Origin of the sequence: Streptomyces nymphaeiformis (assembly GCF_014203895.1) — a bacterium.
GTDB lineage: Bacteria > Actinomycetota > Actinomycetes > Streptomycetales > Streptomycetaceae > Streptomyces > Streptomyces nymphaeiformis.
Genome location: NZ_JACHJY010000001.1, coordinates 171,956 through 285,544, shown reverse-complemented (window position 1 = coordinate 285,544; position 113,589 = coordinate 171,956). Strand labels below are relative to the sequence as shown.

95 protein-coding genes and 4 tRNA genes (2 of these 99 only partly in view) are annotated in these 113,589 nt (G+C 72.6%); 43 read left to right on the top strand and 56 right to left on the bottom strand.

From position 1 onward, the window contains the following. The 4 genes in view from GGE06_RS01235 to GGE06_RS01220 are tightly spaced (at most 31 nt apart) and all read right to left on the bottom strand, a layout consistent with a single transcriptional unit that may run on beyond the window. On the bottom strand, positions 1-1,173 hold the 5' portion of the coding sequence (locus GGE06_RS01235) for a tachylectin-related carbohydrate-binding protein (RefSeq protein ID WP_116160888.1). 123 nt of this gene lie to the left of the window's left edge; 1,173 of the gene's 1,296 nt are visible here — the first part of the coding sequence; the start codon lies at positions 1,171-1,173; its stop codon lies off the left edge, out of view. A 31-nt stretch (positions 1,174-1,204) separates the two neighbouring features. Beyond that, on the bottom strand, positions 1,205-2,518 hold the full coding sequence (locus GGE06_RS01230; protein ID WP_184929832.1) for a tachylectin-related carbohydrate-binding protein: 1,314 nt from the start codon (positions 2,516-2,518) through the stop codon (positions 1,205-1,207). A gap of 29 nt (positions 2,519-2,547) precedes the next feature. Continuing rightward, entirely contained in the window at positions 2,548-3,846 is a 1,299-nt protein-coding gene (locus GGE06_RS01225) for a tachylectin-related carbohydrate-binding protein (RefSeq protein ID WP_184929831.1), read from the bottom strand. 30 nt (positions 3,847-3,876) lie between these two features. Continuing rightward, positions 3,877-6,123 carry an MMPL family transporter gene (locus GGE06_RS01220; RefSeq protein ID WP_184929830.1) on the bottom strand — a complete coding sequence of 749 codons (2,247 nt, stop codon included), beginning with the start codon at positions 6,121-6,123 and terminating at the stop codon, positions 3,877-3,879. A gap of 164 nt (positions 6,124-6,287) precedes the next feature. Between GGE06_RS01220 and GGE06_RS01215 the strand changes: the two genes are divergently transcribed. Next, on the top strand, positions 6,288-6,983 hold the full coding sequence (locus GGE06_RS01215; protein ID WP_184929829.1) for a TetR/AcrR family transcriptional regulator: 696 nt from the start codon (positions 6,288-6,290) through the stop codon (positions 6,981-6,983). Here the strand turns inward: GGE06_RS01215 and GGE06_RS01210 are convergent. Continuing rightward, the gene (locus GGE06_RS01210) at positions 6,961-8,193 is read right to left on the bottom strand and encodes a cation:proton antiporter (protein WP_184929828.1); all 1,233 of its coding nucleotides are present in this window, start codon (positions 8,191-8,193) and stop codon (positions 6,961-6,963) included. The two genes, GGE06_RS01215 and GGE06_RS01210, sit on opposite strands and share 23 nt — an antisense overlap. 129 nt (positions 8,194-8,322) lie before the next feature. On the opposite strand from GGE06_RS01210, the gene GGE06_RS01205 reads away from it, so the two are divergent. Together GGE06_RS01205 and GGE06_RS01200 are read left to right on the top strand one after the other, a co-directional pair. Further along, positions 8,323-8,547 carry a heavy-metal-associated domain-containing protein gene (locus GGE06_RS01205; RefSeq protein WP_184929827.1) on the top strand — a complete coding sequence of 75 codons (225 nt, stop codon included), beginning with the start codon at positions 8,323-8,325 and terminating at the stop codon, positions 8,545-8,547. Positions 8,548-8,618: 71 nt separating this feature from the next. Then, on the top strand, positions 8,619-10,826 hold the full coding sequence (locus tag GGE06_RS01200; protein ID WP_116160881.1) for a heavy metal translocating P-type ATPase: 2,208 nt from the start codon (positions 8,619-8,621) through the stop codon (positions 10,824-10,826). A gap of 368 nt (positions 10,827-11,194) precedes the next feature. Here GGE06_RS01200 and GGE06_RS01195 read toward each other — a convergent pair whose 3' ends face one another. Next, a complete protein-coding gene (locus GGE06_RS01195) occupies positions 11,195-12,484 on the bottom strand; it encodes a citrate synthase (protein WP_030685223.1) in 1,290 nt (429 codons plus the stop codon). 179 nt (positions 12,485-12,663) lie between these two features. Beyond that, positions 12,664-14,889: an SF1B family DNA helicase RecD2 gene (recD2, locus tag GGE06_RS01190; RefSeq protein WP_116160880.1), complete on the bottom strand. Its 2,226-nt coding sequence runs from the start codon at positions 14,887-14,889 to the stop codon at positions 12,664-12,666. 287 nt (positions 14,890-15,176) lie between these two features. On the opposite strand from recD2, the gene GGE06_RS01185 reads away from it, so the two are divergent. After that, positions 15,177-15,650 carry a hypothetical protein gene (locus tag GGE06_RS01185; protein WP_116165526.1) on the top strand — a complete coding sequence of 158 codons (474 nt, stop codon included), beginning with the start codon at positions 15,177-15,179 and terminating at the stop codon, positions 15,648-15,650. Between the two features lie 103 nt (positions 15,651-15,753). Here the strand turns inward: GGE06_RS01185 and GGE06_RS01180 are convergent, their stop codons facing one another. The 3 genes from GGE06_RS01180 to GGE06_RS01170 are packed head-to-tail and all read right to left on the bottom strand — an operon-like array spanning position 15,754 to position 18,856. Then, on the bottom strand, positions 15,754-16,527 hold the full coding sequence (locus GGE06_RS01180) for a sugar phosphate isomerase/epimerase family protein (protein WP_184930158.1): 774 nt from the start codon (positions 16,525-16,527) through the stop codon (positions 15,754-15,756). 26 nt (positions 16,528-16,553) lie between these two features. Next, a complete protein-coding gene (locus GGE06_RS01175; RefSeq protein WP_184929826.1) occupies positions 16,554-17,708 on the bottom strand; it encodes a dihydrodipicolinate synthase family protein in 1,155 nt (384 codons plus the stop codon). Next, positions 17,705-18,856: a Gfo/Idh/MocA family protein gene (locus GGE06_RS01170; RefSeq protein WP_184929825.1), complete on the bottom strand. Its 1,152-nt coding sequence runs from the start codon at positions 18,854-18,856 to the stop codon at positions 17,705-17,707. Before GGE06_RS01170 ends, GGE06_RS01175 begins: the two co-directional genes overlap by 4 nt. A 114-nt stretch (positions 18,857-18,970) precedes the next feature. Between GGE06_RS01170 and GGE06_RS01165 the strand changes: the two genes are divergently transcribed. Continuing rightward, the gene (locus tag GGE06_RS01165) at positions 18,971-20,017 is read left to right on the top strand and encodes a LacI family DNA-binding transcriptional regulator (protein ID WP_116160877.1); all 1,047 of its coding nucleotides are present in this window, start codon (positions 18,971-18,973) and stop codon (positions 20,015-20,017) included. 225 nt (positions 20,018-20,242) lie between these two features. Here the strand turns inward: GGE06_RS01165 and GGE06_RS01160 are convergent, their stop codons facing one another. The 3 genes from GGE06_RS01160 to GGE06_RS01150 are packed head-to-tail and all read right to left on the bottom strand — an operon-like array spanning position 20,243 to position 22,457. After that, the gene (locus GGE06_RS01160) at positions 20,243-20,830 is read right to left on the bottom strand and encodes an AAA family ATPase (RefSeq protein ID WP_116160876.1); all 588 of its coding nucleotides are present in this window, start codon (positions 20,828-20,830) and stop codon (positions 20,243-20,245) included. Positions 20,831-20,859: 29 nt separating this feature from the next. Next, positions 20,860-21,540 (bottom strand): LppU/SCO3897 family protein, encoded by a 681-nt coding sequence (locus tag GGE06_RS01155; protein WP_116160875.1) that lies wholly within the window; start codon positions 21,538-21,540, stop codon positions 20,860-20,862. Then, entirely contained in the window at positions 21,537-22,457 is a 921-nt protein-coding gene (locus GGE06_RS01150) for an EamA family transporter (protein WP_246532282.1), read from the bottom strand. The genes GGE06_RS01155 and GGE06_RS01150 overlap by 4 nt, the downstream gene beginning before the upstream one ends. A gap of 101 nt (positions 22,458-22,558) precedes the next feature. Between GGE06_RS01150 and GGE06_RS01145 the strand changes: the two genes are divergently transcribed. Together GGE06_RS01145 and GGE06_RS01140 are read left to right on the top strand one after the other, a co-directional pair. Beyond that, the gene (locus tag GGE06_RS01145) at positions 22,559-23,470 is read left to right on the top strand and encodes a LysR family transcriptional regulator (protein ID WP_184930157.1); all 912 of its coding nucleotides are present in this window, start codon (positions 22,559-22,561) and stop codon (positions 23,468-23,470) included. Positions 23,471-23,580: 110 nt separating this feature from the next. Further along, complete coding sequence (locus GGE06_RS01140; protein WP_116160874.1) at positions 23,581-25,410, top strand: glycoside hydrolase family 3 protein; 1,830 nt, start codon at positions 23,581-23,583, stop codon at positions 25,408-25,410. Positions 25,411-25,743: 333 nt separating this feature from the next. Here GGE06_RS01140 and GGE06_RS01135 read toward each other — a convergent pair whose 3' ends face one another. From GGE06_RS01135 to GGE06_RS01125, 3 genes are all read right to left on the bottom strand, one after another. Further along, complete coding sequence (locus GGE06_RS01135) at positions 25,744-27,195, bottom strand: serine protease (RefSeq protein WP_116160873.1); 1,452 nt, start codon at positions 27,193-27,195, stop codon at positions 25,744-25,746. 99 nt (positions 27,196-27,294) lie between these two features. Next, positions 27,295-27,699 carry a hypothetical protein gene (locus GGE06_RS01130; RefSeq protein WP_116160872.1) on the bottom strand — a complete coding sequence of 135 codons (405 nt, stop codon included), beginning with the start codon at positions 27,697-27,699 and terminating at the stop codon, positions 27,295-27,297. A 90-nt stretch (positions 27,700-27,789) separates the two neighbouring features. After that, positions 27,790-31,506, bottom strand: coding sequence for an ABC transporter ATP-binding protein (locus GGE06_RS01125; protein WP_116160871.1), 3,717 nt, complete (start codon positions 31,504-31,506; stop codon positions 27,790-27,792). Positions 31,507-31,656: 150 nt separating this feature from the next. On the opposite strand from GGE06_RS01125, the gene GGE06_RS01120 reads away from it, so the two are divergent. Next, complete coding sequence (locus GGE06_RS01120) at positions 31,657-32,028, top strand: hypothetical protein (RefSeq protein ID WP_116160870.1); 372 nt, start codon at positions 31,657-31,659, stop codon at positions 32,026-32,028. A gap of 51 nt (positions 32,029-32,079) precedes the next feature. On the opposite strand, the gene GGE06_RS01115 is transcribed toward GGE06_RS01120, so the two are convergent. From GGE06_RS01115 to GGE06_RS01105, 3 genes are all read right to left on the bottom strand, one after another. Beyond that, positions 32,080-33,762: a thiamine pyrophosphate-binding protein gene (locus GGE06_RS01115; protein WP_116160869.1), complete on the bottom strand. Its 1,683-nt coding sequence runs from the start codon at positions 33,760-33,762 to the stop codon at positions 32,080-32,082. 169 nt (positions 33,763-33,931) lie between these two features. Then, positions 33,932-34,909: an agmatinase gene (speB, locus tag GGE06_RS01110; RefSeq protein ID WP_116160868.1), complete on the bottom strand. Its 978-nt coding sequence runs from the start codon at positions 34,907-34,909 to the stop codon at positions 33,932-33,934. Positions 34,910-34,981: 72 nt separating this feature from the next. Next, the gene (locus GGE06_RS01105) at positions 34,982-36,460 is read right to left on the bottom strand and encodes a sodium:solute symporter family protein (RefSeq protein ID WP_116160867.1); all 1,479 of its coding nucleotides are present in this window, start codon (positions 36,458-36,460) and stop codon (positions 34,982-34,984) included. A gap of 179 nt (positions 36,461-36,639) precedes the next feature. Between GGE06_RS01105 and GGE06_RS01100 the strand changes: the two genes are divergently transcribed. Further along, positions 36,640-38,139, top strand: coding sequence for a PucR family transcriptional regulator ligand-binding domain-containing protein (locus tag GGE06_RS01100; protein WP_376773504.1), 1,500 nt, complete (start codon positions 36,640-36,642; stop codon positions 38,137-38,139). Between the two features lie 16 nt (positions 38,140-38,155). On the opposite strand, the gene GGE06_RS01095 is transcribed toward GGE06_RS01100, so the two are convergent. Then, entirely contained in the window at positions 38,156-38,761 is a 606-nt protein-coding gene (locus tag GGE06_RS01095) for a hypothetical protein (RefSeq protein WP_116160865.1), read from the bottom strand. A 163-nt stretch (positions 38,762-38,924) separates the two neighbouring features. Between GGE06_RS01095 and GGE06_RS01090 the strand changes: the two genes are divergently transcribed. Beyond that, a complete protein-coding gene (locus GGE06_RS01090) occupies positions 38,925-40,040 on the top strand; it encodes a helix-turn-helix domain-containing protein (protein WP_184929823.1) in 1,116 nt (371 codons plus the stop codon). A 76-nt stretch (positions 40,041-40,116) separates the two neighbouring features. Continuing rightward, the gene (locus GGE06_RS01085; protein ID WP_116160863.1) at positions 40,117-41,274 is read left to right on the top strand and encodes an acyl-CoA dehydrogenase family protein; all 1,158 of its coding nucleotides are present in this window, start codon (positions 40,117-40,119) and stop codon (positions 41,272-41,274) included. Here the strand turns inward: GGE06_RS01085 and GGE06_RS01080 are convergent. Further along, the gene (locus GGE06_RS01080; protein WP_116165523.1) at positions 41,249-42,514 is read right to left on the bottom strand and encodes an RNA-guided endonuclease InsQ/TnpB family protein; all 1,266 of its coding nucleotides are present in this window, start codon (positions 42,512-42,514) and stop codon (positions 41,249-41,251) included. The genes GGE06_RS01085 and GGE06_RS01080 overlap by 26 nt on opposite strands. Positions 42,515-42,627: 113 nt before the next feature. Here GGE06_RS01080 and GGE06_RS01075 point away from each other — a divergent pair, with 113 nt between their 5' ends. Then, the gene (locus GGE06_RS01075) at positions 42,628-43,491 is read left to right on the top strand and encodes an acyl-CoA thioesterase (RefSeq protein ID WP_116160862.1); all 864 of its coding nucleotides are present in this window, start codon (positions 42,628-42,630) and stop codon (positions 43,489-43,491) included. 19 nt (positions 43,492-43,510) lie between these two features. Then, positions 43,511-44,449 (top strand): cation diffusion facilitator family transporter, encoded by a 939-nt coding sequence (locus tag GGE06_RS01070; RefSeq protein WP_116165522.1) that lies wholly within the window; start codon positions 43,511-43,513, stop codon positions 44,447-44,449. A 6-nt stretch (positions 44,450-44,455) separates the two neighbouring features. Here GGE06_RS01070 and GGE06_RS01065 read toward each other — a convergent pair whose 3' ends face one another. Together GGE06_RS01065 and GGE06_RS01060 are read right to left on the bottom strand one after the other, a co-directional pair. Next, entirely contained in the window at positions 44,456-45,229 is a 774-nt protein-coding gene (locus GGE06_RS01065) for a phosphatase (protein ID WP_116160861.1), read from the bottom strand. A gap of 55 nt (positions 45,230-45,284) precedes the next feature. Continuing rightward, the gene (locus GGE06_RS01060; RefSeq protein ID WP_116160860.1) at positions 45,285-45,872 is read right to left on the bottom strand and encodes an SACE_7040 family transcriptional regulator; all 588 of its coding nucleotides are present in this window, start codon (positions 45,870-45,872) and stop codon (positions 45,285-45,287) included. Between the two features lie 87 nt (positions 45,873-45,959). On the opposite strand from GGE06_RS01060, the gene GGE06_RS01055 reads away from it, so the two are divergent. From GGE06_RS01055 to GGE06_RS01040, 4 genes are read left to right on the top strand one after another with little or no spacing between them, the layout of a single operon-like run. Next, positions 45,960-47,567, top strand: coding sequence for a carboxyl transferase domain-containing protein (locus GGE06_RS01055; protein WP_184929822.1), 1,608 nt, complete (start codon positions 45,960-45,962; stop codon positions 47,565-47,567). Positions 47,568-47,581: 14 nt separating this feature from the next. After that, complete coding sequence (locus tag GGE06_RS01050; protein WP_116160858.1) at positions 47,582-49,510, top strand: acetyl/propionyl/methylcrotonyl-CoA carboxylase subunit alpha; 1,929 nt, start codon at positions 47,582-47,584, stop codon at positions 49,508-49,510. Next, positions 49,507-50,439, top strand: coding sequence for a hydroxymethylglutaryl-CoA lyase (locus GGE06_RS01045; RefSeq protein WP_116160857.1), 933 nt, complete (start codon positions 49,507-49,509; stop codon positions 50,437-50,439). Before GGE06_RS01050 ends, GGE06_RS01045 begins: the two co-directional genes overlap by 4 nt. Positions 50,440-50,447: 8 nt before the next feature. Continuing rightward, a complete protein-coding gene (locus GGE06_RS01040) occupies positions 50,448-51,608 on the top strand; it encodes an acyl-CoA dehydrogenase family protein (RefSeq protein WP_116160856.1) in 1,161 nt (386 codons plus the stop codon). Positions 51,609-51,675: 67 nt separating this feature from the next. Here the strand turns inward: GGE06_RS01040 and GGE06_RS01035 are convergent, their stop codons facing one another. From GGE06_RS01035 to GGE06_RS01025, 3 genes are read right to left on the bottom strand one after another with little or no spacing between them, the layout of a single operon-like run. After that, positions 51,676-52,329 carry a hypothetical protein gene (locus tag GGE06_RS01035; protein ID WP_116160855.1) on the bottom strand — a complete coding sequence of 218 codons (654 nt, stop codon included), beginning with the start codon at positions 52,327-52,329 and terminating at the stop codon, positions 51,676-51,678. Positions 52,330-52,356: 27 nt separating this feature from the next. Next, entirely contained in the window at positions 52,357-52,671 is a 315-nt protein-coding gene (locus tag GGE06_RS01030) for a hypothetical protein (protein WP_116160854.1), read from the bottom strand. Positions 52,672-52,701: 30 nt separating this feature from the next. Then, positions 52,702-54,900, bottom strand: coding sequence for a glycoside hydrolase domain-containing protein (locus GGE06_RS01025; protein WP_184929821.1), 2,199 nt, complete (start codon positions 54,898-54,900; stop codon positions 52,702-52,704). A gap of 145 nt (positions 54,901-55,045) precedes the next feature. On the opposite strand from GGE06_RS01025, the gene GGE06_RS01020 reads away from it, so the two are divergent. The 5 genes from GGE06_RS01020 to GGE06_RS01000 all read left to right on the top strand — a co-directional run bounded on the left by GGE06_RS01020 (position 55,046) and on the right by GGE06_RS01000 (position 61,059). Beyond that, positions 55,046-55,906 (top strand): siderophore-interacting protein, encoded by an 861-nt coding sequence (locus tag GGE06_RS01020; protein ID WP_184929820.1) that lies wholly within the window; start codon positions 55,046-55,048, stop codon positions 55,904-55,906. Between the two features lie 123 nt (positions 55,907-56,029). Beyond that, on the top strand, positions 56,030-57,514 hold the full coding sequence (locus GGE06_RS01015; protein WP_116160851.1) for a pyridoxal phosphate-dependent decarboxylase family protein: 1,485 nt from the start codon (positions 56,030-56,032) through the stop codon (positions 57,512-57,514). After that, positions 57,495-58,766, top strand: a complete 1,272-nt coding sequence (locus GGE06_RS01010; protein WP_116160850.1) for a lysine N(6)-hydroxylase/L-ornithine N(5)-oxygenase family protein — start codon at positions 57,495-57,497, stop codon at positions 58,764-58,766. The genes GGE06_RS01015 and GGE06_RS01010 overlap by 20 nt, the downstream gene beginning before the upstream one ends. Further along, positions 58,763-59,293, top strand: coding sequence for a GNAT family N-acetyltransferase (locus GGE06_RS01005; protein WP_116160849.1), 531 nt, complete (start codon positions 58,763-58,765; stop codon positions 59,291-59,293). Before GGE06_RS01010 ends, GGE06_RS01005 begins: the two co-directional genes overlap by 4 nt. Next, positions 59,290-61,059: an IucA/IucC family protein gene (locus tag GGE06_RS01000; RefSeq protein WP_116160848.1), complete on the top strand. Its 1,770-nt coding sequence runs from the start codon at positions 59,290-59,292 to the stop codon at positions 61,057-61,059. The genes GGE06_RS01005 and GGE06_RS01000 overlap by 4 nt, the downstream gene beginning before the upstream one ends. 63 nt (positions 61,060-61,122) lie before the next feature. On the opposite strand, the gene GGE06_RS00995 is transcribed toward GGE06_RS01000, so the two are convergent. Continuing rightward, the gene (locus tag GGE06_RS00995; RefSeq protein WP_184929819.1) at positions 61,123-61,434 is read right to left on the bottom strand and encodes an antibiotic biosynthesis monooxygenase family protein; all 312 of its coding nucleotides are present in this window, start codon (positions 61,432-61,434) and stop codon (positions 61,123-61,125) included. 214 nt (positions 61,435-61,648) lie between these two features. Between GGE06_RS00995 and GGE06_RS00990 the strand changes: the two genes are divergently transcribed. Continuing rightward, the gene (locus GGE06_RS00990) at positions 61,649-62,191 is read left to right on the top strand and encodes a hypothetical protein (RefSeq protein ID WP_116160846.1); all 543 of its coding nucleotides are present in this window, start codon (positions 61,649-61,651) and stop codon (positions 62,189-62,191) included. Positions 62,192-62,259: 68 nt separating this feature from the next. Here the strand turns inward: GGE06_RS00990 and GGE06_RS00985 are convergent, their stop codons facing one another. After that, positions 62,260-63,891, bottom strand: coding sequence for a beta-N-acetylhexosaminidase (locus tag GGE06_RS00985; RefSeq protein ID WP_312882989.1), 1,632 nt, complete (start codon positions 63,889-63,891; stop codon positions 62,260-62,262). 206 nt (positions 63,892-64,097) lie between these two features. Here GGE06_RS00985 and GGE06_RS00980 point away from each other — a divergent pair, with 206 nt between their 5' ends. Both GGE06_RS00980 and glmS read left to right on the top strand, forming a co-directional pair. Then, the gene (locus GGE06_RS00980; protein ID WP_030210307.1) at positions 64,098-64,373 is read left to right on the top strand and encodes a hypothetical protein; all 276 of its coding nucleotides are present in this window, start codon (positions 64,098-64,100) and stop codon (positions 64,371-64,373) included. A gap of 68 nt (positions 64,374-64,441) precedes the next feature. Beyond that, the gene (glmS, locus tag GGE06_RS00975) at positions 64,442-66,259 is read left to right on the top strand and encodes a glutamine--fructose-6-phosphate transaminase (isomerizing) (RefSeq protein ID WP_116160843.1); all 1,818 of its coding nucleotides are present in this window, start codon (positions 64,442-64,444) and stop codon (positions 66,257-66,259) included. A gap of 159 nt (positions 66,260-66,418) precedes the next feature. On the opposite strand, the gene GGE06_RS00970 is transcribed toward glmS, so the two are convergent. Beyond that, positions 66,419-66,979, bottom strand: a complete 561-nt coding sequence (locus GGE06_RS00970) for a GPR1/FUN34/YaaH family transporter (RefSeq protein ID WP_116160842.1) — start codon at positions 66,977-66,979, stop codon at positions 66,419-66,421. A 189-nt stretch (positions 66,980-67,168) separates the two neighbouring features. After that, positions 67,169-67,690, bottom strand: coding sequence for a universal stress protein (locus GGE06_RS00965; protein WP_015033782.1), 522 nt, complete (start codon positions 67,688-67,690; stop codon positions 67,169-67,171). A gap of 387 nt (positions 67,691-68,077) precedes the next feature. On the opposite strand from GGE06_RS00965, the gene GGE06_RS41975 reads away from it, so the two are divergent. The 4 genes from GGE06_RS41975 to GGE06_RS00945 all read left to right on the top strand — a co-directional run bounded on the left by GGE06_RS41975 (position 68,078) and on the right by GGE06_RS00945 (position 71,096). Further along, on the top strand, positions 68,078-68,506 hold the full coding sequence (locus tag GGE06_RS41975; protein ID WP_221517875.1) for a hypothetical protein: 429 nt from the start codon (positions 68,078-68,080) through the stop codon (positions 68,504-68,506). A 422-nt stretch (positions 68,507-68,928) separates the two neighbouring features. Next, positions 68,929-70,089 (top strand): helix-turn-helix domain-containing protein, encoded by a 1,161-nt coding sequence (locus tag GGE06_RS00955; protein WP_116160841.1) that lies wholly within the window; start codon positions 68,929-68,931, stop codon positions 70,087-70,089. A gap of 203 nt (positions 70,090-70,292) precedes the next feature. After that, positions 70,293-70,895 carry an oligoribonuclease gene (gene orn / locus GGE06_RS00950; RefSeq protein WP_116160840.1) on the top strand — a complete coding sequence of 201 codons (603 nt, stop codon included), beginning with the start codon at positions 70,293-70,295 and terminating at the stop codon, positions 70,893-70,895. Positions 70,896-71,023: 128 nt separating this feature from the next. Next, positions 71,024-71,096, top strand: a tRNA-His gene (locus GGE06_RS00945). Between the two features lie 175 nt (positions 71,097-71,271). Here GGE06_RS00945 and GGE06_RS00940 read toward each other — a convergent pair. The 3 genes from GGE06_RS00940 to GGE06_RS00930 form a co-directional block, all read right to left on the bottom strand. Next, complete coding sequence (locus GGE06_RS00940; protein WP_184929818.1) at positions 71,272-72,774, bottom strand: glycoside hydrolase family 18 protein; 1,503 nt, start codon at positions 72,772-72,774, stop codon at positions 71,272-71,274. A gap of 178 nt (positions 72,775-72,952) precedes the next feature. Further along, positions 72,953-74,326, bottom strand: a complete 1,374-nt coding sequence (locus tag GGE06_RS00935) for a sensor histidine kinase (protein ID WP_116160838.1) — start codon at positions 74,324-74,326, stop codon at positions 72,953-72,955. Beyond that, on the bottom strand, positions 74,323-75,036 hold the full coding sequence (locus GGE06_RS00930; RefSeq protein ID WP_181924627.1) for a response regulator transcription factor: 714 nt from the start codon (positions 75,034-75,036) through the stop codon (positions 74,323-74,325). Before GGE06_RS00930 ends, GGE06_RS00935 begins: the two co-directional genes overlap by 4 nt. Positions 75,037-75,123: 87 nt before the next feature. On the opposite strand from GGE06_RS00930, the gene GGE06_RS00925 reads away from it, so the two are divergent. Further along, entirely contained in the window at positions 75,124-75,702 is a 579-nt protein-coding gene (locus tag GGE06_RS00925) for a hypothetical protein (RefSeq protein ID WP_184929817.1), read from the top strand. A gap of 7 nt (positions 75,703-75,709) precedes the next feature. On the opposite strand, the gene GGE06_RS00920 is transcribed toward GGE06_RS00925, so the two are convergent. Both GGE06_RS00920 and GGE06_RS00915 read right to left on the bottom strand, forming a co-directional pair. Then, complete coding sequence (locus tag GGE06_RS00920; RefSeq protein ID WP_116160835.1) at positions 75,710-76,576, bottom strand: spermidine synthase; 867 nt, start codon at positions 76,574-76,576, stop codon at positions 75,710-75,712. 33 nt (positions 76,577-76,609) lie between these two features. Next, the gene (locus GGE06_RS00915; protein WP_116160834.1) at positions 76,610-77,092 is read right to left on the bottom strand and encodes a hypothetical protein; all 483 of its coding nucleotides are present in this window, start codon (positions 77,090-77,092) and stop codon (positions 76,610-76,612) included. 224 nt (positions 77,093-77,316) lie between these two features. Between GGE06_RS00915 and GGE06_RS00910 the strand changes: the two genes are divergently transcribed. Next, complete coding sequence (locus tag GGE06_RS00910; RefSeq protein WP_116160833.1) at positions 77,317-78,603, top strand: NsdA family TPR-like regulatory protein; 1,287 nt, start codon at positions 77,317-77,319, stop codon at positions 78,601-78,603. A gap of 9 nt (positions 78,604-78,612) precedes the next feature. On the opposite strand, the gene GGE06_RS00905 is transcribed toward GGE06_RS00910, so the two are convergent. Then, the gene (locus tag GGE06_RS00905; RefSeq protein WP_116160832.1) at positions 78,613-79,209 is read right to left on the bottom strand and encodes a histidine phosphatase family protein; all 597 of its coding nucleotides are present in this window, start codon (positions 79,207-79,209) and stop codon (positions 78,613-78,615) included. Positions 79,210-79,364: 155 nt separating this feature from the next. Here GGE06_RS00905 and GGE06_RS00900 point away from each other — a divergent pair, with 155 nt between their 5' ends. From GGE06_RS00900 to GGE06_RS00870, 7 genes are all read left to right on the top strand, one after another. After that, positions 79,365-80,243 carry a phosphatase PAP2 family protein gene (locus GGE06_RS00900; RefSeq protein ID WP_184929816.1) on the top strand — a complete coding sequence of 293 codons (879 nt, stop codon included), beginning with the start codon at positions 79,365-79,367 and terminating at the stop codon, positions 80,241-80,243. Further along, the gene (locus tag GGE06_RS00895; protein ID WP_184929815.1) at positions 80,137-81,327 is read left to right on the top strand and encodes a hypothetical protein; all 1,191 of its coding nucleotides are present in this window, start codon (positions 80,137-80,139) and stop codon (positions 81,325-81,327) included. Before GGE06_RS00900 ends, GGE06_RS00895 begins: the two co-directional genes overlap by 107 nt. A 37-nt stretch (positions 81,328-81,364) precedes the next feature. Further along, positions 81,365-82,954 (top strand): hypothetical protein, encoded by a 1,590-nt coding sequence (locus tag GGE06_RS00890; protein WP_116160829.1) that lies wholly within the window; start codon positions 81,365-81,367, stop codon positions 82,952-82,954. Between the two features lie 34 nt (positions 82,955-82,988). Further along, positions 82,989-84,320, top strand: a complete 1,332-nt coding sequence (locus GGE06_RS00885; RefSeq protein WP_116160828.1) for an AAA domain-containing protein — start codon at positions 82,989-82,991, stop codon at positions 84,318-84,320. 130 nt (positions 84,321-84,450) lie between these two features. Next, positions 84,451-84,807, top strand: a complete 357-nt coding sequence (locus tag GGE06_RS00880) for a DUF8844 domain-containing protein (protein ID WP_116160827.1) — start codon at positions 84,451-84,453, stop codon at positions 84,805-84,807. Positions 84,808-85,120: 313 nt separating this feature from the next. Then, a complete protein-coding gene (locus tag GGE06_RS00875; RefSeq protein ID WP_116160826.1) occupies positions 85,121-85,750 on the top strand; it encodes a hypothetical protein in 630 nt (209 codons plus the stop codon). Next, positions 85,741-85,814 (top strand) — tRNA-Lys (locus GGE06_RS00870). The genes GGE06_RS00875 and GGE06_RS00870 overlap by 10 nt, the downstream gene beginning before the upstream one ends. 55 nt (positions 85,815-85,869) lie before the next feature. On the opposite strand, the gene GGE06_RS00865 is transcribed toward GGE06_RS00870, so the two are convergent. After that, complete coding sequence (locus GGE06_RS00865) at positions 85,870-87,120, bottom strand: M6 family metalloprotease domain-containing protein (RefSeq protein WP_184930156.1); 1,251 nt, start codon at positions 87,118-87,120, stop codon at positions 85,870-85,872. Positions 87,121-87,472: 352 nt separating this feature from the next. Between GGE06_RS00865 and GGE06_RS00860 the strand changes: the two genes are divergently transcribed. Further along, entirely contained in the window at positions 87,473-89,341 is a 1,869-nt protein-coding gene (locus tag GGE06_RS00860) for a putative bifunctional diguanylate cyclase/phosphodiesterase (RefSeq protein ID WP_116160825.1), read from the top strand. A 75-nt stretch (positions 89,342-89,416) separates the two neighbouring features. Here the strand turns inward: GGE06_RS00860 and GGE06_RS00855 are convergent, their stop codons facing one another. Together GGE06_RS00855 and GGE06_RS00850 are read right to left on the bottom strand one after the other, a co-directional pair. After that, positions 89,417-91,132: a glycosyl hydrolase family 18 protein gene (locus GGE06_RS00855; RefSeq protein WP_184929814.1), complete on the bottom strand. Its 1,716-nt coding sequence runs from the start codon at positions 91,130-91,132 to the stop codon at positions 89,417-89,419. A gap of 260 nt (positions 91,133-91,392) precedes the next feature. After that, the gene (locus GGE06_RS00850; RefSeq protein WP_116160823.1) at positions 91,393-92,505 is read right to left on the bottom strand and encodes an LLM class flavin-dependent oxidoreductase; all 1,113 of its coding nucleotides are present in this window, start codon (positions 92,503-92,505) and stop codon (positions 91,393-91,395) included. Between the two features lie 304 nt (positions 92,506-92,809). Here GGE06_RS00850 and GGE06_RS00845 point away from each other — a divergent pair, with 304 nt between their 5' ends. Together GGE06_RS00845 and GGE06_RS00840 are read left to right on the top strand one after the other, a co-directional pair. Then, positions 92,810-93,568, top strand: a complete 759-nt coding sequence (locus GGE06_RS00845) for an IclR family transcriptional regulator (protein ID WP_116160822.1) — start codon at positions 92,810-92,812, stop codon at positions 93,566-93,568. A gap of 87 nt (positions 93,569-93,655) precedes the next feature. After that, positions 93,656-93,729 (top strand) — tRNA-Lys (locus GGE06_RS00840). A gap of 55 nt (positions 93,730-93,784) precedes the next feature. Here GGE06_RS00840 and GGE06_RS00835 read toward each other — a convergent pair. The 3 genes from GGE06_RS00835 to GGE06_RS00825 all read right to left on the bottom strand — a co-directional run bounded on the left by GGE06_RS00835 (position 93,785) and on the right by GGE06_RS00825 (position 96,375). Further along, positions 93,785-94,447: a response regulator gene (locus tag GGE06_RS00835; RefSeq protein WP_116160821.1), complete on the bottom strand. Its 663-nt coding sequence runs from the start codon at positions 94,445-94,447 to the stop codon at positions 93,785-93,787. Continuing rightward, positions 94,378-95,685, bottom strand: coding sequence for a sensor histidine kinase (locus GGE06_RS00830; RefSeq protein ID WP_184929813.1), 1,308 nt, complete (start codon positions 95,683-95,685; stop codon positions 94,378-94,380). Before GGE06_RS00830 ends, GGE06_RS00835 begins: the two co-directional genes overlap by 70 nt. A gap of 264 nt (positions 95,686-95,949) precedes the next feature. Continuing rightward, positions 95,950-96,375, bottom strand: a complete 426-nt coding sequence (locus GGE06_RS00825; protein WP_116160819.1) for an SsgA family sporulation/cell division regulator — start codon at positions 96,373-96,375, stop codon at positions 95,950-95,952. Positions 96,376-96,649: 274 nt separating this feature from the next. Between GGE06_RS00825 and GGE06_RS00820 the strand changes: the two genes are divergently transcribed. Next, the gene (locus GGE06_RS00820; RefSeq protein WP_116160818.1) at positions 96,650-97,894 is read left to right on the top strand and encodes a PucR family transcriptional regulator; all 1,245 of its coding nucleotides are present in this window, start codon (positions 96,650-96,652) and stop codon (positions 97,892-97,894) included. Between the two features lie 3 nt (positions 97,895-97,897). Here GGE06_RS00820 and GGE06_RS00815 read toward each other — a convergent pair whose 3' ends face one another. The 4 genes from GGE06_RS00815 to GGE06_RS00800 all read right to left on the bottom strand — a co-directional run bounded on the left by GGE06_RS00815 (position 97,898) and on the right by GGE06_RS00800 (position 104,396). Then, on the bottom strand, positions 97,898-99,565 hold the full coding sequence (locus GGE06_RS00815) for an AMP-binding protein (protein ID WP_184929812.1): 1,668 nt from the start codon (positions 99,563-99,565) through the stop codon (positions 97,898-97,900). Positions 99,566-99,618: 53 nt separating this feature from the next. Continuing rightward, on the bottom strand, positions 99,619-100,212 hold the full coding sequence (locus tag GGE06_RS00810; RefSeq protein WP_184929811.1) for a lytic polysaccharide monooxygenase auxiliary activity family 9 protein: 594 nt from the start codon (positions 100,210-100,212) through the stop codon (positions 99,619-99,621). A gap of 127 nt (positions 100,213-100,339) precedes the next feature. Beyond that, positions 100,340-101,950 carry an SPFH domain-containing protein gene (locus GGE06_RS00805; protein ID WP_446696909.1) on the bottom strand — a complete coding sequence of 537 codons (1,611 nt, stop codon included), beginning with the start codon at positions 101,948-101,950 and terminating at the stop codon, positions 100,340-100,342. A gap of 1,024 nt (positions 101,951-102,974) precedes the next feature. Then, complete coding sequence (locus GGE06_RS00800) at positions 102,975-104,396, bottom strand: peptidoglycan-binding protein (protein WP_116160815.1); 1,422 nt, start codon at positions 104,394-104,396, stop codon at positions 102,975-102,977. A 184-nt stretch (positions 104,397-104,580) separates the two neighbouring features. Between GGE06_RS00800 and GGE06_RS00795 the strand changes: the two genes are divergently transcribed. Then, a tRNA-Lys gene (locus GGE06_RS00795) sits at positions 104,581-104,654 on the top strand. A gap of 88 nt (positions 104,655-104,742) precedes the next feature. Here GGE06_RS00795 and GGE06_RS00790 read toward each other — a convergent pair. From GGE06_RS00790 to GGE06_RS00745, 10 genes are all read right to left on the bottom strand, one after another. After that, the gene (locus GGE06_RS00790) at positions 104,743-105,411 is read right to left on the bottom strand and encodes a class F sortase (protein ID WP_116160814.1); all 669 of its coding nucleotides are present in this window, start codon (positions 105,409-105,411) and stop codon (positions 104,743-104,745) included. Positions 105,412-105,413: 2 nt separating this feature from the next. Continuing rightward, positions 105,414-106,010 (bottom strand): hypothetical protein, encoded by a 597-nt coding sequence (locus GGE06_RS00785; protein WP_116160813.1) that lies wholly within the window; start codon positions 106,008-106,010, stop codon positions 105,414-105,416. A 73-nt stretch (positions 106,011-106,083) separates the two neighbouring features. Continuing rightward, positions 106,084-106,863 (bottom strand): HAD-IIA family hydrolase, encoded by a 780-nt coding sequence (locus GGE06_RS00780; protein WP_116160812.1) that lies wholly within the window; start codon positions 106,861-106,863, stop codon positions 106,084-106,086. An 86-nt stretch (positions 106,864-106,949) separates the two neighbouring features. Then, on the bottom strand, positions 106,950-108,500 hold the full coding sequence (locus GGE06_RS00775; RefSeq protein WP_184929810.1) for an alkaline phosphatase family protein: 1,551 nt from the start codon (positions 108,498-108,500) through the stop codon (positions 106,950-106,952). A 144-nt stretch (positions 108,501-108,644) separates the two neighbouring features. After that, the gene (locus GGE06_RS00770) at positions 108,645-109,703 is read right to left on the bottom strand and encodes a 2-aminoethylphosphonate ABC transporter substrate-binding protein (RefSeq protein ID WP_116160811.1); all 1,059 of its coding nucleotides are present in this window, start codon (positions 109,701-109,703) and stop codon (positions 108,645-108,647) included. Between the two features lie 23 nt (positions 109,704-109,726). Then, the gene (locus GGE06_RS00765; RefSeq protein WP_184929809.1) at positions 109,727-110,524 is read right to left on the bottom strand and encodes an ABC transporter permease; all 798 of its coding nucleotides are present in this window, start codon (positions 110,522-110,524) and stop codon (positions 109,727-109,729) included. Then, on the bottom strand, positions 110,511-111,311 hold the full coding sequence (locus GGE06_RS00760; RefSeq protein ID WP_184929808.1) for a 2-aminoethylphosphonate ABC transporter permease subunit: 801 nt from the start codon (positions 111,309-111,311) through the stop codon (positions 110,511-110,513). Before GGE06_RS00760 ends, GGE06_RS00765 begins: the two co-directional genes overlap by 14 nt. Before the next feature lie 91 nt (positions 111,312-111,402). Further along, the gene (locus GGE06_RS00755; RefSeq protein WP_116160808.1) at positions 111,403-112,455 is read right to left on the bottom strand and encodes an ABC transporter ATP-binding protein; all 1,053 of its coding nucleotides are present in this window, start codon (positions 112,453-112,455) and stop codon (positions 111,403-111,405) included. Then, complete coding sequence (locus GGE06_RS00750; RefSeq protein ID WP_116165518.1) at positions 112,452-113,144, bottom strand: phosphonatase-like hydrolase; 693 nt, start codon at positions 113,142-113,144, stop codon at positions 112,452-112,454. Before GGE06_RS00750 ends, GGE06_RS00755 begins: the two co-directional genes overlap by 4 nt. A 5-nt stretch (positions 113,145-113,149) precedes the next feature. Next, positions 113,150-113,589, bottom strand: the 3' portion of a protein-coding gene (locus GGE06_RS00745; protein ID WP_116160807.1) for a TIGR03364 family FAD-dependent oxidoreductase. It continues 682 nt past the right edge of the window; only the last 440 of its 1,122 coding nucleotides appear in the window; the start codon falls outside the window, past its right edge; the stop codon is at positions 113,150-113,152.

Here is a 113,589-nt window from a genome sequence, read left to right as displayed (position 1 = left end):
GAGGGACGGCCCGTCGCTCGCGGAGGGACCGATCCGGCCCGTCCCGGCCAGGGCGGTGTAGACGTTCCAGCCGCCGCCGACGGCGCGGCGGGGCTTGAAGGGCACGGCCGGATCCCAGTCGTCGGCCTTCTCGTAGCGCCACTGCCGGCCGTCCGGGGTGTGGGCGATCAGGCCGTCCCCGAAGGCGACGATGCTCCTGTACGCGTTCCACCCGCCGCCGACCCGCACCCGGCGTCCGAACGGCTGCGCGGCCAGGCCGGTCCCCGGGTAGCGCCAGAGGACGCCGTCCCGGTCGCGGGCGAACAGGTCGCCGCCGGGCAGCCCGACGAGGCTCGTGTACGCGTTCCAGCCGCCGCCGACCCGCCGGCGCGGCTCGAAGGGCGCGCCCTCCCGCCGGCTGCCCCGGTAGTACCAGAGGACGCCGTCCCGGTCGCGGGCCACGAGGTCGCCCGCGCCGGCGGCGGTCGTGCGGTCGAGCTTGGTGAGGGCGGTGTACGCGTTCCAGCCGCCGCCGACCCGCTTGCGCGGCTTGAGCGGGGTGTCGCGGTACCCGGTGGCGTCGTACTGCCAGAGGACGCCGTCCCGGTCGCGGGCGTGCAGCGAGCCCCGGAGCCAGGCCTCCGGGGTCCCCTGCTCGAAGGAGAAGGCCAGTTCGCCCTCGGCGACGACCGTGCCGGCCGTGTCGCGCAGGTCGACTGCGGTGGAGAGGTGACCGAGCTGGGCGAGGTCCGAGCCGGCGTCCACGGTGATGTCGTACGTGACGGTGGAGGCGCCGGCCGGCACGTGGGCCGCCGGCAGGTCGAACAGCAGCCAGACGCCGTCGACCGTCTCCGGGTCGGGCGAGTCCCAGGCGCAGGGCGCGAAGGCCCCGCCGTCGACCGCGCAGGTCGAGGTGATCCGCGGGCCTGGCCGGTCCCCCGGGATTCCGGAGAGGGCCTGGAAGGCGAGGCGCTGTCCCGGGATCGTCCCGGAGAAGCCGGGCGGCAGGGTGGCGGTGAGCCGGGTGGTGACGGGCCCCTCCTCGCCGGCCGGCACGCCGAGCGCGCCGCCCTCCTGGACGAGGGTGCCGGGCTCGGGCGCGGCGGCGGCCGTGGTGGCCCCGCCGGCCAGGGCGGTGGAGGTGAGGGCGAGGGCGAGGCCCGCCGTGACGAGGACTCTGCGCAGCTGTCTCATGGCGTTTCCCCGGGCTTCCGTCGAACTTCCGTCAGAGGAGGGTGTCGTAGATGTTCCAGCCCCGACCGACCGCCGTCCGGGGCACCCTGGGCACTCCGAAGTAGTTGCCCTCGTACGCCCAGAGCACGCCGTCCCGGTCGCGGGCCAGCAGGTCGTGGGAGGTCTCGAAGCCCAGGTCGCCGGTGCCGGCGAGGGCCGTGTAGACGTTCCAGCCGCCGCCGACGCGGACGCGCGGCCGCAGCGGGACGGTGGGATCGAAGGAGCCGCTCGGGTGGTAGGCCCAGAGCGCGCCGCCCGTGTCCCTGGCCAGGACGGTCCCGTCGAGGGCGGTGAGGGAGGTGTACGCGTTCCACCCGCCGCCGACGCGGGCGCGCGGGGCGAAGGGCGCGGAGAGGGGAGCGCCGTACAGGCTCCGGTAGTGCCACAGGACGCCGTCCCGGTCGCGGGCGAGGAGCCCGGTGGAGGTGCCGGCGAGGGAGGTGTACGCGTTCCAGCCACCGCCGATCCGCACGCGCGGCCAGAAGGGGGCGGAGAGGTCGCCGGAGCCCCGGTAGTACCAGAGGACGCCGTCGGTGTCGCGGGCCACGAGGTCGCCCTTGCCGTCGGCGGTCGGCGTGCCGAGCCGGGTGAGCGCGGTGTAGCCGCCCCAGCCGCCGCCGACCCGCTGCCGGGGCTTGAAGGGCGTCGCCGCCTTGCCCGTGCCCTCGTACTGCCAGAGCACTCCGCTCCGGTCCCGGGCGTGCAGGACCGTGCGGTGCCTGGCCTCGGGGGTGCCGAGGTCGAACTCGAACCCGGCCCCGCCCGTGGCGATCCGGCGGCCCGCCGTGTCGAAGACGTCGAAGGAGCCGAAGAGGAGCGGGTTGCTCGCCGCCCCCGAGTCGGCGTCGACGCGGACGGCGTAGGTGAGGAAGGGAGCGGCCTGGGTCTCCGGGAGGACGAAGCCTTCACCCCCGTACGGGCAGTCGACGAACGCGCCGCCGTTCACGGAGCAGGACCATCGCGTGTGGTACAGCTCGGAGGGGATGTGTTCGTCGGAGCCCTCGGGCGGCCAGTCGAGGTTGGACAGGAGCAGCCGGGCCTTCACGGTGCCGGTCGCGTCACCGGGCAGCGCGGCCCCGAAGTAGGTGGTGACGGACCCCTCTTCGCCGGAGGGGACGTGGAGCGTGCCGCCCCGCTGCACGACGGTGCCGGGGGCCTGCGCGGACACGGCCGCCGGTGATGGTGGCGCGGGGGCGAGCGCCGCGAGGGGCGCGGCGAGTGCCGTCGCCCCTCCGGCGGCCGGGGGGATCAGTGCGGCGAGCAGGGCGCTCGCCGCGACCAGGAGCGTTCGAGTGGTGTGTCTCATGGATCCCCCCGGAATTCTCGTCAGATCACTCAGATGACGATGTTGTAGATGCCCCAGCCCCAGCCGACCCTGGTGCGGGTCGTCGGGACGTGGCCGAAGCCGGACGCCTTGCCCTTGTAGGCGTAGAGCTCGCCGCCGGTGGTGCGGGCGAGGAGGTCCAGGCCGTTCCAGCGGCCGAGGTCCTCGGTGCCGACGAGCGTGTTGTAGACGTTCCAGCCGCCGCCGACCTTGGCGCGGGCGTCGAACGGGGTGCTCGGCGACCACGCGACGGTGCGGGCGTTGTACTTCCACAGGACGCCGGCCGCGTCACGGGCGACCAGGCCGTCCGCGTACCCGGTGATCCGCGTGTAGGCGTTCCAGCCGCCGCCGATGCGCACGCGCGGCCAGAACGTGGTCGCGTCGCCCCGAGGGAGGTTCCACAGGACGCCGTCCTTGTCGCGGGCGACCAGGCCGTACCCGCTGGCGGCGATGGCGGTGTAGGTGTTCCAGCCGTCGTCGACGCGCACGCGGGGCTTGAAGGGGGCGTCCGGGTCGCCCGAGCCCTTGTAGAACCAGAGGACGCCGTCCTTGTCCCGGGCCACCAGGTCGCCCTGCCCGTCCGCGGTGGTGCGGGCGCCGAACGGGACGATGGCCGTGTAGACGCCCCAGCCGCCGCCGACGCGCTTGCGCGCCGTCAGCTTGCCGTCGGTCGCGCCGGTCGCCTCGTACCGCCACAGGACGCCGTCCTTGTCACGGGCGTGGACCGCCCCGCGGAGGGCCGCCTCGGGGGTGCCGAGGACGACGTCGACGTCGGCCTTGCCCTGCGAGACCACGTTCCCCTGGGCGTCCTTCAGCGTCACCGACAGGTAGAACGAGCCGAACCAGGCGCTGGAGGACGCGAGGTCGAGCGTCACGGCGTAGTCGAGGGTGGAGCGGGCCTCGACGGCGGGGAGGACGACGTCGATCGGCTCCTGGTCGTCATCGCGGGCCGGGTACCAGGAGACGGGAACCGGGTCGGACCCGTTCACCGACGCGGTCGTGCGGAGCCCGGCCGCGATCCGGTACGGCTCGCCGGCGGCGGGCCACGTCGAGACCGGCTTGCCGAACCCGAGCGTCGCCGTCACCGGACCGGTCACCCCGGCCGGCACGTTGGCGCGGAAGCGGATCGTCCCCGGGCCCTCCTCGCCGGCCCACACCTTCGCCGGTCCCCCGTCCTGGACCACCGCGCCCGGTTCCACGGCGGCCTCCGCCCGGTTCACCGCCGGCGCGGCCGCGGCCGCGGCTCCCCCGAGCGCCACCGGTGCGATGCCGGCGACGAGGGCCGTCGCCAGAACCAGTCCTGCACGCATACGTGCCACGAACTCCCCCAGGAATGGCTGTCATTGACGTGAGGAAGCGGCTTCCCGCCACTCCTCGGACACCTCTATGACATTCGGGGTGTCCGAAGGGTTGTACGTGTCCTTCTCGTCGTTCTCGCTGATTCCGAAGCGGTCGTGGAAGCGGCGCAGCGGCCCCGGCGCCCACCAGGTGAGGCGGCCGGTCAGCTTCATCACGGAGGGGACGAGGAGGCTGCGGACGACCATCGCGTCCATGAGGACGGCGAGGGCGACGCCGAGTCCGAGCATCTTGGTGTTGGTGACGCGGGAGGTGCCGATGGCGACCATGACGACGGCGAGGATCACGGCGGCGGCGGTGATCAGGCCGCCGGTGTGGCGCAGTCCGAAGCGGACGGAGTGCTCGTGGTCGCCGGTGGCGTCGTACTCCTCCTTGATGCGGGAGAGCAGGAACACCCCGTAGTCCATGGAGAGTCCGAAGGCCACGCAGAACATGAGGACGGGCAGGGTGGTCTCGATGTCGCCGGTGGAGGTGAAGCCGAGGAGTCCGGCGAGGTGTCCTTCCTGGAAGACCCAGACGACGGCGCCGAACATGGCCGTGAGGCTGAGGGCGTTGAGGAGGACGGCCTGGACGGGGACGACGACGCTGCCGGTGAGCAGGAAGACGAGGAGCAGGGTGACGAGGACGATGATCCCGGCGGCCCAGGGCAGCCGGTCGGCGATGGCGTGCTTGGAGTCGACGAGGACGGCGGCGGGTCCGGTGACGGAGGTCGCGAACGGCGCCTCGGCCGTGCGCAGTTCGCCGACGACCCGCTGGGCGCCGGCGCCGACGGTCTCGCCCTCGGGCACGACGGTGAAGTAGGCGGTGCCTCCGCCGGTGGTGACGGGCCCCTCGGCGCGGACGACGCCGTCGAGGGCGGCGATCCGGTCGCGGTAGCCCGCGTACTGCGCGGGGGTGGCCGTGCCCTCGGCGAGGACGGTGATGCCGCCGCCGGGGTTGCCGGGGAAGCCGTCCCGCAGCTGGTCCTGGACGACGCGGGAGGAGGCGGTGACGGGGAGCTGGCGGTCGTCGGCGGTGCCGAACTTCACGCTCAGGAACGGCAGTCCGAGGAGGACGAGCCCGGCGGTGGTGACGACGGCGAAGACGGGTGCCCGCCGCATCACGAGGCCGGCGGCCCGCGCCCAGCCCGCGCCCTCTTCACGGGGTGCCTTGCCGCGCCGGAGGAGGCGCCGCAGGTCGAGGGCGTTGACCCGGTCGCCGAGCAGCACGAGGGCGGCCGGGAGCAGGGTGAGCGCGGCGGTGGCGGCGAGCAGGACGACGGCTATCCCGGCGTACGCGAAGGAGCGCAGGAAGTACTGCGGGAAGACCAGCATCGCGGCGAGCGAGACGGCGACGGTCAGGGCGGAGAAGAGCACGGTCCGGCCGGCCGTGCGCAGGGTGGTGCGGACGGCGGTGTGCGTGTCGGCGCCGGCGGCGAGCTCCTCGCGGTAGCGGCGCACGACGAACAGGGCGTAGTCGATGGCGAGTCCGAGCCCGAGGGCGGTCGTCAGGTTCTGCGCGAAGACGGAGACGTCGGTGAACTCGGTGAGGCCGCGCAGGACGGCGTTGGTGCCGAGGATGGCGACGATGCCGACGCCGAGCGGCAGGAGGGCGGCGACGGCGCTGCCGAAGACCATGACGAGCAGGACGAGGGTGACGGGCAGGGCGATGAGCTCGGCCCGCAGCAGGTCCTCCTGGATGACGGTCTGCATCTCGTGCCGGACGGCGAGTCCGCCGCCGAGGGAGACCTCGACGGGGCCGTGGGTCCCCCGGTACGCGGGGGCGATCCGGTCGAGGACGGCGGCGGCGTCCTTCTCGTCGCCGGGGATCCGGGCGGCGATCACGGCCTGGTGGCCGTCCTCGGAGCGGAGGGCGGGCGAGCCGGTGGACCAGTAGGAGCCGACGCCCTCGACGCCCGGTTCGGCGCCGAGCCGTTCGGCGAGCTTCCGCGCCTCGGCGGCGACGGCGGGGCTGTCGACGCCGGTGGTGCCCGCGTCGACGAGGAGGAGCACGTTCGGCTGGGAGCCCGGGAACTGCTTCTCCAGGGCCTTGGTGGCGTACGTGGACTCGGCGGCCGGGTCCTCCCAGCCGCCGCTGCCCATGCGGTCGGCGACGCCGCCGCCGGCGAGGACGGCGAGTGCGGTGAGCACGAGCGCGACCAGGAGGGTGAGGCGCGGGCGGGCGGTGACGAACCGCGTCCATCCCCCGCCGCTCGATCCCCCGCCAGGAGTCGTTTTCTTGACTTCGGACATGACGCGGTGTCCCCTTCACCGTGGCCCCCGTACGCGCTTCCCGGCAGGTCGCGGGGGCCGCCCATTGCCATAGACTGGCAAACACGAGTGATCGCTCGCGTTTCTCAAGAATGCGAGCGACCTCTCGTGTTTGTCAAACGTTCCGAGGAGGACCGGAGACCGCCATGTCCGGAGACGTGTCCGAAGAACCGAAGCCGCGCCGCCGCCAGGCCCGCGGCGAACGCCGCATCGCGCAGCTCCTCCAGGCCGCCGCGAGAGTCTTCTGCGCGTACGGGTACACGGCGACCAGCACCAACGCGATCGCCCGGGAGGCGAGCGTCTCGCCCGGCACGCTCTACCAGTACTTCCCGAACAAGGAGGCCATCGCCATAGAGCTCGGCGAGCGCCTCCTCCACGAGATGCGGGAGGCCCACGGCCAGGCGTTCACCCCGGAGAACCTCGCCCTGCCGCTGCCCGAGCTCCTCGACGTCGTCGTCGACCCGATGATCGCCTTCAACTGCGAACACCCGGTCTTCCTCGCCCTGATGCACGGCTCCGAGGTGCCCGGCCGGATCGCCGAGGAGCACGACGCCCTGCACGCGAGCCTGCTCGCCTCGGTGCAGGAGGTGATCGGGCACTACGCCCCGGCCCTCTCCGCCGCCGAGCGCGCCCGTATCGCCGGCATGGTCTTCGCGATCTTCAAGGGCGGTCTCGGGCTCGTCCTCGCCGCACCCGAGGGAGCCGAGCGGGACGCGACGATCGCCGAGCTGAAGACCGTCCTCCTGCGCTACCTCTCCCCGCTGGTCGAGACCCCCGCCACGACCCCGGCCACCACGACCCCGGTCACCACGACTCCGGTCACCACGACTCCGACCCGCTGACCGACTCGGCGGTCAGCCTCTTCTCCCCCGGCCCCGGCCCCTCCCCCGCCCGCGCCCGCAGCTTCAGGGCGAGCAGCGGGAAGACGAGCACGGAGAGCATGCCGGCCCCGACGAGCGCCGCCGCCTCGCCGGCCGTCATCCCCTTGTCGTCCACGCCGATGGTGGTGATGGCGACGACGAGCGGCAGCGCCGTGGAGCCGTACAGGACGAGGCCGTTCCGGTCCGTGCGACCGAGGTCGCGCGGGGCGAGGAACCAGATCGGCCCGCCGCGCACGACGAGGAAGAGCAGCAGGAAGACCGGCAGCAGGAGCAGGGTCCTGCCCCCGTGGAGGAGCGATTCCAGGTCGAACTCGATCCCGGTGACGACGAAGAAGACGGGGACGAGGAAGCCGAAGCCGACGCCCTCGACCTTCTCCAGGATCTGCGGTCCGGAGTCGGGCGCGGCCCCGGTCAGCACGAGCCGGGTGATGAGTCCGGCGGCGAAGGCGCCGAGCAGCACGTCGAGCCCGAGCGCCGTCGACGCCCCCAGCATCAGGGCGAGCAGCAGGAAGACGAAGCGGACCGCGAACTGGCCGCTGCTGTGCAGGGTCCTGGCGATGACCTTCGAGAACCACGGCGGTCGGGGCCGCAGCGCCCAGTGGACGGCCCCCGCCGTGAGCGCGGCGAAGACGGCGAGGAGGACGGTGGACTCGGCTGCGCCCCGGCCGCTGAGCAGCAGCGCCATCGCGATGATCGGGCCGAACTCGCCGACCGCGCCGAAGGCCATGACGACCGTGCCGAACCGCCCGTGGAGGTCACCGGCGTCCCGCAGCACGGGCAGCACGGTGCCGAGCGCGGTGCTGGTCAGGGCGACGCCGATGAAGACGCCCTTGGTGTAGCCGCCGCCGAGCAGGACACCGGTGGCGAGGCCGAGGGCGAGGGCGATCACCCAGGCCCACACGGAGCGCCTGAGGGTGTCGCCGCGGACCTTGCCGAACTCGATCTCGTATCCGGCGAGGAAGATCAGCATGGCGAGGCCTAGTTGGGAGAGGCCGTCGATCAGCGCGTCCGGCCGGGCCCAGTCCAGGACGTCGGGGCCGATGAGGATGCCGAGCAGGATCTCGAAGATGACGAGCGGGACGGGGAGCCACCGCCCCACCCCGTAGGCGAGCAGCGGCGCCAGGACGGCGATCGCCATGATCAGGATGAGCGTGCTCCCCGAATGCGACATATCGGGTGTTTACCATGGGCTCCGCACCGACCACCGGATTCACGTCCCGGATCCACGCACTGGATTTATACCCCCCAGGGGTATAGTCTCGCTCTTGTAAGACCCCGAACCGCCCAGGAGGAGAGCGCCATGTCCGCAGAGACCACGACCGAACTGACCACCGTCTACCAGGTCAAGGGCATGACCTGCGGCCACTGCGAGGGCGCCGTCTCCAGCGAGATCTCCGAGATCCCCGGCGTCTCCTCCGTCACCGCCGTCGCCAAGACCGGCGAGGTCACCGTCGTCTCCGCCGCCGCGCTCGACCGCGAGGCCGTCGCCGCCGCCGTGGACGAGGCCGGCTACGAGCTGGTCTGACCCCCCGCCGCACCGGCATCGCAGGGCCGTACCGTTATCGGTACGGCCCTGCTCCCCTTTGGAAACCGCACATGCCCAGCACCACCGTCACCGAGCTCGCGATCGGCGGGATGACCTGCGCCTCCTGCGCCGCCCGCATCGAGAAGAAGCTCAACCGGATGGACGGCGTCACCGCCACCGTCAACTACGCCACGGAGAAGGCGCGCGTCGAACACGCCCCGGACGTCGGCGTCGACGCGCTGATCGCCACCGTCGTGAAGACCGGCTACACCGCCGAGGAACCCGCCCCGCCCGTGGAGGAGCGGAAGGACGAGCCGGAGGACCCCGAGCTCGCCTCCCTCCGGCAGCGGCTCACCGTCTCCGCGCTCCTCGCGACGCCCGTGATCCTGCTCGCCATGGTCCCCTCCCTCCAGTTCGACGACTGGCAGTGGCTCTCGCTCACCCTCGCCTCCCCCGTCGTCGTCTGGGGCGGCCTCCCCTTCCACCGGGCCGCCTGGACCAACCTCCGGCACGGCGCCGCCACCATGGACACCCTCGTCTCGGTCGGCACCCTCGCCGCCTACGGCTGGTCCCTCTGGGCCCTCTTCCTCGGCGACGCCGGCATGCCCGGCATGCGGCACGGCTTCGACCTCACCGCCGACCGCGCCCACGCCTCCTCCGCGATCTACCTGGAGGTCGCCGCCGGAGTCGTCACCTTCATCCTCCTCGGCCGCTACCTGGAGGCCCGCGCCAAGCGGAAGGCGGGCACCGCGCTCAGGGCCCTGATGGAGCTGGGCGCCAAGGACGTGGCCGTGCTCAGGGACGGCAGGGAAGTACGCGTCCCGGTCGGCGAGCTCCGCACCGGCGACCTCTTCGTCGTACGCCCCGGCGAGAAGATCGCCACCGACGGCACCGTCACCGAGGGCGCGTCCGCCGTCGACGCCTCCCTGCTCACCGGCGAGTCGCTCCCCCTGGACGTCACCCCCGGCTCCGCCGTCACCGGCGGCTGCGTCAACGTCTCGGGCCGGCTCGTCGTCGAGGCCACCCGGGTCGGCGCCGACACCCAGCTCGCCAGGATCGCGCGGCTCGTCGAGGAGGCCCAGAGCGGCAAGGCCGAGGTGCAGCGGCTCGCCGACCGGATCTCCGCCGTCTTCGTCCCGGTCGTGATCCTCATCGCCCTCGCCACCCTCGTCACCTGGCTCCTCGTGACGAGCGACGTCACCGCGGCCTTCACCGCCGCCGTCGCCGTCCTGATCATCGCCTGCCCCTGCGCCCTCGGCCTCGCCACCCCGACCGCCCTCATGGTCGGCACGGGCCGCGGCGCCCAGCTCGGCATCCTCATCAAGGGCCCCGAGGTCCTGGAGTCCACCCGCCGCGTCGACACCGTCGTCCTCGACAAGACCGGGACGGTCACCACCGGCCGCATGCGGCTGACCGGCGTGCACGTGTACGGCGGGCGGTACGGCGCCGACTCCGCCGACGAGACCGAACTGCTGCGGCTCGCGGGCGCCCTGGAGCACTCCTCCGAGCACCCGGTCGCCCGCGCGATCGCCGCCGGCGCCGCCGAGCGCTGCGGGGAGCTCCCCACCCCGAAGACCTTCGAGAACGTGCCGGGGCTCGGCGTGCGCGGCTCCGTCGACGGCCGGCTCGTGCTCGTCGGGCGCGCCGCCCTGCTCGCCGCCGAGGGCGTCGAGGCGCCCGCGACGACGGAGCCCGGCGCCGTCCACGTCGCCTGGGACGGGGTGGCCCGCGGCACCCTGACCGTCGCCGACACCGTCAAGGACACCAGCGCCGAGGCGGTCGCCCGGCTGCGCGCCCTGGGGCTGCGGCCCGTCCTCCTCACCGGGGACCACCGGGCGGTGGCCGAGGCCGTGGCGGCCGAGGTGGGCATCGACGAGGTGATCGCGGAGGTGCTGCCCGAGGAGAAGGCCGAGGTGGTCCGGCGGCTCCGGGACGAGGGCCGTACGGTCGCGATGGTCGGCGACGGGGTGAACGACGCCGCCGCGCTCGCGACGGCCGACCTCGGGCTCGCGATGGGGACGGGCACCGACGCGGCCATCGAGGCGAGCGACCTGACCCTGGTGCGGGGCGACCTGCGGGTCGCGGCGGACGCCATCCGGCTGGCGCGGCGGACCCTGGCGACGATCCGGGGCAACCTCGGCTGGGCCTTCGGCTACAACCTCGCCGCACTCCCCCTCGCGGCGGCCGGACTTCTCAACCCGATGATCGCGGGCCTGGCCATGGCCTTTTCGTCCGTCTTCGTCGTATCCAACAGCCTTCGTCTGCGGCGCTTCACGTGAATTCACCCACGTGTGACGCACAGGACCTTCACAAAGAGATCTAGATCACAGATATTGGGGGGTAACCATCTGGGCTGTTCGCGAGTCTAAGTGGGCGATGCCAAGAACGTCTTGGGGGACGTTCATGGGATGTCTTGGGGGACGTCCCAGGCAAGCGCGGCCGGGGCACGTGCACCGGGGAGCTTTGAGCGGCCCTCCCGTACGTACCCCGGCAGACCGCGCGTAAGACGCCCGGCCCGGATCCCGTGGGGGGAATCCGCACCGGGATATGGAAAGCGCCCCGTCGCCGACCCGTGGGGGGATCGGTGGCGGGGCGCTTTTCGCACCTCTTGTTCAAGGCTCGGTTCGCCAGGCGCGTCGGCCGAGGCTCAGCGGGCCTCGACCGGGACGAAGTCGCGGAGGACCTCGCCCGTGTAGATCTGGCGCGGGCGGCCGATGCGGGAGCCCGGCTCCTTGATCATCTCGTGCCACTGGGCGATCCAGCCCGGGAGGCGGCCGAGGGCGAAGAGGACCGTGAACATCTCGGTCGGGAAGCCCATGGCCCGGTAGATCAGGCCCGTGTAGAAGTCCACGTTCGGGTAGAGGTTGCGCGAGACGAAGTACTCGTCGGAGAGCGCGTGCTCCTCCAGCTTGAGCGCGATGTCGAGCAGCTCGTCGGACTTGCCGAGGGCCGAGAGGACATCGTGCGCCGCCGCCTTGATGATCTTGGCGCGCGGGTCGAAGGACTTGTACACCCGGTGGCCGAAGCCCATCAGGCGGACGCCGTCCTCCTTGTTCTTCACCTTGCGGATGAAGGAGTCGACATCGCCGCCGTTGGCCTGGATGCCCTCCAGCATCTCCAGGACCGACTGGTTGGCGCCACCGTGCAGGGGGCCCCACAGGGCCGAGATGCCGGCGGAGATCGAGGCGAACATGTTCGCCTGCGAGGAGCCGACCAGACGCACCGTGGAGGTCGAGCAGTTCTGCTCGTGGTCCGCGTGCAGGATCAGCAGCTTGTCGAGCGCGGAGACGACGACCGGGTCGAGGTCGTACTCCTGCGCGGGGACCGAGAAGGTCATGCGCAGGAAGTTCTCGACGTAGCCGAGGTCGTTACGCGGGTAGACGAACGGGTGACCGATCGACTTCTTGTACGCGTACGCCGCGATCGTCGGCAGCTTCGCGAGCAGGCGGATCGTGGAGAGGTGCCGCTGCTGCTCGTCGAACGGGTTGTGGCTGTCCTGGTAGAAGGTGGACAGCGCGGAGACCACCGACGACAGCATCGCCATCGGGTGGGCGTCCCGCGGGAAGCCGCGGAAGAAGTTCTTGACGTCCTCGTGGACCAGGGTGTGCTGCGTGATCTCGTTCTTGAAGGTCGACAGCTCGTCGACCTTCGGCAGCTCACCGTTGATCAGCAGGTACGCCACCTCAAGGAAGGTGGAGCGCTCGGCCAGCTGCTCGATGGGGTAGCCGCGGTACCGCAGAATGCCCTGCTCACCGTCGAGGTAGGTGATGGCGGATTTATAGGCGGCGGTGTTGCCGTATCCGCTGTCAAGGGTGACCAGACCGGTCTGGGCTCGGAGTTTGCCGATGTCGAAGCCCTTGTCGCCGACGGTGCTCTCGACCACCGGGTAGGTGTATTCACCGTCCGCGTACCGCAGTACTACAGAGTTGTCGCTCACGTCATCCCTCACCGACGTAGTGCCTCTTCTTCGAGGTGCCCTGACTGTCTCTACCATCCCCCATTTGGCTCAGGAGAGTGCACTCGGGGTCGCTCATTGGGCCATTCGGCGGCACTCAGTGCCGCCAACCTTCATATCCTGCCCCCTTCGCCCCGGTTCCGGTAGTCCTCCGTGATCTTTCACACGAGGGCGTCCCCTGTGAGCCGATGGGCGAGTGCGGTAAAGCGCCTGCCCGCCGAGACCGTACGGACCGCCTGGGCGATCGCCCGACGGGAGCCGACCAGGACGACCAGCTTCCGGGCCCGGGTCACGGCCGTGTAGAGCAGGTTCCGCTGGAGCATCATCCAGGCGCTCATGGTGACCGGGATCACCACCGCCGGATACTCGCTGCCCTGCGAGCGGTGGATGGTGACCGCGTACGCGTGGGCGAGTTCGTCCAGCTCGTCGAAGTCGTACGGCACCTCCTCGTCCTCGTCGGTCCGCACGGTCAGCCGCTGCTCGACGGTGTCCAGTGCCGTGACGACGCCGACCGTACCGTTGAAGACCCCGTTGGCCCCCTTCTCATAGTTGTTCCGAATCTGGGTCACCTTGTCACCGACGCGGAAGACGCGCCCGCCGAACCGCTTCTCCGGAAGGTCCGGGCGGGCCGGGGTGATCGCCTGCTGGAGCAGACCGTTCAGCGAGCCCGCGCCCGCCGGGCCCCGGTGCATCGGGGCGAGGACCTGGACGTCCCGGCGCGGGTCGAGGCCGAACTTGGCCGGAACCTTCCGGGCCGCGACGTCGACGGCGACCCGGGCGGCGTCCTCGGTCTCCTCCTCGACGAAGAGGAAGAAGTCCGGAAGCCCCTGGGTGACGGGCGGGGTGCCGGCGTTGATCCGGTGCGCGTTCATCACCACCCCGGACTCCTTGGCCTGCCGGAAGATCCGGGTCAGCCGCACGGCCGGTACGGGACTGCCGGGGGCGAGCAGATCGCCGAGGACCTCACCGGCACCCACCGACGGCAGCTGGTCGACGTCCCCCACCAGCAGCAGGTGCGCACCCGGCGCCACGGCCTTGACCAGCTTGTTCGCGAGGAGCAGGTCGAGCATCGAGGCCTCGTCGACGACGATCAGGTCCGCGTCGAGGGGCCGGTCCCGGTCGTACGCGGCGTCCCCGCCCGGCTTCAGCTCAAGGAGTCGGTGCACGGTGGACGCCTCGGCGCCGGTCAGCTCGGCGAGCCGCTTGGCGGCCCGTCCGGTGGGGGCGGCGAGCACCACCTTGGCCTTCTTGACCCGGGCCAGCTCCACGATGGACCGGACGGTGAAGGACTTCCCACAGCCGGGCCCGCCGGTCAGGACCGCGACCTTCCGGGTGAGGGCGAGCCGCACGGCCTCCTCCTGCTCGGGCGCGAGCGACGCCCCCGTCCGGTCGGCGAGCCAGGCGAGCGCCTTGTCCCAGGCCACGTCCCGGAAGGCCGGCATCCGGTCGTCCTCGGCCCGCAGGAGCCTCCGGAGCTGCCCGGCGAGGGACAGCTCGGCGCGGTGGAAGGGGATGAGGTACACGGCGGTGACGGGCGCGCCTTCGGGTCCGGGAACGGTCTCGCGTACGACTCCCTCGGGATCCGAGGCCAGCTCGCCCAGGCACTCGATGACGAGCCCGGTGTCGACCTGCAGCAGCTTCACGGCATCGGAGATCAGCCGCTCCTCGGGCAGGAAGCAGTGCCCCTGGTCGCTGGACTGGGACAGGGCGTACTGCAGGCCGGCCTTCACCCGGTCGGGGCTGTCGTGCGGGATGCCGACGGCCTGGGCGATCTTGTCGGCGGTGAGGAACCCGATGCCCCACACGTCGGCGGCGAGCCGATAAGGCTGGTTCCGCACGACGGAGATGGAGGCGTCCCCGTACTTCTTGTAGATCCGCACGGCGATGGAGGTGGACACCCCCACTCCCTGGAGGAAGACCATCACCTCCTTGATCGCCTTCTGCTCCTCCCAGGCGGCGGTGATGTTCTTGGTCCGCTTGGGCCCGAGCCCCGGGACCTCGATCAGCCGGCCGGGGGACTCTTCGAGGATGTCGAGGGTGTCGAGCCCGAAGTGCGTCGTGATCCGGTCGGCGAAGACGGGCCCGATGCCCTTGACGAGCCCGGACCCGAGATAGCGCCGGATGCCCTGGATGGTGGCGGGCAGCACGGTCGTGTAGTTCTCGACGGTGAACTGCTTCCCGTACTGCGGATGCGACCCCCACCGCCCCTCCATCCGCAGCGACTCCCCCGGCTGCGCCCCGAGCAACGCCCCGACGACGGTGAGCAGCTCCCCACCCCCGCGCCCGGTGTCGACCCGGGCGACGGTGTAGCCGCTCTCCTCGTTGGAGTAGGTGATCCGCTCCAGCACACCTTCGAGCACTGCGGACCCGCGACCGTCGTTGGACATGCCTCGACCGTAGCGAAGAGGTCGGACATCGTGCGGCGGGCGTCGGGATGGCGTTGTTTCGCCACATGACGCGTTCGGTCGTCCCGGCGACGACGACCGGTCACGCGGAATGCGCTGTCCATCCTCGGAAAGGGCGTTTGGGCGGCCTCGTCAAGACAGCCACGCTTGCCACCATGCTGTCCTGATTCGCCCTTCAGGACGTCCCGCGCCGCCGGAACGATGGGCGTGCCTTCGGGCCGCGGTCACGACCGGCCGCCGGAGCCCCCGACGTGAAGGAGAACAGCGGCATGAACTGGATCAAGAGCCTGGCGATGACGGGTGCGGCCGTGGTGCTGACCGCCGGCCAACTGCTGTCCGGCACCGCGTCGGCCGCGCCCACGGCCGACCGGGCCGACGGCCTTCAGGAGAAGGTCGACGCCTACCTGGCGAGCCACCCCGGTGAACGCCAGCTCGCCGAGGGCAAGGCGACCATGCCCGGCGGGTCGGTCACCTTCTCCGCCACCGGCACCGCCGGCGCCGCCGCCATCAGTTGCGGCTACGGCCACCTCTGCGTCCAGGACGGCAACGGCAGCCGCTGGGACTACTACTACTGCGGCTACTACGACTTCTCCGGCATCGGCGACGGGTACTTCAACAACAACCAGACCTCGGGCACCGTCGCGAAGTTCTACAACCAGGACGGCAGCCTCAGGTGGACCAGCAGGGCCCCGCAGAGCGGAACGGCCTCGTGGTCACCGGTGTGGCACATCCGCCCGTGCTGACCCCTCAGGGTCCGGTCGCCCGGTGCTCCGCCCCCACGTCGACGGGGGCGGAGCACCGTCCGGTCCGGGGCGTCGAGGACCGCCCGCGCCGGCCGGTGGCGCGTCACACCGCCCGGAAGGCCTCCAGGGTCTCCTCCAGGACCTCCACCCCGTCCCTCGACCACAGGGCGTCGTTGAAGAGTTCCACCTCGACCGGGCCCGTGTAGCCGGCCTTCTCGACGAGGTCCGCCCAGGCGGCGAGGTCGATCGCGCCCGTGCCCAGTTGGCCCCGGCCGTTGAGGACGCCGACCGGGAGCGGGGTCGTCCAGTCGGCGAGCTGGAAGGAGTGGATGCGGCCCGCCGCGCCCGCGCGTTCCACTGCCGCCGGGGCCCGGTCGTCCCACCAGAGGTGGTACGTGTCGACCGTGACGCCCACCTGGGAGGCGGGGAAGCGCTCCGCGATCTCCAGGGCCTGGTCCAGGGTCGAGACCGCGCACCGGTCGGAGGCGTACATCGGGTGGAGCGGCTCGATCGCGAGGCGGACTCCGCGTTCGCCCGCGTACGGGGCGAGCTCGCCGATCGCCTCCGCGATGCGGGCGCGGGCGGCGGGCAGGTCCGGGCAGGACGGCGTGAGGCCGCCCGAGACCAGGACCAGGGTGTCCGTGCCGAGCGTGACGGCCTCGTCGATCGCCGCGCGGTTGTCCGGCTCCCAGCCGTCCGAGGTGAAGAAGCCGCCCCGGCAGAGGGTGGTGACGGTCAGGCCCGCGTCCCGCACCAGGGCGGCCGCCGCCTCGACCCCGTACTCCTGGACCGGTTCGCGCCACAGCCCCACGCCCGGGACTCCCAGCCGTACGCACTCCCGCACGAGGTCGGGGAGGGCCAGCTGCTTCACCGTCATCTGGTTGATGCCGAAGCGGTCGAGGTTCACCGGGCGACTCCGTGCACGGTGAGGAGCGAGCGCATCCGGGACTCCGCCCGGACCGGGTCCGGGAACAGGCCCAGGCCGTCGGCGAGTTCGTACGCGCGGGCGAGGTGCGGGAGCGAACGGGCCGACTGCAGGCCGCCGACCATCGTGAAGTGCTCCTGGTGGCCGGCCAGCCAGGCGAGGAACACCACGCCCGTCTTGTAGAAGCGGGTGGGGGGCGCGAAGAGGTGGCGGGAGAGTTCCACCGTCGGGTCCAGCGTCTTGCGGAAGGCCTCCTTGTCCCCTGTGTCCAGGAGCCGCACCGCCTCCGCCGCCAGCGGGCCCAGCGGGTCGAAGATGCCGAGCAGGGCGTGGCTGAAGCCCTGTTCGTCGCCCGCGATCAGCTCCGGGTAGTGGAAGTCGTCGCCCGTGTAGCAGCGGACGCCCTCCGGGAGGCGGCGGCGCAGCTCGACCTCGCGCCGCGCGTCGAGGAGGGAGACCTTGATGCCGTCGACCTTGTCGGGGTGCGCGGCGATCACGTCGAGGAAGGTCTCGGTGGCGGCGTCCAGGTCGCGCGAGCCCCAGTAGCCGTCGAGCGCCGGGTCGAACATCGGGCCCAGCCAGTGCAGGATCACCGGCTCGCCCGCCTGCCGGAGGAGGTGGCCGTAGAGGTCGAGGTAGTCCTCGGGGCCGGTCGCGGCGGCGGCGAGGGCGCGGGAGGCCATGAGGACGGCCTGCGCGCCCGACTCCTCGACGACCGCGAGCTGTTCCTCGTACGCCGCGCGGATCTCGGGGAGGGAGGCCGGGCCCGTCAGCTGGTCCGTGCCCACGCCGCAGGCGATCCGGCCGCCCGCGCCGCGGGCCTCCGCCGCGCTCCGGCGGATCAGCTCCGCCGCGCCCGCCCAGTCGAGCCCCATCCCGCGCTGGGCGGTGTCCATCGCCTCGGCGACCCCGAGGCCGTGGGACCAGAGGTGGCGGCGGAAGGCGAGGGTGGCGTCCCAGTCGACGGCGGCCGGGGAGTCGGGGGTGGCGTCGGCGTACGGGTCGGCGACGACGTGCGCGGCGGAGAAGACCGTGCGGGAGGTCAGGGGGCCGGTCGTGGAGAGCGCGAGGGGTTCGGTGCGGGGCTCGTACGCGCGCGTGCCGCCGCCCGGGACGGGGAGGTGGAGCGTCACAGCGTCACCTCCGGGACGTCCAGGCGGCGGCCCTCGGCGGCGGACTTCAGGCCCAGTTCGGCGAGCTGGACGCCGCGGGCGCCGGCGAGGAGGTCCCAGTGGTACGGCTCGTCGAGGACGACGTGCCGGAGGAACAGCTCCCACTGGGCCTTGAAGCCGTTGTCGAACTCGGCGTTGTCGGGGACCTCCTGCCACTGGTCGCGGAAGGCCTCGGTGGCGGGGACGTCCGGGTTCCACACGGGCTTCGGGGTCGCCGAGCGGTGCTGGACGCGGCAGTTGCGGAGTCCCGCGACGGCGGAGCCCTCCGTGCCGTCGACCTGGAACTCGACGAGCTCGTCGCGGTTCACGCGGACCGTCCAGGAGGAGTTGATCTGGGCGATGGCGCCGCCCTCCAGCCGGAAGATGCCGTACGCGGCGTCGTCGGCGGTGGCCTCGTACGGCTTGCCCTGCTCGTCCCAGCGGCGCGGGACGTGGGTGGCGACGGTCGCGGTGACGGAGGTGACGCGCCCGAACAGCTCGTGGAGCACGTACTCCCAGTGCGGGAACATGTCGACGACGATGCCGCCGCCGTCCTCGGCGCGGTAGTTCCAGCTGGGGCGCTGGGCGTCCTGCCAGTCGCCCTCGAAGACCCAGTAGCCGAACTCTCCGCGCACGGACAGGATCTCGCCGAAGAAGCCGCCGTCGACGAGCCGCTTCAGCTTGAGCAGGCCGGGGAGGAACAGCTTGTCCTGGACGACGCCGTGGCGGATGCCCTTCGCCTCGGCCAGGCGGGCGAGTTCGAGGGCGCCGGCCAGGTCCCCTGCGGTGGGCTTCTCGGTGTAGACGTGCTTGCCGGCGGCGATGGCCCGGGTGAGGGCGTCGACGCGGGCGGAGGTGACCTGGGCGTCGAAGTAGACGTCGATGCTGTCGTCGGCGAGGACGGCGTCGAGGTCGGTGGACCACTCGGTGAGGCCGTGGCGCTCGGCGAGGGCGCGCAGGGCGGGCTCGCGGCGGCCGACGAGGACGGGCTCGGGCCAGAGGGTCTCGCCGTTGCCGAGGTCGAGGCCGCCCTGTTCGCGCAGGGCGAGGATCGAGCGGACGAGGTGCTGGCGGTAGCCCATGCGTCCGGTGACGCCGTTCATGGCGATGCGGACTGTCCTGCGTGTCACGAAGGGTTCCTCTCCCCGGTGCTCGGCGCCCTCAGGAAAGAAAGCGCTTTCTATCGAGGGGGACGCTAGCCTGCCGACATCGCCGTCGACAAGGGCCCTGGAGGTACGCACACGATGACCGTCACCCTGGCGGACGTGGCCGCCCGCGCGCGGGTCTCCCCCGCCACCGTCTCCCGCGTCCTGAACGGCAACTACCCGGTCGCCGCGTCGACCCGGGAGCGGGTGCTGCGGGCCGTCGACGAGCTGGACTACGTCCTGAACGGCCCCGCGAGCGCCCTCGCCGCCGCCACCTCCGACCTGGTCGGCGTCCTCGTCAACGACATCGCCGACCCGTTCTTCGGGATCATGGCGAGCGCGGCACAGAGCGCGATCGGGGAGAGCGCCACGGGGCGCGGCGGGGGCGAGAAGCTCGCCGTCGTCTGCAACACCGGCGGCTCCCCCGAGCGCGAGCTGACCTACCTCACCCTGCTCCAGCGGCAGCGGGCCGCGGCCGTGATCCTCATGGGCGGCGCCCTGGAGGACCCGGAGCACCTGGCGGCGACGGCGGGCAAGCTGACGAAGCTGTCGGAGGCCGGGACGCGGGTCGTGCTGTGCGGGCGCCCGCCGGTGCCGGGCGACGCGAGCGCGGCGGCCCTGGTCTTCGACAACCGCAGCGGCGCGCGGCAGCTCACCGAGCACCTCCTCGGCCTCGGCCACCGGCGGATCGGCTACGTGGCGGGCCCGACCGACCGCACCACGACCCGGCACCGCCTGGAGGGCCACCGGGAGGCGCTCGCGGCGGCCGGGGTCGCCGAGGGCCCGACGGTCCACGGGCCGTACGACCGGAGCTCCGGCCACGAGGCGACGGCCGAGCTCCTCGCCCGCGACCCGCACCTCACGGCGGTCGTCGCGGCCAACGACACGGTGGCCCTGGGCGTCTGCGCGGCCCTGCGGGAACGGGGCCTGTCCGTCCCCGGCGACGTCTCGGTCGCGGGCTTCGACGACCTCCCGTTCTCGACGGACGCGGTCCCGTCCCTCACGACGGTCCGCCTCCCCCTCCACGAGGCGGGGGTACGGGCGGGCCGCCTGGCGATGTCGACGACGGAGCCGCCGGCGGACGGCGTGGAGACGGTGCCGGGGGAGCTGGTGGTACGGGGGTCGACGGCGGCGCCGCGGGGGTAGCGGGGCGCTCCTGTCACAGCTCGCGATCGACTTTCCGTCCAGCCGGTACGGCTACGCGCCCGATCTCACGGTCATCGCTCCCGGGGCTGAGCGCGCCGGACACCCGTGGAAGCACGAGGGGTTCGGCGGTGCGCCGTCGCTACCCGGCTCGACGCGCTCGGCGTCGGCCGGGCCGTCGCGGCTCGGCCTCTCGGTGGAGGGGCTGCTCGGGGACGTCGGTGGGCGTTACGAGCCCGCCGGGGCCTTCGCGTCCGCGTGGGCGGTGAGGCCCGTCGCCGCGAGGACCGCGTCGACCGTCTCCTCGACCGTCTGGTCCGCGTTGTCGATCCAGACGCCCTCGCCGGAGAGTTCGGCGCGCATCGCCTCGTCCAGGAAGGCCCAGTTCGTCGTCAGCTTCTTGTGGCGGGCGTTGTTCCGCTCCCACGCCTTGTCCGGGCCCGGGGCCAGGATCACCGCGTGGAGCGGGACCGCCTGCGCGTGGGCGCGGTAGAAGTCCAGGTGGGAGCGGCGGACGACCACGTCGTCGAGGACCGGCAGGAAGCCCGCCGCGGCGAAGCTGTCCGCGAGGAGGCAGCCGTTGCGGGCGCGCAGCAGGATCTGCCGGTCGGCCTCGGGGTCGCCGTCCGGGCTCGGCCAGCGGCCGCCCTGGACGATCAGCTCCTGGAGGTGGTCGACCTCGATGTGCGCGGCGCGCGCGAAGCGGGCCGCGAGGGCCGCCGCGACGGTGCTCTTGCCGCTCCCGGGGATCCCGGCCAGCAGGACGATGCCGGGGGCGGGTTCGGTGCTGTCGACGGTGACGTTCTCGAAGGTCATGCGGAGCAGTGCCTCTCAGGGCCGTACGGTCACAACGGCCTGACACAGTAGCCCGGCTTCCCCGGGGAGTCGATCAAGTATTCCGCGCGCAGGAGGTAGTCCTCCGGACCGCAGGACGCCTCGTCCGCGACGCGGTACTCGGCCTGCGGCGAGCCGCAGTCCACCTTCAGGAGCGCCTGCTCGGGCCACTCGGCGGTGTTGGCGACGCAGTCGCCGACGGACAGGCCCGCGTGCTCGTCACCGGGGCCCGCGAGCAGTCCGACGAGGAGGAGCGTGGGGATCGCGGCCGCGAGGAGCGCCAGCGGGGTGAGGACCAGCATCGCGGGCGCCCGCCGCAGCACCCGCCGGCCCGGGTCGAGCGGCGGGCGCAGGGCGCCGTACGGCTCGGGGAGGCGCCGGAGCGCGGAGCGGGCGCCGAGGACGTTGCCGAGCACGACGAACGGCGTGACGAACAGCGAGAACAGGCCCCACCATCCGGTCACGAGGGTGTCGGAGGTCATCTTCCGGTAGACGGCGAGGCCGCAGGTGCGGCAGAGGACACCGCGCCGGGTGACCGTGCGCATGACGACGATCATGCCCTGGTGCGCCCGGACGGTCACCGCCGCGGCGGCCTGCGCGCCGCAGACCTCGCAGCCCTGCGCGTATCCGTACGAAGGGGGCTGCGGAGGCCCGTACGGCTGCGGTGGCCCGTACTGCTGCGGATACGTCATCGTGTCGCTCCCCCGGAAGGCGTCGGTGTCGGCACCGGCACCCTAGCCTCGGGCGCCTCGACCGCCTTCCGCTGGAAGGACGTCAGCGCCACGCCGCCGACGAGGAGCGCCGCCGCGCACCAGCGGAGCGGGCTCACGCCCTCGCCCAGGAACAGTGCCGCCGAGGACATGCCGAAGACGGGGACGAGGAGGGAGAAGGGGGCGACGGAGGAGGCGGGATGGCGGCGGAGGAGCCATCCCCAGGCGCCGAAGCCGAAGACCGTGGTGATCCAGGCGACGTAGACGATGACGCCGGCGCCCGTCCAGTCGAGTCCGCGCAGGGCCGCGAGGTCGCGTTCGGGGCCCTCCAGGAGGAGGGAGAGGGCCAGGAGCGGCAGGACCGGCACGGTGCTGACCCAGACCATGAAGTTGAGCGCGTCGGGCGGGGCGGCCTTGCGGGTCAGGACGTTGGAGACGCCCCAGCAGGCCGCCGCGGCGATCACCAGGGCGAAGCCCACGAGCGGGCCCGAGCCGCCCTCGTCGACGGCGGCGACGCCGATGCCGGCGAGGGCGACGGCCATCCCGGCGAGCTTGACGCGTCCGGGGCGTTCGCCGAGGGCGGCGAAGGCGAAGAGGGCGGTGAAGACGGCCTGGACCTGGAGGACGAGGGAGGAGAGTCCGGCGGGCGCTCCGAGGTCCATGCCGGTGAAGAGCAGCCCGAACTTCGCCACGCCGAGGACGAGTCCGACGCCCACGATCAACTTCCAGGCGACCTTCGGGCGCCCGACGAGGAACACCGCCGGCAGGGCGGCGACGAGGAAGCGGAGGGCGGAGAAGAGCAGCGGCGGGAAGTGGTCGAGGCCGATCTCGATGACGACGAAGTTGACTCCCCAGACGGCGGCGACCAGGGCGGCGAGGGCGATGTGGGCGGGGCGCATGCCGTCGAGCATGGCCGCCCCGAACCATGTAGCACCAGCACGGATTCCTTCATGATTGGATGAAGCATCGCTACATCCACACCCTCGCCCGGGAGCTGTCCGTGCTGGATCTCGGCCGCCTTCGCGCCCTGCACGCCGTCGCCGTCCACGGCAGTGTCGGCGCCGCCGCCACCGCCCTCGGCTACACCCCGTCCGCGGTCTCGCAGCAGATCGCGAAGCTGGAGCGGGAGACCCGTACGACCCTGGTCGAACGCAGCGGGCGCGGCATCCGGCTCACCGACGACGCCCATCAACTCGCCGCCACCGCACGCCAGTTGCTCGCACTCGTCGAGGAGGCGGAGGTACGGCTCGAAGAGCGGCGCGGCCGGCCCGCGGGGCTGCTCGCGATCGGCTGCTTCGCGAGCGCGGCGCGCGGTCTGATGCCGCGGGCGCTCGCCGAGCTGGCCCGGCTCCACCCCGAGCTCGACGCCCGCCTCTCGGAGGTGGACCCGCACCTCTCGGTCGACCTGGTGGCGCGGGGCGTGATCGACCTGGCGGTGGCGCACGACTGGGACATCGCGCCATTGCCGACGCCGCCGGGGGTCGAGCAGGTGGTCATCGGCGACGACCGGTGCGACGTCCTCGTCCACCGGGACCATCCGCTGGCGGCGCGGGAGTCGGTGTGCCGGGAGGAGCTCGCGGCGGAGCGGTGGATCTCGCAGCCGCCGGGGACGGTCTGCCACGACTGGCTCACACGGACGCTGCGGGCGACGGGGTACGAACCGCTGATCGTCCATCAGGCGGAGGAGAACCACACGCAGGTGGCCCTGGTGGCGGCCGGTCTGGGGATCGCCCTGGTCCCGCGCCTGGGGCGCGGGACGCTGCCGGCCGAGGTGGTGCCGGTGCGGCTCGCCCCGGTGCCGACGCGCCGGCTGCACGCCATGTGGCGGACGGGTGCGGCGCGGCGCCCGGCGATCCGGGAGACGGTCCGTACGCTCCAGGAGCTCTGGCCCTCGATCGCCTCTGCCGACTGAGGCCGTGCGCGGGCGATTCCTGCGCGGATCCTTGACCTGGCAGTTACTTTCGGGCTATCCGTGACACCTTGGAAGTTTCCTTCAACCTCGCACGGCCGGAAGGAGCATCAGTGCACCACCGCGCCCCCGCCCCCTCCCGACGTACCCTCCTCACGGTGACCGCCGCAGCCGCCGCGGCGGCCGTCACCGGCGCCTTCGCGCCCGCCGCCCACGCGGAGACGAACGCCGAATCCAACGACCTCGCGCTCCAGCGGATCATCGACCGGATGTCCCTCGAGGAGAAGGTCGGCCAGCTCTTCGTCATGCGGGTCTACGGCCACTCCGCCACCGCCCCCGACCAGGCCGACGTCGACGCCAACCTCGCGGAGATCGGCGTCCGCACCGCCGCCGAGCTGGTCGAGCGCTACCACGTGGGCGGGATCATCTACTTCACGTGGGCCCACAACACCCGCGACCCGCAGCAGATCGCCGAGCTCTCCAACGGCATCCAGCAGGCCGCGCTCGCCCGGCCCACTCCCGTCCCGGTTCTCATCTCCACCGACCAGGAGCACGGCATCGTCTGCCGTGTCGGCAAGCCCGCGACCCTGCTGCCCGGGGCGATGGCCCTCGGCGCCGGCGGCTCGCACGCGGACGCCCGCAAGGCCGCGCAGATCGCCGGCGAGGAGCTCGCCGCCGTCGGCATCCGGCAGAACTACGCCCCCGTCGCCGACGTCAACGTCAACCCGGCCAACCCCGTCATCGGCGTCCGCTCCTTCGGCTCCGACCCGCAGGCCGTCGCCGGACTCGTCGCCGCGCAGGTGAAGGGCTACCAGCGGGCCGGGGTCGCGGCCACCTCCAAGCACTTCCCGGGCCACGGCGACACCGCCGTCGACAGCCACTACGGCCTGCCGACGATCACCCACACCCGGGAGCAGTGGGCGGAGCTCGACGCGCCGCCGTTCCGGGCGGCGATCGACGCCGGCATCGACTCGATCATGACCGCGCACATCGTGGTCCCCGCGCTCGACCCCGGCGAGGACCCGGCGACGCTCTCCCGGCCCATCCTCACCGGCATCCTGCGCGAACAGCTCGGCTACGACGGCGTGGTGGTCACCGACTCGCTCGGCATGGAGGGCGTGCGCACCAAGTACGGCGACGAGCGCGTCCCGGTCCTCGCCCTGAAGGCCGGGGTCGACCAGCTGCTCAACCCGCCCAAGCTCGACGTCGCCTGGAACGCGGTCCTGGCGGCGGTCAGGGCGGGCGAGCTGACGGAGGCCCGGCTCGACGAATCGATCCTGCGGATCCTGCGGCTCAAGGCGAAGCTGGGCCTCTTCCGGCAGGCGTACGCGACGCGGGCGGGCGTCGAGCGGGTGGTCGGCAGCGAGTCCCACCTCGCGCACGCCGACCGCATCGCCGAGGCGACGACGACCCTGCTGCTCAACGAGGACGGCTTCCTGCCGCTGAGCCCGGCGACCCACCGCTCGGTCCTCGTCGTCGGCGCCGACCCGGCGTCCCCGTCCGGTACGACGGGCCCGCCGACGACGACGCTCGCGACGGCCCTCACGGAGCTGGGCTTCAGCGCGACGGCGCTCTCCACCGGGATCACGCCGACGGCGGCGAGGATCGAGGAGGCGGTGGCGGCGGCGGGCGGCAAGGACGTGGTGCTCGTCGGCACGTACAACGTCTCCGCGACCAGTCCGCAGCGGACGCTGGTCGCGCGGCTCGTCGCGACCGGGGTGCCGGTGGTGACGGTCGCGATCCGGAACCCGTACGACGTGGCGCGCCTCGGGGGGCAGCGGGCGAGTCTGGCGTCCTACTCCTGGACGGACGTCGAACTCCGCGCGGCGGTGCGCGTCCTGGCGGGCCGGGCCGCGCCGCGGGGCCGCCTCCCGGTCCCGGTCCTCACCGCGGACGACCCGACGAAGGTCCTGCACCCGGTGGGGTACGGCCTGTCGTACTGACCTCGCGCGACGGGCCCCGCGCCCCGCCCCGTTGTGGGCAGTGCCCCCGCGCCGTGTGGGCAGGTGTCCCGCAGGGCGAGGGGGTCCCCCCTGCTCGAGCGAAGCCGAGAGCTTGGGGGAGGGTGGGCACACGGGACGGCGCCCTTAGCGGCGCCTCCGCGTTCCGTGCCCTGGCCCGCACCGCCAGGGTGCCGTCACTCGTGGTGCGGGTTCAGGCGCGGGAGCCTCTGGCGCCGGCAAGGCGCGGGTCCGTTGTGCCCACCCGTTCCGCCCCGGCGGAACGACTGCCCACAACGGGGGGCACCGCCCCGGTGGAGCGGTGCCCCGAGCGGGTTACGGGCGCAGCCCGTGTTCCCGGGTCGCGTCCTCGTCGACCGGTGCGTCGATGCGCGCATCGAACCGCGCCAGCGGCTGCGCCGCCTGCACCGCCGGGGCCGAGACGCCCGCCCACTTCAGGATGCGGGCCGTCGCGTTGTCGCGCTCCGACGGGACCAGGCCCGCGACGTTCGCGCCGTGGTTCATGCCCGGAGCCACGTAGACGAAGGAGTCACGCGCGCCCTTGTCGACGTGGAACTTCTCCGAGCCCCACGGGTCGTTGCCGCCGTAGACGAAGAGCATGTGGTTCGCGTTCTTGCGGACCCAGTCGTCGACGTCCCGCATGACCCACGGCTTGAACTTCATGGGGATGGAGCTCGGCACGAAGCTGCTGGCCGGCTGGTAGCCGTAGCGGGTCAGGCCGTTCAGGTGCGGCTGCTTGATGGTGGGCGAGCCGAGCTCGGTCGCCGCCTGGTAGTAGTACGGCGTGTAGTACTCCAGGCCCTGGTCGGTGTAGGCGGACCAGCCGGAGTACGCGTCGATCGTGTCGTACACGACGTCGTCGCTCGCGGTCGCCGCGTCCGGGATCTGGTCGCAGACGTCCTGGCCGTAGTACTGCCAGAAGCCCCAGACGAAGTCGAGGACGACGGCCTCGTACGCCTTGTCGAGCGAGCCGACCGTGTTGAAGGTGGCGCCCTCGGACTCGGCCCAGGCCTTGTACTTCTTCTCCAGCGGCTCGCGGCGGACGAGGGCCTCGCGCTGCATGTCGTTCAGGCGGTCGCGGCAGTCCTTCGTGCCGACGGTCTCGAAGAACCGGTCGTAGGCCGAGTCCTCCTTGTTGACCACGTCGTTCGGGGCCACGTACGCGACGACGCCGTCCATGTCGCGCGGGTAGAAGCGCTCGTAGTACGTGGCGGTCATGCCGCCCTTGGAGGCGCCGGTGGACAGCCACTTCTGGCCGTAGATCGACTTCAGCGCCGTGTAGATGCGGTGCTGGTCGCTGGCCGCCTGCCAGATGTCCAGCTTCGACCAGTCGGCCGGCGCCGGGCGGGACGGCGTGAAGAAGCGGTACTCCATGGAGACCTGGTTGCCGTCGATGATCCGCGTCGGCTCGGTGCGGCTCGGCGTGGTGGAGAGGCCGTAGCCGCTGGTGCGGAAGACGGTGGGGCGGCTCGTGTCCTTGTGGAGGATCGAGATCCGCTGCTGGAACGTGCCCGCCCACGGGCGCTTGTGGTCGATCGGCTGTTCGTAGTTGAGGACGAAGTAGCGGTAGCCCGCGTACGGCTTCTCCTCGATCAGACTCATCCCGGGGATCGCCAGGATGCGGTCCTTGATGTCGGTGCTCGTGCTCTGCGAGTCGACGACGGCCGCGCTGCCGGTCTCCGTGTCCGCGGCGGTAGCCACACCGGTCGACCCGACGGTGCCTATGAGCACCGAAAGCGACAGCGCCCATCTCAGCGACTTGCGCATTCACCCTCCCCTTGGTTCACAACGGTGTCGCGAACCTAGCGGGGACAACGTGCGGACCGCCAGACCCGGTTGATCCTTACCCTTGGACTTTCCTGTACATCAGCACAGGATCCAGCCCGTCGCCGTCCCCCGGCCCGCCACCGAACCGGTCGCCCGGACGCAGCGGTTGAGCGCGTGGACGGTCAGGGGGCCCGCCTGCCGGTCGAAGCGGCCGGTCCGGACGACGGGGCGGGCGCCGCGCGGCTGGAGCGTGACGGACATCGGGCGGCGGGGTCCCGGCCGTTTGGCGACGGTGACGGCGCAGACGTACTGCCGGGTCCGGTAGAGGCGCAGCTCGCCGGTGGAGAAGGCGATGGTCCTGGTGGGGCGGCCCTGGCAGACGGAGGCGGCGTCGGCGGTCGCGCCCCCGGACCCGGGCCCGGGGAGGAGGAGCAGCGCGAGGGCGGAGAGGAGCGGGACGAGCATGCGGGCGAGGATCCGGGGCGTGCCGGTGTCCGTGGTCATGCGTTCCCCTCCCGGGCGAGTCGTCGTACGGCCGTACGACGCACGGCGCCCGGGAATGGTTGCCTCCGGGTGTGCCGGTTCCGCGAAGGCTCAGACCCGCTCCGGCTCCGCCTCCCCGATGAACGTGTTCCACAGGGTCGCGTACCGGCCGCCCAGGGCGAGGAGTTCGTCGTGGGTGCCGTCCTCCGCGACCCGGCCGTGGTCCATGACGACCACGCGGTCGGCGCGGGCGGCCGTCGTGAGGCGGTGGGCGACGACGAGGGTCGTGCGGCGGCCCGCGAGCCGGTCGGTGGCCTGGTTGACCTGGGCCTCGGTCGCCAGGTCCAGGGCCGCCGTGGCCTCGTCCAGGAGCAGGACGTCCGGGTCGACGAGTTCGGCGCGGGCCAGGGCGATCAGCTGGCGCTGCCCGGCGGAGAGGTTCCGGCCGCGCTCGGCGACCTCGTGGAGGTAGCCGCCGTCGAGCGTGGCGATCATGTCGTGCGCGCCGACCGCGCGGGCCGCCGCCTCGACCTCGGCGTCGGTCGCCTCGGGGCGGCCGTACGCGATGGCGTCGCGGATCGTCCCGGCGAAGAGGTACGCCTCCTGGGGGACGACGCCGAGCCGGTGGCGGTACGCGGTGATGTCGAGGTCCCGCAGGTCGGTGCCGTCGGCGGTGACCCGGCCGCCGGTCGGGTCGTAGAACCGGGCGACCAGCTTGACCAGCGTGGACTTCCCGGCGCCGGTCTCGCCGACGAAGGCGACGGTCTGCCCGGCGGGGATCCGCAGGTCGATCCCGGCGAGGGCCTCCTCCTCGTCCCCGTACGCGAAGGAGACGTCCTCGAAGGCGATCTCGCCGCGCAGCGACAGCACGTCCAGGGGCGCGTCGGCGGCGGCCGTCGACGTCGGCTCCTGGAGGAGCTCCTGCATCCGCTTCAGCGAGACGGCGGCCTGCTGGTAGCCGTCGAAGACCTGCGAGAGCTGCTGGACGGGCGCGAAGAAGAGGTCGATGTAGAGGAGGTAGGCGACGAGGGCGCCGGTGGTGAGGGTGCCGGCCTCGATGCGGTTCGCGCCGACGATCAGGACGGCGGCCGCCGCGACCGAGGACAGGAGCGTCACGAACGGGAAGTAGACCGAGATCAGCCACTGGCCCCGGATCCGCGCCTCGCGGTAGGCGTCGCTGCGCTCCGCGTACCGGGCCGCGCCCGAGCGCTCGCGGCGGAAGGCCTGCACGATCCGCAGGCCCGAGACGGACTCCTGGAGGTCGGCGTTGACGACGCTGATCCGCTCGCGCGCCAGCTCGTACGCCTTCACGCTGGAGCGGCGGAAGTAGTACGTGGCGATGGCGAGGACCGGCAGGGTCGCGAAGACGACCAGGGCGAGCTGGAGGTCGAGCACGAGCAGCGCGACCATGATCCCGAAGAAGGTCACGACGGAGACGAAGGCGGTGACCAGGCCCGTCTGGAGGAACGTCGACAGGGCGTCCACGTCCGTGGTCATCCGGGTCATGATCCGGCCGGTCAGCTCGCGCTCGTAGTAGTCGAGGCCGAGCCGCTGGAGCTGGGCGAAGATCTTCAGGCGCAGCGCGTACAGGACCCGCTCGCCGGTGCGGCCGGTCATCCGGGTCTCGGCGGTCTGCGCGACCCACTGCACGAGGACGGTGACCAGGGCCAGCGCGGAGGCCGCCCAGACGGCGCCGATCGCGAGCCGGTTCACGCCCTCGTCGATGCCGTGCCGGATCAGGACCGGGAGCAGCAGGCCCGCGCCCGCGTCGAGGGCGACCAGGCCGAGGCTGATGAGCAGCGGGGCGCCGAAGCCGCGCAGGAGCCGGCGCAGCCCGTACGCGTCCTCGGGCGACACGGCCCGGGCCTCGTCGATGTCCGGGGTGTCGGTGGCCGGCGGCAGGGCCTCGACGGCGGCGAGCAGCTCGGGGGTCGCCCCGGGGGCGGGGGCCTCGCGGCCGGTGGTCTCGTCCCGTACCCACAGGGTGGGGGTGATGCCCCGCTCGGCGTCGAACTCGGCGTCCAGCTCGGCCCGCAGCGTGCGGTCCTCGGGGAGCTCGTCCGGCGGCGTGAGGTGGCCGGGCGAGACGGCGCCGAGCTCCTCGGGGTCGGTGAGGAGGCGGCGGAAGAGCGGGGAGCGCTGCTCCAGCTCGGCGTGGGTGCCGATGTCGGCGAGGCGGCCGTCCTCCAGGACGGCGATGCGGTCGGCGAGGCCGAGGGTGGAGCGGCGGTGCGCGATGAGCAGGGTCGTACGGCCCGCCATCACCGACTTCAGGGCCTCGTGGATCTCGTGCTCGACCTTGGCGTCGACGGCGGAGGTGGCGTCGTCGAGGAGGAGGAGCCGGGGGTCGGTGAGGATCGCGCGGGCGAGCGCGACGCGCTGGCGCTGGCCGCCGGAGAGGGTGAGGCCGTGCTCGCCGACCTTGGTGTCGTAGCCGTCCGGGAGCTCGGCGATGAAACGGTCCGCCTGGGCGGCGCGGGCGGCGGTCTCGATCTGCTCGCGGGTGGCGTCGGGGACGCCGTACGCGATGTTCGCGGCGACCGTGTCGGAGAAGAGGAAGGAGTCCTCGGGGACGAGGCCGACGGCGGCGCGCAGCGAGTCGAGGGTGAGCTCGCGGACGTCGTGGCCGCCGACGAGGACGGCGCCGTGGGTGACGTCGTAGAAGCGGGGCAGGAGGAGGGAGACGGTCGACTTGCCGGAGCCGGAGGCGCCGACGACGGCGACGGTCTCGCCCGGCAGGATCTCCAGGGAGAACCCTTCGAGGACGGGTCGGCCGTCCTCGTACGCGAAGGACACGTCGTCGAACTCGACGGTCGCGGGCGCGTCGGCGGGCAGCTCCTTGGTGCCGTCCTTGATGGTCGGCTCGGTGTCGATGAGGTCGTAGACCCGCTCGACGCCCGCGCGGGCCTGCTGGCCGACGGTGAGGACCATGGCGAGCATGCGGACCGGGCCGACGAGGGAGGCCAGGTAGGAGGAGAAGGCGACGAAGGTGCCGAGGGTGATCTGGTGCCGGTACGCGAGCCAGCCGCCGAGCGCGAGGACCGCGACCTGACCGAGGGCGGGCACGGCCTGGAGGGCCGGGGTGTACTTCGAGTTCAGCCGGATCGTCCGCAGGCGCCCGGCGAACAGCTTCCGCCCGGCTTCCCGGATCTTCCCGGTCTCCTGGTCCTCCTGCCCGAAGCCCTTCACGACCCGGACGCCGGTCACGGCCCCGTCGACGACACCGGCGACGACGGCCGCCTGCTGCTGGGCGTGCCAGGTGGCGGGGTGGAGGCGGGTACGGCTGCGCTTGGCGATCCACCAGAGGGCGGGGGCGACGGCGAGGGCGACGAGGGTGAGCGGGATCGACAGGTAGGCCATGACGGCCAGCGATATGAGGAACAGCAGGATGTTCCCGATGGTCATCGGGAGCATGAAGAGGAGCCCCTGGATGAGCTGGAGGTCGCTGGTGGCCCGCCCGACGACCTGCCCGGTGGACAGCTCGTCCTGCCGCCGCCCGTCGAGCCGGGTGACGGTCTCGTACATGTCGGTCCGCAGGTCGTGCTGGACGTCGAGGGCGAGCTTGCCGCCGTAGTAGCGGCGGACGTAGGTGAGGGCGTAGACGAGGACGGCGGCGCCGACGAGCAGCCCCGTCCAGACGCCGAGGCTCCGGGTCTTCGCCCCGATGACGTCGTCGATGATCACCTTGGTGACGAGCGGCACGAGGGCGAGCACGGCCATGCCGGCGAGGGAGGACCCCAGCGCGAGCAGCGTGTTCGCCCTGTACCGCCACGCGTACCCGGCCAGCCTGCGCGCCCAGCCCTGTTGTTTCTCCCCGACCGCCGCCACGAGGGCCTCCCATCCGTCCTGCTCTACCGGAAGGCCCAACACGGCCGACGTGCGATTTCATCCCGCCGCAACAAATACCGCCGGGGCGGGTAGGGAGTCCCCGGGCCCGTCGCACGGGCGGCGCCGTGAACGGAGGGGAAGGGGAGGTCCGTGGGGAAGGTCGAGGACGGGAAGCCGTATCAGTGGGGGCGGCTGTACGCGGCGTTGCGGGCGGTGCGGGGGTTCGCGTCGGCCGGGCGGGTGGTCGCGGTGACGGACCGGGAGCTGAGGGACACGGTGAGCAGACCGCGGTCGGTCTTCGAGGGTTTCCTGCGGACCGCGGGCCAGGACGTCTTCGCCGCCCGGCAGCGGGGCGGGCCCGTCGCCGAGGCGGCGGCGGTGGCCTTCGCCGACGTGGCGAGGCTGATACCCCCGCGGCGCATGGACGGCGACCAGATCACCCCGGAGGTGGAGCACTTCCGCCAGGGGTACGAGGCCCAGCTCGCCGAGTACCGGAAGGCCTGGGACGGGCTCGTCGACTGAACGGGCGCCCCCGCCCGGCCCCCCACGGGCCGGGCGGGTCACCGGCGCCCGTCAGAGGTGCGTCGGTTCGAACATCCTCAGGAGGGCCGGCAGGACGACCACCGACGGGCCCGGGGTGGCCAGGGCCTTCGCCAGGTCCGTCGCCAGGGTCTCCGGGGTCGTCAGGGTGGCCGGGACGCCGAAGGACTCGGCCAGGGCGACGAAGTCCGGGCGGGTGAGTTCGGTGGCCGTCGCCTCGCCGAACGCGCCCGTCATGTACTCCCGCAGGATCCCGTACCCGCCGTCGTCGACGATCAGCCACGTCACGTCGAGCCCGTACTGCTTCGCCGTCGCGAGCTCCGCGATCGAGTACATCGCGCCGCCGTCGCCGGACACCGCGAGGACCGGCTGCGACGGGTCGGCGGCGGCCGCGCCGAGCGCGGCGGGGAAGCCGTAGCCGAGGCCGCCCGCGCCCTGCGCGGAGTGCATCGTGTTCGGGTGCCGCGCGTCGAAGGCCGACCACGCCCAGTACGCCAGGATCGTCATGTCCCAGAAGCTCGGCGCCCGGTCCGGGAGGGCTTCGCGGACCGCCGCGACGACCCGCTGCTCCAGGCCCAGGTCCTGCGCGGCGATCCGCTCCCGGACCTTGCCCAGGACGGCGGCGACCCGCTCCGGGGCGGCCGGGTCCGTACGCTCCCCGACCGTCTCCAGGAGCGCCTGGAGCGCGAGGCGGGCGTCCGCGTGGATGCCGAGCGCCGGGTGGTTGGACTCCAGCTTGCCCGCGTCGGCCTCGATCTGGATCACCCGGCCGCGGGGCGCGAACGTGTGGTAGTTCGAGGACAGCTCGCCGAGCCCCGAGCCCACGACGAGCAGGACGTCGGCGTCCTCCAGGAAGTCCGTGGTGTGCCGGTCCTCCAGCCAGGACTGGAGCGACAGCGGGTGCTCCCAGGGGAAGGCGCCCTTGCCGCCGAAGGTGGTGACGACGGGGACGTCGAGCCGCTCCGCGAGCGCGAGGAGCTTGCCGGAGGCGTCGGAGCGGACGACCCCGCCGCCGGCGATGATCGCGGGCCGCTCGGCGTTCTCCAGGAGGTGCGCGGCGACGGCCGTCAGCTCGGGGCGCGGGACGACCTCCTCGGGCGTGGCGTCCATGGCGGTGACCACGGGCAGGGTCGTCTCGGCGAGGAGCACGTCCTGCGGGATCTCCACCCAGACCGGCCCGTGCGGGGCGGTGAGCGCCGACTCCCAGGCCGCCGCGATCGCGGAGGGGATCTGGGACTGCGTACGGACCGTGTGGACGGACTTCACGACGTCCCGGAAGGAGGCCTGCTGGTCGCGGAGCTCGTGGAGGTAGCCGTGCCGGCCGCCGCCGAGGCCGGCCACCGGGATCTGGCTGCCGATGGCGAGGACGGGGGCGGAGGCGGCGGCCGCCTCCTGGAGCGCGGCGAGCGACATGAGCGCGCCGGGGCCGGTGGAGAGCAGCAGCGGGGCGGCCTCGCCGGTGATCCGGCCGTACGCGTCGGCGGCGAAGCCGGCGTTGTTCTCGACGCGGAGGCCGACGTAGCGCAGGGTCGAGCGGCGGAGGGCGTCGAACATGCCGAGGGCGTGCTGGCCCGGCAGTCCGAAGACCGTGGTGGCCCCGAGGCCGGTCAGTGTCTCCACGACCAGGTCACCGCCGTTGCGCCCGGAGGGCGGGTTGAGGGCGGCGGCGGTCTGTGCGGCGGTGGGGCGCAGGACGAGATCGTGATCGTGGGTCATGGGTCCCTCGGGGCGTGTGGTCGGTCTGTCGGGTGCGGCCCGGCGGTCGGGTCGTGCCCACCCGTTCCTCCCCCCAGGACTTCGTCCAGGGGGACCCCCAGGCGGAACGATTGCCCACGACCCCGGCAGCGGCGCGGGGCGGGCACGGCCCGCCCCGCGCACGCGGACGTTACTTCGCGTCGCGCGCGGCGGCGATCTGGCGCGACATGATCGTCGTCAGCTCGTACGCCGTGTGCGACGCGGCGACCGCCGTGATCTCGGCGTGGTCGTACGCCGGGGCGACCTCGACGACGTCCGCGGAGACCAGGTTGCAGGAGGAGAGGCCGCGGAGGATCTCCAGCAGCTCGCGGGAGGTCATGCCGCCGGCCTCGGGGGTGCCGGTGCCGGGGGCGTGGGCCGGGTCGAGGCAGTCGATGTCGATGGAGATGTACAGCGGGCGGTCGCCGATGCGCTGGCGCAGCTGGTCGGCGATCTCGTCGGCGCCGCGGCGGTAGACGTCGGCGGAGGTGACGATGCCGAAGCCGAGCTTCTCGTCGTCGGTGAGGTCCTGCTTGCCGTAGAGCGGGCCGCGGGTGCCGACGTGGGAGAGGGCGGAGGTGTCGAGGATGCCTTCCTCGACGGCGCGGCGGAACGGGGTGCCGTGGGTGTACTCGGCGCCGAAGTAGGTGTCCCAGGTGTCGAGGTGCGCGTCGAAGTGGAGCAGGGCGACGGGGCCGTGCTTCTTGGCGACGGAGCGCAGCAGCGGCAGGGCGATGGTGTGGTCGCCGCCGAGGGTCATCATGCGGGCGCCGGTGCCGAGGAGGTCGTCGGCGGCGGCCTCGATGGTCTCGACGGCCTCGTTGATGTTGAACGGGTTGGCGGCGATGTCGCCGGCGTCCGCGACCTGGGCGAGGGCGAACGGGGAGGCGTCCTGCGCGGGGTTGTACGGGCGGAGCAGGCGGGAGGCCTCGCGGATGGCGTTGCCGCCGAAGCGGGCGCCGGGGCGGTAGGAGACGCCGGTGTCGAAGGGGACGCCGACCACGGCGACGTCGGCGGTGCCGACCTCGTCGAGGCGCGGCAGCCGGGCGAACGTCGCGGGACCGGCGTACCGCGGGATGCGGGACGAGTCGATCGGGCCGCGGAAGGCGTTCTGGTCGCTGCTGCTCATGGTCGGGGTCCTCCTGGGGTGTGTTTCATGCGGCCCGGGCGTCGGGTCTCGACGCCCGGGGTGCGGCCGCGGTCAGGCGGTCGCGGGTGCCGGTTCCGGCGTTTCGGTTCCTGGCTCGGTCGTGGTGTCCTGGCCCGCCAGCCGGGCGCGCCAGTTCGCGAGCACGGCGGCGTCCGTCGGGCGGGTCGCCAGGGAAACGATCACATAAGCGGCGAGCGAGGCCAACAAACCATAGTAAACAGGCTCATTTGCCAAGATTCCGTAAGTCCACATCAGGCCAATGACGGTCAGGCCGCCGACGGTGACCGCGGCGAGCGCGCCCTGGACGGTGCCGCGGCGCCAGAGCAGGCCGCCGAGGATGGGCACGAGGAGCCCGCCGACCAGCAGGTTGTAGGCGACGGTGAGGGCCTGGACGACGTCGTTGAGGGCGATGGCGATGAGGATGACGGCGACGCCCATGATCAGGATGAAGAGGCGGTTGCCCTTCACCTCGTCGTGGTCGTCCTCGTGCTTCCTGGCGGCGGCGCCGCGCAGTCGTGACCAGATGTCGTTGTTGGCGACGGTGGCGCAGGCGATGAGGGCGCCGGAGGAGGTGGACATCACGGCGGCGAGCGCGGCGGCGAGGACGAGGCCCCGGACGCCCATCGGCAGCTCGTCCTTGACGATGGTGGCGAAGGCGTCGTCGGCGCTGGGCAGCTTCGGGTAGAGCACCCTGGCCGCCGTGCCGATGACGGCTCCGGCGAGCGCGTACGCGAGGCAGTAGGTGCCGGCGACGGTGCCGCCCCAGCGGGCGACCTTGTCGTTGCGGGCGGTGAAGACCCGCTGCCAGATGTCCTGGCCGATGAGCATGCCGAAGGTGTAGATCAGCACGTACGTGAAGATCGTCTCGCCGCCGATGCCGAGGGGCGCGAAGTACGAGGTGGGCAGCGCCTCCCGCATCCCCTCGAAGCCGCCGGCCTTGACGACGGCGATGGGCAGCAGCAGGAGCAGCACGCCGATGGTCTTCACCACGAACTGCACCATGTCGGTGATGGTGATGGACCACATGCCGCCGAGGGTCGAGTAGGCGACGACGATGGTGCCGCCGAGGACGATCGCGAGGGTCCGGGGCAGGTCGAAGAGGACGTCGAAGATCGTGGCGTACGCGATGGTCGAGGTGACCGCGAGCATCAGGGTGTACGCCCACATCACGACGCCCGAGATGACGCCGGCCTTGCCGCCGTAGCGCAGGTCGAGCATCTCGGAGACGGTGTAGACCTTCAGGCGCGCGATCCGCGCGGAGAAGAAGACCGAGAGGGCCAGCAGGCCGAGGCCGATGGCGAAGACCATCCAGGCGCCGGAGAGGCCGTACTTGTAGCCGAGGCCGACGCCGCCGATCGTGGAGGCGCCGCCGAGGACGATGGCGGCCATCGTCCCGGAGTACATGAAGGGTCCGAGGCGGCGGCCGGCCACCAGGAACTCGCTCTTGGACTTGGCGCGGCGCATGCCCCACCAGCCCATCGCGAGCATGCCGGCCAAGTACAGGGCGATCACTGTGTAGTCGACGGCCATGGGGACTCCTTCTCACCTCGGTGGCGTGTCGTGCGGGGGAGTGCCCAGGTGCTGATCGCGGGGACATCCGCCCGTACCCGCGGCCCTGGGATGAGACGACAGTAGGTGGCCGGAAAGCGACGTAGAAGTGTACGTTTCCTCCACTGTCCGGGCGGGGGATGTACGAAGGGCCCATGCCGATGACCGCTCCGTCCCCTTCTGAGCCCGGCTCCACTCCCCCGGCGCCGCCGGTGCCGCTCGCCGCGCTGCTCGCCCGCCCCGATCTGGGCCTGCGGCTGCTCTCCGGGCCCGAGGACGTCCCGCTGCACTGGGTGCACACCTCGGAGATGGCCGACCCCTATCCGTATCTGCTCGGCGGCGAGCTGCTCATGACGGCGGGCGTGCAGCTCACCGATCCGGCGCACTACGTCGAGCGGGTCGTGGAGGCGGGGGCGGCTGCGCTCGCCTTCGGGGTGACGCCGGTCTACGACACGGTCCCCGCCGAGCTGGTCGAGGCCTGCGAGCGCCACGGCCTGCCGCTCGTGGAGGTCCCGCCCCGGACCCCGTTCACGGCGGTGGCGCGGGCGCTGTGGCGGCTGATGGCGGAGGCCCGGCTGCACGAGCTGCGCCGGGTGACGGAGGCCCAGCAGTCCCTGGCGGCGGCCGCGGCCCGGCCGGCCCCGGTCCCGGCGGTCCTCGGCGCGCTGGCCTCGCGCCTCGGCGGCCGGGCGGTGCTGTTCGGCGCGGACGGCACGGAGTCGGCGGCGGCCGGCCGGGAGGTCCCGGCGGAGGCGGCGCGGGCGCTGCGGGACCTGGCGGGGGTGCTCGGGCCGCGCCCGGGCGGACCGGCCTCGGCGAGCGGGGACGGCGGCGGGCTGCGGCTCGCGGCGTACGCGCTCGCCGGCGGGGACGGGCTGACCCTGGGGGTGGCGACGGAGCGGCGCGGCCCGGGCGACCACACGATCGCGGGCGTGGCGGTGGTCCTGCTGTCGCTGCTCACGGCCCCGCACCGGGGCGCGGACGTGACGGTGCGGGACGGGGCCCTGGTCCGGCTGCTGCTCGGCGCGGACCCGGCGGAGGTCGCGGGCACCCTGGGCCCGGGCCCGTGGACGGTGGTCCACGCGCGGGGCGGCGACGGCACCCCGTTCGCGACGGCGAGCCTGGCGGCGGCGCTGGGCACTCCGCTGGTGGACGCGGGCGCGGGCGCGGCGGGCGCGGACGGCGGCACGGGCGCGGGGCCGGACGCTCCCGGCCGCGCGCGCCCCGGCACCGTACGGCTCCTCCTCCCCTCCTCCTCCCCCGTCACCGCGCAGGAGGGCTGGACGCTCGGGGCGAGCGCGCCCATGGCGCCCGCGGAGCTCGCGGCCGCGGACGCCCAGGCGGCGCGGGCCCTGCGCAGGGCGGAGGCCTCCCGGGCGGCCCTGGTGCGGCACCGCGCCAACGGTTTCGCCGCGCTGGTGGACCGCGCCGAGGCCGCCGCCTACGCCCGGGGGCTGCTGGCCCCGCTCGCCGAGCCCCTCGCCGAGACGCTCCGGGTCTGGCTGTCCCTGCACGGCAGCTGGGACCGGACGGCGATGGCCCTGGACATCCACCGCAACACCGTCCGCCAGCGCATCACCCGCTGTGCGGCGCTCCTCGACCGGGACCTGGACGATCCGGACGTCCGGATGGAGCTGTGGTTCGCGCTGCGCGCTCAGTGAGCCGGGCGGTCCCCCGTCACCAGAGCTTGTTCACCGCCGTCTTCGCCGTCGTGCGGAACGCGGCCAGCGGGGCGTCCTTCAGGTCGCCCATCTGGCCCCAGCGGACGAAGGTGACGGTGCGGCCGTCGCGGCCGACTGAGAACAGGTGGATGTCGGTGTTGCCGATCTGCGGGTCGGCGGTGTCCAGGCTGTAGACCCAGGCGCCCTCCTCCACGGCGATCTTGCCGTGGTAGGCGCTGACGGCGTGCAGGCCCGGGTTCTGCTGCTCCAGGAGGGCGCCGCAGCCGGCGAGGGCCTTGCGGAGGGTGTCGACCAGCTTCGCCGCGTCGGCCTCGGTGCGGGCGACGGTGGTGATCTGGACGCCGTTGGTGTCGAGCTCGGTGGAGAACTCGCGGTAGCGGGAGTTCTGCGCCGGGATCTTGTACGGGGCGCAGAGGGCGCCGCCGTTCTCCGGGACGCCGGCGAAGACCTGGGTGGCGGTCCACGGCGTCGACGACGCGGGCATCTGGGCGGCGGAGAGGAAGGCGGGCTGCGCGGCGGCCTGCGCGGGGCCGGCGGCGAGGGCCGCGAGGCCCAGGGCCGCAGCGGCGGTGGCGGCGAGTGCGGTGCGGAGCTTGTTCATGGTGGTGGTTCCCCCGTCGGGTCGTTCGGTCAGTGCCCCACCAGCGTCGGGCCCCCGCCCGCCCCGGACAACGGCGACGCGCCCTCCACCCGTCCCGGAACCATTCCACCCCCGCTGACGTGCAAGGACGTGAGGCGTGGGACGCAGGGCCGAGGGGGATGGAATGCCGAAGGACGCCGCTGTCGAGGAGTTCGCGCGGCTCGTGCGCGCGCTGAAGGACCGGGACGGGAGGAGCTACGAGGCGCTGGGCCGGCGCCTGAGCGTCAGCGCGTCGACCCTCCACCGCTACTGCTCCGGCGCGACCGTCCCGGAGGACTTCGCCGTGGTCGACCGCCTCGCCCTGCTGTGCGAGGCGGACGAGGAGGAGCGGCGGGCCCTGGAGGTGGCCTGGACCCGCGCGGACGGCGTCCGCCGCCCTCCGGTGCCGGAGCCGGAACCCGTGCCGGAACCCGAGCTCGCACCGGCGCCGGAGCCCGCGGCCGGGGGCGCCCCGCCGCGCCTCCCGTCCGGGCCGGGGCGCCGCCGGTGGGGGCGGTCGGTCCTGGTCGGCGGGGCGCTGGCGGTCGCCGGGGCGGTGACGCTCGGAGTCGTACTCCTCCCCGGGAAGTCCCGGGAGCAGGAGGCCCCGCCGGTCCCGCCTCCGCCGCTGACCTGGACCGTCGCCTCGCACATCTGGCAGAACGGGTGCGGGCACACGTACCTCCTGGAGCGGAGGCCCGGTCCGCCGCCGGTGGCGGCCGACGCGCGGCGGTGGGCGGTGGCCCGGGGGGCCGTGCACGGCGGGGAGACGCTGGTGCGGGTGTCGGTGCAGGGGAAGGGAGCGGCGGCGGTGGTGCTCCAGGGGCTGCACGTGCGCGTGGTGGAGCGGGGGACGCCGTTGCCATGGGCGGGGTACCGGATGGACGAGGGGTGCGGCGGGGCGGTGACACCGCGCCGTTTCACGGTGGATCTGGACCGGCCGCGGCCGGTGGCACGGGCGCTGGACGGGTACGACGCCTCCGGGGAGGAGGGCCGGACGCTCCCGGCGGCCTCCTTCCCGTACGCGGTCACCGCCGCCGAGCCGGAGGAGCTGCTGGTCTCGGCGCGGACGGCGGGGTGCGACTGCCGCTGGTACCTGGAGCTGGAGTGGAGCTCGGAGGGACGGCGGGGCACGGTGCGGATCGGGGACGAGGAGGGGGCGCCCTTCCGGACGAGCGGGGTGAAGGGAAGGCCGGTGTACGCGTACGACTCGGCGGAGCGGACCTGGATCACAGGCGAGGAGTCTGGACAGGGTGGGTGACCGCTGGGTAACTTCGGAGACGACAGACTGAGCAAGCGCTTAGACAACTGGCCCGCACACCCGGAGGAGTCGCACCGTGCGCCGTACCGTATTCGACGAGGACCACGAGGCGTTCCGGGAGACCATCCGCGCCTTCATCGAGGCCGAGGTCGTCCCCGTCTACGACGAGTGGTTCGCCGCGGGCCAGGCGCCGCGCGAGTTCTACGACAAGCTCGGTGAGCTCGGCATCTTCGGCATCAACGTCCCCGAGGAGTTCGGCGGCGCGGGCCTGGACACCCACAAGTTCGAGGCCGTCCTGTACGAGGAGACCTCGCGCGCGGGCGTCCAGTTCGGCGGCTCCGGCGTCCACGTGCTGCTCGCCCTGCCGTACATCAAGATGCTCGCCACCGACGAGCAGAAGAAGCGCTTCCTGCCGAAGTTCGTCACCGGCGAGGAGATGTGGGCGCTCGCCATGACCGAGCCGGGCACCGGCTCCGACGTCGCGGGCATGAAGACCACCGCCAAGCTCTCCGAGGACGGCACGCACTACGTCCTCAACGGCGCCAAGACCTTCATCACCGGTGGCGTCCACGCCGACCGCGTGATCGTCTGCGCCCGCACCTCCGCCCCGTCGGCCGAGGACCGCCGCTTCGGCATCTCCCTCTTCGCCGTCGACACCAAGTCCGAGGGCTACTCCATCGGCCGCAAGCTGGACAAGCTGGGCCTGCGCACCTCCGACACCGCCGAGCTCGCGTTCGTCGACGTCAAGGTCCCCGTCGAGGACCTGCTGGGCGAGGAGGGCAAGGGCTTCTCCTACCTCGGCCACAACCTGGCCTCCGAGCGCTGGGGCATCGCCTTCGGCGCCTACGCCCAGGCCAAGGCCGCCGTCCGCTTCGCCCAGCAGTACGTCACGGACCGCACGGTCTTCGGCAAGCCGGTCGCCTCCTTCCAGAACACCAAGTTCGAGCTGGCCGCCTGCCAGGCCGAGGTCGACGCCGCCGAGGCCGTCGCCGACCGCGCCCTGGAGGCCCTCGACGCGGGCGAGCTGACCCCGGCCGAGGCCGCCTCCGCCAAGCTCTTCTGCACCGAGGTCGCGCACCGCGTCATCGACCGCTGCCTCCAGCTGCACGGCGGCTACGGCTACATGAACGAGTACCCGATCGCCCGCCTGTACGCCGACAACCGCGTCAACCGCATCTACGGCGGCACCAGCGAGATCATGAAGTCGATCATCGCCAAGTCGATGGGCCTTTGACGCGCTCCCCAGCCTGACGGCTGGGGATTCCCACTGCGGTCGCCCGACCGCCTTGGTGGCTTCCTGCTTCATCGCGCCGTGCCGGAAGTTTCCTTCTGGTCTTACGTGCGCTCAGCGAGGCGTTTAGCCTGTCCGCCCGCCCGGCGGCCAGGGTGTTCTTGGAAGCGTTGTCGTCGCGGTCATGGACGGCCCCACAGGCTTTGCACGTCCACTCACGGACATGCAGAGGCTTGGGGCCGTCCTTGACGCCGCACGTGGAACAGACCTGGGAAGTCGGCTCGAAGCGGCCGATCTTCCCGAAGTACCGGCCGCACTTGGCAGCCTTGTACTCCAGCATGTGAACAAACGCCGACCATCCGGCGTCGTGCACGGACTTGGCCAATCTGGTGCGCGCGATACCGGACACGGCGAGGTCTTCCACGTACACCGCTTGGTTGTCGCGGATAATCTGCGTGGAGGCCTTGTGGTGCCAATCCCGACGGCGGTCGGCCACCCGAGCATGCTGACGGGCGATCTTGATACGGGCCTTCTCCCGATTCTTCGACCCTTTCGCCTTCCGACTCAGGTCCTTGTGCAACCGCTTGAGCTTCTTCTCAGCCCGGCGCAAGAACTTCGGAGAACTGATGCGAGTGCCGTCAGAGAGGACAGCGAAGGTGGTCAGCCCCAGATCGATGCCGACTTCGGTATCCGACTCCGGGAGGTGATCTGGTCTGGTATCCACAACAAAGCTCATGAAGTACCGCCCCGAGGAGTCCCTGATGACGGTCAGGGACGTAGGCACGGCGGGCAAGGGCCTCGACCACTTCACCTTGATGCGGCCGACCTTGGCCACGTACACCGTGCCGCCGTCGCAAGCAGTGAAGGCATTGGCATTGAGGCGAATGGCCTGCCGACTGTCCTTCTTCGACTTGTACCGGGGCGGCCCAACCTTCGGGCCTTTGCGTTTCCCCCTGATCAAGTCGAAGAAGGTCTTGTAGGCGATGTCCAAGTCCCGGAGGGCCTGTTGCAGAACGACCGCCGAAACATCGGCAAGCCAGGCACGACCCTCGGTGCGCTTGGCCTGCGTGATTCTCAGCCGAGACAAGTCCGCCGACTTCGGATACGGCAGCCCTGCCGCGTGTGCTTCCTTCCGGTCACGCAGACAGTCATTCCACACAACGCGAGCGCACCCGAACGCCCTCGCCAGTGCACGACACCGGGAAGCATCCGGGTACACACGGTAGTCGTAGCGCAACTGCACGCACACGATCGTACCTGGACTCGCCTCCCCAATCAGGGGAATGTGCACACCGGCAGACATCGCCACCGAGACGCATCGCGGCCCCGTCCGAAGCGAAAGGAATGGCAACTCACTTGAACAACGCACTGGACGACCTGCTCGATCTGCTCGACCTGGAGCGGATCGAGCGGGACATCTTCCGTGGCGAGTCCCGGTCCGCGCTCGTCCCCCGCGTCTTCGGCGGCCAGGTGGCCGCCCAGGCGCTGGTGGCGGCGGGCCGGACCGTGCCCGAGGACCGCCTCGCACACTCCCTGCACGCGTACTTCCTGCGCCCCGGCGACCCCGGCGCGCCGATCGTCTACACGGTCGACCGCATCCGCGACGGCCGCTCCTTCACCACCCGCCGGGTCGTGGCCGTCCAGCACGGCCAGCCGATCTTCCACCTCTCCGCGTCCTTCCAGACGTACGAGGAAGGGCTCGACCACCAGGTGGAGATGCCGCCCGCCCCGGACCCGGACTCGCTGGAGACGCCGGCCGAGATGCTGCCGCGCCACCTCCCCCGCGAGGTCGCGGACCGGCTCATCGAGGCGCGCGCCGCGGTCGACCTCCGCTACGCGGAGACGCCCCCGTGGGGCTCGGTCGGGGAACCGCGCGAACCGCGCTCCCAGGTGTGGTTCCGCACGAACGGCAAGCTGGCCGACGACCCGCTCCTGCACGTCGTCCTGGCCACGTACGTCTCCGACATGACGCTGCTCGACTCGGTGCTCCTCGCCCACGGGCGGGGCGGCTGGGCCGTCGGCGACGTCGTGGGGGCCTCGCTGGACCACGCGATGTGGTTCCACCGCCCCTTCCGGGCCGACGAATGGCTCCTGTACGACCAGGAGTCGCCGACCGCGTCCGGCGGGCGCGGCCTCGGCCAGGCCCGGATCTACACGCAGGACGGGCGCCTGGCGATCTCCGTCATCCAGGAGGGTGTCGTTCGCGTCCCGCGCCGATGACGGGACATACCGTCCGGGCATGGCGGAACAGGGAGAGAGCACCTTCACGGTGATCGTGGCGGCGGCGGCGAACCTCGGGATCGCCGTCGCCAAGGCCGTCGCGGGCATCGTCAGCGGCTCCAGCGCCATGCTCTCGGAGGCCGCCCACTCGGTCGCCGACACCGTCACCGAGGCGATGCTGCTCACCGCCCTCAAGCGGAGCGGGAAGCCGGCCGACGAGGACCACCCGGTCGGATACGCGGGCGAGCGCTACGTCTGGGCGATGCTGGCGGCGGTCGCCACCTTCGTGGGCGGCGCGGTCTTCTCGGTCTACGACGGCGTCCACACGCTCACCCACGGCGAGGAGCTCGGCGACCCGACGGCCTCGTACGTCGTCCTCGGCATCGCCTTCGTCCTGGAGGCCTTCTCGCTCCGCACGGGAGTGCGGCAGGTCAGGGCGGAGGCGGACCGCATGAAGGCCCCCTTCGCGCGCTACCTGCGGCTGACCGCCGACACCATCGTCAAGGCGGTGGTCATGGAGGACTCGGCGGCCCTGGTCGGCCTCCTGCTGGCGGCGGGCGGCCTCCTGGGCGGCCAGATCACCGGCTCCGGCGTCTGGGACGGCGTCGCGTCGATCCTCATCGGCGTCCTGCTCGTGTACGTGGCCTGGGTGCTCGGCCGCTCCAACGCCGAACTCCTCGTCGGCCGCCCGGTACCGCGCGCGATGCGCTCCGAGATCCGCGAGGAACTCCTCTCCGTCCCCCACGTCATCGACGTCCTCGACCTGATCACCCTGATCCAGGGCCCCGGCGAGGTCCTGGTCGCGGCGAAGATCGACTTCCGCGACGTGGCGTCGGCCGGGCAGGTGGAATGGGCGTGCGAGGACGCGGAGTCGCAGCTCAGGGAACGCTTCCCGTCGATCCGCCGGGTGTACCTGGACCCGACGCCGGGGGTGGAACAGCGCCGGGCCGCCCCCTGACGGGGCTCAGGCGAGCCCCGCCGCGTTCAGCGTGTACTCCGTCAGCGGTTCGTAGAAGCGCGGGTCCAGGACGTGGTCGTCCAGGGGGATCGCGACCTGCACCGTGCCCTCGGCCTCGCCGATGAAGAGGGCGGGGTCGTTGCAGTCGGCGTAGCCGACGGAGTCGATGCCCCGCTGGCCCGCGCGGCCCGCCCACCCGTGGTCCGCGATCACCAGGTCCGGGCGGCCGGACTCCCCGAGCGCGTCGAGGATGGCGTTCATCGGCTCCGGGGAGTGCGTGTGCCACAGGCTCGCGCCGCGTTCGAAGACGGCGACGTCGGCGAACTGCACGACGTACCCCTCGTCGGCGACGAGCCCGCCGGGGATCCGCACGATGTCGCAGCCCTGGGCCCGCAGCGCGGCGGCGACCCGGCTGTGGACGTCGATGAGCGAGCCGGGGTGCCCGGTCGCGAAGAGGACCCGCTCGCGGCCCGCGGCGGCCTTGCGGAGGCGGGCGGCCATCCGGTCGAGGCCGTCGACGGTGAGTTCCGGGTCGATGGTGTCCTGGCCGACCCGGTGGGCGGGGTCGTCGACGACCCCGCACCGCTCGGCCATGACGGCGAGCACGTCCTGCTCGTCGGTCCAGCGGTCACCGAGTTCGAGGCCCAGCCAGTAGTGCCGGTCGCCGTTGGCGAGCTTGCGGTAGTGGGAGAGGTTGTTGTCGCGCGGGGTGGCGACGTCTCCCGCGATCCGGGTGCGGACGAGGTGCTCGACGAGGGCGGGGCGGCTGAGTATCGGCATGGGGATCATTCTGACGGAGCGCCGGAGCCCGGGGACAACTATTCCGAGCTCTGGACTACGCGCCCAGCGCGCCGAACGCCCCGTGCGCCAGGCGCCGCAGCAGGTCCTCCATCGGCCGGCGGCCGAGCGCCGCCAGGTGCGGGGTGGAGTTCAGGAGGCCGAAGACGGCGTGGACGGCCGTGCGGGACTCCGACTCCCCCGCGTCGGGGTACAGCTCTCGGACGACCGCGACCCACAGTTCGACGTACTGCCGCTGGAGCTGCCGCACCCGCTTGCGGTCCTCGTCCTTGAGCCGGTCGAGCTCGCGGTCGTGGAGGGTGATCAGCGGCCGGTCGTCGAGGGCGAAGTCGATGTGCCCGTCGATGAGGGAGCCGAGCAGGGCGCGCGCGTCCCCGTCGGACTCCTCGGCCCGCAGCCGTCCCCCGTCGAGCAGCCGCTCGCTGATGCCGACGAGCAGCTCGGCGAGCATCGCGTCCTTCCCGGGGAAGTGGCGGTAGAGGCCGGGGCCGCTGATGCCGACGGCGGCCCCTATCTCGTCCACGCCGACGCCGTGGAAGCCGCGCTCGGCGAAGAGGCGGGCGGCTTCCTTGAGGATCTGCTCGCGTCGGGTCGGCGCGTCGATCCGCGTCGGGCTCGTGGTCATGCAATCGATTCTAGACAACCCGGTTAGCGGTCGTTAACCTTGGCGTCATACGTTAACGCTCATTAACCGGACAAGGGAGATCGGTCGATGCAGCAGGCACCCGTGCTGTCGAGTGCGGCGGATCCCGCCTCGCCGGCCTGGCAGGCCAACGAGGCGGCCCATCACGAGCTGGCCGCGACCCTGCGCGCCAAGCTCGCGGCCGCCGCGCTGGGCGGCGGCGAGAAGTCCAGGGCCCGGCACACCGCGCGCGGCAAGCTGCTGCCCCGGGACCGGGTGGACACGCTGCTCGACCCGGGCTCGCCGTTCCTGGAGCTGGCCCCGCTGGCGGCCAACGGCATGTACGGCGACCAGGCCCCCGCGGCCGGCGTCATCGCGGGCATCGGCCGGGTCTCCGGGCGCGAGTGCGTGATCGTCGCGAACGACGCGACCGTCAAGGGCGGCACGTACTACCCGATGACGGTGAAGAAGCACCTGCGCGCCCAGGAGGTGGCACTGGAGAACCGTCTCCCCTGCCTCTACCTGGTCGACTCGGGCGGCGCCTTCCTGCCGATGCAGGACGAGGTCTTCCCCGACCGGGAGCACTTCGGCCGGATCTTCTACAACCAGGCCCGCATGTCCGGCGCCGGCATCCCGCAGATCGCGGCCGTCATGGGCTCGTGCACGGCCGGCGGCGCGTACGTCCCGGCGATGAGCGACGAGGCCGTGATCGTGCGGAACCAGGGCACGATCTTCCTGGGCGGTCCGCCGCTGGTGAAGGCGGCGACCGGCGAGGTCGTGACGGCCGAGGAGCTCGGTGGCGGCGAGGTCCACTCGCGGATCTCCGGCGTCACCGACCACCTCGCGGAGGACGACGCGCACGCGCTGCGCATCGTCCGGAACATCGTCGCCACGCTCCCCGAGCGCGGCCCGCTGCCCTGGAAGGTCGAGCCGGCCGAGGAGCCGAAGGTCGACCCGTACGGGCTGTACGGCGCGGTGCCGGTGGACTCCCGCACCCCGTACGACGTGCGCGAGGTGATCGCCCGGGTCGTGGACGGCTCCCGCTTCCAGGAGTTCAAGTCCGAGTACGGGCAGACGCTGGTCACCGGCTTCGCCCGGATCCACGGCCACCCGGTGGGCATCGTCGCCAACAACGGCATCCTGTTCGCCGAGTCCGCCCAGAAGGGCGCGCACTTCATCGAGCTGTGCGACCAGCGCGGGATCCCGCTCGTCTTCCTGCAGAACATCACCGGCTTCATGGTCGGCAAGGCGTACGAGCACGGCGGCATCGCCAAGCACGGCGCCAAGATGGTCACGGCCGTGGCCACCACCCGGGTGCCGAAGCTGACGGTCGTCGTCGGCGGTTCGTACGGCGCGGGCAACTACTCGATGTGCGGCCGGGCGTACTCCCCCCGCTTCCTGTGGATGTGGCCCAACGCCAAGATCTCGGTCATGGGCGGCGAGCAGGCCGCGTCCGTCCTCGCGACCGTCAAGCGCGACCAGCTCGGCGACGGATGGAGCGCCGAGGAGGAAGAGGCCTTCAAGGCCCCGATCCGCGAGCAGTACGAGACGCAGGGCAGCGCCTACTACGCGAGTGCCCGGCTGTGGGACGACGGGGTCATCGACCCGATGGAGACCCGGCAGGTCCTCGGCCTCGCCCTGACCGCCTGTGCCAACGCGCCCCTGGGTGACCCCCAGTTCGGCGTCTTCCGGATGTGAGGGGTTCTCGGAACATGTTCGACACCGTCCTTGTGGCCAACCGGGGCGAGATCGCCGTCCGCGTCATCCGCACCCTGCGGGAGATGGGCGTGCGCTCGGTGGCCGTCTACAGCGACGCGGACGCCGACGCCCGTCACGTACGGGAGGCGGACACGGCGGTACGGATCGGTCCGCCGCCGGCCGCCGAGTCGTACCTGTCCGTCCCCGCACTGCTCGACGCGGCGAAGCGGACCGGGGCGCAGGCCGTCCACCCCGGGTACGGCTTCCTCGCGGAGAACGCGGGCTTCGCGCAGGCCTGCGCGGACGCGGGCCTCGTCTTCATCGGGCCCTCCGCCGAGGCGATCGCCCTCATGGGCGACAAGATCCGGGCGAAGGAGACCGTGAAGGCGGCGGGCGTCCCGGTCGTGCCCGGCGCGGCCGACCCGGAGATCGCCGCCGCGGCCCGTGAACTGGGCGCGCCCGTCCTGCTGAAGCCCAGCGCGGGCGGCGGCGGCAAGGGCATGCGCCTCGTGCGGGACCTGGCGGTCCTGGACGAGGAGATCGCGGCGGCCCGCCGGGAGGCACGGGCGTCGTTCGGCGACGACACGCTGCTCGTGGAGCGGTGGATCGACCGGCCCCGGCACATCGAGATCCAGGTCCTGGCGGACACCCACGGGAACGTGGTGCACCTCGGCGAGCGCGAGTGCTCGCTCCAGCGCCGCCACCAGAAGATCATCGAGGAGGCGCCGAGCGTCCTCCTCGACGAGGCGACCCGCGCGGCGATGGGCGCGGCGGCGGTCGAGGCGGCCCGGTCCTGCGGCTACGTCGGCGCGGGCACGGTCGAGTTCATCGTCCCGGGCGGCGACCCGTCCGCGTACTACTTCATGGAGATGAACACCCGCCTCCAGGTCGAGCACCCGGTCACGGAGCTCATCACGGGCCTGGACCTGGTGGAGTGGCAGCTGCGGGTCGCGGCGGGCGAGGCGCTGCCGTTCGCGCAGGACGACGTCCGCCTGGACGGCTGGGCGATCGAGGCCCGCATCTGCGCGGAGGACCCCTCGCGGGGCTTCCTCCCGTCGGGCGGCACGGTCCTCGCCCTGAACGAGCCGCAGGGCAACGGCGTCCGCACGGACTCGGGCCTCTCGGAGGGCACGGAGGTCTCGTCCCTCTACGACCCGATGCTGTCGAAGGTCATCGTCCACGCGGCCGACCGCCCGACGGCCCTCCGCAAGCTCCGCGCCGCGCTCGCCGACCTGGTCACCCTGGGCGTCCCGACGAACGCGGGCTTCCTCCGCCGCCTCCTGGCCCACCCGGACGTGGTGTCGGGGGCCATGGACACCGGCCTGGTGGAGCGGGACGCCGAGAGCCTGATCGACGGGTCGGTGCCGGCGGAGGTGTACGCGGCGGCGGCGGCCGTGCGGCGCGCGGAGCTGGCCCCGACGCCCCGGGACGGCTGGACGGATCCGTTCTCGGTGCCGAACGGCTTCCGCCTCGGCGGCGCCCCGAAGCCGCTCGCCTTCCCGTTCCGGGTACCGGGACTCGAACCCGAGACGGTGGAGGCCCCCGCCGGGGCCCGGGTCACGGACACCACCGTGACCGTGACCGTGGACGGGATCACCCACCACTTCCACCGCGCCGGGTCCTGGCTCGGCCGGGACGGCGACTCCTGGCACGTCCTGGACCACGACCCCGTCGAGGCCGCCCTGTCCGGGGCCCGGCACGGAGGGGCCGACACGCTCGCCGCGCCCATGCCCGGGACCGTCACCGTCGTGAAGGTGGCCGTCGGGGACGAGGTGGAGGCCGGGCAGAGTCTGCTCGTCGTCGAGGCGATGAAGATGGAGCACGTCATCTCCGCCCCGCACGCCGGCACCGTCACCGAGCTGGACGTCACGCCCGGAACCACCGTCGCCATGGACCAGATCCTGGCCGTGGTCACGCCCCGCGAGGAGGAGGAAGCGGCATGAGCGGACTGCCGATGACCGTGTCGGACCCCGCCCTGCCCGCCCGGGTGCGGATCCACGAGGTCGGTGCCCGGGACGGGCTGCAGAACGAGAAGACGGCCGTCCCGACCGACGTGAAGGCCGAGTTCGTGCGGCGGCTCGCCGCCGCCGGTCTGACGACCATCGAGGCGACGAGCTTCGTGCACCCGAAGTGGGTGCCGCAGCTCGCCGACGCGGAGGAGCTGTTCCCGCGGGTTCGGGACCTCCCCGTCCGGCTCCCCGTGCTCGTGCCGAACGAGCGCGGGCTCGACCGGGCCCTCGCGCTCGGCGCCCGCGAGGTCGCCGTGTTCGCCTCGGCGACCGAGTCCTTCGCGAAGGCCAACCTGAACCGGACCGTCGACGAGGCGCTCGCGATGTTCGAGCCGACCGTCACCCGGGCCATAGAGTCCGGGCTGAAGGTGCGCGGCTATCTGTCGATGTGCTTCGGCGATCCCTGGGAGGGCGCCGTCCCCGTCGAGCAGGTCGTGCGGGTCACCAAGGCCCTCGCCGACATGGGCTGCGACGAGCTGAGCCTCGGGGACACCATCGGCGTCGCGACGCCGGGCCACGTCCAGGCGCTGCTGACCGCCCTGAACGAGGCCGGCGTCCCCACCTCCCGTATCGCCGTGCACTTCCACGACACGTACGGGCAGGCCCTGTCCAACACCCTGGCCGCCCTGCGGCACGGGGTGACCACCGTCGACGCCTCCGCGGGCGGCCTCGGCGGATGCCCGTACGCGAAGAGCGCGACCGGCAATCTCGCCACCGAGGACCTCGTGTGGATGCTCGACGGCCTCGGCATCGAGACCGGGGTCGATCTGGCCGCCCTCACCGCCACGAGCGTGTGGATGGCCGAACAGCTGGGCCGGCCCAGCCCCTCCCGTACCGTCCGCGCCCTCTCCCACAAGGAGTGACGAAAGACATGTCCCTCGACCACCGGCTCACCGAAGAGCACGAGGAACTCCGCCGTACCGTCGAGGAGTTCGCCCACGACGTCGTGGCGCCGAAGATCGGCGACTACTACGAGCGGCACGAGTTCCCGTACGAGATCGTCCGCGAGATGGGCCGCATGGGCCTGTTCGGGCTGCCGTTCCCCGAGGAGTACGGCGGCATGGGCGGCGACTACCTGGCCCTCGGGATCGCCCTGGAGGAGCTGGCCCGCGTCGACTCCTCCGTGGCCATCACCCTGGAGGCCGGCGTCTCGCTCGGCGCCATGCCGGTCTACCGCTTCGGTACGGAGGAGCAGAAGCGCGCGTGGCTGCCGAAGCTGTGCGCCGGCGAGATGCTCGGCGCGTTCGGCCTGACCGAGCCGGGGGCGGGCAGTGACGCGGGCGGCACCCGCACCACCGCCGTCCGCGACGGCGACCACTGGGTCATCAACGGCTCGAAGTGCTTCATCACCAACTCCGGTACGGACATCACGGGTCTGGTGACGGTCACGGCGGTCACCGGCCGCAAGCCCGACGGCCGTCCGCTGATCTCCTCGATCATCGTCCCGTCCGGCACCCCGGGCTTCACGGTCGCCGCCCCGTACTCGAAGGTCGGCTGGAACGCCTCGGACACCCGTGAGCTCTCCTTCGACGACGTCCGCGTCCCGGTGGAGAACCTGCTCGGCGAGGAGGGCCGCGGGTACGCGCAGTTCCTGCGGATCCTGGACGAGGGCCGGGTCGCGATCGCGGCGCTCGCGACGGGTCTCGCGCAGGGCTGTGTGGACGAGTCGGTGAAGTACGCGAAGGAACGTCACGCCTTCGGCTCGCCGATCAGCACCTACCAGGCCGTCCAGTTCAAGATCGCCGACATGGAGATGAAGGCGCACATGGCCCGGATCGGCTGGCGGGACGCGGCCTCGCGGCTCGTGCTCGGCGAGTCGTTCAAGAAGGAGGCGGCGATCGCGAAGCTGTACTCCTCCACGGTGGCCGTGGACAACGCCCGCGAGGCGACCCAGATCCACGGCGGCTACGGCTTCATGAACGAGTACCCGGTGGCCCGCATGTGGCGCGACTCGAAGATCCTGGAGATCGGCGAGGGCACCAGCGAGGTCCAGCGGATGCTGATCGCCCGCGAGCTGGGCCTGCCGGCCTGACCCGGAGCACACGAAAGGGGCGCGCGGCCTGAGCCGCGCGCCCCTTCTGCTGTGTCAGGGTGCCTGATCAGGCCACGGTCACACCCGCGCCCCGACCCGGCGTGGCGTTCCACTCGCGGATCCGGGCCGCGAGGTCCGCGAGCCGCGGGTCGAGCGGACCGACGACGATGTAGAACAGCGACTCGTCCACGGGCTTGTCGTCACCGCCCCACCGGACCACCCCGTCGCACTCCGCGAGGATGGCGCGGATCGTGTCGATCTGGAGCGGGAACAGCGAGCCGTGCGCGCCGGCCCCCTGGCGGATCCGCACGGCCGTGCCGGACGCGAGGTTCGACTCGGGGTGGCGGCGGCGCACCTCCTTGGCGGGGCGCCAGCCGGCGAGGTCACCGGCGTGCAGCTCCTCGACCTCGTAGTGGAAGCGGCGCACCACGTGGAGCAGGACGGTCTCGACGTCGCCGATCCACACCGGCACGGAGAGTCCGGCGCCGGACACCGAGCGGGTCCACACCTGGGAGTCGCGGTCGACGTTGGCCTGGATCGTCCAGCCGTTCGCGGACGTCGCCGGACGCTTGGGCCTGCGGCCCCCCGCGACGGCGGCCGTGGCGGCGCCGGTGCCGGGCGCGGCCGTGGCGGTGGCGGACAGGACCGGGCCGAGGGCGGCGGCCGCGCCCACGACGGCGGCGGTCCGCACGACCGTACGCCGCGTCATCTTCTGCTGCATGTGCTTCGTTCTCCTCTCAAGTCTTCGTCAGAACAGCCCGATCGCCAGGAAGGGCGCCAGGGAGGCCGCCGCGCACACCGTCCAGTACGCGGCCCTCGGGGCGGGTGTCCGGCGCGCGAGGCGCACGTTCACCAGGCCCCAGACGAGGCCGTAGATCCCGAGGACCGGTACGAGGACGACCAGCCAGAGCAGCATGCCGTCGTTCTCGTTCGGGTCCTGCGTCGTCCACCCGAGGGCGGCGAGCGGCCCGTTGGCCAGGACGTACCAGACCAGGAAGTACGGAACGATTCCGGGCACGCCGAGCAGCAGGTTCACCCCGGCGGGCGCGAGCAGCTTCCTCATGCGTCCATTCTTCGCGATCGGTGGGGGCCGCTAGGCGCGGCTCAGGGCGTTGTAGTTCTCCAGGACCTGGTAGAGGCCGACGAGCTCGCGCCCGTACTGCTCCGCCTTGTCGCCGGTGCCGTTGTAGCGGGCGAGCAGCGCCTGCGTGTCGGCGAGGCTGGTGGTCAGCGACGGCGAGGGGATGCCCAGCTGGTAGGAGTTGAACATCGTGAGGTACGCGACGGACCGGATGTTGTACTCGGGGTCCTGGAGCTGGTCCCAGACCGACTTCAGGTCGGCGCTGGTCAGCGGGCTCGCGTTGAGGTAGCCCTGCTGGATGCAGTAGTTGCGGGCCTGGATGGTGACCCAGGCGAAGATCTGGCCCCAGCCGGTGCTGCAGTCGTCCTTGAGGCCGGCCTTGACGGCCTCGTCGGCGATCGCGTCGAGCGCGTTCAGCTTGCGCAGCTCCCACAGGACGGGGGCCTGGATGAGCGCCTTGCGGATCTTGAGCGTCCTGGCGAGGTTGGTGAACAGGTAGTCGGCGTCCATGACGTGGTTGAACGCCTCGGTGGTGGTGACGGCGCCGTACGTGACCCAGTCGCCGTCCGCGGTCCAGCCCTCGCCGCCGGTCTCCGGGACGCCGATGGAGGTGAGGTACGACTGGACGTCCGCGAGCAGGGGCGCCCGGTACTTGGCCTGGTCGAGGTCCCTGTCCAGGCCGGAGACGATGCCGGCGGGCGGGTCGAAGTCGTTCTGGCCCTGGTCCCGGCCGGAGGCCATGTCGTTGTCGATGTTGATGGCTCCGGTGCCGGAGCCGACCGTGATCGTGGAGATCTGGTCGAAGGCCCACTTGGTCGGCAGCGGGTAGCCGAGGTTTCCGGAGAAGCCGGCCGACATGTCGGAGACGAAGGCGGTCTCGGCGTACCCGGCGTCGGTGACGCGCTGGCAGATGTTGCGCGGGCCGTAGACGCCGACCCGGTAGCCCGAGTTCTCGGTGACGGTCCGGGAGATGCCGCGGAAGTGCGGGAGGATGTAGTCGGTGACCTCGCCGTCCATGGCGTCGTAGTCGACGGCGAAGTAGATGATCGAGCCCGACTTGAAGCCGTGCGCCTTGGCCCATTCGACGGCGTTGGTCGCGTCGACGCAGCCCTGTCCGTACTTGAAGTAGCTCGCCGAGTCGGAGAACGTCTGGTAGATCGGGAAGCAGCGCAGCCCGTAGTTCTTGATCGTCTCCAGCTCGCCCGGCTGGATCTGCTTCTCCGGCAGGCTGGTCTTCGAGGGGTTGTAGAGGTACCGGCCGACGTACGTGTAGCCCGCGTTGACGAGGGTCTGGGCGCGCTCCGGCGTGATCTTGGTGACGCAGTCGCAGGCGCTGCCCTTGCGGGTCTGGTCGCCGTACGAGACGAGCAGCGAGGACCAGGTGGCGTAGTCGCCGACTCCGGTGACCGGCAGCATGGAGAAGGCCTGGAAGGTCTCGACCTCGCTCTGGACCCCGCCGGTGAACTCGCCGAAGAGGACGTTGCGCTTGTTCAGGACCATCGCGGCCGTGAACAGGTACGCCCAGGTGCTGCTGTTGCCCTGGCCGACGGTGTGGGACTTCAGGCCGGACTGGGTGCCGGGGCCGAAGTTGCCGTTGGCGACGCCGTCGGCCATGCCCAGCTCGTACTGGATGGCGAACAGCATGGACTTCGCGACGTCGCGGGAGTGGTGGCCGTCGCAGGGGATGATGTAGAAGTCCCGGCGGTTCACGTACCGGGCGTTCAGCCACCGCTGGACGGTGCGGATCTGCTCGTTGGCGCCGGCGGTGCTGACGTACGCGTCCATGTTGAGCAGGCCCTTGACGACCTTCGGCTCCAGGGACGTGCCCGGGTAGGCGCCGTCCACGCCCATGTGGAGCTTGAGCTGCGCCACGGCGCTCTGGACCCGGCTGTTGTAGGTGCCGTCGATCTCGCCGCCGTCGTAGCCCTTGCAGTACAGGGCGGACTGGATGATGCGGCAGAAGTTCGCCGACGGCATCGTGGAGGCGTTGAGGCTCGGGTACTTCGACTGCAGCGTGGACAGTGTGGTGGGCCCGAAGGAGTTCGAGAGGCTGGTGAGGCCCATCTCGTACTGGAGGGCCCGGGTGAGGGCGTACATGACCGTCCAGCCGGTCTTGCCGTCCTCGTCCAGCTTGGATATGCCCAGCATCGCCCCGTTGTTGTAGGTCGAGTTGATGAAGCGCTGGGCCCTCTCGACCATCGCGTCAGCCATGAATCTCCTTCGTTCTAAGGCAACGCACGCGGAGAGGCGTCACGCCGTCGCCTAAACGAGGAGCCCCCACCTCTCCCGAAACAGCCGAACCTTAGCCGGATGATCCACTAGTGATCAATATGAGGTTAGGCTAACCTTCCCTTTCATGACTCACGCCGAGACCGCCCCTTTCCAGTTCTTCTCCCTCCGGGTCGACCGGACGCGGCGCCTCGGCCCGTCCCTGGTCCGGATCACCTTCACCGGGGAGGACCTGAAGGACTTCGCCGCCGGGGGCCGCGACCAGTCGCTCTCCCTCTTCCTGCCGCACCCCGGCCAGGAGGCGCCCGTCCTGCCGCCGCTCGACAACCCCGACATGTACGCGATCCTGGGCGCCTGGCGCGCGATGCCCGACGACGAGCGGGCCGTGATGCGCTCGTACACCGTCCGCGAGCAGCGCACCGAGCCCGTGGGCGAGGTCGACATCGACTTCGCCCTCCACGAGGACGGGGGTCCCGCCTGCCGCTGGGCCGGCCGCGCCGAGCCCGGCGACCGGGTCGTGGTCCTGGGCCCGGCGGTCGCCGCCAACACGGGCGTCCGCTTCCAGCTGCCCGAGGACGCCGACTCCGTACTGATCTGGGCCGACGAGACCGCCCTGCCCGCCGCCTCCGCGATCCTGGAGTGGCTGCCGGCCGAGACCCGCGCCCGGGTCTTCCTCGAAGTGCCGTACTCCGGCGACCGGACGGAGCTCGCGACCGAGGCGGACGCGACGGTCACCTGGCTCGTACGGGAGGAGGGGGCGCCGTCCGGCGTCGAGGCCGTCGCGGACGCCGAACTGCCCGGCGAGAACCCGTACGTGTGGATCGCGGGCGAGTCGGGCTCGGTGAAGGCGCTGCGCCGCCACTTCGTACGGGAGCGGGGGCTCGACCGCCGCCGGGTCACGTTCGTCGGCTACTGGCGCAAGGGCCTGTCCGAGGACGCCCTGCGCGAGGTGCCGGAGGACACGGAAGAGACAGAGGCAGCCGCCTGAGGTTTTCGGCCATGCGCCGACCGCCCCTCGACTCATCGGAGTCGGGGGGCTTTTCCGTGGTCGAAATTAGGTTAGGCTAACCTTACTTAAGCCGACCGAGTCCGCTCCCCGGAAGGGCCCCACATGCGTTCCCACCTGCTCAACGACACGACGGCGGAGAGCTACCGGCGCTCCGTCACCGAAGGAGTGGAGCGGGTGGCGAGGAAACTCGCCACGACGCGGAGCCCGTTCACCGGCGTCACGCCCGCCGACCTGACCCCCGTCGTCGACGCCGTCGACCTCGACCGGCCGCTCGGCGACGCCTCCGCCGCCCTCGACGAGCTGGAGAGCGTCTACCTCCGCGACGCCGTCTACTTCCACCACCCCCGGTACCTCGGACACCTCAACTGCCCCGTGGTCATCCCCGCCGTCCTCGGCGAGGCCGTCCTCTCGGCCGTCAACTCCTCGCTCGACACCTGGGACCAGAGCGCCGGCGGCACCCTCATCGAGCGGAAACTGATCGACTGGACCGCCGGCCGGATCGGCCTCGGCCCGCTCGCCGACGGCGTCTTCACCAGCGGCGGCACGCAGTCCAACCTCCAGGCGCTGCTCCTCGCCCGCGAGGAGGCCGGCACCACCGACCTGACGAAGCTGCGGATCTTCTCCTCCGAGTGCAGCCACTTCAGCGTCCAGAAGTCGGCCCGGCTGCTCGGCCTCGGCCGCGACGCCGTCGTCTCCGTCCCCGTCGACCGGACCAAGCGGATGCAGTCCGTCGTCCTCGCCGCCGAGCTGGAGGCCTGCCGCGCCGAGGGCCTGATCCCGATGGCGATCGTCGCCACCGCCGGCACCACCGACTTCGGCTCCATCGACCCGCTGCCCGAGATCGCCGCCCTGGCCGCCGAGTACGGCGCCTGGATGCACGTCGACGCCGCGTACGGCTGCGGACTGCTCGCCTCCCCGACCCGCCGCCACCTCCTGGACGGCATCGAGCGCGCCGACTCGGTCACCGTCGACTACCACAAGTCCTTCTTCCAGCCGGTGAGTTCCTCCGCCGTCCTGGTCCGCGACGGCGCCACCCTGCGCCACGCGACGTACCACGCGGACTACCTCAACCCGCTCCCCCAAGCTCTCGGCTCCGCTCGAGCAGGGGGGACCCCCTCGACGCTCGCCGAGCAGATCCCCAACCAGGTCGACAAGTCCCTCCAGACCACCCGCCGCTTCGACGCGCTCAAGCTGTGGATGACCCTGCGCGTGATGGGCGCCGACGGCGTCGGGGAGCTCTTCGACGAGGTCTGCGACCTGGCGCGGGAGGGCTTCGAGCTGCTCGCCGCCGATCCCCGCTACGACGTCGTGGTCGAGCCGCAGCTCTCCACCCTCGTCTACCGCTACGTCCCGGAGGCCGCCACCTCCCCCGCCGAGATCGACCGGGCCAACCTCCACGCCCGCAAGGCGCTCTTCGCCTCCGGCGAGGCCGTCGTCGCCGGCACCAAGGTCGACGGCCGCCAGTACCTCAAGTTCACCCTGCTCAACCCCGAGACGACGCCGGCCGACATCGCCGCAGTCCTCGACCTCATCGCCGGCCACGCCGAGCAGTACCTGGGAGAGACCCTTGTCCACGCAGCCTCTTGATTTCATCGGCATCGGACTCGGTCCGTTCAACCTCGGACTCGCCTGCCTGACCGAGCCGATCGCCGAACTGAACGGCGTCTTCCTGGAGTCGAAGCCGGACTTCGAGTGGCACTCGGGGATGTTCCTCGAAGGCGCCCACCTGCAGACCCCGTTCATGTCGGACCTGGTCACCCTCGCGGACCCGACCTCGCCGTACTCCTTCCTCAACTACCTGAAGGAGAAGGGCCGGCTGTACTCGTTCTACATCCGCGAGAACTTCTACCCGCTGCGGACCGAGTACAACGACTACTGCCGCTGGGCGGCCGCGAAACTGACGTCGATCCGCTTCTCGACGACGGTCGCCTCGGTCGCGTACGACGCGGCGGAAGAGCTCTACGTGGTGACCACGACCTCCGGAGAAACGTTCCGTTCGCAGCGGATCGTCCTCGGCACCGGCACCCCGCCGTACATCCCGGAGACCTGCGAGGGCCTCGGCGGCGACCTCATCCACAACTCGCGCTACCTCCCGCACAAGGAGGAGCTCCAGAAGAAGAAGTCGATCACCCTGGTCGGCAGCGGCCAGAGCGCCGCCGAGATCTACTACGACCTCCTGAGCGAGATCGACGTCCACGGCTACCGCCTGAACTGGGTGACCCGCTCCCCCCGCTTCTTCCCCCTCGAATACACCAAGCTCACCCTGGAGATGACCTCCCCGGAGTACGTGGACTACTTCCACGGCCTGCCCGAGCAGACCCGCTACCGCCTGGAGACGGAGCAGAAGGGCCTCTTCAAGGGCATCGACGGCGAGCTCATCGACGCGATCTTCGACCTGCTCTACCAGAAGAACCTCGACGGCCCGGTCCCCACGCGCCTGCTCACCAACTCGTCGCTGGGCTCGGCCGCGTACGACTCCGCGACGGGCACGTACACGCTCGGCTTCCGCCAGGAGGAGCAGGAGAAGGACTTCACGGTCGAGACCGAGGGCCTGATCCTCGCGACCGGCTACAAGTACACCGTCCCGGCCTTCCTGAAGCCGGTCGAGGACCGCATCCGCTTCGACGGCCGGGGCCGCTTCGACGTGGCCCGCAACTACGCGATCGACACCACCGGCCGCGGGATCTTCCTCCAGAACGCCGGCGTGCACACGCACTCGATCACCTCGCCGGACCTGGGGATGGGCCCGTACCGCAACGCGTACATCATCGGGGAGATGCTGGGGTCGGAGTACTACCCGGTAGAGAAGACCATCGCGTTCCAGGAGTTCGCCGCATGAGCATCGACATCCGCCCGCTCGACCCCCTCGCGGACGCCGAGCTGATCCATCCCTGGGTCACCCACCCCAAGGCCGCGTTCTGGATGATGCAGGACGCCAAGCTCCAGGACGTCGAGCGCGAGTACATGGCGATCGCCGCGCACCCGCACCACGACGCCTTCATCGGCCTCGTCGACGGCGCGCCGGCCTTCCTGATGGAGCGGTACGACCCCGCGCGGGTCGAGCTGGTCGGGCTTTACGAGCCGCAGCCCGGCGACGTGGGCATGCACTTCCTGGTCGCGCCGACCGACACCCCGGTCCACGGCTTCACGCGTACCGTCATCACCGCCGTCATGGCGGAGCTGTTCGCCGACCCGGCGACCGCCCGCGTGGTCGTCGAGCCGGACGTCCGCAACGAGGCGGTGCACGCGCTCAACGAGGCCGTCGGCTTCGTGCCCGAGCGGGAGATCCAGAAGCCGGAGAAGAAGGCCCTGCTGAGCTTCTGCACCCGCGCCCAGTTCGAGACCGCCGTGGGAGCCTCGATATGAACCCCGTCGCACACCTCACCCCCGAGCGCTGGGCCGCCGCCAACCGGGCCCTGATCCGCAAGGGTCTCGCCGAGTTCGCCCACGAGCGGCTGCTCGACCCGAAGGAACTGGGCGAGAGCCGCTACCAGGTCCTCAGCGACGACGGCACGACCGAGTACCGCTTCACCGCCGACCGCTTCGCGCTCGACCACTGGCAGGTGTACCCGGACTCGATCAGCCGCCACCGGGGGGACGAACAACTCCCCCTGGATGCACTGCAGTTCATCATCGAACTGCGCTCCTCCCTCGGTCTGAGCGACGAGATCCTCCCGGTCTACCTGGAGGAGATCTCCTCCACCCTGGCCGGCACGGCCTACAAGGCGACCAAACCGCCCGTGACCTCCGCCGAACTGGCCCGCGCCGGCTTCCAGGCGATCGAGACCGGGATGACCGAGGGCCACCCCTGCTTCGTCGCCAACAACGGCCGGCTGGGCTTCGGCGTCGACGAGTACCGGGCGTACGCCCCGGAGGCGGCGAGCGGGATCCGCCTGATCTGGCTCGCGGCCCACCGCGACCGCGCGACGTTCACGGCCGGGGCGGACATCGAGTACGACGGCTTCATCCGCGCGGAACTGGGCGAGGCGACGGTGGACGCCTTCGCGGCGACCCTCGCGGCCCGGGGCCTGGACCTGTCGGACTACCTCCTCATCCCGGCCCACCCCTGGCAGTGGTGGAACAAGCTGTCCGTCACCTTCGCCGCCGAGGTGGCGCAGGAGCGCCTGGTGTACCTGGGCGAGGGCGACGACACGTACCTGGCGCAGCAGTCGATCCGCACCTTCTTCAACACGACGGACCCGGCCAAGCACTACGTGAAGACGGCCCTGTCCGTCCTCAACATGGGCTTCATGCGGGGGCTTTCGGCGGCGTACATGGAGGCCACGCCGGCGATCAACGACTGGCTGGCACGGCTCATCGACTCCGACGAGGTCTTCGCGGCGGCCCGCTTCTCGATCATCCGCGAGCGGGCGGCGGTCGGCTACCGGCACCTGGAGTACGAGGCCGCGACGGACCGCTACTCGCCGTACCGGAAGATGCTGGCGGCCCTGTGGCGCGAGTCCCCGGTGCCGCGCCTGGCGGAGGGCGAGCGCCTGGCGACGATGGCGTCGCTGCTGCACCTGGACCACACGGGCGCGTCGTTCGCGGGCGCGCTGGTCAAGGAGTCGGGCGAGGAGCCGGCGGTGTGGCTGCGCCGCTACCTGGACGCGTACCTCCTCCCGGTCCTGCACAGCTTCTACGCGTACGACCTGGTGTACATGCCGCACGGCGAGAACGTGATCCTGGTGCTCGACGAGCGGGGCGCGGTGGACCGGGCGGTCTTCAAGGACATCGCGGAGGAGATCTGCGTGATGGACCCGACGGCGGTCCTCCCGCCGGCGGTGGAGCGCATCCGCGCGGAGGTCCCGGAGGACATGAAGGTCCTCTCCGTCTTCACGGACGTCTTCGACTGCTTCTTCCGCTTCCTGGGCGCGACGCTGGCGGCGGAGGGCGTGCTGTCCGAGGACGACTTCTGGCGCACGGTCGCCGAGTGCGTACGCGACTACCAGCGGTCGAAGCCGGAACTGGCGGAGAAGTTCGCGCGGTACGACCTGTTCGCGGAGACCTTCGCCCTCTCCGCCCTCAACCGCCTCCAGCTCCGCAACAACAAGCAGATGGTGGACCTGGCGGACCCGTCGGCGGCCCTCCAGCTGGTGGGCGACCTGGTGAACCCGATCGCGCGGTTCGCCTGACCCCGCATACGTGCGGGCCCCGGCGGAGTACGGTCCTCCGCCGGGGCTCGCATCCGTCCGTGATCAGACCGGTGGGGCCGGCGCGACGCGGTGGACCCTGACGTCGAACACCGCCAGTGCGGGGTCGGCGCCGACGTCAAGGAAGAGCCGGGGCGCCGCCGGGCCGCCCGGGGCGGCGCGCACGGCGTCCAGCGCCTCGCGGTCCCGCCACAACGACTGGATGCGCCAGCGTCCGTCCTGCCCGCCCAGCAGCTCGGTCCGCACCAGCCCGTCCGGCAGGGGCCGGGCCACGAGCTGGCGGTAGGCCGCCACGAGGTCGGCTTCACGCTCGGGGGCGACGACGGCGCTGACCTCGCTCAATACCTGTCCGGTCATCACCCTCATCTCCTTCTCCTCCACGCTACGCGCCGGACTCCGGAGTTGCCTGCGCACCGGACCGGGGAGGCAGGCGGCACGGCCCCGCGCTACCGTGAAGTGGTGGCCCGACAAGGCCGCGTTCCAGGGGAATCCCCCATCGATTCGGCAGTGAACCGTCCGGGCGACCGGTCTTCCGTGGCTCCGCCCCGTGCCGAATTCACCAGGAGTCACCATGGCCAGCTACGAAAGCGCCAGAACGAGAGCCTTCACCCAGGCGACCACGACGACCGTGACCGGTGTGCCGCTGGAGGTCTCCGACGACCATCCGCTCCGCCGGCTCGGCCAGGTGCCGATCCAGTCGTGCGTCTGCGTGACGGATCCGTGCCCCTGCGACGGCCACCCGATCCTCTGGGTGGACGAGTCGGCCATCCTCTCCCGGACCGCAACGGGCCGCCGCAGGACGGATGGTGACGAGGTCTACGACTTCGCGGTGTCGGCGGACGCGTTCGTGACCGTCGAGTCCTTCCGCCGGGTCCGCGCGTCGGACACCGCAGGCCTCCGTTCCTCCGCCGCCCCCGCTGCGCCGCCGCCCCTCATCGTGCGGCACCGTCCGGACGCCGGGCGGTCCGGCGCGAAGGACCACCCCTGCCAGGGTGGTGAGTCCTCCGTCTTCCGCGCCGATCCGGGCTGCAACGATTACGAGATCACCGAGAACGGCGTGACGTACTGCTTCGTCGAGAGCAGCGAGCACTACTGCATCTACGTCCTCTGCTGACCGGCCGTCTCCTCCGCTCCCCCGTGGGGCCCCGCAGCGTGCGCGGGGTCCGACGGGGGAGACGGCGGCTACTCCGCCGGCCAGGGCACCTGCGGTGAGCGGTGGTACGTGATGCCGAGGGCGTCCAGGCGGGGGGCCTGTTCGGCGAGGCGGACCTTGTAGGTGTCCCAGTCGTGGCTGGCCGCCGGGGACCAGCCGAGTTCGGCGATGCCGGGGAGGCGGGGGAAGGCCATGACGTCGAGGTCGCCGGTCGAGGCGAGGGTCTCGGTCCAGAGGGGGGCCTCGACGCCGCGGACGGCGCTCTCCGGGGCGCCGGGGAGGTAGGTGGCCGGGTTCCAGTCGTACGAGCGCTGGACCTCGACGTAGCCCGCCCAGGCCAGGCCCAGCGGGGTCTCCTTCGTGTACTTCATGTCGAGGTACGTGCGGTCGGCGGGCGACAGGATCAGTCCGGTGCCGTTGCGGGCGGCTGCCGCGACGCGCTCCTTCTCCTCCGCCGGCGTGCGGTCGAGGCCCCAGTACTGGACGAGTGCGCCCTTCGCGGGGGTCGCGCCGGTCAGCTGGTGCCAGCCGACGACGGTCTTGCCGTACTTGGCGACGATCGGCTGCACCTTGTCCATGAAGGCCACGTAGTCGGCGTGGCTCGTGGAGTGGGCCTCGTCGCCGCCGATGTGGAGGTAGCGGCCCGGGGTGAGCGCGGCGATCTCGCGGATCACGTCGTCCACGAAGTCGTACGTGACGGGCTTGGGCACGCACAGGGAGCTGAAGCCGACCTTGGTGCCGGTGTAGAGGGGCGGGGCGACGCCGTCGCAGGTGAGGTCGGCGTAGGAGGCGAGGGCCGCGTTGGTGTGGCCCGGCATGTCGATCTCGGGGATCACCTCCTGGTAGCGGGAGGCGGCGTACTCGACGATCTCCCGGTACTGGGCCTTGGTGTAGAAGCCGCCGGGGCCGCCGCCGACCTCGGTGGAGCCGCCGTGGGTGGTGAGCCGGGGCCAGGAGTCGACGGCGATGCGCCAGCCCTGGTCGTCGGAGAGGTGGAGGTGGAGGGTGTTGACCTTGTAGAGGGCGAGCTGGTCGATGTACCGCTTGACCTCGTCGACGGTGAAGAAGTGGCGGGCGACGTCGAGCATGGCGCCCCGGTAGGCGTAGCGCGGGGTGTCGGTGACGGTGCCGCCGGCGATCTTCCAGGGGCCCGGCTGGACGCTCTTGCGTTCGACGGCGGAGGGGAGCTGCTGGCGGAGGGTCTGGACGCCGTGGAAGAGGCCGGCGGGTTCGCGGGCGGTGAGGGTGAGGCCGTCGGGGGCGGAGACGAGCCGGTAGCCCTCGTCGCCGAGGGCGGTCTCGTCGGGGTCGAGGCGGAGCCGGATGCCGCGGCCGGCGGCGCGGTCGTCGACGACGGGCAGCGGGAAGCCGGTGGCGGGGCGGAGGAGCCCGGCGAGGTAGCGGCCGAGGTCCCGGGACTCGCGGGAGGTCTCGTCGATGCCGATGCGGGTGGCGGGGGTGAGGGTGTAGGGCTCGCCCCCGGGGGTGACGGAGGCGGGTACGGGCACGATGCGGCCGAGCGGGCGGACCTCGGGTTCGGCGGCGGCTCTGCCGGGCGCCTTGCCGTCGGCGGTGGCGGCGGCCTCTCCGCAGCCGACTCCGGCGGTGGCGAACAGGAGCAGGGATCCGATCAGGCGCGGAATCGTTCGACGCTGGCTCACAGGCGGGCTCCCCTTCAGGTGATCGATTCGGGTGATCGACACGTCCGTCGTTCTGTATATCCCCTCGGTCGCCATGCGTACCGCTCCACTCACCCGGGGTCAAGGTCTGGACCAACGGACCGGAAGGACGGGTGAACCACGGCCCTCTTGCCCGAAATCGGGCAGGATTCTTGCGGAAGGCCCGGGTGACCCCTCAGTATTCACGGGTGCTCGAACGCCGCCCGTCGCACGACGACCTCATCGACCACCTGGTCCGCAGCACCGCGCTCCAGCGCGGTGAGGCCGCCCGGGTGGTGCTCGACGTGCTGGCGTACTTCGACGAGACGACCGAGGAGTTCGTCCGCCGCCGCCACCGCGAGCTGCAGTCCGGCGGTGCGGTGAACGCCGAGATCTTCGAACGGATCGCGGCGGAGCTGCCGCACCGGGCGGTGGCGCCACCGGAGCTCTCGCTCCGGCAGCTGCGCCGCATCGTCTACGGCTGAGCGGCGCACGCCCGGGAACGTCCGCGTGCGTTCGAGTACATCCACCAACCTGGAGGGGTTTCACCTTTATGTGCGGAATCGTCGGTTACATCGGTAAGCGCGACGTCGCCCCGCTGCTGCTCGAAGGCCTCGCGCGCCTCGAGTACCGGGGTTACGACTCGGCCGGCATGGTCGTCACCAGCCCGAAGGCCGGCGGCCTGAAGATGGTGAAGGCCAAGGGCCGCGTCCGCGACCTGGAGGCCAAGGTCCCCAAGCGCTTCACCGGCACCACCGGCATCGCCCACACCCGCTGGGCCACGCACGGCGCGCCGAGCGACATCAACTCGCACCCGCACCTGGACCCCGAGAACAAGGTCGCGGTCGTCCACAACGGCATCGTCGACAACGCCCAGGAGCTCCGCGCCAAGCTGGAGGCCGACGGCGTCGTCTTCGCCTCCGAGACGGACACCGAGGTCATCACCCACCTCATCGCGCGCTCCGAGGCCGAGACCCTCGAGGAGAAGGTCCGCGAAGCGCTCAAGGTCATCGAGGGCACCTACGGCATCGCCGTGATGCACGCCGACTTCAACGACCGCATCGTGGTGGCCCGCAACGGCTCCCCGGTCATCCTCGGCATCGGCGAGAAGGAGATGCTCGTCGCCTCCGACGTCGCCGCCCTGATCGCCCACACCCGCCAGGTCGTCACCCTCGACGACGGCGAGATGGCCACCCTCAAGGCCGACGACTTCCGCACCTACACCACCTCGGGCGCCTCCACCACGGCCACCCCCGAGACGGTCGAGTGGGAGGCCGCCTCCTACGACATGGGCGGTCACGACACGTTCATGCACAAGGAGATCTGCGAGCAGCCCGACGCGGTCGACCGCGTGCTGCGCGGCCGCATCGACGACCGCTTCTCCACCGTGCACCTGGGCGGCCTGAACCTGGACCCGCGCGAGGCCCGCACCATCCGCCGCATCAAGATCCTCGGCTGCGGCACCTCGTACCACGCCGGCCTCATCGGCGCCGGGCTCATCGAGTCCATGGCCCGCATCCCCGCCGACGCCGAGCCGGCCTCGGAGTTCCGCTACCGCAACCCGGTCGTGGACCCCGACACCCTCTACATCGCCGTCTCCCAGTCCGGTGAGACCTACGACGTGCTCGCCGCCGTCCAGGAGCTCAAGCGGAAGGGCGCCCGCGTCCTCGGCGTCGTCAACGTCGTCGGCTCCGCCATCGCCCGCGAGGCCGACGGCGGCGTGTACGTCCACGCCGGCCCCGAGGTCTGCGTCGTCTCCACCAAGTGCTTCACCAACACGGTCACCGCCTTCGCGCTGCTCGCCCTGCACCTGGGCCGCATCCGCGACCTGTCCGTCACCGACGGCAAGCGGATCATCGAGGGCCTGCGCAAGCTGCCCGCGCAGATCGAGGAGATCCTCAAGACCGAGGACCAGATCAAGGAGATCGCCGAGCAGTACGCCGGCGCCCAGTCGATGATGTTCATCGGCCGCGTGCGCGGCTACCCGGTCGCCCTGGAGGCCTCCCTCAAGCTGAAGGAGATCTCCTACATCCACGCCGAGGCGTACCCGGCCTCGGAGCTGAAGCACGGCCCGCTCGCCCTCATCGAGCCGGCCCTGCCGACCGTCGCGATCGTCCCCGACGACGACCTGCTGGAGAAGAACCGCGCCGCCCTGGAGGAGATCAAGGCCCGCAGCGGCCGCATCCTCGCGGTCGCGCACCAGCCGCAGGCGAAGGCCGACCACACCATCGTCGTCCCGAAGAACGAGGACGAGCTGGACCCGATCCTCATGGGCATCCCGCTCCAGCTCCTCGCCTACCACACGGCGCTCGCCATGGGCCGTGACATCGACAAGCCGCGCAACCTGGCGAAGTCCGTCACCGTCGAGTAGGCACCCCCAGCCGTCGCGGCCGAGGCGCGGCGCCGGGCCTGTCCCCCGGACGCCGCGCCCCTCCGGGCCTGTCCCCCGGAGCCTCGGCCGGACACCACAGCGGTCCCCGTGCACACACCTCCCGTGCACGGGGACCGCTGTCCTTGCGGTGGTTCCGGCTCAGCCCGCGGCCGGGGCGCCCGACGCGCGGCGCAGGGCCGTCGGCCAGCCGGCGACCGCGGCCGTGGCGCCGTACCAGGCGACCAGACCCGCGACGGCGGCGACCCAGCCGCCCGCCTTGCCGAGCCCGGCGTTGTCGGCGAGGGCGCCGATGCCGAGCAGCAGCAGCGCGACGAACAGCAGCCCGTACACGCCCTGTCCGAAGAGTCCGCTGCCCGAGGCCGCCATGGTCAGCGTGAGCGCGAGGAGCGCCCACAGGAGCAGGAAGAGGCCCATGGCGTCGGCCGAGGCGTGCCCGCCGGCTCCGCTGCCCCAGGTGAACCAGAAGGCACCGAGCGCCGCGTACGCCGTGCCTTCGCCCTTGTCGCCCGCGCGCAGCGCGAGCAGTCCGACGAGGAAGAGCGTCACGCCGCCGACCCAGGTGGCGAGACCCGCGGCATCCGCTGCCGCGACGTTGTCGATGACACCGGTTCCGCCCAGGCCGAAGGCCAGCAGGGTCAGTCCGAGTGCCAGGTGGCCGAGCGTGGAGGTGGTGTTTCCCGCGGCGACTTCGTTGTTCACGGCGGGCTCCCTTCAGGTGTGCAGTTGTCCTGCGTGAGCTGCTGTGTTCCGGTGACCTTTATGTACCCTTCACAAGCGCACAATTCACCTGAGGAAGGCCGAATTTATGGCCGGATAACGGCAGTTGAGGGAGTGACCTGACGGGCCGTACGGGACGGGACGGGTCCGCGGGTGCGGTCCGCGGGTGCGTTACGGGATGACGATGACCGGCCGCTGGGCGCGGCGCGCGAGGCGGCCCGCCACCGAGCCGAAGATCCGGCCGACGATCCCGTGCGTCGAGCCGACCACGATCGCGTCGGCCGAGTACTCCCGGCCGACCTCCTCCAGCTCGTGGCAGATGTCCCCGCCGCGCTCGACCAGGATCCACGGCACCTCGGAGAGGTGCTCGGCGCAGGCCAGCTCCAGACCGAGGACCTCGGTGCGGTGGTCCGGCACGTCGACGAAGACCGGGGGCTCGCAGCCGGCCCACACCGTGGTGGGCAGCCGGTTGGCCACGTGCACGATGATCAGGCCCGATCCGGAGCGGCGGGCCATGCCGATGGCGTACGCGAGGGCGCGCTCACTGGACGTGGAACCGTCGAAGCCGACGACGACCCCGTGCCGGAAGGCCGGGTCGCAGGCGTGACGTGGCTGTTCTACCGCGAGGGGGTCGACCGTGGAATCGGCGACGCGCTTGCGGTCCGCGGGTTCGGGGAATTCGTGACCGGCCATCGGTGTCTCGGCGAAGAAGGTCCTCGTGGGAAGGGACGGGGAAAGGGGCGACGAACGACGGGTGACGGCGGAGCTGTGTCCGGGAATCATCTTCCCAAGCCCATACCCCCAAGGGTACGGCGACACTCCTCTCCTGCCCAGAGCCCGCCGCGCCACACCTGGCGTGCCCGCCGCTCGCACGCGGCGTTCCAGGGAGCATGCCCGAGGGGTTCGGGATCTGGCAATGCCGGATGTGCCCTACAGGCGACCGTACGGGGGCCAAACGGACGTCGCCGAGAGTGACCGGAACGTTCCGCTCCTCGTTGCCACAGGTCCAGCCCCCCGCCGCCCCGAACCGGCGCCCCGACGCCACCGCACCCCCGCCCCACCGTCGCAGGGAGACCGCCCGTGCCCGCACCATCGACCACCGCCGGCCAGACCTCCGCCGCCGCCTCCCCCTCCCCCGGTCCCTCCGCCGGACCCGGCGCGCCCCGCGGGCGCCGTCGGGCGCCCGGCCCGTCCGCGGCCGCGGAGCCGGGGGCGGACCCGCGGACGGAGACGAGGACGGACCCGCGGGCGGAGACGAGGACGGAGACGGTGGTGGACATCGCCGTGGGTACGGGCGGCGGGGCGGAGCAGACGGGGGACGTCGTCCGCTGGGCGGTCTTCTGCTGCGCGCTGGTCCCCGTGGTGCTCGTCCTCTACGGCACCTCGCTCGGCGGGGCCGCCGGGACCGCGCTCGGCCTGGTCGCGGTGACGGCGGCCTGCCGGCTGCTGCTGCGCCGCTCGGAGCGCGGGCTGCGGGCCGAGGCGGTCCGCCCGAGGCGTCGGAACTAGCCCCCCGAGGGGCTCGAATCCGACCCCGCCCCCCTTCGAGTTGACAGGTTCGTACACCCGACCCCATATGTTTTCAGCCAACTTCCAGCCATCGGCGAGTCCTTGGCGAAACGGTTGACCAACCCCGGCTCCGGAGGCCGGGAAAGCCTTGTCCCGGGGGCCCACACCCCCCTCGTACGGGGACGTTCGGGGTACCGCCGGGCCCTCGCGGGGCCGTCGGAGGCGCAACGCGGCGATCGATCGCTTCACGCCAAGTTGCCTTGTCGACAATCCACCGGATGGAGAACTTGTCACGCCGGCGCCACGGGACACAGTAGATTCGATCATGGGTACCGAAGACTGGGGTCTCGTGCAAAACCGAGGGGAAACGTGCAGGAGCGACACGACCAGGGAGACGCGAACACCGAGGGGGGCTTAGCGTCATGAGCCAGGACTCCACCGCACCGGAGGTCGCACGGAAGCTGTCCGGGCGCCGCCGTCGCGAAGTCGTCGCGGTGCTGCTGTTCAGCGGCGGCCCCATCTTCGAGAGCTCCATCCCGCTCTCCGTGTTCGGCATCGACCGGCAGGACGCCGGAGTGCCCCGTTACCGGCTGCTCGTCTGCGCCGGCGAGGAGGGCCCGCTGCGGACCACGGGCGGGCTCGAACTCACCGCGCCGTACGGCCTGGAGGCGATCAGCCGCGCGGGCACCGTCGTGGTGCCCGCCTGGCGGTCGATCACCTCGCCGCCGCCGCCGGAGGCGCTCGAAGCGCTGCGCCGCGCACACGAGGAGGGGGCCAGGATCGTCGGGCTGTGCACCGGGGCGTTCGTCCTGGCCGCCGCCGGACTCCTCGACGGCCGCCCGGCGACCACGCACTGGATGTACGCGCCGACGCTCGCCAAGCGCTACCCGTCGGTCCACGTGGACCCGCGGGAGCTCTTCGTCGACGACGGGGACGTGCTGACCTCCGCCGGCACCGCGGCCGGAATCGATCTGTGTCTGCACATCGTGCGGACCGACCACGGCACCGAGGCCGCGGGCGCGCTCGCGCGCCGGCTGGTCGTCCCGCCGCGGCGCAGCGGCGGTCAGGAGCGCTACCTCGACAGGTCTTTACCCGAGGAGATCGGCGCCGACCCGCTGGCCGAGGTCGTCGCCTGGGCGCTGGAGCACCTCCACGAGCAGTTCGACGTGGAGACGCTCGCCGCACGCGCGTACATGTCACGGCGGACCTTCGACCGCCGGTTCCGCTCGCTGACCGGTTCGGCCCCGCTCCAGTGGCTGATCACCCAGCGGGTGCTGCAGGCGCAGCGGCTGCTCGAGACCTCCGACTACTCGGTCGACGAGGTCGCGGGCCGGTGCGGCTTCCGCTCCCCGGTGGCGCTGCGCGGCCACTTCCGGCGCCAGCTCGGCTCCTCGCCGGCCGCCTACCGGGCGGCGTACCGCGCCCGGCGGCCGCAGGGCGAGGCCGGTACGGCCGTGCTCGAGCCGGCGGTGCCGGCGCAGGGCTCGGCGGGGCTCCGCAGGCCGCTGGAGCCGGGCAAGCCGCAGTCGGACGTGTACGCCTCCGGGCGCCCGGCCCTGCCGGGGCAGCGCAGCGCGCCGTAACGAGACCGCCGCCGCCACAAGCGGTGCGACGCAGGACCGACGGGCCCTCGGGGACACCTCCCCCGGGGGCCCGTCGGCCTGTCCGGGACGGGACCGAGGGGCCGCGGGGCCGGTCCCATCGGCGGGAAGGGCCAGGGCCCGCCTTCCGGATCAGGCCCCGCGAGCCCGGCCTGATCCGGAAGGCAGGCCCTAAGGTAGGACGCATGAACGATCGCATGGTGTGGATCGACTGCGAGATGACCGGGCTCTCGCTGACGGACGACGCACTCATCGAGGTGGCCGCGCTGGTCACCGACTCGGAACTGAACGTACTCGGCGAAGGCGTGGACATCGTGATCCGCCCGCCGGACGCGGCCCTGGAGACCATGCCGGCCATCGTGCGCGAGATGCACACGAAGTCCGGGCTCCTCGACGCGCTCGCCGAGGGCACCACGCTCGCCGACGCGGAGGCCCAGGTCCTCGCGTACATCCGCGAGCACATCAAGGAGCCGGGCAAGGCGCCGCTGTGCGGGAACTCGGTCTCCACGGACCGCGGCTTCCTCGCGCGCGACATGCCCGCCCTGGAGAACCACCTGCACTACCGGATCGTCGATGTCTCCTCGGTCAAGGAGCTGGCCCGCCGCTGGTACCCGAGGGCGTACTTCAACAGTCCGGAGAAGAACGGCAACCACCGGGCGCTCGCCGACATCCGCGAGTCGATCGCCGAGCTGCGCTACTACCGCGAGGCGATCTTCGTCCCGCAGCCCGGCCCCGACTCCGACACCGCGAAGAAGATCGCGGCGCGTCACGTCGTCCCCGCCGAATAGCCGCTCGGTCAGCCGCTCGACGGGGCCCGCTCGCGCCCGCAGAAGAATGCGTGCGCGAGCACCCCTCGAAACCCTGTAGACTTCTTCTCGGCCGGTCGGGGAAACCTTCGGGAAAACCGCCGGTCGTGGTGGGTATAGCTCAGCTGGTAGAGCACCTGGTTGTGGTCCAGGATGTCGCGGGTTCGAGTCCCGTTACTCACCCTGATGACGGAAGCCCCGGTTCGAAAGAACCGGGGCTTCCGTCGTTCCCGGGCCCGGCGCGGTCCGGGCCGGGGCCACATGCGTGATGCAGCCCACACAGGGGTGCGCGCCCCGGCCGGAGGTGGGGTGGTGCCGGCCGGGGCGCGCGGTGTGGGGGGCGCGGTGGCTTATCCGGTCACTTGTACGCGCCGAAGGCCTTCGTGAAGGCCAGCGGCTGCTGGAGGATCGAGGAGCAGGTCGGGTCGGCGTAGGCCACGGCGCCGGACGCGCACTGCTTGTCACGGGCGGAGGACCACATCGAGAGCCGTCCCAGGCCCTTGGACTTCGCGAAGTCGACGAGCTGGGTCGCGTCCTCGACCTTGAAGACCTCGGAGGCGACGTCGTTCACACCGATCATCGGGGTGACGGCGACGGCCTTCCAGGCGGCCGCGTCGGAGAGGCCGAGGACGCCCTTGACCTGGGCCTGGGTCGCGGTCGCGGCCTGGACGGCGTACGTGCCCATGTCGGTGCTGTACGCCGGCCCGTAGTCCATCGCCATGATGTTGACGGCGTCGACGCGGACCCCGTTCCGCTTGGCGTCGGCGAGCAGGTCCACGCCCGGCTGGGTGAGGCCCTCGGGCATCACCGGCAGGGTGAAGGAGACGTCCAGGCCCGGGTGGGACTTCTGGAGCTGGGCGATCGCCTGGGAGCGGCGGGTGTTGGCGGCGGTGTCCGGCAAGGCCGCGCCCTCGATGTCGAAGTCGACCTTGGTCAGCCCGTACTGGTCGACGACCTTGCCGTACGCGGCGGCGAGCGCCGAGGAGGTCGAGCAGTTCAGGGCCAGCTCGTGGCCGGCGGCGCCGCCGAAGGAGACGCGGACGTCACCGCCCTTGGCGCGCAGGGCGCCGATCTGGGCCGCGACCTTGTCGTTCGCGAGGTCGGTGACGCCGCCCCACAGCGGGGCGCAGGCGCCGCCGGAGGTGATGAAGGCGAGGTTGAACTCCTTCACGCCGGTGGCGTCGGCGGTCGCGAGCAGGTCGTACGCGGGGTAGAGCGAGGTGTCGACGTAGGGCGCGAACCCGGCGCCCGTGGCCGGGGCCCCGGTGGTGGTCGCCGTCGGGGTGGGTGCCGGGGTGGTCGGCTTCGGGCTCGTGGTGGCCGTGGCGGTCGGCGTGGGCTTCACCGTCGCGGTGGCCGTCGGCTTGGGGGAGGCCGTCGCGGTGGGCTGCCCGGTGGGGCGGCCGCTCGGCGTGGGGGTGGCTCCTCCGGCGGAGCAGGCGGCCTTGTCGATGAGGCAGTTGACGGGGTCGCCGGCCCGGCCGGCGGCGGAGGTGACGAAGCCGACGGTGACGGACTGGCCGGGCGCCAGCTGCCTGTTCCAGCTCGCGGGCTTCACGGTGACGTGGCTGCCGGAGACGGTGTGCTCGCCGTTCCAGAGGGAGCCGATGGTGGTGCCGGCCGGGAGGTCGAACTCCAGGGTCCAGTCGGACCGGGTCGCGGTCGTCTCGTTGGTGACGACGTACTGGCCGGTGTAGCCGCCGGTCCAGGAGCTGGTCCGGGTGTAGGCGGCGCCGACGGCGGCGGCCTGGGCGGTGCCGGTGAGCGCGACGGCCGCGCCGCCGACGACGGCCGCCGCGACGATCGCCCCGACGACCTTGGTCCGGGTGCTCGTCCTGCGCCGGTGCGAACTGGTGCCCATGGCGTGCCTGCCTCTGTGTGCCGGGGGTGGGGTGCGGCAGCACGCTAGCGACCTGGAAGCGGACAAAAGGGCCCAGTCGGACCGGGGTTGGGATTCTTAGGCTCCGCTTAAGGAAGGCATCGGGACCAGGAAAGGTTGAGCGGGACGGAACGGACCCGGCGCGTACGGCCCCGGCGCGTCACGCCTTGCGGCGGCGGCCGCGGCGGCCTCCGCCCCCGCCCGTACCGGCTCCGCGGCCGTCGAGGCTGATCCAGATCCGTACCTCCGTGCCGCCGAGGACCGAGTGGCCGATGCGGACGTCGCCGCCCGTCGACTCGGCCATGCGGCGCACGATGTCGAGGCCGAGGCCGGTGGAGCCGTCGCGTCCGCTGCCCGCGCCCCGCGCGAGCGCGGCGGCGGGGTCGGCGATGCCGGGGCCCGCGTCGGAGACGAGGACGATGACGGCGTCGTCTCCGTTGTGGACGTCGATGGAGAAGGCGGTGGCCTCGGGGGTGTGCCGGAAGACGTTGCCGAGGAGGGCGTCGAGGGCGGCGACGAGTTCGGGGCGGGCGACGGGGATGCGGACCGGGCGCTCGACGCCCGCGACCCGCACCCGGCGGCCCTCGTCCTCGGCGAGCGCCGACCAGAACTCCATCCGCTCGCGGACCACTTCGGCCGCGTCGCAGCCGGCGCCGGGCCCGGTCGCCTGGGTCTGCGGCTTGGCGTCGCGGGCCGTGCGGATGATGATGTCGACCTCCCGCTCCAGCTGCTCGACGGCCGCGCGGGTCTGCTCGGCGGCGGGCGAGGAGCCGAGCGAGGCCGCGTTGAGCCGGAGCACGGTGAGCGGGGTGCGGAGCCGGTGGGAGAGGTCGGCGGCCAGTTCGCGTTCGTTGGCGAGGAGCTGCACGACCTGGTCGGCCATCGAGTTGAAGGCGACGGCGGCCGACTTGAGCTCGGGCGGCCCCTCCTCGGGGACGCGCGCGCCGAGCCTGCCCTCGCCGAGGTCGTGGGCGGCGCCCGCGAGCCGCTGCGCGGGCTGGACCATGCGGATGCCGAGGCGGTCGGCGACGGCGACGGAGCCGACGATCAGGGCGAGGCCGACGCCGGCGAGGACGAGCCAGGCGGTGGCGACGCCGTTGCTGACCTCGTCCTCGGGGACGAAGAGTTCGACGACGGCGACCTGGCCGCTGCTGAGCGCGGTGGGCTGGAGCAGCGCGAAGCCGCCGGGGACCTCGGCGATGGAGGCGCGGCCGAGGCTGCGGGTGGTGGCGAGCTCCTGGGGGTCGGCGCGGCGGGTGCCGATCTCCAGGGCGGTGCCGCCGGGTTCGGCGGCGGGCACGTGGATCGCGAGGCGTCCCGCGGCCCCGTCCTCGGTGGTGGCGACGGCCTTGTCGAGTTCGTCGCGGTCGGTGGTGATGGCGAGGACGGGGGCGAGTCCCGCGGCCCGCCGTTCGGCGTTGGAGAAGGCCCGGTCGCGGGCCATCTCCTTGACGACGAGCCCGAGGGGGACGGCGAAGGCGACGACGACCATGGCGGTGACGGCCAGGGACACCTTGACGAGCGCCCATCTCACGGCTGCGACCCCGGTTCCCGCTCGCGGGGCGGCTCCAGCTTCACGCCCACCCCGCGCAGGGTGTGCAGATAGCGGGGTCGGGCGGCCGTTTCGCCCAGTTTCCGCCGCAGCCATGACAGATGTACGTCGATGGTCTGGTCGTCCCCGTACGACTGCTGCCAGACCTCGGCGAGCAGCTCCTTGCGCGGGACGACGACGCCGGGCCGCCCGGCGAGGAAGGCGAGCAGGTCGAACTCGCGCCGGGTCAGGTCCAACGGCGTCCCGTCGAGCTCCGCCTGACGGCGCAGCGGGTCGACGGTGAGCCCGCCGACCCTCAGGGCCCTGGACGGCGGCTGCTCGCCGCCGGCGGGCCGGGAGCGGCGCAGGACGGCGGCCATCCTGGCCGTGAGGTGGTCGACGGAGAAGGGCTTCACGAGGTAGTCGTCGGCCCCGGCGTGGAGGAGCCGTACGATCTCGGCCTCGTCGTCCCGGGCGGTCGCGATGATCACCGGGACGTCGGTGATCCCGCGCAGCATCTTGAGCGCCTCGGACCCGTCGAGATCGGGCAGACCGAGGTCCAGGATCACGACGTCGAAGCGGAAATGGGCGACCTCGCGCAGCGCCTCCAGAGCCGTGCCGACGCTCCGTACGGTGTGGGAGGCCTCGGTCAGCTGCCGGATGAGGGCGGAGCGCACGAACTGGTCGTCCTCGACCACGAGCACACTTGCCATGGGCCGCACCGTACGCCATCCGGGTGAGACCGGGAGCAAGGTCCACCCTCCGGTACGGACCTTTCCCGGGTGGTGCACTATGTCCCGGTGCGAAGAGGACTCGTTCACGCCCTGGCCTGGTCGCTCGCCACCGGCGCGGCGGTCACCCTGTCCTGGTGGGGAGTGCACACGGTGCTGTCCGGCACGGTGTACGACCCGCCGCGGGCCCTGCCGCTCCCGGCCGGCCCCGCCATCGGAACGGCCGTCGCCGGAGGCGACCCGCAGACCTCCGCCACCCGGCCGCCCGAGAGCACCGGGCCCTCCGCGCCCGCCGCTCCGAAGTCCACGCCGAGCGAGGCCCGTACGCTCCCCGCCTCGCCGTCCGCGACCCCTTCGCGCCGCCCGTCCCCCACGACGCGGACTCCCACCACGTCGCCCGGGGACTCGCCCTCGTCCGTCTCGTCCGTGAAGACCTACCCCGTGGACGGCGGCCGGGTCACCTTCGACCTCGGGGAGACCTCGGCCGAACTCGTGTCGGCGACGCCCGCGGCCGGCTGGCAGATGCAGGTGTGGAAGCAGCCGACGTGGATCCGGGTCACCTTCACCAAGGACGGCCGCGAGCTGTCGGTCTTCTGCGTCTGGCACGACACCGCGCCCCGCGTGGAGATCGACGACCGTCAGACGTAGCGGCCGGTCACCGGAAGACGGACGCCGGCGGTACGGGTGAGGGCTTGGCGTTCGCGTCGGTGACCGGCACCGCTCCCCCGGCGAAGTCGGCGAGGGCCCGGCCGTGCTCCACGCGCCCCGGGTGCGGATCGGTGGCCACCCGGCGGGTCAGCTCGGCGACCGGCAGCTCGCGGTCCGAGGCGAGCAGCACCGCGTTCCCGAAGCGGCGGCCGCGCAGGACCGTCGGGTCGGCGGTGAGCGCCAGTTCGGGGAAGACGGCGGCCGCGGTGGCGATCTGGCCGCGCAGATGGGTCAGCGGCGGGCCGTCGGCGAGGTTCGCCGCGTAGAAGCCGTCGGGCCGCAGCACCCGCCGCACCTCGGTGAGGAATTCGGTGCTGGTCAGGTGGGCCGGGGTGCGGGCGCCGCTGAACACGTCGGCGATGACGAGGTCGGCCCAGCCGTCCTGGACCTTGGCGAGCCCGGCGCGGGCGTCGGTGGAGCGGACCCGGATGCGGGCCCCGGCGTCGAGGGGCAGTTCCCGGCGGACGAGCTGGACGAGGCGTCCGTCGAGCTCCACGATCTGCTGCGTGGAGCGGGGCCGGGTCGCGGCGACGTACCGGGCGAGGGTGAAGGCGCCGCCGCCGAGGTGGACGACCTGGAGCGGCCGGTTCGGCGGGGCGGCGAGGTCGGCGATGTGGCCGAGGCGCCGCTGGTACTCGAAGGTGAGGGCGGCCGGGTCGTCGAGGTCGACGTGCGACTGCGGGGCGCCGTCGATGAGCAGCGTCCAGCCGCGCGGGCGTTCCCGGTCGGGTATGAGTTCGGCGAGACCGCCGTCGACGGTCTCGACGACGGGGGCGGCGGCCGCCGCCCGGTCGCGCTGTCTGTTCCTGGCCACGGGCCCATTATCCGGGCAAGCCGGGACAGGAGCTCAGTGGCAGCCGTCGGCCGCCTCGATGAGCCGGGCCGCCTCGCCGAGCGCCTCGCGCAGGACGACGGGGTCGGTGACGGGGTCGGTGTCGCCCGGGGGCAGCAGCCAGCCGGCCGGGCGGGGCGCGTCGCCCGCCGGTTCGGGGAGCTCCGGCAGCTCGGGGAGGCGGAGGCCGCGGCCCGAGGTCCGCGTACAGGCGCTGCCCGGCACGTCCCAGGCGGCGGCGGTGCCGGGCGGCACCAGGAAGCCGAGGGTGTCGCAGGTGCCGTCGTGGACGACGGGCCCGACGGCGGGGGCGGCGGCGCGGCGCAGGATGTCCACGGCCTCGAGACCCTGACGGGCCGGGACGGTCACCAGGTCCCAGGGCCCGGCGGCGTCCGGGGCGACGGGCGCCCGGTGCGCGGCCTCGGGGGCGGGCACGTGCCGCGCGGCCTCAGGGGCAGGTACGTGCCGCGTGGCCGACTGCGAACCGATCTCCGACATGAGGACCCCTCCTCGCTCCAGAGGAGACACGTTCCGTCTCTCCCTTACGGTTCAACGCCCGTGCGCGTCAACGGCTACGGCGGGATGCCGCCGCAAAGGATGGCAGTTCATGGCAGATCGCAGGCGAGATATCCGATTTGTAGCCAAACTCAGCGTACGCATCCGGTCACAGCAGGTACGTTCTTGCCGCCGGACACCCGGCAGCACCAGGAGAGGGCTCGGCCATGGCGATGTCACGGGCAGTTCCCAATCTCGCCTTCCGCCGGCTCCGCGGACAGCACTCGCCGGCGGAGTTCGCCGCGGCGGTCCGCCGGGCGGCCCGGGAGATCGGCGAACAGGTCGCGTGCGACGCCCGCTACATCGGGCGCGTGGAGGCGGGCGAGATCCGCTGCCCCAACTACGCGTACGAGCGGGTCTTCCTGCACATGTTCCCCGGTCTGGGCCTCTCCGACCTGGGGTTCTCCGCGCGGGAGACGGTGCGCGGCCGGCGGCAGGCCGTCCCGGCCGGGGCAGCGCCTCCCGCCGCCATCACCACCCGGAACGATGAGGAGAGCGACGTGCTGCGTCGCGCATTCATGACGAGCGGCTCCGCCACCCTGGCCGCCGCCTCGCTGGGACTGGGCGGCCCCGCCGTCGCGATCCCCTCCCCCCGCGGCAGCCACCGGATCGGCGAGGCCGAGGTGCGGGCCGTCGAGGACGCCGTGCGGCGGATCCGGCTGCTCGACGACCGGCACGGCGCCGACGGGTTGTACAAGGTGGCCGCCCAGCCGCTCCGTACCGCGTACGCGCTCCTCGACGCCGGCACGATGAGCCGCCGCTCCACCGAGGACCGGCTGCACGCGGGCGCGGGCGAGCTCTCCCTCTCCGTCGGCTGGCTGGCCCACGACTCGGGCCGGCACGAGGACGCCCGCTCGCACTACGCGGAGGCGCTGGCCACCGCGCGCGTGGCGGGGAACGCGGCCCTGGAGGCGCACGCCTTCTGCAACACCTCGTTCCTGGCCCGGGACACCGGCCGCTTCCGCGAGGCGGTGCGGGCGGCGCAGGCGGGCCTGCGGGCCGCGCAGCCGCTGGACTCGGCCCGGCTCCTCTCGCTGCTCTCGCTGCGGGAGGCGGGCGCGTGGGCCGGACTCGGCGACCGCTCCGCCTGCGAGCAGGCCCTCGGCCGCGCGCACGGCTGGTTCGAGCGGGGCCCGGCCGAGGGCGACCCCGAGTGGATGTCGTTCTTCGGCGAGCCGGAGCGGGAGGCCCTGGAGGCCGGGTGCTGGTCGGCGCTGGGCGAGTGGGGCCGGGCGGCGCGCCACGCCCACCGGGCGGTGGTCCTGCAGAACCCGCACTTCGCCCGGAACCTCGCGCTCTACCGGGCGCACCTCGCCAAGGACCTGGCGCACGCCGGCCGCCCGGACGAGGCGGCGGCGGAGGCGAGGCGCGTCGCGGACTCCCTCGACGGCATCGCCTCGGCCCGCATCCGCGGCCTCCTCTCGGAGACCGGCCGGGTCCTGGCCTCGTACTGAGCGCGGGGCCTACTGCTCCAGGTGCCCCGTGTCGTTCCAGCGCTCGAGGGCCGGGGCGCCGTACGCCCAGCCGAGGACCGACAGGCTCGTCGGGTCGAGGCGGATGCGGGAGGCGAAGGAGACGTCCTCGCCGAGCCAGCGCGCGCCGATCGAGCGCAGGATGTGACCGTGGGCGAAGACCAGGACGTCGCGGTCGGCGGAGCGGGCCCACTCCACGATCTCGTCGGCACGGTCCGACAGCTGCGCGAGCGTCTCGCCCTCGGGGACGCCGTCGCGCCAGATGAACCAGCCCGGCTGGATCTTCTGGATCTCGGGCGGGGTGAGGCCCTCGTACGCCCCGTAGTCCCACTCCATCAGCGCGTCCCAGGGCTCGGCCCGGTCGCCGAAGCCGGCGAGCTCGCAGGTCTCGCTCGCCCGGACGAGGGGGCTGGTGCGCACCTCGACGCCGGGCAGCCCCTGCCAGGGGCCCCGGTGCAGCCGCTCGCCGAGCAGCTTCGCGCCGCGCCGCCCCTCTTCGAGCAGGGGTATGTCGGTCCTGCCGGTGTGCCGACCGAGGAGTGACCACTCGGTCTGGCCGTGCCGGGCGAGCAGGATGCGCGGTGCCATGGGTAGGACGCTCCAGGGGTTTCACGGTGCGGACGTGCCTCTCCCATCATCGCCGATCGTCTCCGGCGTGAACTCGGGGTGGCCGCCGGGCAACCCGCGGGAGCCGTCCGGCGTCCCTCCCCCGGGGATGTCACCGACGGGGGGGGGACCCATTCATGCGCAGGCCACGCTGGTGGGCGGAGCTGTCCCTGATCGCCGTCGTGTACGCGTCCTACTCGTGCGGGCGGCTCCTGGTGGCGGGCGACGAGGCCTCGGCCGTGGCGCACGGGCGCACGATCCTGCACCTGGAGGAGAGCCTCGGGATCGACGCCGAGCACCCGCTGAACCGGCTGTTCACGAGCGTCCCCGCGCTCGGGGTCCCGGCGGACTTCGCGTACGCCTCGCTGCACTACCTCGTGACCCCGGCGGTCCTGGTCTGGCTCTTCCGCCGCCGCCCCGCGCACTACCGCGCCGCCCGCACCTGGCTGATGGTCTCCACCCTGCTCGGCCTCGTCGGCTTCACGCTCCTGCCGACCTGCCCGCCCCGGCTGCTCGACGCGGCCCACGGCTTCACGGACACGATGGCGCACTTCAGCGCGTACGGCTGGTGGGGCGGCGAGGCCAGCGCGCCGCGCGGGCTCGGCGGCCTGACGAACCAGTACGCGGCGATGCCCAGCCTGCACGTCGGCTGGGCGCTGTGGTGCGGCGTGATGCTGTGGCGGTACGGGCGGACGCCGCTCACGAAGGCCCTCGGGGTGGCGTATCCGCTGGTCACCGCCCTCGTGGTGATGGGCACCGCGAACCACTACCTGCTCGACGCGGTCGCCGGGGTCGCGGTGATGGGCGCCGGTCTGCTCCTCGCCCCGCACGTGCTGCGGCTCGCCGACCGGATCCGCGGAAGGGCGGAAGCGCCCCTGGTTGTCAGTGACGGATGCGAGACTTCCGCGGGTGAGCGCATTCCCGGACAGCGGTCTGTCCGCACCACCGCAGACGACACGTCGAAATGGGGCCTCCCCTGCTCGAGCGAAGCCGAGAGCTTGGGGAATCCTCGCTGAGCTGCGTGGACCGGGTGTCGTGCCGCGTCCGCTGGACGCCCGCGCCCTGGCGGCGCTCGCGGCCAATCCGGGCTGCAAGCGGCGGGCCGTCCTCGACGGCGCCGGGGTCGACAAGTCGGCCCTCGCCGCGAAGCTCGGCTCGCCGGCGCCGTTCGGCCAGTCGCAGTTCGCGATAGTCCGGGGCAACTCCTTCGAGGCGAAGGTCAAGGCGGACGGCGGCCGTGAACTGCTGCGCCTGATCGGCGTCGAGGAGCCGGGCGAGGTGTCCGTACCGGATCTGGCGGCGGCCGGCCCCGAGGGCCGCGTGGCGCGCACGGCGCTCGCGCTGCGGGAGGCGACCGGGGCCGGGGCCTGGGCGCTGCTCGACCATCCGCTGCTCGCCCTGGAGGTCGCCGGCGCGCCCGTCTACCTGGAGCCGGACGCGGTGGTCGTGCACCCCGACGGCGGGTGGACGGTCGTGGAGATCAAGTCGTTCCCGATGATCGACGGCTCGGCCGACGCGGCGAAGGTGGGCGCCGCCGCCCGCCAGGCCGCCGTGTACGTGCTGGCCCTGGAGCGGGTCGCGGCCCGTACGGAGGGCGCGCGGGTCGCGCAGTCGGTGCTCCTGGTCTGCCCGAAGGACTTCTCGAACGTGCCGGCGGCCTCGGTGGTCGACGTGCGCAAGCAGCGGTCGGTGACCCGGCGTCAGCTGGCCCGGCTGACCCGGATCGACGAGATCGCGCGGGCCCTGCCGCAGGGCGTCAGCTTCGACGTGGTGGAGCGGACGGCGGAGGAGCTGATGGCGGCCGTGGAGTGCGTGCCCCATCAGTACGCGCCCGAGTGCCTGGCCGCCTGCGAGCTGGCCTTCCACTGCCGGTCGCGCTCCCGGGAGGCGGGCGCGGTGGAGACCCTGGGCCGTTCGGTACGGGGCGAGCTGGGCGGCCTGACGACGGTCGGAGCGGTCCTGGCGGCGGCGCGCGGCGAGGAGGGCGACCCGGAGGACCCGGCGGTGGCGGCGCTGCGCAGGGCGCGGGCGCTGCGCGAGGAGGCGCTGGCGTCGGCGCCCGCCCGCACCCCTCGGGAGGCCGTCGAATGCCCCTGCTGAGCCCTCGCTTCCGCGCCGCGCCCCGGGAGGCCCTGGCATGTCGCTGATCTCCACGCTGGCCCGGATGGAGGCCGTCGAGTCGGGCCGGGCGCAGCCGCTCGCGACCGTCCGGCACCGGCGCCTTTCCGCGCGCCCGCTGGTCCTCGTCCCCCTGACGACGGCCGGTGAGGCGGGCGCCCCGCTGGGTGCGCTCGTCGGCACCGATCCCGAGGAGCCGAGGCTCCTGGTGGTGCCGCAGCCCCGGGACCGTGACCTGCGCTTCGCGTTCCTCGCCGACCTGGCCGAGGAGATCCTGCCGTACGTCGACGCGTACACGGACGTCGTCGAGGCGGCCGAGAAGAGCGAGGTCGACCCGGAGACCGGCAAGAAGGTGAAGGTCGAGGTCGAGCTGTGCGCCGACGCGCCGCAGCTGATCGTGCCGAGCCGGGCGGGCGTCGAGTACGTACGGCTGCTCGGGCGGTCCACGCGGTTCCGGCGGACGGCCGAGCAGGACCCGGAGACGCCGTTCCCCGCGCCGCCGCGCGTGCCGCTGCTCGGACGCTGGCTGACGCACTTCGGCGAGCGGGCCCGGGTGCCCGGCTCCTCGCTGCTCCTCTCCGCGACCGACCTGCTCAACCGGCACTGGGCGACCGGCCAGTCCTCCCTGGAGGACCAGCACCTGGGCGCGCTGCTCGCCTGGATCGACCCGTACGACGACGAGCCGGGCGCGGAGGGCGCGCTGCGGGCCGAGCTGGGCCGGGACTCCCAGGGCCAACTGCTCTGCCCGCCGGCCGGCCCGGCGACCGACCCGGCCTTCGACAACAAGCTCCTCGCGCCCGCGATCGAGCGGTACGACCGGGCCCGGCAGGCGCTCGGCGCCGCCGAGGACGGCGAGGCGGCCGACACGGGCCTCGCCGAACTGCACGCGGCCGAGCGGGAGCTGCGCCGCCTCGTCGTCTCCCAGCTGAAGCCCACGTGGGACGCGGTCTGGCGGGCGATCGGGCTGCTGCGGGAGCTGCCGGAAGGCGCCAGGGTCGAGGACCGCTGGACCCGCGACCGCTGGTCCTTCACCGCCCACCGGGACCGGGTCGCGGCCGGCGAGCCGCCGCAGCCGCGCCGGGACGACGCCGTCACGGCCGCCCAGAAGCTCGCCGCCCGCGAGCAGGCGCAGGGCCAGCTGGAGGCGCACGAGGCCCTCGACGACCCGCTGGTCCTGGCGGGGCGGCGGCTCGCGGGCGAGGCGTTCACGGCCGAGGTGGTCGAGGTGACGATGGCGTGGACGGAGTCGAAGCGGCCCGCGCCGCGCCCGCTCGTCGCGGTCCGCACGGACGACCGGCCGCACCTGGGCGAGAAGGTGAAGGTGTACCGCTCGCTCGAAGGCAAGCCGCAGACGGCGGAGTTCGTCCGGTACGAGGAGGACGGCTCGCTGCTCCTGCGGATCCTGGACCGGATGGGACGCTCCAAGGAGCCGGCGGAGGGCTCGGTGCCGGAGAAGGGCGAGCGGATCGCCTGGACGCTGTTCGAGCACGACCAGCGGGTCGGCCCGAAGCTGCCGGACCCGGAGGAGACGCCGTGGACGCACGGCGGCCCGCCACGGACGGACGCGGTGGAACTGCCGGACGCCGTGACGCCGGAGGACGTCCTGTGACCGATCTCGACTTCGTAACCCCTGAGGACATGCGGTGACCGTGTTCGACCCGTCCGCCGAGGCCGCCCGCGCGACCGACGCCATTCTCGCGGACACCCTGCACGGCACCGCGCGCGGCGTCGTGGTGAACTCCCCGCCGGGCGCCGGGAAGTCGACGCTCGTGGTGCGGGCCGCCCTCGAACTGGCCGCCGCCGGGCGGCCCCTGATGGTGGTCGCCCAGACGAACGCGCAGGTGGACGACCTGGTGCTGCGGCTCGCCGAGAAGGAGCCGGACCTGGAGGTCGGCCGGCTGCACTCCAGCGACTCCGACCCGTACGACAAGGCGCTCGACGACCTGGCCAACGTACGGAAGTCGGCGAAGGCGGGCGAGCTGACCGGGCTGCCGGTCGTGCTGTCCACGGCCGCCAAGTGGGGGCACGTGAAGAACGTCGAGCCGTGGGCGCACGCGATCGTCGACGAGGCGTACCAGATGCGCTCGGACGCGCTGCTCGCGGTGGCGGGCCTCTTCGAGCGGGCGCTGTTCGTCGGCGACCCCGGGCAGCTGGACCCGTTCTCGGTGGTGGGCGCGGAGCAGTGGGCGGGCCTGTCGTACGACCCGTCGGCGTCCGCGGTCTCCACCCTCCTGGCCCACAACCCGGAGCTGCCGCAGCACCGCCTCCCGGTCTCCTGGCGACTGCCCGCCTCGGCGGCGCCGCTGGTGTCGGACGCCTTCTACCCGTACACGCCGTTCCGCAGCGGCACGGGCCACGGCGACCGGAAGCTGTCCTTCGGAGTCGCCTCGGACGGCTCGGCCCAGGACCGGGTCCTCGACGAGGCCGCCGAGTCCGGCTGGGGCCTGCTCGAACTCCCGGCCCGGCACACCCCGCGCACCGATCCCGAGGCGGTCGGTGCGATCGCCCTGGTGGTGCGCCGGCTCCTGGACCGGGGCGGTTCGGCGGTCTCGGAGCGCTCGGAGACCCCGGTGCCGCTCACCCCGGACCGGATCGCCGTCGGCACCGCGCACCGCGACCAGGCGGCGGCGGTCCGGGCGGCGCTCGCGGACCTCGGGGTGACGGGCGTGACGGTGGACACCGCGAACCGGCTCCAGGGCCGCGAGTACGACGTGACGGTCGTCCTCCACCCGCTCTCCGGCCGCCCGGACGCGACGGCCTTCCACCTGGAGACGGGCCGCCTGTGCGTCCTGGCCTCCCGGCACCGGCACGCGTGCATCGTGGTGTGCCGCGCGGGCGTGGCGGAGCTCCTCGACGAGCACCCGTCGACGGACCCGGTGCAGCTGGGCGTCGCGGTCTCGTTCCCGGACGGCTGGGAGGCGAACCACGCGGTCCTCTCCCACCTGGAGGAACACCGGGTGGGCTGGACTCCGTGAACCCGGGTCGAAACCGGGGCCCGGAAGGACGTGGGGGCGTACGGGGGACGTCTCGCGCTCTTGCGGGGCGCGGGACAATGGAAGACGGCCCGGGATTCCGGGCCGTGTCTGTGCGAGGAGGAGAAGGACGATGGCGGAACCCGCGGAACGGAGCGCACAGCGGCGGCTCCGGCCGGCACCGCTGATCTTCGAGCCTGCCGAGGCGACCGCCGATCCGGAGCACTTCTTCGACCTGGAGTCGATAGAGGATCCCCGCGAGCTGCTGTCCCGGGCGACGGAGCTGACGCTCGCGTTCCGGGCGGCGACGGACCGGGCGACGGAGTTCCAGGCGATCGCGGCCGCGCAGCTCGCGGATCCGCGCCGGTTCGACCGGCTGACGGCGGCGGACGTCGCCGAGCGGGCCCAGTGGACCGAGGACTACGCCCGGAAGATGATCGAGTTCGGCCAGGGCCTGATCCGGACGAACGGACAGCCGGCGGAGGACTGAGAGCGGGGCGCGCGTCGGCCCGGTGCGGGGGGGGGGCGTAGGCGCGCTCGGCCGGTCCGGGCGCGTACCCATGCGCCCCGTAGGCGCGTCCGGTTGGCTCGGAGGCGACGGGTGCGCCTGTCGGCGCGCCCGGCTGGTTCGGAGGCATCCACCTACGCCCGTCGGCGCGTCCGGTTGGCGCGGAGGCGTACGTCTGACCGAAAAACCACCCCTGGCATATGCCGAGGGGGCACGATACTCCTCCGCCACCCCTCCTGTCCGGGATTCCGGGAACCCTCGGCAATCGGGGGATCACGCCCGGTAGACCTGGGTCATGACGACCTGGCTGCGCGAAGAGACCCCGCACGACATCTTCCGGTTCCTCCGGGAGGGCGACGAGGGGCGGCACCAGACGGCCCGCGTGACCGCCGACGGGGCCGCCTGGCTCGCCTCGGCCGCCGGGGGTCGCGACGGCGCCGCGCTGACCCGCTGGGAGTCCCGGCCGGCCTCCCCGGCGGCGCTGCCCTGCGGGACGGTCTTCGACGTCGTCAACGTGGACCCGGTCTTCGGGCGCCGGATGCTGGACCGGCTGTGGGAGGAGGGCCCGGGCTCGGGGCCCGTCGCGACGCACCGGGGCCGGATGATGCTGTTCGCCGCGCCCGGGACGGCCCAGCGGCTGCCGGCGCTGCTCGACTGGGAGGAGTGGGGAGAGGCGGTCCCCCGGCCGCTCTGTCACGGGCTCGGGGACGCGGTGACCGTGCCGCCGCTGGTTCCGTCCGATTCCGCCGGGCCCCGCTGGCTGGTGGCCCCCGACTCCCGGCATCCGTGGCTGCCGGGCCCCGAGGTCGTGCTCTGGGCCTGTGTGCGGGCCGTCCGGGCGGCCTCCGCCGCCGACGTGCGGGTATCGATTTTTCCTCCCGCCGATCCGGATGCTAATGTCTACGACGTCAGCAGGCGCCGCTAGCTCAGTTGGTTAGAGCAGCTGACTCTTAATCAGCGGGTCCGGGGTTCGAGTCCCTGGCGGCGCACAGACAGAGAAGGCCCCCTCACTTCGGTGAGGGGGCCTTCTTCGTGTTCCGGCGGTCACGCGGGTCCGGGAGGCGTGATCTTCACCGTCCAGACGCCCGCCTCGGTGCGGTCCGTCACCTCGATCCGCACCCCGCTCCCGGGGACGGTCATCGTCTCGCCCTCCTCCAGGGGGGCGTCCGCGAGCGGCGGGTAGACGGAGCGCTCCACGCACGCCTGGGTGTCCGGGTGCGCGTCCACGACCTCGACCGGGCCCTCGCCGGAGGCCGCGTCGTTGCGGACCCGGTAGACGAGCACGCCCTCGGCGCAGGTGTCGGCGTCGTTCCCGGCGCGGCTCCGGGCCTCGATCGCCAGGACGCTGTCGGGTCCGGTGCGGACGACGGCGAGCCGGGTGCCGAGGGTGCCGCCCGCCGCGGGCGGGGTGTCGGTCGGTTCCAGGCTGACCAGGTGGGAGCCGGTGCCCTGGACGCAGGCGACCTGGGCGCTGGAGAGCCAGCCGAGCTTCCACTTGTGCCAGCCGAAGAGGTCCGGGGCGAGCCCGAACTGGCTTCCCATGACGTCCCAGTCCCCCACATGGGTGTCCCAGTCGCCCTTGCCGTCCACGGGCCGGCGGTAGAGGTCGGGCAGGTCGAAGACGTGGCCGGTCTCGTGGGCCAGGACGTTGCGGTCGGGCGGGTGCCGTTCGAAGACGGTGACGACGCGCTTGATCTCGGTGCCGTCGGCCTCCAGCGGGCGGTCCAGGTTGACGACCTTGGTCGCGTCGGAGTCCACGCCGGGCGCGTCCGGGTCGGCGACCAGGTAGACGACGTCGTACCGGGAGAAGTCGACGTCCTTGTCGGCGGCGGCGATCGCGTCGCGGAGGTAGGCGGCCCGCTTCCCGGCGTCCCAGTCCCGCCGTATGTCGTACGCCTCCGACGCGTGCGGCATCGGGGTCCAGGCCGATCGGGCGTGCGGGCGCAGGGTGAAGCGTCCGTAGGAGGCGCGGTCGAAGAACTCGCTGGTGGCGGGGAAGTGGTCGGCGGCGAGCTCGGCCGGTTCGGTGAGCGGTGCGGAGTCCGGGAAGGACAGGAAGATCATGACCGCGTCGAGGGTCTGGTTCGGTCGCGTGTAGGCGCCGTTCCAGGTGTCGAGGCCGAGCGAGTGGTGGGCCGCGGTACGGGGCAGGGCGCAGGGACTCGCCGAGGACGCGCCGACGGCGGGACCCGCGACGAGCCCGGTGGCGGCCAGGGCGGCGAGCGAGGTGAAGGCCGCCGCGCCGGCACGCAGCCGCGGGCGTTCCACTCCCCCGGGTGGCTGCTGAGCCCTCACGTGGACCTCCGGATCGGGAATGCGGGACACCCCACCCACCTTGTGACGTTTCGCGGTGTTTCGCATGTTTCCGCTGCCCCGGTCGGGTGAGGGCGCGCCACGGGGGCGACGCGACACGAGCGCGCTTCAGCTCACGGAAAGTCACATTCGGTCATGCCCTCGACGACCCGTGTCAGACCCGCGCAGAAACGATCTGGCAGGGGCGTCCGGTAGGCGGCCTCACAGCGCCCGGACCCCCTCGGGGGCCCCTCGGAGCTGGAACGCTCCCCCGGCTGGCTCTATGATCGGCTCACTCTTCCTTGGCCGACCATCCCGACCACATGTGACCGGCCCGACTGCACGGGAGCGAGCGGTGAGCGGAACCCCCGAAGGACCGGTGCACCCAGAGCCGGCGGAGACACACGCGGCCGAGCCCGCACTCACGGAGCGTCACCTCGCGCGACGGACGGCCGAACTCCGCGACTGCCGCGCCGCCTTCCGGGTCGCCCAGCTCGCGATGGCCGTCGTCGACGAGGACGGTGTCGTCGTCGTCGCGAACGACTCCTTCGGCGCCCTCCTCGGTACCGATCCCGCCGCGCTGGAGGAGCAGGCGGCGGCCGACCTCGTCGACCTCGCCTCCGACGCCCGCACCTGGCACGCGTACCGCGAGGTGCTCGGCGGCGGCCGCTCCCGCTTCCGCTGCACCCGCCGCCTCAAGCACGCCGACGGGCGCTCGCTGTGGGCCGAGGTCACCGTCGCCCCCGTGCCCGACAGCCGCCGCGTCCTGCTGTCGATCGCGGACATCAGCGACCGGCGCGAGCTGCACGCGCGGCTGCGCCACCTCAAGATGCACGACCCGGTGACCCGGCTGCCCAACCGCGCGCTGTTCTTCGAGCGCCTCTCGGCGGCCCTGGAGGCCGCGGCCCAGGGCGCCGCCCCCGACGCGCCCCCGTCGCACGGATCGCACCAGTCATACGAGTCGTACGGCTATGGCAGAACAGGGCGGATCGGCCTCTGCTACCTGGACCTCGACGGCTTCAAGGCGGTCAACGACACCCTCGGCCACCGGGTCGGCGACCGGCTCCTGGCCGCCGTCGCCACGCGCCTGACGGAGTGCGCGGACAGCGACGGCTACACCCGCAACGGCGGCCACCTCGTGGCCCGGCTCGGCGGCGACGAGTTCGCGATCCTGGTCGAGGACTCCACCGGCACCGAGCAACTGGCGGACCTGGCGCGCTCGGTGCTCGACGCGCTCCAGCTCCCCTTCGACCTCGGCGGCCAGCGGCTCTCTGTCTCCGCCTCGATCGGCGTGGTCGAGCGCGTCGGGCTCGGGACGACGGCGACCGCCCTGATGCAGGCCGCCGACACCACGCTGTACTGGGCGAAGGCGGACGGCAAGGCCCGCTGGACGCTCTTCGACCCCGAGCGCAACGCCCACCGGATGACCCGGCAGTCCCTCTCCTCCACGCTGCGGCCGGCCGTGGAGCGCGGGGAGTTCGCCCTGGAGTACCAGCCGCTCGTGGATCTGTCCGACGGGGCGGTGCGCGGGGTGGAGGCGCTGGTGCGCTGGAACCACCCGCAGTTCGGCTCGCTCGCGCCGAATCGGTTCATCGGCATCGCCGAGGAGGACGGCTCCATCGTGGAGCTGGGCCGCTGGGTCCTCAACACCGCGTGCCGGCAGGCCCGGCAGTGGCAGAAGGACCATCCGCGCGAGCGCCCGATCTTCGTCAGCGTCAACGTGGCGGTCCGTCAGGTCTGGGACTCCGACCTGGTCGCGGACGTCGCCGGCATCCTCGCCGAGACCGGTCTCGCGCCGCACCTGCTCCAGCTGGAGCTGACCGAGTCCGCGGTGATGGGCTCGAACGGCCGGCCGCTCCAGGCGCTCCAGGCGCTGAGCGACATGGGGGTGCGGATCGCGATCGACGACTTCGGCACCGGCTACTCGAACCTCGCCTATCTGAGCCGACTGCCGGTCTCCGTGCTCAAGCTGGACGGCTCCTTCGTCCGCGGCTTCCAGGACGAGGAGCACGCCAACCCGGCGGACGAGCTGATCGTCGAGGCGCTCGTGCACCTCGCGCACCGGCTCGGCCTGACGGTGACCGCCGAGTGCGTCGAGACGGCCGGGCAGGCCAGCCGGCTGCGGCGGATCGGCTGCGACACCGGGCAGGGCTGGCTGTACTCGCGGGCGGTGACCCCGGACCGCATCGCGGAGCTGATCGGCACGGAGCCGCTGCCGGTGTAGGGCGTACGGGCATGGAACTGCCCCCGGCCGGAGGGACATTCCGGGCGGGGGCAGTGGTTCATGCGGTGGGTGGGATCAGCAGGCGCCGAGGTCCTGCCAGACGCCCCACTCGCCGGTGCTGCCGGGCGCCTCGTTCTGCGTCCACCACTTGGCCTTCCAGTTGTGGCCGTTGTAGGAGACGGTCTGGCCGCCGGTGTAGACGCTGCCGGCCACGTACGCCGGGGCGGTGCAGCCGGTGGGCGGCGTCGTCGGAGGCGTGGTGGGCGGGGTGGTCGGCGGCGTCGTGGGCGGGGTGGTGGGAGGCGTCGTCGGCGGGGTCGTGGGCGGGGTGGTCGGGGTCGTCGGGGACGAGCCGACCGCCGTCACGATGTCCTTGAAGAGCGTCGCGTTGGCGTCGAGGCCGAGGAGCGAGTACATCATCGCGCCGGCGAGGCCGCGCTGGTGGGCGTAGTCGGCGCGGGCCTGGATGGTTCGCTTGTCCAGACCGGTGAAGAACTCGCCGTCCTTGTAGAAGTACGCGGACTTGGCCTGGTCGTCCCAGAAGGTGGTGGCCGCGTTGTCGACGATGCCGCCGAGCTCCTTGTAGTACGCGATGCCGGCCGCCTGGCTCAGCGGGCGGGCGCCGGAGCCGCCGGTCGCCGTCTGCGCGAGGCCGTTGGTGGTCCCGGCCGGGACGCCCTTCCAGCCGCGGTAGTAGAACTCGTAGCCGAGGGTCAGCTTGTTCGCCGGGAAGCCGCCGGTGATGCCGTAGGCGGGCTTGCCGTCGATCCAGGAGTCGATCGCGTTGTCGATCGAGTACTTCTCGGTGCCCGGCTTGATGACGTCCGTCGGGTCGTTCGTGCCGGAGTACAGCGGGGACTGGTGGTACGTCGGCCCGTCGCCGTCCCAGGCGCCGTGCATGTCGTACGTCATGATGTTCGCGTAGTCGAGGTACGCGCCGATCTTGTCCGTCTCGATGTTCTTGATCTTGTCCTGGCCGGCCGGGAGGGCGGCGGTCAGGAGGTACTTCTTGCCGCCGTGGGCCGCGCCGTACTCGTCGAGCTGCTTGCGGAACTCGGCGAGGAGGAGCGTGAAGTTCTGCTTGTCCTCGGGGGCGTAGTGGTTGCCGAGGTGGCCGTCGGCCGAGCCGGGGTACTCCCAGTCGATGTCGATGCCGTCGAAGATGCCGGCGGCGGAGCCGGCGCCGCCGAAGCCGCCCTCGACGGGCAGGTCGCCCTGGATGTACTGCTTGATGCAGGAGGCGACGAACTTCTTGCGGCTCGCGTCGGTCTTGGCCGCGTCCGAGAAGTACTTGGAGTAGCTCCAGCCGCCGATCGAGATGTTGATCTTCAGCTGGGGGTGCTTCGCCTTCAGTTCCTTGAACTGGTTGAAGACGCCCACGATCGGCTGGTCCCACTTGTCGGCGACGCCGTCGACGCTGTCCGCCGCGGAGAAGGACTTCTGGTAGTCGGCGTACGAGTCGCCGGCACCGTCACCCGCGTTGGGGTTGTTGTCGTCGCCCGCGGCCTTGTTGGCCTCGAAACAGGTGAGGTCGGTGGGGTGGATGTTGCCGAACGAGTAGTTGATGACGTCCAGGTTCGCCGCGATCCCCCGCTCGTCGAGGTGCTTCGGGTAGAAGGCGTTCCCGTAGACGCTCCACTGGTCGTAGTACGCGATTTTCACGCCGCCCGTGGAGGCGGTGGTGCCGGTCTCGGCAGCCTGGGCGGAGCCGAGTCCGGCCGTGGCGGCGAGGGCGCCGGCGGCGAGGGCCGAGCTGAGAAGCGCGGCGATCAAGGGCTTACGGGGGTGCACGTGCTGCCTCCGAGTGGGGGTGGCGGTACGGAAGTTGGAGCAGTGATATCCGCCTCGTGAACAGCACGTCAATGGTCTGAACCAGATTGAGGACTAGACCAATTCGACGATGAAAGCCCTTGTCAGAGCCGTGAAGCACAAAACAGAACCGCCCGCCACCATCGGTGACGAGCGGTTTAAGGTTCACTTAGGGCTGTGCCGCGGTTCGTTCGAAGGTGAACCAACGGCCAGGGAATTTCAGCTTCCCGCGCACCGGCGCCCTACGCGTCGACGTCCTCCGGCAGCTCGTACGCGTCCGCGATCAGCTCATAGCTCCGCACCCGCTCCGCGCCGCCGTGTCCGTTGGCCGTGATCATCAGCTCGTCGGCGCCCGTCCGCTTCCGGAGGCCGTCCAGGCCGTCGCGCACCTCGTCCGGCGTGCCGTGGACGACGTTCGCGAGCCAGCCGTCCACGAACTCCCGCTCGGCCGGGCTGAATCCGTACGCCTCCGCCTCCTCCGGCGTCGGCACCAGACCCGGCCTGCCGGTCCGCAGCCGCAGCATCGCCAGCGCGCCCGCGAGGACCTGACGACGGGCCCCGGCCGCCTCCTCGGCGGCGAACGCCGAGACGCCGATCATCGCGTACGGCGCGTCGAGGACCTCCGAGGGCCGGAAGGAGTCCCGGTAGAGGTCGAGCGCCGGGATCGTGTTCCTGGCCGAGAAGTGATGGGCGAAGGCGAAGGGCAGCCCGAGCAGCCCCGCGAGGCGGGCGCTGAAGCCGGAGGAGCCGAGCAGCCAGACCGGCGGGCGCCCCTTCGGGCCCTGCACCGGCCCCGGCACGGCGTGGATCCGGGCGTACGGGTGCCCGTCCGGGAAGTCGTCGTCCAGGAACCGGGTCAGCTCGGCGAGCTGCTCCGGGAAGTCTTCCCCAAGCTCTCGGCTTCGCTCGAGCAGGGGAGACCCCATTGCGCCCTCGTTGAGCGTGTCGGTGCGGCGCAGGGCGGCGGCCGTGGCGCCGTCGGTGCCGGGCGCGCGGCCGAGGCCGAGGTCGATCCGGCCCGGGGCGAGGGCCTCCAGGGTGCCGAACTGCTCGGCCACGACGAGCGGGGCGTGGTTGGGCAGCATGACGCCGCCCGAGCCGAGGCGGATGCGGTGGGTGTGCGCGGCGAGGTGGGCGAGGATCACGGCCGGGGAGGAGGAGGCGACCCCGGGCATGGAGTGGTGTTCGGCCACCCAGTGGCGGTGGAAGCCGCGGCGCTCGGCGAGCCGGCTGAGCTCGACGCTGGTGGCGAGCGCCTGGGTCGCGGTCCGCCCGCTGCCGACCGTCACCAGGTCCAGTACGGACAGCGGTACGGGCGCGGTGCCCCGCGCCTCTCCTCGAATAGCGTCGGACACCGTCGGGACCCTCCTCGGCACGCGTGCAGATACATCAGAGCGACAACAGGAGGATCCCTCCGCTTATTCCGGCGGAAAATTTTCCCCCTCCGCCGGTGGCCGGAGAACGACGTCGGCGCGGGCGCGCACGGCCCTGACCTGAGCCTCTGCGCACCACTCATGACGTGGGCATATGCCAGGGTGGCGCGTCGCAGCCCAGAGGCCCGATGCCGCGCATCATTCTCGCCAACAGCCGCCCCGTAGAAGGCCCTTGGCGGTTATCGTGGTACGAAAGCTTGCGGTCACAACCTGGTAGGGGGAAACCGTGGCGCTGAAGCCCGAGCCCACCGCGCCGTTCCACTCGGTGCAATACGCCCTGCGCGTCCTCGAGACGGTCTCGCGGCACGGTGGCGGAGTGACAGACGTCCAGATCGCGCGCGAGACCGGCCTGCCCGTCGCCCACCTGTCCTCGCTCCTCCTCATGCTCCGCCGTGAGGGGTACGTCGAGCAGGTCGCCGACGGCGCGTACGTGATCGGGGACTCCCTCGTCCTCCTCGGCTCCGGCCTGACCCGCCGCGAAGCCCTGGAGGCCAAGCTCCAGGAAACCCTGACCGAGCTCCGCGACTCCGTCGGGGCCGCGGTCTACATCAGCCGGTACATCGACGGCGAGGTGAAGATCACCCAGTTCGCCGACGGTCCTCGCACGCCCAAGGTCAACGAGTGGGTGGACTTCCGCTCGGCGGCGCACGCCAGCGCGGTCGGCAAGTGCCTGCTCACGCAGCTCGACCAGAACGGCCGCCGGGACCACCTCTCCCGGCACAAGATCGCCCGGCTGACCTCCCGGACGATCACCAGTGAGCGGCTCCTGTTCTCGAAGCTCGACAGCCAGCCGGCGACCGTCCCCGTGCTCGACCTCCAGGAGTACGCGGTGGGCACGGTCTGCGCCGCCGTCCCGCTGACGGCGGGCTCGGCCGTGGGCTGCCTGGCGCTGTCCCTGCCGATCGAGCACGCCCACCGGCTGCGCGCGGCGGCCGACACACTCAACCGCAGGGCCGCGCCGGTGGTGCTCTCGCTGGCGATCTGAGGCGGCGGCCGGAGCCGCTCCCGGCCCTGGTCCCGAGGGTGGTCACGAGCACCCCTCGGGACCAGGTAGTATTTTCTCTGTCAGCAGGCGCCGCTAGCTCAGTTGGTTAGAGCAGCTGACTCTTAATCAGCGGGTCCGGGGTTCGAGTCCCTGGCGGCGCACAGACAGAGAAGGCCCCCTCACCTCGGTGAGGGGGCCTTCTTCGTGTTCCGACGGTCACGCCCTCAGGTACGTCAGGACGGCCAGGACCCGGCGGTGGGTGTCCTCGGCCGGCGGCAGGTCCAGCTTCGCCAGGATGTTGCCGATGTGCTTGCCGACGGCGGCCTCGGTCACGACCAGGCGGCGGGCGATCGCCCCGTTGGAATGGCCCTCCGCGACCAGGCCCAGGACCTCGCGCTCGCGCGGGGTCAGCGCCTCCAGCGGGTCCCGGTGCCGGCGGAGCAGCTGCCGTACGACCTCCGGGTCGACGACCGTGCCGCCGTCCGCGACCCGGGCCAGGGCGTCCGCGAACTCCTCCACCTGTCCGACCCGGTCCTTCAGGAGGTAGCCGACGCCGGTGCCGTCGCCCGCGTCGAGGAGGTCGGCGGCGTAGCTGCGCTGCACGTACTGGCTGAGGACGAGGACCGGCAGGGCGGGCCGCTCGGCGCGGAGCGCGACCGCCGCGCGCAGGCCCTCGTCCTGGAAGCCGGGCGGCATCCGGACGTCGGTCACGACGACGTCCGGCTCGTGGGCGGCGACCGCCTCGCGCAGCGCGTCGGCGTCGCCGACGGCGGCGACGACCTCGTGGCCGAAGCGGGCCAGGAGTCCGATCAGTCCCTCGCGGAGGAGGACGCTGTCCTCGGCGAGGACGACGCGGAGCTTGCGGACAGTGCGGGACACGGGATCTCCACTCGCAGGAGGGTCGGCCCGTCCGGCGGGCTCATGATCGTCAGTGTGCCATCGAGGACGGCGATCCGGTCGGCGAGTCCGGTGAGGCCGGAGCCCCGGGCCGGGTCGGCGCCGCCGTGCCCGTCGTCCTCGACGTCGAGCCGCAGGGCGCCGCCGGTGTGCCGGGCGGTGATCCGGGCCCGGCGGGCGCCGCTGTGCTTGCCGATGTTGGCGAGGGCCTCGCAGCCGGCGAAGTACCCGGCGCTCTCGACGCTCGCCGGCAGCCGGGGCAGCGCGTCGACGTCGGTGTCGACGGGGACGGCGGAGCGGTCGGCGGCGTCGGCGAGCGCCGGGCCGAGCCCGTAGTCGGCGAGGACCTGGGGGTGGATGCCGTGGATCAGCTCGCGCAGCTCGGTCAGGACCTGCCCGGCCTCCGCGTGGGCCTTCGCCAGCTGCTCGGCGAGCGCCCCGCCCGGCGGGGCGTCGAGGCGGGCCAGGCCCAGGGTCATGGTGAGGGCGACCAGGCGCTGCTGGGCCCCGTCGTGGAGGTCGCGCTCGATCCGGCGCCGCTCGGCCTCGAAGGCGTCGACGAGCCGGGCGCGGGAGGCGATGACCTCGCCGATCGCGCCCTGCCGCTCGGTCTCGCGCGGGGTGAGCAGGGCGCGGGCGAGGGCGGCGCGGGCTCCGGTGACCGCGCCGAGGGGGTAGGCGAGGGCCACGAGGAGGACGGCGCCGACGAGGGCGGCGCCGAAGGCCTGGGGATAGGAGGTGACCAGGTACGCCTTGACGACCTTGGCCTCCCGGCCGTCCACGGCCAGCTGGAAGGGGGCGGAGAGGAGGGCGGCGGGCAGGCCGACGCCGACGGCGAGGACGAGGAGGTCGAGCGGCCACAGGACGGTGGCGAGCAGCAGGGCGTACGCGAGCTCCCGCCAGGTGGCCTGCTCCCCCGCCCGCGTCCGGAGCCACGCGGCCAGGCCGGGCGCGGTGGGCACGCGGTGCGGGTCGGGCGCGGGGTCCAGGTCGACGAGGCGGAGCCGCAGGCGCTCGACCCGGCCGAGGACGAGCCCGGAGAGGAGGAGCAGGGGCAGCCCGACGAGGACGAGCGAGAACAGCCCGAGCACCACGAGTACGGCACAGGCGAGGGCCCCGACGACGGCTCCCCCGGCCAGGTACCCGGCGGACCGCCAGGGCCAGGAGCTGCGCGGATACCGGGACCGGACGAGTGCCTGCCAGGGGGTACGGGATTCCATAGCGCCCCACGGTAGGGCCGGGGCGCGGGGCGGGACCATGGCCCTGGAGGGCGTACGGAGGGTGGGGCGGGCCCTACCTGCGCCGAGGTCGGGAGCGGTGGGCGGGCCCTGCCTGCGCCGGGGTCGGCGGCGGTGGACGGGCCCTGCCTGCTCCAGGGTCGGCGGCGGTGGGCGGGCCCTACCTGCTCCAGGGTCGGCGGCGGTGGACGGGCCCTACCTGCTCCAGGGTCGGGAGCGGTGGACGGGCCCTGCCTCTCCCCGGGGTCAGGGGCGGGGGTCCGGGCCGAGGAGGGCTTCCAGGACGCGGGCCATGCCCGTGTCGCCGGTCTCGGTGCCGGGCGGGACCACGTCGAGGGTGCGGCCGACGAAGACGGAGACCTCGGCAGCGCGGGCACGCAGGAAGGCGTCGCCGTCGGGCGACCGCAGCAGGACGTTCAGCTCGCTCCCGGTGCCGGACTCCGTCGGCCACACCCGGACGTCCCCCTCGCCGACCGGCCGGAAGAGCCCTTCGAGGAGCAGCTCGCGGGCGAAGGTCCACACGACCGGGGCCGCCGCGTCGGCGTGGAACACGATCCGTACGGCGAAGGGGTCCGCCGCCCGGTACGTCAGGCGGGTCGGCACCGGGACGCTGTGCCCGGGCGCCAGCAGCAGGTCCATCACGAGGTCGCGTTCCAGTACGGCGCCGTCCATGGCGTGATCACTCCTTCGACTCTCAGCGGTGCCCGGAGAACGAGCCGGGCGGGATACGGCAACCGGCCCGGCGCGGATGCTGTCGCCGGGGACAGCCAGGGCCCTCCGCTTTTGTCGCCCCGGACAACCGGCCCCACGTCAACACCTCCCAACCCGCCCACCCCATGGACACACGTATGACAAGCGCCGTATCCGGCCACGGCACCGTCACGGAGACGCCGTCGGCGCCCGGCCGGGACCTCCCGCCGCGCCCCGGCCCGCCTACGGTGGCGGCATGGGGGCACTGCTCAGCGAGGAATCCACCGGCACGGGCAAAGAACCGGTCGACGCGGCGAGACGACTGGCCACGGCACTCCTCGGCCGGCTGCCGCAGCTCGCCGAGGAGACGACCCACCGGATCCGTGAGGAACTGTCGGTCTACCAGGCCGCGGGGCCCACGACGCGCGACGAGCTGTACACGACGGTGCGCGACAACATCGAGTTCACCCTGCGCCGGCTCGCCCGCGAGGAGCACGTCCCGCTGGACGCGCCCCGCCGCACCGGGAGGCTGCGCGCCGAGCAGGGGGTGCCGCTGTCCGCCGTCCAGTCCGCCTTCCGGATCGGGTACCAGAACTTCTGGGGCGCCATGGTCGCCGAGGCCGGCCGCACCGGGATCGTGACCGACGCCGAGCTGGTGGCGATGGCCGGTGACGTCTGGCGGTTCAACGACGAGTCGGTGACGGCGGTCGTCAACGCGTACAACGAGCGCGCCGCCGCGCTGACGGTCCAGCGGGACCAGCAGCGTTCGGCCCTCGTCGACTGCGTGCTGCGCGGCGGGATGGGCAACCCCGGTTCCGTCCTGGAGGCGGCGGACCTGCTGACCCTCCCGTACGACGGGACCTTCGCGGTCGTCGTCGCCCAGGTGCCCGGCCTCGCCCGGCAGGCCCTGCCGGACATCGAACCGGCGCTGCGCGACCAGGACATGGGGTCGGCGTGGCGGCTCACCCCCGACGCCCAGATCGGGATCGTGTCGATGCGCGGCGACGACGAGGCGATGGGCCGGCTCGTCGAGACGCTGCGGCTGCTGACCGTGCAGCGGGCCGGGGTCAGTCCCCGCTACACGCGCCTCGACCAGACGCCGCAGGCGCTCCACCTCGCGCAGGTCGCCCTCGCCGGGGCCGCGCCGCAGGACGAGACGGTCTCGCTGTTCGACGACGCGCCGCTGCCGATGCTGGTGGTGAGCGCGCCGTCCACGGCCTCGCGGATCGGGCACCAGGTCCTCGGCGAGCTGATGGACCTGCCCGAGGCGCAGCGCGACCAGCTGCTGCACACGATGTCCACGTACTTCCGGGTGGACGGGTCGGCGGAGAAGGCGGCGAAGCTGCTGTTCTGCCACGCCAACACCGTGCGGTACCGGCTGCGGCGCATCGAGCAGCTCTCCGGTCGGTCCTTCGAGCGGCGCCTCGACTCCGCCGAGCTGTACATCGCGCTCCAGGCCCTGCTGCGCCTGCCCGAGGTGGTCCGCGACCCCCTGGAGTAGGGACTAGCCGTAGGCCTCGGGGCGCCCGTGCCGGGTGTAGTGGGCACGGAGGGTGCCGAGCGCCTCCTCGGTCAGGGGCTCGTAGGGGGCGTCGGGGGCGGGGCGCCACCAGACGGGGTCCGGGCCGTGGAACGAGGCCCGGCGGAGGGCGACCCGGTGGATCTTGTTGGTGGCGGTCAGCGGGAGTTCGGGCAGGACGCGGACGAAGCGCGGCGGCATCTTCGTACCCAGGTCCGGCTGGGCGGCGAGGAAGTCGGCGAAGGCGGACGGATCGAAGGCGGCCCCCTCGCGCAGGGCGAGCGCCGCCATGACCTGGTCGCCCGCCACCGGGTCGGGTATCGCGTACACGGCGACGCCTGCGGCCCGGTCCCAGCGGGCCAGGATGTGTTCGATCATCGCGGCGGCGAGGTTCTCGCTGTCGACCCGCAGCCGGTCGTCCGTACGGCCCGCGAAGTAGAGGAAGCCGTCCGCGTCCCGGTAGAAGAGGTCGCCCGTCCAGTACCAGCCGCCGCGCAGCCGGGCCGCCTCCGCCTCCGGGTTGCGCCAGTACCCCTCGAAGGGCGAGCGGCCCCGGTTGACGAGCTCGCCGACGGCCTCGGAGGCGTTGAGGAGCCGTCCGGCGGGTGAGAAGCGGGCCGGTGCGCAGACCTCACCCGTCTCGGAGTCGATCACCGCCAGGTCGTCGCCCGGTGCCGCCCGGCCGATCGCGCCCGGCGGCGTGTCCGGGGTCCGCTGGATCGCCGCGCCGCCCTCGGAGGAGCCGTACCCCTCCACGAGCGGGACCCCGAAGCGCTCCCGGAAGCGGGCCGCGTCCACGGCCCCCGCCTCCGTGCCGAAGCCGAGCCGCAGCGCGTGCGCGCGGTCGTCGGGTCCTGGCGGGGTGGCGAGCAGGTACTGGACGGCCCGGCCCACGTAGGTGAAGTACGTGGCGCCGAAGCGGCGTACGTCCGGGAGGAAGCGGGAGGCGGAGAAGCGGGCCCGCAGCGCGACCCCGGCCCCGGCGGCGAGGGCGGGGGCCCAGTCGGCGATCACGGCGTTGCCGTGGAACATCGGCATGCAGATGTAGTGGACGTCGTCCCGGCCGACCCCGAAGTGCGAGACGAGCGAGGCGCCGGCGGCCGCGAGCCGCCCCTGGCTGCAGAGGGCGGCCTTCGGCGCGCCCGTCGAACCGGAGGTGAAGGAGAGCAGGAAGCGGCTGTCGGGGCGTACGGGGCCGAGGGTGGCGTCTCCCGGGCGGGCGTCCCCGTAGGGGGCGAGGAGCTCCCGGTAGGCCGAGGTGTCGGTCACCAGGATCCGTACGCCCGGCAGCGCGAGGCCGTCGAGGAGCGGCAGGTGGGCGCGCTGGGTGACGAGGACCCGGCAGGCGGTGTGCCGGACGTCCCGGGCGAGTTCGGCGCCGCGCCGGGTGGGGTTGATCCCGGCGACGGCGGCCCCCGCAAGGGCCGCCGCGCTGAGCCAGAGCGGGTACTCCGGCGTGTTGTCGAGCAGGATGCCGAGGTGTGGCTCGCCCCCCGGCACGGGTGGCATCAGGTCCACGAGCAGGGCGGCCCGCGCGGCGGCGCCGGCGGCGACCTGGTGGTGGGTGAGGGTGTGGTGCTCGTCCCTCAGACCGGTCCGGTGGTCGCCCCATTGGCGCCGTACGAGCTCCGCGACGGTGTCCGCGCTCCTCATGGGCCGGACTGTAACTGACGCTCAGTCAGAACTGAACGGCCGGAGACGAATCGTCAGAACGAGACGTCCGAGCAGGCGTAGAACGCGTTCGTGGTGTCCGCGACCGTCCACACCGCCAGGATCAGGTGGCGGCCCGTCTTGCCCGCCGGGATCGTCCCGGAGTGCGTGAGCGTCGACGGCGGCTGCTGGTTGTTGTAGGGGATGGTCAGGAACGGCTGGGGGTCGAGGTCGGCCCGGGTCAGGGCCTTGGTCCCGGTCCAGCCGTTCTTGGTGATGTAGTAGCGGAAGTCCGTGGTGGCGTGGCGGGCGGTGAACTTCCACCGGAAGCTGTAGCTCTGCCCGGCCACGAGCTTCGTCGTGGGCCAGGCGCCGCCGCGGGGGTCGTCGAGCTGCGAGAAGCGGGAGTTCCCGCCGGCGCAGATCTTCCCGTCCGCGGGGCCCGCGGCCGGGAAGCCCTTGAGCCCCTCGACCGACTGCGGCTCCCACTGGATGTCGCCGCAGTTGGTCACGGTGCGGTTGGCGCAGAGCTTCTGACGGCTGATCGGCGCGTCGGTGTAGCCGTGGCTGCCGGCGGTGCCGGTGGCGAGGACGGTGGCGCCGGCGATGCCGAGCGCCACCACCGCCGCCCCGAGTGCCTTGTTGCGCATGCTGTCGCTCCTGGAGAACGTGGGGAGTTCCGTGGGGCCGTGCGCGCGCGTACGGGTGTCGCATGGGACTGCTTTTGGTCTGGACCAAGTATCAAGGTAGGGACGGAAGGTGAAGCTGTCCATCCCCTCAGGCGCCCTCGACCGGCCCCGTCCTGCCCGTGTAGAACGCCACCGTCAGGTCCTTGACCAGCGCCTTGCGCTCGTAGTCGTCCAGCTCCACCAGACCACGACTGGTCAGCCGGTGGACCACGTCGTCGACCGCGTCCACGACCGAGGTGAGGACGCTGTCCCGGTGCTTCGCGTCGATCGCCGCGATCCGTCGGCGCTGCATCGCCGCGGCGACCTCGGGGGCGTACTCGATGCGGGTCGGCTGCGCGGAGAACACGTCCACGCCGACGGGGGCGCACTCCGCCGAGAGCATCCGCGTCAGGGCCTCGCCGACGGCCTCCGCGTCACGCAGCGTCGGGGCGTCCTCGTGGAACGCGTCCGCCGGGAGCTGCGAGAGGACCCGGGCCATCGCCGCCTCCACCTGCTCCCGCAGGTACTCCTCGTGCCCGTCGATCCCGAGCGCGGCCCGGACCGTGTCCCGCACCCGCCAGACGACCAGGACGGTCACGTCGAGCGCGGTGCCCTTCGCGTCCACCGCCGACAGCGGCTCACTGCGCCAGTGCCGCAGCCGGACGTCCACCCGGCGGCGGAGCAGCAGCGGACTCACCCACACCAGGCCGGTACGGCGGACCGTGCCGCGGTAGTCGCCGAACAGGCTCAGCACCCAGGCGTACCCGACGCGGCCGCGGCCGAGACCGCCCAGCGCGAACAGCGCGGCCACGACACCCAGTGCGAGCAGGGCCCACTGCCCCAGATTGATCCCGTGGTACGGGCGCGCCGGCAGCCGCAGCATCCGCGCGGCCTCGGCGGGCACCGCCCCGACCCACCACACGACCCCGGCGCACCAGGCGATCGCCAGCGCCCCGGCGACCACCCCGACCCACCCGGGCAACACGGGCCCGGGCCGCTCGACGAGCGCGGGGTCGGCGGTGGGGGCGGGCCGAGACGCGGCCTGCGGCTTGGACGTGGCCCGGGCCTGGGGCTGGGACTTGTTCTCGGCCCGGGCCTTGGCCGGGGCGGCCTGGACCTTCGACGGGGCCGGGATGGCGGGCCTGCGGCCCGCCGCCGGCGGGGTCGGCGCGGCCATGGCGATCGTGTCGGGCCCCCCGTCGTCGCCCACGGGGACGACGGCCTCCGGCTGGTCCCGGAAGAGCAGGTGCACCGGGATGGACCCGGTGGTCTCGGTCCCGATCACGTTCTTCCGCCGCGCGACCCGAACGACGGCGGCGACGGGCACGGCGACGGCACCGACGCGCGCGCCGCGGATCCGCGCGAAGTCGAGCGCGTCGGCGGGGGCGGGGGCCGCCGCCCCACCGGAAACGGAACCGCCGGGGCGCCCGGCACCCGTATCGGAAACCGGGACGACATCCCCCGCCCCGGCGGCACCAACAGACCCCACACCAGGGGCGGACCCCGCCGAGGGACCACGCCCCACCGAGGCGCCAGCCCCCTCGCCGAGGGCGGCCCCCGCCCGGGCGGCAGCCCCCTCGCCGGAGGCGGAACCTGCCGAGAGCACACGTCCGACAGGGGCATCGGCCTCCGAGCCGGGGGCGATCCCGGCCGGGGCGACAGCCTCCGAGCCGGGGGCGGTCACAGCCCGGGCGACAGCCTCCGAGCCGGGGGCGGTCACAGCCGGGGCAGCAGACCCCGCACCAGGACCGGCCCCCGCCGAGGGCGCACGTCCGGTCGGCACGGCGGGCCCGGCGCCGACGGCATGCGCCGCCGAGGAGCCCGGCACGGCCGGGGCGCCGGGAACGACCCCCGCCTGGGCGACAGCCCCCACGCCGGAGGCGGAACCCGCCGAAGGCGCACGTCCCACCGGGGCAACAGGCCCCGCACCGGGGCCGGTCCCTGCCGAGGGCGCACGTCCCGCCGGGGCGACGGGCCCCGTACCGGGGGCGGAACCCGCCGAAGGCACACGTCCGGTCGGCACGGCGGACCCGGCGCCGAGGAGCTGCGCGGCCGAAGGGCCGGGCCCGGTCGGGGCGGCAGTCTCAGCACCGGGGGCAGAACCCGTCGAAGGCACACGTCCCGCCGGGGCGACGGGCCCCGTACCGGGGGCGGAACCCGCCGAAAGCGCACGTCCCGCCGGGACGGCAGCCTCAGTACCGGGGACGGACCCCGCCCGGGTGACCGGCCCCTCGCCGGGGACGGACCCCGCCCGGGTGACCGGCCCCTCGCCAGGGGCAGGACCAGTCGATGGGCCGGGAGTCGGCCTGGTCGGGTCGGCGCCGGGGGCGGGCCCGGTCGGAGGCGCCGTCTTCGGGGCGGTCGCAGGACCCGTCGGCGCGCCCGTCCCGGAACCCGCGGGCGGCGCCGGCTCCGTGCGGGACACGGGGGCGGCCGGAGCCGGCCCCGCAGCGCCGGGCGCGGAACCCGTCGGAGGCACCGTCGCCGTACCCGAGCCGGACTCGGCCCCGGACCCCGCCGGGGTCTCCCCCGCCGCCACCGACGCCCCGTCGGGCGCGGGCTCCGGAGGGACTTCCGGAACCGCCCCCGCCACCGCAGGCGTCCGGTCCGGTGGTGTCGTGCGCGGGAGCGTGCCGTCCGTCAGGCGTCTCGCCGTGCGGGCCGCGTCACGTGAGGCCGCCGCGCCGGAGTCCGCGGGGTTCGGGGTCGATGCCGTCATTCGGGTCCACCTCATGCTCTCGGGGTCATCGGAACAAACGCCGCCAGGTCTCCGGGCCCGGGTAGCCGTCGGCCGCTGCGCCGCGCCAGCCCTGTGCCCGCTGGAACGCCTCGACGTTGCGGCGGTCCGCCTCCGTCCAGCGCGGACCGGGTCCCGACAGGTAGTGCTTGCCGAAGCCCCGCTTCACCAGTTGTTTGCCCAGCTTCTCCACATATGCGTTGGATTGGCCCGGACGGAAGTAGCCACGCCCGGGAAACCCCGTCGCATTCGCGCTCGGAGCGCCCGAACCACTCGAACCGCCGATGTCCTTGCCCCCGCCGGTCACGAGCAGCCGCCACGTCTGCGGCCCGGGCAGTCCGTCCGCCTCCGCGCCCTTCCAGCCCTGCGCGAGCTGGAACGCCTGGGTCGCCCTGCGGTCCGCCTCGCCCCACCGGGGGCCGGGGCCCTGGCTGTAGTACTTCTTGCCTCCGCGCGCGACGAGGAGCTGACCGAGCTGCGTGACGTAGGAGTTGTCGGCCCCCGGGCCGAACATGCCCGTCCCCGGGAACGGCGTCGCCCCCGTCGGCTCCGCCCCGCTGCCGGTGCCGCCGCTCACCACGCCCTTGTAGCGGTAGGCCACGTACCGGTCGGAGTTCTCCCAGTACGCCATGGGCGTCGCCTGCTTCCGCGTGCGCGGCTTCGTCTGCTCGTAGGCGGTGTACGAGGTGTGGGTGTAGTCGGTCCAGCCGCCGAAGATCGTGACGTGCGAGCCGCGGGTCGGGTTGGCCGGGTTGTGGAAGAGCAGGATGTCGCCGGGCTGGAGCTCGGTGCGGTCGATCCGTACGGCGAAGCGGTCGAGGCTGCCGGTCCACTCGTTGCTGCGCAGGTTCCAGGCCATGGAGATGTAGCCGGAGCAGTCCTGGCGGTACCCGTCCGACCAGTACTTCTCCATGGAGTACGGGACCTGGGCCGACACCCACTTCTTGGCCCGGTTGACGATCTCCGCGCGGGTCGTCTTCCGCAGTGTCTCCGTGGAGATCTGACTGGCCGTCGGGACGGCGTCGGGGGCCGGGTCCGCGCCGGGTCCCGGCGCGCCGTGCAGCGGCCCGCGTCCGCCCTGGGGGGTCTCGGGCCCCGGCCACGGGGTGTCGTCGGAGGCGGCCGCGGAGCCGGCCGGGCCGGCCGCGTCGGCGGACGGGACCGTCGCCCGCTCCTGGAGGACCGCCGGGTCCGCGTCCACCGCACCCCCCGGTGGGCCGGTCAGGGCCGTCGCCACTCCGGCGCCGCCCCCGCCCAGGACCACGCCCGCCGCCGTCACCAGGACCAGCGCGCGGCGGGCACCGTGGGCCGCCGGGTGGCCGCCCGCCCGGACGGGCAGGCCCAGGGCGAGGTCGCGCCGCTGCCGGGCGCAGCCCGGGCAGCCGCAGTCGGCCGCGGGTTCGAACTCCTCGAAAACCGGCACGCTCATGCGATTCCCCTCCACACTCGTCAAGATCTTTTTGACCCTTGTTTCGGGCGTCAGTGTCTCAACTGTCTGGACAAATCGCATTTTGACGGATCGAAGGCCTGATACGACCATCCGACAGGCCGGTGGTGGCCGGTATTGGTCAGGAGCACCCCTGGGAGTCAGGTAGAGTTCTCTTTGTCAGCAGGCGCCGCTAGCTCAGTTGGTTAGAGCAGCTGACTCTTAATCAGCGGGTCCGGGGTTCGAGTCCCTGGCGGCGCACGCAGAGTCAAGACCCCCTCACCGATGGTGAGGGGGTCTTGGTCTTTCTCCGGGGCGGGCAGCCCAACCACCGTGCGTCTCCGGTCGGTTACCGACCCGCCGTCCCCGTCAGGTACGCCGACACCACCACGTTCGCCGTGTACGCCCCGGCCGCCCGGTCGAAGGTGCCGCCGCAGGTGATCAGGCGCAGCTCGGCGCGGTGGGGGTCGCGGGCGCCGTAGACCTTGGCCGCGTCGAAGCCCTCGCGCGGGAAGACCTGGACGTCGTCGACCGTGAACTCGGCGACCGATCCGTCCGTCCGGGTGACGCGGACCTTCACGCCGGGGCGGGCCGCGCTCAGGCCGTAGAAGACGGCCGGGCGGGTCTCGGTGTCGACGTGGCCGACGAGGAGCGCGGCGCCGACCGAGCCCGGCCGGGTGCCGGAGCCGTACCAGCCGACCGTGTGGGGCATCTCGAAGGGCGGCGGATCGATGGCGCCCGTGTCGTCCAGGCCGCGCGCCACGACGGGCGCGCCGATGCCCAGGGAGGGGATGTCGACCCGCCGGGGTTCGAGGGGCGGGAGGGGGTCGCGGGCCGGGGGCAGCGCGACGCCGAGGGGGCGGCCGACCGCGGCGATGTCGCCGGTGGTCGGCGCGGAGCTGCCGCCGGGGCCGTCGGTGGCCTCGCGGCCCCAGAGCCAGAGCCCGGACAGCAGGACCGCCCAGGCCACGCCGGTGACGAGTCGCCCGGAGCCCGCCGGGCGGGTGCCGGACGACACGGTCACTCGCCGTCGCCGCCGGTACCGGCGCGGCGGCGGGAGCTGCGGAAGGCGACCGAGACGGCGGCGATCGCGGCCATGCCGAGGCCGAGCAGGGTGTACGGGGTGCCGAGGCCGCTCTCGGAGGTCGTCTGGGCGACACCGGGGGCCGCGGGCGCGGCGAAGGCGGCGGTGCCTCCGCCGCCGGCCCGGACGGGGGCGATCGGGGTCGCGTGGTGCGTCGGCCGGTGGGTGGGCTCCTGCCGGTGCCGGACCTGCACGGTGCCGACGTCCCGGTGGTCGTGTCCGTCGCAGGTCACGGCGACCTTGTACGTGCCGTCCTTGAGGCCGGACCTGATCGTCGTGTCGCCGAAGAGCGGGTTGCCCCCGCCGTCCCGTCCGGTGAGCTCCGCGTCGGCGACGAACGCCGGGGACTTGGCGGCGCCGGTCGTGCCCTTGCAGCCCTGGACCCGGACGTCGACCTCGGCGCCGGGCGAGGCGGTGGACGGGGTGACGGTGGCCTTCACCCCGTCGTGGGCGTACGCGCCGCCGGCCGCGGGTGCCAGGACCAGCACCAGGGCCGCCCCTGCGGCACGGAGAGCAATGGGAGCTGAACGCATCGTGACCTCCTGATACTGGCAGGGTCACCCGGATCGGCGCTTCTCGCATCCGCAGGGACGTCCGCGCGGGCTCCTACACGCGCTCGACGATGTCCGCGATCGACTGGACGATCTTCGACGGGCGGAACGGGAAGCGGTCGATCTCCGCCTGCGTCGTCAGACCGGTCAGGACGAGGAAGGTCTGCATGCCCGCCTCCAGGCCGGCCAGGATGTCGGTGTCCATCCGGTCGCCGATCATCGCGCTGGTCTCGGAGTGGGCGCCGATCGCGTTGAGGCCGGTGCGCATCATCAGCGGGTTCGGCTTGCCCGCGAAGTACGGCTCCTTGCCGGTGGCCTTCGTGATGAGGGCGGCGACGGAGCCGGTGGCCGGGAGCGGGCCCTCCAGGGAGGGGCCGGTCTCGTCGGGGTTGGTGCAGATGAAGCGGGCGCCGGCGTTGATGAGACGGACGGCCTTGGTCATCGCCTCGAAGGAGTACGTACGGGTCTCGCCGAGCACCACGTAGTCCGGGTCGTGGTCGGTGAGGACGTAGCCGATGTCGTGCAGCGCGGTGGTGAGACCGGCCTCGCCGATGACGTACGCGGTGCCGCCGGGGCGCTGGTCGTCGAGGAACTTGGCGGTCGCGAGGGCCGAGGTCCAGATGTTCTCGACGGGGACCTCCAGGCCCATGCGGGCGAGGCGGGCGTGCAGGTCGCGGGCCGTGTAGATCGAGTTGTTGGTGAGGACCAGGAACGGCTTCCCGGTCTCCCGCAGCTTCTTGATGAACGCGTCGGCGCCGGGGATCGGCACGCCCTCGTGGATGAGGACGCCGTCCATGTCGGTCAGCCAGGATTCGATCGGCTTGCGCTCTGCCATGGGTGCGGGACTCCTGCCGTACGAACGTGCAATGTGCGGTGTGCTGGGGGCGACGCGACGACGCTGTGGCGACGCCCCCAGCCTAGTCAGGAAGTGGTGACCTTGACCCCGTCGATCACCCAGTACCAGTTGTTGGCGCCCGTGTAGCGGAAGCGGAAGCTCACGCTGGAGGCGCCGGCGGGGACGGCGACCGTGACGGACTGGGGCTTGGAGAGGACGTCGGCGGTGTAGCTCCTGACGAGCACGGGGGTGCCGCCGTTGAAGCTCGCGAGGATCTGGGCGCTCTGGGTGCCCTCCTGGCGGTAGAGGGTCGTCAAGTCGAGCGTCACGGCGGCCGCGCCGGAGACGCCGTACGCCGGGGTGACCAGGGTCGAGTCGTACGTACCGGAGAAGGCCTTGTCGGCCCACTCGTCGGAGTCGGCGACCGCGAAGACGCCGCGGGCGCGGACGTTGAGCTCGCGGGACTGGTCGCGCTGGGTGCGGGACCAGAACTCGTCGGTGGCGAAGGACCAGCCTCGCCACTCGGTCATGCCGCCGGTGCCCATGGCGTTGTTGATGACGGACCAGCCGCTGGGCGCGGTGTGGGTGAAGCCGAGGACGCCGGTGGGGATGCCGTTCTCGTCGACGCGGCCGGAGAGGGACGGGTAGAGGGTGTCGAAGGGGTCGGTGGAGCGAAGCTGAATCGGCTTGCCGTCGAGGCCCCAGGCCGGGTCGGGGGCGATGCCGAGCTGGTGGAAGACGGTGGCGGCGACGTCGACGAGGCGGGTGTCGATGGGGCGGGCGCCGGCGGCGATGCCGGGGCCCTGGGCGAGGACGAAGGTGCGGCGCTCCTCGATGGAGGAGCCGCCGTGGCCGCCCGCGTCGGTGTGGCCGTGGTCGGTGGCGACGATGACGGTCCAGCGCTCGGCGGCGTACGTGGGGCGGGCCTGGATCGCGGCGAGGAGGCGGCCGAGGTAGCCGTCCTGGACGTCGATGGCGTCGGTGTACTTGGGGCTGGCGGCGCCGTAGTTGTGGCCGATCTCGTCGGTCTCGCCGAAATAGACGAAGAGGACGTCGGGGTTCTGGTTGCGGAGGACGTCCTCGGTGAGGTCGGTGATCGTGAGGTCGTTGACCGCGTAGTTGTTGTCGTAGACGAGCTTGGCGTCGGCGCCGGGGGTGACGGTGCCGTACGTGTCGAGCTCGGGCCAGTCGACGGCGGCGAAGAGCGAGAGCTCGGGGCGGACCTGGTTCAGGCGGGCGAGGAAGCCGGGGTACTGGCCGTAGTCGCGGCCGGTGAAGGTGTTGTCCTTCACGCCGTGCTTGTCGGGCCAGACGCCGGTGGAGATGGTCGACCAGCCCGGCCCGGAGAGGGTGCCGGCCATCGGGTTGGCGTAGAGCAGGGAGCGGCCGTAGGTGCCGTTCGCCATCAGCGACTTGAGGGTGGGCGCCTTGGCGGCGTCGATGCGGTCGTACCGCAGGCCGTCCATGCCGACGACGAGCACCTTGTCCTGGCTGGTGCCGTTCGGGAGCACCGGGGCGGCGGTGGCCGCCTGGGCGGCGGGGGCGGCGGCGAGTCCGGCGGCGGCGACGGCCGCGGTGGCACCGGCGGCGGCGAGCACGGTGCGGCGGGAGATGCGGGAGATGCCGTTGATCGGCATGTCGGAGTCCTCCGTGGAAGGGGGCGGGGCACACCAACGCCCCCGATTTCTCGGGGGCGTTGGTCCGTACCCGTTATCATTCCGCTACACGGGGAGGGCTTCCAGGGTCGTGCGGTGAACTCTTGGCTGCCGGTCGGCGGCCGATCAGCTTCCGGTCGCGGACTTCCACGCGTCGACGTACGCCGTCAGGTTCTTGTCGATGTCGGCCCAGTCCGGCTCGAAGACCTCGACGCCCTCCATCAGCTTGGCCAGTTCGATGGCGTTGGCGTCGGTGGTCTTGACGTCCTTGCGGGCCGGGAAGCCGCCGCCGATGGCGCTGACCTCGCGCTGGGCGCCCTCGCTGAGCATGAAGTCGAGGAGCTTCTTGCCGTTCTCGGTGTGCGGGGCCTTGTTCACCAGGCCGGCGGCGTACGGCAGGGCGAAGGTGGTGGGCTTGCCGCCGTCCTTCGCGGGGAACCAGATGCCGAGGTTCGGCATGGACTTGGCCTGGGCGAAGTTCATCTGGACGTCGCCGTTGGCGACGAGGAGTTCGCCCTTGTCGACCTTGGGGGCGAGCTTGGAGGTGGAGGAGGACGGGCCGACGTTGTTGGCCTGGAGCTTCTTCAGGTACTCCATCGCCGGCTCCTTGCCGCCGAAGTCGTGCATCGCCTTGATGAGGACGGCGGTGCCGTCGCCCGCGACGCCGGGGGTGGAGTACTGCAGCTTGTCCTTGTACTTCGCGTCGAGCAGCTCCTCCCAGGTCTTCGGGGCGGCGGGGAGCTCCTTCTTGTCGTGGACGAAGCCGAAGTAGTTGTTCACGACGGAGGTCCAGGTGCCGTCACCGGACTTGTCGGCGCCGTCGACCTGGTCGGCGCCCTTCGGCTCGTACGCCTTGAGCAGGCCCTTGGAGCCGGCCTGCTGGATGAAGGGCGGCAGGGTGACGAGGACGTCGGCCTGGGTGTTGCTCTTCTCGCGGAGGGCGCGCTGCACCATCTCGCCGGAGCCGCCCTCGACGTACTTCACCTTGATGCCGGTCTGCTTCTCGAAGTCGGCGAAGACCTTGTCGTACCAGCCGTCGCCCGCCTCGCCCTTGAGGCCGTCGGCGCTGTAGACGGTGACGACCTTCTCGGCGGCGGCGTCGGAGGAGCCTCCGCAGGCCGTGAGGGTGGCGGCGAGGACGAGGGCGCCGGTGACGGCGGCGACCGGCTTGGCGTACGTACGCATAACGTTGTTCTCTCCTGAGTGACTTAGCGGTAGGACGCTCTGGTACGGATACGGGAGACGGCGAGCAGCGCGAGGAGCGTCGCGGCCATGAGGACCACGGCGAGCGCCGAGCCGGTGAACAGGGAGCCGCGGTCCGTGGCGGTGAAGATGAGCACCGGCAGCGGCATCCAGTCCGGCGGGTAGAGCATCATCGTGGCGCTCAGCTCGCCCATGGACAGGGCGAAGCAGAGCCCGGCGGCCGCGGTCAGGGACGGCAGCAGGAGCGGCAGCTTCACCCGGAGCAGTACGTACGAGGGGCGGGCGCCGAGACTGGCCGCCGCCTGCTCGTACATCGGGTCCAGGCGCCGCAGCGCGGCCGAGACCGACTGGTGGGCGAAGGCCGTGACGAGGACGGTGTGCGCGAGGATCACGATCCAGCGGGTGCCGTTGAGGAGCATCGGCGGCTGCGAGAACGCGACCAGGACGGCGAGGCCGACGACCACGGACGGCACGGCGACCGGCAGCATGAACAGGGCGTCGAGGACCCTCTTGCCCTTCTTCCCCAGGGCCGCCGCGGCGAGCGCGGCCCAGGTGCCGACGGTCAGCGCGACGACGCTCGCGGTGACGGCCGTGACCAGGCTGGTGGTGAGCGCCTGGAGGGACTCCCCGCGCACGGCCGCCGCGTAGTGGGCGGTGGTGGGTCCGGAGGGGAAGGCGCCGGACCAGTGCGTGGAGAACGAGGCGGCGAGGATGACGAGGAGGGGCAGGGCGAAGAGGGGCACGAAGAGGACCGTGAACAGCACCCAGGCCGTCCACTTTCCCGTACGGCTATGCACCAGCACGGCGGCTCACCCCCCGGTAGAGGACGTACAGGCCGACCGAGAGGGCGACGTTGACGATGGCGACGACGCAGGCGGAGGCGTAGTCGGATTCGAGGATCGCCTTGCTGTAGACGAGCATCGGGAGGGTCGTGACGCCCTTGGCGCCGGTGAAGAGGACGATCCCGAACTCGTTGAGGCACATGACGAGGACGAGGCTGCCGCCGGCGGCGAGCGCGGGCAGCGCCTCGGGGAGGATCACCTGCCGGACGATCCGCAGCGGCCGGGCGCCGAGCGAGGACGCCACCTCCAGCTGCGCGGTCTCCATCTGCGAGAACGCGGCCAGGAGCGGGCGCATCACGAACGGCGTGAAGTACGTGATCTCGGCGAGGAGGACGCCCCACGGGGTGGTGAGGAACCGGAAGGGCCCGGCCGGGTCGCCGGTGACGTCGGTCCAGATCCCGTTGGCCATGCCGACCGTGCCGTACAGGAACAGCAGGGCGAGCGTGATCAGGAAGGACGGGAAGGAGAGGAAGACGTCGATGAACTTCGACACCGCCTTCCCGCCGGGGAAGGGCACGAACGCGATCACGAGCGCGAGGACGAAGCCGAGCACCAGACACCCGACGGTGGCGGCGACGGCCAGCCACACGGTGGTGACGAGCGCCTCCCGGAAGGAGGCGGAGGCGAAGACCTCGGCGTACGCACCGGGGGCGAGGGACTCCTGGACGACGAGGGCGAGGGGGTAGAGGAAGACGAGCGCGAGGACGGCGACGGGGGGAAGGGCCCAGAGCCAGACCGTTGTGGGCATGCGTTTCGCCTGGGGGTCCCCCCAGGACGAAGTCCTGGGGGGAGGATAAGGGTGGGCACCTCGGTCACCTGTCATGACCGCTTCCGCGGGACTAGCCATCGGTCACCCCCGCGGCCAGCAGCACCGCGTCCTCTCGCGCGAAGTGCAGCGTCACCTCGCCCCCCAGCGGAGGCGTCTCCCGCAGCTCCCGCACATCGGCCTTGACGCGGTGCCCGCCCACTTCCACGTACAGCCGGTGCGTGGACCCGCGCCACTGGACCTCGGTGATGCGGCCGCTGAGGGCGTTGGGCCCGGGGCCGAGCCCGACGAGGTGCGGCCGGACGCAGAGGGTGGCGGTGGTGCCGGACGCGGCCTCGGCGATGGGGACGTCGAGGGTGACGCCCTCGAAGGTGGCCCCCTTCTCCCCCACCGTCACCGGCAGCAGGTTCGCGTTGCCGACGAACGACGCCGTGAACTCCGTACGGGGGCGGCGGTACAGATCCTGCGGGGTGCCGCAGTCCTGGAGCCGGGCCTTGTCCATGACGGCGATCCGGTCGGCGAGGGTCAGTGCCTCGACCTGGTCGTGGGTGACGTACAGGATCGACACGTCGGGGAGTTCGCGGTGGAGCCGGGCCAGTTCGGCCAGCATCCCGGAGCGCAGCTGGGCGTCGAGCGCGGAGAGCGGCTCGTCGAGGAGGAGCACGTTCGGGCGGATGGCGAGGGCGCGGGCGATGGCGACGCGCTGCTGCTGTCCGCCGGAGAGCTCCCGGGGGTAGCGCTGGGCGTACGCCGCCATGCCGGTCATCTCCAGGGCTTCGGCGACCCGCCCGGGGATCTCGCCCTTCGGCACCTTCTGGGCCTTCAGGCCGAAGGCCACGTTGGCCTCGACCTTCAGGTGGGGGAAGAGCGCGTACTGCTGGACGACCATCCCGATGCCCCGCTTGTACGGCGGGAGTGCGGTGACGTCGCGGTCGCCGATGAGCACCCGCCCGGAGGCCGGCCGGACGAATCCGGCGACGGCCCGCAGCGCGGTCGTCTTGCCGGAGCCGGAGGGGCCGAGGAGGGCCATGACCTCGCCGGGCTCGACGGTCAGGTCGAGGTGGTCGAGGACGGTGTTGCTGCCGTACGTGACGGTGACGCCGTCGAAGCGGATGCCGCTGGTCATGCCTCGTACGCCCTGATCAGGGAGGGGAGTTCCGCGACCGAGGCGAGGACGTGCGTGGCGCCGTGCTCCTTGAGGGCGGCCTCGTCGTGCGCGCCGGTCAGGACGCCCGCGACGATCCCGGCACCGGAGCGGACGCCGCTGAGCATGTCGTACGAGGTGTCGCCGGCGACGGCGATCCGGCGGACGTCGTCGACGGCGCCGGTGCGGAGGAGGGCGGCGAGGACCATGTCCGGGTAGGGGCGGCCGCGGCCGCCCGCGTCCGCCGGGCAGAGGGTCAGCTCGACGAGGTCCCGCCAGCCGAGGGCGTCGAGGATGGCGTCCTGGGTGACGCGGGCGAAGCCGGTGGTGAGGACGACCGTCCGGCCCTGCTCCTTCAGCTCGGCGATGGCCTCGGCCGCGCCGGGGACCGGGGCGATCCGGCCGCCGGCGACCAGCTCTCCGTACGCCGCCTCGAAGGCGAGGTTGGCCTCCTCGGCGCGGGTCTCGTCGCCGCCGAAGAGGTGGCGGAAGACGGAGATCTTGGACTCGCCCATGGTGGCGCGGACGTAGTCGATCATCGTGGCGGGGTCTTCGCCGAGGCGTTCGGCGGCGGCCGTGAAGGCCTGCTCGACGAGGCCGCCGTCGGCGACGGTGGTGCCGGCCATGTCGAGGACGACGAGGTTCATGTCGGTCATCGGGTCCGTGGTCATGTGGTTCACCAGCCCAGTTCGTTCGCGGTCTTCTCGGCGATGGCGGGCGAGCAGGTCATGCCGCGGCCGCCGGGTCCGGTCACCAGCCACACGCCGTCGCGGACCCGCTGGCGGTGCACGACCCGGCTGGTGTCGACGCACTGCGCGTACACCCCGGCCCAGCGGCGCCGGATCTTCGGCAGCGGGCGGCCGAGGAGGGACTCGACGACGCGGGTGAGGTGCTCGTAGGGGTCTTCGAGGGTGTCGAAGGCGAAGGGGTGCTCGTACTCGTGGGTGTCGCCGATGGTCAGTCCGCCGTCGAGGCGCTGCACCATGAGCAGCTGCATCTTGTGGGCGGCGGCGGTCGGGTCCTGCGCCTGCCCCTCGTTGAGGGCGTCGAGGGCGGGGGACGCGTACGCCGGGTAGTAGCGGAAGGAGTCCGCGTCGGCGACGGAGGTGGTGAGCG

What these genes read in the sequence shown, in the direction of transcription:
- GGE06_RS01155 (WP_116160875.1), bottom strand. Translation starts at nt 21,540, where the DNA reads ATGACGTATCCGCAGCAGTACGGGCCACCGCAGCCGTACGGGCCTCCG.
- GGE06_RS01100 (WP_376773504.1), top strand. Translation starts at nt 36,640, where the DNA reads ATGACCGCTCCGTCCCCTTCTGAGCCCGGCTCCACTCCCCCGGCGCCG.
- GGE06_RS00910 (WP_116160833.1), top strand. Translation starts at nt 77,317, where the DNA reads ATGGCGATGTCACGGGCAGTTCCCAATCTCGCCTTCCGCCGGCTCCGC.
- GGE06_RS00770 (WP_116160811.1), bottom strand. Translation starts at nt 109,703, where the DNA reads ATGCGTACGTACGCCAAGCCGGTCGCCGCCGTCACCGGCGCCCTCGTC.
- GGE06_RS00820 (WP_116160818.1), top strand. Translation starts at nt 96,650, where the DNA reads ATGGGGGCACTGCTCAGCGAGGAATCCACCGGCACGGGCAAAGAACCG.
- GGE06_RS01115 (WP_116160869.1), bottom strand. Translation starts at nt 33,762, where the DNA reads ATGACCCACGATCACGATCTCGTCCTGCGCCCCACCGCCGCACAGACC.
- GGE06_RS00815 (WP_184929812.1), bottom strand. Translation starts at nt 99,565, where the DNA reads ATGAGGAGCGCGGACACCGTCGCGGAGCTCGTACGGCGCCAATGGGGC.
- GGE06_RS01040 (WP_116160856.1), top strand. Translation starts at nt 50,448, where the DNA reads ATGTCCCTCGACCACCGGCTCACCGAAGAGCACGAGGAACTCCGCCGT.
- GGE06_RS01060 (WP_116160860.1), bottom strand. Translation starts at nt 45,872, where the DNA reads ATGACCACGAGCCCGACGCGGATCGACGCGCCGACCCGACGCGAGCAG.
- GGE06_RS01130 (WP_116160872.1), bottom strand. Translation starts at nt 27,699, where the DNA reads ATGACCACGGACACCGGCACGCCCCGGATCCTCGCCCGCATGCTCGTC.
- GGE06_RS01015 (WP_116160851.1), top strand. Translation starts at nt 56,030, where the DNA reads ATGCGTTCCCACCTGCTCAACGACACGACGGCGGAGAGCTACCGGCGC.
- GGE06_RS01150 (WP_246532282.1), bottom strand. Translation starts at nt 22,457, where the DNA reads ATGCGCCCCGCCCACATCGCCCTCGCCGCCCTGGTCGCCGCCGTCTGG.
- GGE06_RS00810 (WP_184929811.1), bottom strand. Translation starts at nt 100,212, where the DNA reads ATGCGCAACAAGGCACTCGGGGCGGCGGTGGTGGCGCTCGGCATCGCC.
- GGE06_RS00955 (WP_116160841.1), top strand. Translation starts at nt 68,929, where the DNA reads ATGAGCCAGGACTCCACCGCACCGGAGGTCGCACGGAAGCTGTCCGGG.
- GGE06_RS00880 (WP_116160827.1), top strand. Translation starts at nt 84,451, where the DNA reads ATGGCGGAACCCGCGGAACGGAGCGCACAGCGGCGGCTCCGGCCGGCA.
- GGE06_RS01035 (WP_116160855.1), bottom strand. Translation starts at nt 52,329, where the DNA reads ATGCAGCAGAAGATGACGCGGCGTACGGTCGTGCGGACCGCCGCCGTC.
- GGE06_RS01030 (WP_116160854.1), bottom strand. Translation starts at nt 52,671, where the DNA reads ATGAGGAAGCTGCTCGCGCCCGCCGGGGTGAACCTGCTGCTCGGCGTG.
- GGE06_RS01185 (WP_116165526.1), top strand. Translation starts at nt 15,177, where the DNA reads ATGAACTGGATCAAGAGCCTGGCGATGACGGGTGCGGCCGTGGTGCTG.
- GGE06_RS00940 (WP_184929818.1), bottom strand. Translation starts at nt 72,774, where the DNA reads ATGGGCACCAGTTCGCACCGGCGCAGGACGAGCACCCGGACCAAGGTC.
- speB (WP_116160868.1), bottom strand. Translation starts at nt 34,909, where the DNA reads ATGAGCAGCAGCGACCAGAACGCCTTCCGCGGCCCGATCGACTCGTCC.
- GGE06_RS00750 (WP_116165518.1), bottom strand. Translation starts at nt 113,144, where the DNA reads ATGACCACGGACCCGATGACCGACATGAACCTCGTCGTCCTCGACATG.
- GGE06_RS01210 (WP_184929828.1), bottom strand. Translation starts at nt 8,193, where the DNA reads ATGTCGCATTCGGGGAGCACGCTCATCCTGATCATGGCGATCGCCGTC.
- GGE06_RS01055 (WP_184929822.1), top strand. Translation starts at nt 45,960, where the DNA reads ATGCAGCAGGCACCCGTGCTGTCGAGTGCGGCGGATCCCGCCTCGCCG.
- GGE06_RS01000 (WP_116160848.1), top strand. Translation starts at nt 59,290, where the DNA reads ATGAACCCCGTCGCACACCTCACCCCCGAGCGCTGGGCCGCCGCCAAC.
- orn (WP_116160840.1), top strand. Translation starts at nt 70,293, where the DNA reads ATGAACGATCGCATGGTGTGGATCGACTGCGAGATGACCGGGCTCTCG.
- GGE06_RS01020 (WP_184929820.1), top strand. Translation starts at nt 55,046, where the DNA reads ATGACTCACGCCGAGACCGCCCCTTTCCAGTTCTTCTCCCTCCGGGTC.
- GGE06_RS01160 (WP_116160876.1), bottom strand. Translation starts at nt 20,830, where the DNA reads ATGACCTTCGAGAACGTCACCGTCGACAGCACCGAACCCGCCCCCGGC.
- GGE06_RS01070 (WP_116165522.1), top strand. Translation starts at nt 43,511, where the DNA reads ATGGCGGAACAGGGAGAGAGCACCTTCACGGTGATCGTGGCGGCGGCG.
- GGE06_RS00890 (WP_116160829.1), top strand. Translation starts at nt 81,365, where the DNA reads ATGTCGCTGATCTCCACGCTGGCCCGGATGGAGGCCGTCGAGTCGGGC.
- GGE06_RS00905 (WP_116160832.1), bottom strand. Translation starts at nt 79,209, where the DNA reads ATGGCACCGCGCATCCTGCTCGCCCGGCACGGCCAGACCGAGTGGTCA.
- GGE06_RS00760 (WP_184929808.1), bottom strand. Translation starts at nt 111,311, where the DNA reads ATGCCCACAACGGTCTGGCTCTGGGCCCTTCCCCCCGTCGCCGTCCTC.
- GGE06_RS01065 (WP_116160861.1), bottom strand. Translation starts at nt 45,229, where the DNA reads ATGCCGATACTCAGCCGCCCCGCCCTCGTCGAGCACCTCGTCCGCACC.
- GGE06_RS01050 (WP_116160858.1), top strand. Translation starts at nt 47,582, where the DNA reads ATGTTCGACACCGTCCTTGTGGCCAACCGGGGCGAGATCGCCGTCCGC.
- GGE06_RS01135 (WP_116160873.1), bottom strand. Translation starts at nt 27,195, where the DNA reads ATGCGCAAGTCGCTGAGATGGGCGCTGTCGCTTTCGGTGCTCATAGGC.
- GGE06_RS01005 (WP_116160849.1), top strand. Translation starts at nt 58,763, where the DNA reads ATGAGCATCGACATCCGCCCGCTCGACCCCCTCGCGGACGCCGAGCTG.
- GGE06_RS01205 (WP_184929827.1), top strand. Translation starts at nt 8,323, where the DNA reads ATGTCCGCAGAGACCACGACCGAACTGACCACCGTCTACCAGGTCAAG.
- GGE06_RS00900 (WP_184929816.1), top strand. Translation starts at nt 79,365, where the DNA reads ATGCGCAGGCCACGCTGGTGGGCGGAGCTGTCCCTGATCGCCGTCGTG.
- GGE06_RS01225 (WP_184929831.1), bottom strand. Translation starts at nt 3,846, where the DNA reads ATGCGTGCAGGACTGGTTCTGGCGACGGCCCTCGTCGCCGGCATCGCA.
- GGE06_RS00930 (WP_181924627.1), bottom strand. Translation starts at nt 75,036, where the DNA reads ATGGCAAGTGTGCTCGTGGTCGAGGACGACCAGTTCGTGCGCTCCGCC.
- GGE06_RS00915 (WP_116160834.1), bottom strand. Translation starts at nt 77,092, where the DNA reads ATGTCGGAGATCGGTTCGCAGTCGGCCACGCGGCACGTACCTGCCCCT.
- GGE06_RS01025 (WP_184929821.1), bottom strand. Translation starts at nt 54,900, where the DNA reads ATGGCTGACGCGATGGTCGAGAGGGCCCAGCGCTTCATCAACTCGACC.
- GGE06_RS00825 (WP_116160819.1), bottom strand. Translation starts at nt 96,375, where the DNA reads ATGGACGGCGCCGTACTGGAACGCGACCTCGTGATGGACCTGCTGCTG.
- GGE06_RS00995 (WP_184929819.1), bottom strand. Translation starts at nt 61,434, where the DNA reads ATGACCGGACAGGTATTGAGCGAGGTCAGCGCCGTCGTCGCCCCCGAG.
- recD2 (WP_116160880.1), bottom strand. Translation starts at nt 14,889, where the DNA reads ATGTCCAACGACGGTCGCGGGTCCGCAGTGCTCGAAGGTGTGCTGGAG.
- GGE06_RS01230 (WP_184929832.1), bottom strand. Translation starts at nt 2,518, where the DNA reads ATGAGACACACCACTCGAACGCTCCTGGTCGCGGCGAGCGCCCTGCTC.
- GGE06_RS01165 (WP_116160877.1), top strand. Translation starts at nt 18,971, where the DNA reads ATGACCGTCACCCTGGCGGACGTGGCCGCCCGCGCGCGGGTCTCCCCC.
- GGE06_RS00990 (WP_116160846.1), top strand. Translation starts at nt 61,649, where the DNA reads ATGGCCAGCTACGAAAGCGCCAGAACGAGAGCCTTCACCCAGGCGACC.
- GGE06_RS00830 (WP_184929813.1), bottom strand. Translation starts at nt 95,685, where the DNA reads ATGGAATCCCGTACCCCCTGGCAGGCACTCGTCCGGTCCCGGTATCCG.
- GGE06_RS00875 (WP_116160826.1), top strand. Translation starts at nt 85,121, where the DNA reads ATGACGACCTGGCTGCGCGAAGAGACCCCGCACGACATCTTCCGGTTC.
- GGE06_RS00785 (WP_116160813.1), bottom strand. Translation starts at nt 106,010, where the DNA reads ATGCGTTCAGCTCCCATTGCTCTCCGTGCCGCAGGGGCGGCCCTGGTG.
- GGE06_RS00780 (WP_116160812.1), bottom strand. Translation starts at nt 106,863, where the DNA reads ATGGCAGAGCGCAAGCCGATCGAATCCTGGCTGACCGACATGGACGGC.
- glmS (WP_116160843.1), top strand. Translation starts at nt 64,442, where the DNA reads ATGTGCGGAATCGTCGGTTACATCGGTAAGCGCGACGTCGCCCCGCTG.
- GGE06_RS00965 (WP_015033782.1), bottom strand. Translation starts at nt 67,690, where the DNA reads ATGGCCGGTCACGAATTCCCCGAACCCGCGGACCGCAAGCGCGTCGCC.
- GGE06_RS01105 (WP_116160867.1), bottom strand. Translation starts at nt 36,460, where the DNA reads ATGGCCGTCGACTACACAGTGATCGCCCTGTACTTGGCCGGCATGCTC.
- GGE06_RS00800 (WP_116160815.1), bottom strand. Translation starts at nt 104,396, where the DNA reads ATGAGCGTGCCGGTTTTCGAGGAGTTCGAACCCGCGGCCGACTGCGGC.
- GGE06_RS00775 (WP_184929810.1), bottom strand. Translation starts at nt 108,500, where the DNA reads ATGCCGATCAACGGCATCTCCCGCATCTCCCGCCGCACCGTGCTCGCC.
- GGE06_RS01215 (WP_184929829.1), top strand. Translation starts at nt 6,288, where the DNA reads ATGTCCGGAGACGTGTCCGAAGAACCGAAGCCGCGCCGCCGCCAGGCC.
- GGE06_RS01095 (WP_116160865.1), bottom strand. Translation starts at nt 38,761, where the DNA reads ATGAACAAGCTCCGCACCGCACTCGCCGCCACCGCCGCTGCGGCCCTG.
- GGE06_RS01200 (WP_116160881.1), top strand. Translation starts at nt 8,619, where the DNA reads ATGCCCAGCACCACCGTCACCGAGCTCGCGATCGGCGGGATGACCTGC.
- GGE06_RS00755 (WP_116160808.1), bottom strand. Translation starts at nt 112,455, where the DNA reads ATGACCAGCGGCATCCGCTTCGACGGCGTCACCGTCACGTACGGCAGC.
- GGE06_RS01180 (WP_184930158.1), bottom strand. Translation starts at nt 16,527, where the DNA reads ATGACGGTGAAGCAGCTGGCCCTCCCCGACCTCGTGCGGGAGTGCGTA.
- GGE06_RS01090 (WP_184929823.1), top strand. Translation starts at nt 38,925, where the DNA reads ATGCCGAAGGACGCCGCTGTCGAGGAGTTCGCGCGGCTCGTGCGCGCG.
- GGE06_RS01045 (WP_116160857.1), top strand. Translation starts at nt 49,507, where the DNA reads ATGAGCGGACTGCCGATGACCGTGTCGGACCCCGCCCTGCCCGCCCGG.
- GGE06_RS01220 (WP_184929830.1), bottom strand. Translation starts at nt 6,123, where the DNA reads ATGTCCGAAGTCAAGAAAACGACTCCTGGCGGGGGATCGAGCGGCGGG.